This is a genomic window from Stappia sp. BW2 (genome assembly GCF_008107695.1).
Lineage (GTDB): Bacteria > Pseudomonadota > Alphaproteobacteria > Rhizobiales > Stappiaceae > Roseibium.
Map to the genome: position 1 here is coordinate 345114 of NZ_VIRG01000053.1, position 101364 is coordinate 446477.

A 101364-nucleotide genomic window follows, 5' to 3' on the forward strand; every position below is an offset into this window, starting at 1 on the left:
GGCGGCAGCGTCTTTTCGGTCACAAAGGCGTTCATTCAGCGGCCTCCTGTACGCCCGCACCGGCGTCATGGGTGGTCATGTCGCGGATCTCGACAGTGGCTTCGATGATTCCCTTGCGGCCATCTTCGTAGGTCACTTCCGTGCGCACATGCTTGGAGGTGGATCCATCGTAAAGCGCATCGATCAAGGGGCCGTAGCGTTCGGCAATAAAGCTCCGGCGCACCTTCTGCGTCCGGGTCAGTTCGCCGTCATCCGCATCCAGCTCCTTGTGCAGGATCAGGAACCGCTTGATCTGCGCACCCGCCATCATCGGTTCGCGAGCAAGATCCCGGTTCACCTGATCGACATGGCTTTCGATCATGCCGTAGACATCGGGGTGGGCGGCAAGTTCCTGGTAGGACGCATAATTGACGTTGTTGCGTTCCGCCCAGGAGCCGACCGCGGTCAGATCGATATTGATGAAGACCGCCACCATGTCCTTCTCGTGACCGAAGGCAACCGCCTCCTTGATGTTCGGGAAGAACTTCAGCTTGTTCTCGATGTATTTCGGCGCAAACAGCGCGCCGTCATTGAGCTTGCCGACATCCTTGGCGCGGTCGATGATCTTCAGATGGCCGTTTTCCGCGATGATGCCCGCATCGCCCGTGTGCACCCAGCCGTCCGGCGTCTTCGTGCTGGCGGTGGCTTCGTCATTCTTGAAATAACCGACGAAAACGCCCGGCGACCGGTACATAACCTCACCGCTTTCGGCGATCTTCAGCTCCACATCGGGGGCAGGTTTGCCAACCGTATCGCCGAAGATCTCGCCATCCGGCTGCAGCGTGATGTAAACGCTGGCCTCGGTCTGGCCGTAGAGCTGCTTGAGGTTAAGCCCGAGCGAGCGGAAGAACTGGAAGATCTCCGGTCCGATGGCCTCGCCGGCGGTGTAGCCGACTTTCACCCGGGTAAGACCCATACGGTTCTTGAGCGGCCCGTAGACGCAGAACTCGCCAAGGGCATAAAGCACCCGATCCTTCAGGCCGACGCTCTCACCGTTCAGGATCTTCTCACCCACCTTGCGGGCAACGCCCATGAAATAGTCGAACATCGCGCGCTTGGCCTTACCGGCATCTTCCATGCGCACCATGATCCGGGTCAGCATGTTCTCGAAAACGCGGGGCGGCGCGAAGAAGTAGGTCGGCGCGATTTCAAGCCGGTCCACATCGATCGTATCCATGCTTTCCGGACAATTGACGCAATAGGCGGCCGTAAAGGCCTGCGCCAGAGAGAACACATGGTCGCCGATCCAGGCCATCGGCAGATAGGCGAGCACTTCCTCGGTCTCGTCCAGGTGGTCGAACTTGTTGCCGTTGCGGGCCGAGATAACGAGATTGTCGAAAGACAGCATCACGCCCTTGGGCCGCCCGGTGGTGCCCGACGTGTAGAGCATCACCGCAACGTCGGAGCCCTTGGCATCCCTGAACCCGGCTTCCCAGTCGGCCGCCAGCGAGGGTGTCGCCGAAATCAGGTCACGGCCCTTGTCCTGCACCGAAGCGTAGCTGTGCAGATGCTCGTGATCATAGCCACGCAGCCCGCGCGGCTCGTCATAGATGATCTCGCTGAGTGACTTCACCTCATCGGCCATCGACAGCAGCTTGTCGACCTGCTCCTGATCCTCGACCACCGCGAAGGTGACTTCGGCATGCCCGAGCACAAAGGCCATTTCCTCGGCAACGCTGTCCGAATAGACAGGCACCGGAACGGCACCGATCGCCTGAGCAGCGACCATCGCCCAATAAAGCCTTGGGCGGTTTGCGCCAACGATGGCGATCTTGTCTCCGGTTTTCAGACCCAGAGATTTCAAACCGATGGAAAATGCGCGGATTTCTTCACACACCTCGGACCAGGTCCAGCTCTGCCAGATCCCGAAATCCTTTTCCCGGAACGCCGTCCGGTCACCGAAGACTTGCGCATTGCGCATGAGAATCTTCGGAAAGGTGTCCTCCTCGCGCGGTGAAGCGCTGGCCGACCCTACCATGAACTGTTTCTTCCCCTGAAGCACCCTGCATTCGGATGAACACAGACGATATGCCTCTACATTTTTGTCGTTCGACAGTCCGCTGTCCGGCGCGTTTGGCCATCGGCGGCTTGATCTGGAAGGCGCCCCAATTGTTCGGGGTCATTACCTGAAGGGTATGAAACAATCTGACGCGGCAACCTTCAACCGGTAAATTATTAAAGGTGGACAGGCCAAGCGTTCCAAACCCGATGAACGCAGGCTAGGAGGCCGGATTTTCAGCAATATGTTTCAATCATGTCGAATTGTTGCAATTGCGCTGCAGGTGCGAGAGGCACCACGGACCTAACCCTCTAGGCCAACGGCACTGCACTCTTGCGCACGACCAGCCATGGCTCCAGCTGAACGCTGCCATTGTCAGGTCTGGCACCGCCGAGGAGATTGAGCAGCAGCTTCGCCGCCTGTTCGCCAACCGCGCGGCGCGGCTGATGGATCGTCGTCAGCGGCGGCAGATAATGCCCCGCAATGTCGATATCGTCGAAACCAACCACCGAAACATCTTCCGGAACGCGAATACCGGCTTCGTTCAACGCGGAAATGAAGCCGAAGGCTGTCCGGTCGCTGGCACAAAAAACCGCGGTTGGCCGATCCGGCAGCGCCATCCAGGCGTGCGCAGCCCTGACACCGGCATCCAGGGTGTAATCCCCCTCGAAGATCCAGGCTTTCGCCGGATCGAAGCCGGCGCCTGCCAATGTGGCGCGGAACCCGTCGCGCCGGTCACGTCCCGGCTTGTGCGACAGCAGCCCCGTGACATGGCCGATATTGGTGTGTTTCAGGTCGAGCAGGTGAGACACCGCCAGTTCCGCGCCAAGCAGATTGTCGACAACAGAGATGGGAACGGCCGGATCGTCACTCCACTCGCCGGCAAGAACGATCGGCGGTGCTTTGGGGTTCGACGACCTGATCCGGGAAATCGAGAAATGCCCGTCCAGAATTACGATCCCGTCGCAATTGTTCTTGCTGAAGTAATCGCTCACGCGCGAATGCGACATGGACGGTTTTCGGGTGTCGGCAATCAGAACCTTCAATTGCTTTTCCGCGCAAACCGTTTCGATGCCCTGCAAGATATTTGAAAAGTGGGAGTTGCCGATATCGGGAACGAGGGCAACGATTGTGCCCGTATCGCGGCGCCGGAGATTGCGCGCGGCATGATTGAGGACATAGCCGGTCTTCTCGACCGCTTCCGACACGCGGCTTCTTGTTTCAGCCGACACCCTGTCTGGCGTCGTCAACGCGCGACTGACCGTGGCCGTCGACACATTGGCTGCGCGGGCGACATCCTGAACTGTCGGGTTTTTCTTTTTGAATTCGGACTGTGGCATTGCGCGAATGTTAGCCGAGAACATTCTGGCGCCGCACGTTTTTTCAAACGCGATGGAAAAGAATTTTGCCGGTGTGCTGCTTCTAGGGTCCGGATGCGTATCTGCCAGGCACGGTCTTTGCTGCAGGACCACTGCGCCCCGCCCTAAAACGGGGGAGGCCCGGCAGTTTGGAGTCTGCCGGGCCGGTTGACTGACTGGAGGTCAAAGTTAGTCAGTCAGAGTCTAACCGTAAGATTAGAAGGTACGCTGCATACGAACACCGAAGAGGAGTTCGTCCTGGTCGTCCTGGGTATCCACATCGGTGTTTGCGTAACCAACGTCAGCACCCATGATGAAGCCGGAGACCGGCTCCCACTGAACCGAACCGTCGATTGCGTAACGGGTAACGTCGTTCAGGCCAGCTGCGGCGTCGATGTCGGCGTAGGAACCGTCAAGCGCGAGGCCGATCGTGGAGGTTGCCTGGATGTACGCACCAGCAGACAGCGAGTAACCGGTGGAGGTGTCGCCCTTGTTGAAGTCGGCTACGCCATCATACGTGGTGATGTAGGACAGTGCGCCATCGGCATAGAAGCCCTGGAAGAAGATGTTCGAACCGGAGTTGAGCATCGGCAGATTGATGACTGCACCACCGCCGACGGCAAAGCCGAGTTCATCTTCGCCACCATTGTTGGTGCGGTTGGCTGCGGCATCCGGGTAAACCTGATGCAGAGCACCGGACAACTGTGCGGAACCCCAACCCTGGGAAACGCCGAGAGCTGCAACGAAGTCAGGAGCACGGGTGCCGCCGTAGTTGCCGTATTCACGATCGGAACGGTCTTCCAGAGCGATGGTCGCGGAGAAGCCGTTGCCGAAAGCTGCGGTGTAAGCGATCTGGTTGGTGGTCACGTCGGACCAGTCACGATCCACGACACCGATAAAGGCCTGACCGGTGAAGATGTCGAAGTTCGAGGTCAGACGACCAGCGGTCAGACCGCCCCACTGGATGTAAGCGCTATCCAGCGTGGTGCTGGTTTCACCGTTCGTGACCGTCGTGTAGGTGGACACGTAGGTACGCAGGGTGCCGAACTCGGTAGCCGTGCGAGCGTCCAGGTACAGGTAACCGCGGGACAGCCAGGAGTAGCCGTCAGAGTTACGGTCACTGAAGGCGCCGTCGTCCAGGACGTTGTTGACAACAACCTGGGTACGAACACGTCCGCCAACGCGGAGGCAGGTTTCGGTGCCCGGGATGTAGTAGAAGCGCGCGCCGTAAGCGTCACAGACACGAACGTAGTCGACCGGCTCCGGGGCTACCGGAAGGTCAGCCGCCTGGGCGGTGGTGGCAGCAGCAGCTGCGGCCGCGCCGAGCATCAGACTCTTGAGTTTCATTACATTACTCCAGTTTCAAATTCAGTCGGAAGGCTGAAGGAACGGATTCGAATACTTCACGCGACCCCTTCAAACTAACCTCTAGACTACCAACAACAAGCATTTACTTGCACCCCGCTGGCCGTCTCCGCATCAAAAAGCCAGTTCTAACTCTGGAATTCAAGCGCAAATTTCGCCTCTGAAAATATTGGTTTTTCGAGTCATATTTTTGCAACACGTTGAATTTCCGCCATTTTTTACAATTTTTCACTTTCGCGTTTTTGCCCTTGAACTCTCGCCATCTCATCCCCATATGGCCTGCCCCAACATTACTTTAAATACTAAACGAATATTTGAACCATTTTTCTTTCATTTGCTTCGGCAGAAATGAAGATAATTGTGACTACACTGTTTAGTTTACAGCCTATGGAGACAAGTTCGTCAAGAAAGAAGAAATAGCGACCTTGATTTTGTCCGTTTTTCCTGCGGTTTTTCGCGGTTTTTGAAACAATGAGGAATTGAAGACCAGTATTTCTTGAAAACTACAGTCAAAATTACGGAACGAAAAAACCCACGGGTTTCCTAAATCGGCGAAAATACCTCATTGAAATTTTTATTTGCCAATATCGTGATAGCTACTTGAAAAATTAAGTCGTTGGGGAAATATATCCAGCATGGACTGCATGCGCGCGCAGCACCACCTGCCCACGCCCCTCGCCAGCCCCGCCCAATTTCGAAAAAGGAACTCCCATGGCTGAATCAGAAGAAGGCGCGGCATACGATTCGCCAAACCTGATGGAACTCACCGCGGGAATCGTTTCCAACTACGTGACGAACAATCCGGTACCGCAACAGGACCTGATCGAACTAATCGTCGATGTCCACGTCGCTCTGGAAACCGCAACCAACAACACGCCGACCGTGTTTCGCGCGCCCCTCGTTCCGGCGGTGCCGATAAAGCACTCGGTCACACCGGAGTTCATCATCTGCCTCGAGGACGGAAAGAAATTCAAATTTCTGACGCGTCACCTGAAAACGAAGTTCAACCTGACGCCTGCCGAATACAGACGCAAATGGGGCTTGAGCGCGGATTACCCGATGGTTGCGCCAAACTATGCGCAAAAACGTGCCGAAATGGCCAAGGCCGCAAAGCTGGGTCACCGGAAACGCTGACCGCCGACAAGGTTTTGAGGACTGGCCGCGCGGTGCTATATTGTCCCTATGGACTTCAGCCAGATGAAACTCAGCCCGCAGGCGCGCAAGGCGATCCTGAAAAACGATCCCTTGGCGCAAATGAAGGCCATGGTTGAGCTTGCTCCGGGCAAGACTCCTGATGACCTGACGATGCGCAGTGGCAGCACGGGTGGTCCGGAGCTTTTGTCCTGGAGCCCGAAAAGCCACATGATGACGCTTCTGGTTACCGCTGAAAACCTCAACGCGCTCGCCGAGGATACCGCTGTCACCTACATTCAGGTCGGCAGTGCGATGCGGCGCTGAGAGCGCCGCATCCTGCTATCAATCCTTCAGCACATCAGATAACGGCGTCCGTACGTCCGGGTTGATCCGGATCGCGCAGAAGACGCAGGGCGCGTGCCGCATTCACCCTGCCGAAGCCCCATGCGACGTCAAAACCCGGTGCGCCGTCCGGATTGTCCGACGTTGCCATGAGGAGGTTTGCAACCTGAGGCGCTGACAGCGACCGGGCTTCCTGAAACAGCAAGGCAACGATACCGGCAACATGGGGCGCAGCCATGCTGGTGCCGGATTTGGTCACCCGCATCGGATGAACGCCGCCCCTGCCATTGTTCCGTCCGCCTTGCGCCCCGGATGCAACGATATTCGTTCCAGGTGCGGCAACCTCGGGCTTGTTTCGGTTGTCCCGTGTCGGCCCCCGGCTGGAGGAAGCTGCCGGCGCCAGCGAATGGTGGCTGTAATTGGCAACCGCGATGGCCCGCCGCGTTGTCGCCGGTGTCCCAAGCGTGCGAACGGGATCGAAATCCCCCCCCTGGAAGAACGATTGATCGGCATAATTATTTTTCTTGTCCCGCAGGTCCCGCTCGATCCAGGCATCGAACTGTCCGTTTTCCCCTTCCAGAGCTTCCAGCTTCACGGTCCAGACCCCGGATCTGAGCATTCCAAGGCCGAATGGCGCTTCAAGTTGCATGTAAATGCGCGCTTGCCCGTTCAGGCTCGAGAACCGCTCCGAATCGATGAAAACCTCGTCCTTGAGCATGGTGTTTCCCGGTGTCACAGGGCCGTATTCTGCCCCGTCCGGTGCAATCAGTGTCACGGCAAACCTGTCGACACTGGAATACCAGATCTCCAGTTCACTCGACGTCCTGTCTGTTCCCGTCTGCGTGACTGAGCCATCGGGCAGAGGCATGCCGCCACCGGTCTTCCAGCGCAGTTCCCGGCTTTCGCCCGTTTTGATGGTCCCGGCCGCGTGCCCATGCCAGACATGCTCGTTGCCTGCCGCGCTCACGAATGCGCGTCCCAATGGCTCCAGCAGTCGGTCAATGGCGCGTTCGACAAGGCTTTCCCCGTCATGGCTGCCGCCGTTCTGCCCAAGGCTCATGTTGATGACACAAGGCATATCGAGTGCATCCGCCTTGCCCATGATGTAGGCGACGGCATCAACCACATGGCTGGAATCGGTGAATGTATCCGACCCGTCGTTCGTGTCCGGCTGAACGAAAATCAGCGTGGCTTCGGGGGCAGCTCCAAGATGCGTGCCTTCCACGAACGTATCGTCATGCGACCTGCCATTGCCTGCCGCGATGCCGGCAACATGGGTGCCGTGCGAGCCCGCATCCGCCCTATGGCGGACGACGCTGAAGGGATCCTGCGCATTCAGCGCCTGGTTGATCTGATCGGCGCCATATTCCACCCCATAGGAGAAATCATCCGGCGCGTGTTCGCCCTGCCGGGCATCCAGACGCTGATCCCAGAGAAAGGCCAGCCTCGTGGTGCCGTCCGCATTGCGGAAGTCGTCGAGCGTGAAATCCATACCGTAGTCGATGATACCGACCAGAACGCCTGCCCCCGTGCGGCCCGGAACCCCGACGCTCCCCTGATGAACCGTGTCCGCCTTCGTTTCGGGCAGAGAGCTGTCCAGCATGGGGAACCAGCGCCGTCCGGCCTCAACCGTCTCGACCAGCGGATGCCCGTTCAGCTCCACCATGCGGTTCATGGGCAGGGACACGGAATAGATCTTCCCGGCCACATGCACCCAGTTGAAATCGGCAAACGCTGCTGGGGGTTGCTCGGTCTGAAGTTCGACGAGAACGCGCCTGACCTCCCCGAGAGGAGCCGCGCCGGCAGTCTCCAGCGATGCAGGACCGGACGGAAGGGCGTCAAGAGGGGATTCGTTTTCAAATGAACTCAGTTCTGCCTCGGCTGCATATCGGCGCAGCCTCGGATCAAGTTTCTTTAATTGCATGGAGACCTCCATCGCAGAAAAAACAAAGTCAAAATACCCGGCCACAATATCACGAAAGGCGAAGTTTTTCCGCCTACACGTCAAGCCTCGTTACGTCTTGTGACCCCGGTCTGTCATTCTCTCCTTGGACGAATGGTCAAACCTGTTTTTCGGGCTTAATCTCACCCCATGGAGGAGACACAGCAGCTCAAGACGCAGCTTGATCTGATGCAGGCGGCGCTTGACCATATCAATCAGGGTTTTTCGGCTTTCGACGCCGACCTCAGACTTGTCGCGTGGAATCGGGGCTTGTGGGAAATGCTCGATTTCCCTCAGGAACTGGCCCGGCGCGGCACGCATCTGGAAGCCTTCTTGCGCGTGAACGCAGAACGGGGTGAATACGGCCCCGGCGATATTGAAGGCAAGATCCAGCGCAGGCTGGAACGGGCCAAACTGTTCGAGCCGCATTATTTCGAACGCATCCGGCCCAACGGCCAGGTGATCGCCGTTTCAGGCACGCCCCTGCCCCGGGGAGGATTCGTCACCACCTATTCCGACGTCACCGAAGATCGCCGCCGACAGGAAAAGCTGGAACGCACGGTGGAAGAGCGTACCCGCGCCCTGCAGCAGTCGGAGGACTGGCTGCGGCTGGTGACGGACAATATTCCGGCCCTGATTGCCTATCTGTCTCCCGGCCCGGTCTTCCGCTTCGCCAACCGCCGCTACGCCGACTGGTTTGGCCACTCCGTCGCCTCCGTCGCCGGCCGGCCGGCGCCTGAAGTGGTCGGCGAGGAGCTTTTCAAGGAGCTGGAGCCGCACATCAACCGCTGCTTCGAAGGCAACGCCGTCAGCTACGAATATCAGCGCAATCGCTCGGATGGCAGCATCGCCTATATGCGCTCCACCCTCATCCCGGACATGACGAAAGACGGCCGAACCCTCGGGATCTTCGTGCTTTCCCTGGACGCCACCGACCAGAAACAGGCGGAAGCCGCACTCGTGCAGTCCCAGCGCATGGACGCTGTCGGCAAGCTGACCGGCGGCCTGGCCCACGACTTCAACAACCTTCTCGCCATCCTGATGGGCAACCTTCTGTCCCTCGGACGCACGCAAACACCGCTCGACCGGGAAACGCTCGACAGCAAGCTGTCACCGATGCTTGAGGCGACCAAGCGCGGATCCGACCTGATCCAGCGTCTCCTCGCTTTCAGCCGCGGCAAGGCCATCGATCCACAGAACGTATCCCTGGCCAAGGTCATTGCCAGTGCCGGCCGTCTCCTCGAAGGGTCCCTGCCGCCCTCGGTCGACGTCACGATCACCACCGAAAGTGCGGAAATCGGTGCCTGCATTGACCCGACACAGATGGAAACCGCGCTGATCAACCTGGCTTTCAACGCCCGCGACGCGATGCCCGAAGGCGGCACCCTGACCATCGCGCTGGACATGTGCGAGCTCGATGCCCGCGGTGCGGACGATCTGGGCATTCCACCCGGCAAATTTGCGCGCATCACCGTTGGCGACACCGGAAGCGGCATGGATGCGGAAACGCAGCTGCGGGTCTTCGAGCCCTTCTTTACCACCAAGACCTTCGGCACCGGCAGCGGCCTCGGCCTGTCCATGGTCTATGGTTTCATTCACCAGTCCGGTGGCTCGATCCACATTTCCAGCACGCCGGGAGCCGGCACCTGTCTGACCCTCTATCTGCCCTACCGACGCATTGCCACGTCCACCAGCGCGGACACGGACAAGGGTGACGCGGAACCGGTAAGACCCGGTCAGGGCGAGCTTCTGCTTCTTGTTGAGGATGACCCGGATGTCGCCAACACGGTGACGGATCAGTTGCAGAACCTCGGGTACGCGGTTCTGCGGGCCGAAAATGCGGAGGATGCCCGCAGCCTGGCCCTGGACCTTCCGGAACTGCGTGCCGTTCTCAGCGACATCATCATGCCCGGTCAGATCAATGGTCTTGCCCTGGCACGGGAAATCCAGCAGAAGCGGCAAGACCTCGGCATCGCGCTGATGTCCGGATATGCCGACTGGTCGGACCTTGCAGGACAGGCAAGCGCCTGCGAATTTCCGGTCTTGGCGAAACCTTTTGCAGATGCTCAACTTGCAGACACGCTGCAGAAGATTCTCTCACCCGCACCAGACTCAGCTTGATGGTTATGCAACGATCATTGCTTATGATCCATCCGACCGGGTCTGGAGACCCTTTCCCGCTTGCCGGGCAAAGATGTCAGTCTTCTGCGGTCAAGCCATCCTCGCGATGGATCGAAACCGGCACTCTTTGAATCAGGACACAGGAACGCGCCTTGCAGACACGCTCCCTCCAGGCAGTCAAACGCACCGTTTTCATTGTCGACGACGAACCGGAGATCGGTAACCTGCTTCTGGATGCCCTTCTTCAGTTCGAGATGGAGGGCAAGGTCTTTGCAACGGCTGCGCAGATGCTGACCGCACTCAGTCTGGAAACGCCGGACGCCTGCATCGTCGACCTTGGTCTGCCCGACATGGAGGGCATGGCCCTTATCAACGAGATCAGGCGCCAGTCGTCGGTGCCTATCATTGTTCTGTCGGCACGCGGCCATTCGACCGACCGTGTGATGGGGCTGGAACTTGGCGCCGATGATTATGTGGTCAAGCCCTTCGACCCGCGTGAAGTGGTTGCGCGCATCCGTTCGATCCTGCGCCGCTCGTCCGACCAGCCTTCGAAAAAGGCGAGCGTCGATTGCGCCAGGTTCGAGGGCTGGAGCTACCTGCCCGCCTCCCATTGCCTGATCTCTCCGGAGGGGGAGGAAACGTTCCTGTCGACCGGCGAGGCCTCCTTGCTGGAAGCACTCCTGAGAGCGCCCAAGCGCGTGCTCTCACGCGATTATCTGCTGGAGCATGGCGGCCGGGACGAGAGCCTTGACCGGTCAATCGACGTGCGCATTTCGCGCATCCGCAAGAAGCTCAACCGCAAGAACGAACCGGCCCACATCCGAACCATCTACGGGTCCGGCTACATGCTTGCCTGCGATGTAAAGTGGAGCTGACGCGAGGCCCGATCTTTCAGGCTCCACCGCCTTTGGCCCGCCCTCTCTGGCTGCGTGGCATCGGCGCAGGTAGCGCCTCTGATCACCCCAACAGTTTGAGAGTTCTCAAACAAAAAGCGGGAGGATTTCTCCTCCCGCCTTTCATTCTTTGTGTCATCAGGATCAGAAGCTCAGGCTGATGTCCCGATGGTCGGACAGACATGCGGCAACATCAAGCGCCATATCCGTCGGTAGACGGTTCTGCGCTCTCAAACCGATGTTTGTCGCAACCACGTCATCGAAGGCTTTCAGCTTCGGCAGGATCTCCTCCGCACCTTTCCGGCGCCAGGCGAGATCCGCGTCGAGCGCCGCAATCGCCTTGTCGATTTCCGCAACAGCTTCTTCCGCATTCGGTTCACGGCTCCGCATGATCTTGCGGGCATTGTTCAGCTCATCGCGAATATCGCGTGTGCCTTCCGCATCTCCCACCCGCGAGCGCATTGCCGAAATCGCATCTTCCGCAGCCTTTGGTTCAAGCGTCGGCACTTCGGCCTTCAGGGCTTCCAGTTCCGGCTTGAAGCTTGCGACCAGATCGGCCTGATCGAGGATCGTTTTCAGCTCCACGATGGGCTCATAGGCCTGATCGACAGTCCGTCGGTAAGACACGCGGGCGGTATTCTCCGCCTTCTGGATCTTGGCAAAGGTTGTGTAGGTGTCCTTCCAGTCGGACGGGATCTCCGCCATCAGGGCTTCATGCCGGGCTTTCAAATCGTCGATACGAGCCTGAGCACGTTCGCCCTGTTCGGCGGTATAGATACCTGTCTCACCCGAGCGATCAACGATCACCTGAAGGTCGGCAATCCGATCATCAAGTCGGCGGGCATCACGTTCGATGGCACGAACCTCGGTGTGAACCGGCTTGTAGGCCCCAGCCGCTGCCGCAACATCCGCCTCAGCAGCATGGATCGCCTCCATTTGCGGCAAGGCTTCCTTCGCCTTTTCCAGCCCTTCCATGACATCATCGCGCAGATCTTCCGGCAGATAGCTCATGTCAACGGATTCCATGGACTGGATTGCCGACAGGATCTTGTCGCCATTCTTCTGGAAGTCCTCATAGACGAGAGCTTCCATGCAGTATTGCAGACGCGGGTTCTTGGGAGGTGGTGCGGTCTCCGACAACAGGGACGAGCGGTTCGGCAGGTAGTTCACAAGCTGCGGATACAGCCCGACGATACCCAGCGCCAGCAACTGCAGGCAGATGAACGCAATCACGCCCTTGTACATGTCCAGCGTCTTGACCACCGCCGGGGCAACCCCGCGCAGATAGAACAGCGCGAAGCCGAATGGCGGTGTCAGGAACGAGGTCTGGATATTGAGGCCGATCATCACGCCAAGCCAGACGGCGGTGACGTTCGCTTCCGGATCCGCGAGCAGGATCGGTGCAACGATCGGCACGACAACCACCGCGATCTCGATGAAATCGAGGAAGAAGCCGAGGACGAAGATGACCAGCATCACGATCAGGAACTGAGCCCAGAACCCTCCCGGCAGGCCCTGCAGGAAGTTTTTGACCAGCTCTTCCCCGCCGAAGGCACGGAAGGCCGAGGTCAGCATGGCCGCGCCCAGAAGAATGATGAACACCAGCGCGGTGGTCTTGGCGGTTTCCACCATCACGCCGCGCAGCGTGTTCTCGAACTTCAGCGTGCGCCAGCCTGACCACAGGATCGCGATCAGCAGCAGCGAAACGGCGATGATTGCCAGGATCAGGGCAACCACATCGTCGCTGGTCTGGATCAGCTTGATGTTGACCGAGCCGAAGAAGCTGACCACCACGGCCAGGCAGAGCAAAGCCAGAATGGCGATGATCGCCGGGCTGTAGGCCCCGCGCTTGCCGTCCCGAAGCCGGTACCCGGCCATGACCATCGCGCCAACGGCACCGATGGCGCCGGCCTGGTTCACGGTGGCAACACCGGCGATGATCGAACCCAAAACGAGGAAGATCAGAGCCAGCGGCGGCACCAGGGTCAGCACCACCTTGCCCGCGAACGCACGGGTGAAAGTGCCTTCTTCATGGACTGCCGGTGCCGACTTCGGGTTCATCAGCGCGAAGCCCAGGATGAACAGCATGTAAAGGCCGACCAGGACGAGGCCCGGCAGGAAAGCCCCCAGGAACATTTCGCCGGCACTGGTCGAGACCACCGAAAAATCCGAGGGCATCGAAAGTTCGCCGGTGCTCGCCTTGTAGAGCGTCTGGCGCAGCGAGCCGGCCTGATCGACCGCGCTGGCTAGCTGGTCGGCCAGAATGATCAGCACGATGGATGGCGGAATGATCTGCCCCAGCGTCCCGGACGCGGCGATGGTGCCGGTTGCCAGAGGCACCGAATACTTGTTGCGCAGCATGGCCGGCAGCGAGATCAGGCCCATGGCAACGACGGTCGCCCCGACGATGCCGGTGGTGGCGGCCAGAAGCGCGCCAACGAAAACCACGGAGATCCCAAGGCCGCCCGGCACCGGGCCGAACAGCCGCGCCATCGTGACCAGAAGGTCTTCGGCGATCTTCGACCGCTGCAGCATGATGCCCATGAACACGAACAACGGAATGGCTATGAGCGTATCCCGCTCCGCCTCCCAGTAGATGCCGCGGAAGTTCGTCACCCCCGCGCTAAGCCACTGGCTTGGCCCGCCGTGCGAGAAATAGGCGCCGGGATCGCCGGCAAACAGATAGCCCGAGCCGGCAGCGATGCCGATTGTCAGGATGGCCGACCCAGGGAGCGAAAAGGCAACCGGGAAACCGGACCCAAGCGCAATCGCCATCAGGACGACCAGGATAAGAAGGAAAAAAAGTTCCATATCAAGCGGTCTCGTCAGGCTCTATTGAATCGTGTGGCTGTCATGATCCCGGCCGCCCGGTTCGCCGCGAATATCGGCAACCGCTTCCAGGAAATACGCCACAAACTGGATCATCATGGTAACGGCGAAGACGCCAAGGAATCCGGCCATGAGATACTTCACGTAAAGGCCGAAACCAGCCTGCGTGGTCTCGTAGGTCAGGATCGGGCTGTTGATGATGTTCTGCTTGCCGCCCAGGCCGACGATCAGGATGACGGTACAAAGGCTCATGCCGAGCACGACGGACCCGACGGCATTGACGATGCCCTTGGCCTTTGTCGACATGCCTGCATAAAGGATATCGACCCGAACGTGCCCTTCCTCATGCAGGGTGTAGGCACTGGCAAAGAGGAACAGCGCCGCATACCAGAACCGGACAAGATCGGCGAGGAAGGCCTGCTCGTAGGAGAACACGAAGCGGCCGATAACGATTAGCAGCTCCGCCGCAACTACCAGAAGAGCCAGCCAGGTGAAGCCGAGCGTGCGCGTGAAGGCTGCAATCACGAACGACAGTGCGATCAGCGGCATATGTACATAGGGACCACGGAACTGTGACCTGCCGAGGTCGTCGGCCAGTGTCTGTCCGACAAAATCGGGCAGAAAGCCCTCGATCCGCAGGAAAGAGATCGTGCTGTCGACCAGCCCGACGATCAGCACGGCAAAGAAGCAGGCCCTGATCAGATAGGCGTTTATGTTGCTGATGCGGGCGCTGTCTTCTCGCAGCGTGTTTCCGTTCGTCCTTACATAGCCGAAGGCCAACAGGATCATTGCCGCATAGAGCGCCAGCTGCAACCAGGACCAGAAGATCGGCATGGAGCCATTGGCCGCGCCGCCAAAGATGGGCGCGATACCTGGAAGATCTTGCCAGTAGGTCAGGTAGTTGTTGAGAAGAAACGCCGTCATGATCGCCAATACGACCCAGCCGCACAGGCGGAAGAAGCGGGCGCTCTCCGGCGAGGCTTGACCACCGGAATTCATAACAGGCGAGCCGTCTTGAACATTGTCCAAGGCCGTCATCGTGGCTATGCCTTTTTGTCTTTGTCAATGAAGAAGGGACGGGATTCCTCCCGCCCCCTTAATCGCTCAGCCGATTACTTCGGAATGCCGAGGTAACGGTTACGCTTGTTGCTGTAGGCGATATCGGAAATGGCCATGTAGCTGCCGATTTCCTGACGCGCATTGATCACGCTCTCGAAGATCTTCTTGGACAGCGCGGAATGATCCATCGCTTCTTCCAGAACTTCCTGAGCGGCTTCACCGAAGCTGTCGTAGATCTCGTCGGAGAATTCACGCAGCTCGACGCCGTGCTCGTTGATCAGGCGGTTCAGGTACTTACCGTTGTTGGCATTGGTTTCGGCGATCGTGTTGGAATTTTCTTCCGCACACGCTGCAACGATGATCTGCTGATCAACCTTGTCGAGGCCGTCCCAGAATGCCTTGTTCATGCCCAGAGCAAGCATTGCGCCCGGCTCGTGCATGCCCGGATAGTAGTAGTATTTGGCCGCTTCGTAGAACTTCATGAAGTAGTCGTTGAACGGACCAACCCACTCGGTAGCGTCGATAGCGCCGGAAACAAGGTTTTCATAGATCTGGCCACCCGGCAGGGACACCGGAGACGCGCCGAGTTTCGCCATGACGTCGCCGCCCTGACCCGGAATACGCATCTTCAGACCCTTCAGGTCGTCAGCGGTTTCGATTTCCTTGTTGAACCAGCCGCCCATCTGGACGCCAGTGTTGCCCATGGCAAGGTTCTTCAGGCCGAATTCACCAGCCAGCTCATCCCACAGTTCCTGGCCGCCGCCGTATTTGATCCAGGCGTCCATTTCAGCCTGGGTCAGACCGAACGGCACGGCAGTGAATGCTGCCCAGCCCGGATGCTTGCCTTTCCAGTAATAGTCGGCGCCGATGTAGGCCTGCGCGTTGCCGGAAGCGACTTCGTCGAAGGAGTCAAATGCCCCAACGCGTTCGCCAGCGGCGAAATACTGAACATTGAGGCGACCTGCGGTCAGCTCTGCAATACGAGCTGCCAGGCGCTGTGCGGGAATACCGAGACCCGGGAAATCGCGCGGCCAGGTGGACACGATGACCATTTCCTTGGTGCCCTGCGCGATTGCAGGAGCAGCAAGCATAGATCCAGCAGCAACACCACCGGCGCCAATACCAGCCTTTTTGATAAACGAACGACGATCCATTAGTTTCCTCCCTAACCGGATCCGAATTTAGACCGGGTACACACTTGCACCGATCCCGAAGTATGTCTAGTTGACCGAGCGTCTGAAGCGCTATTCGTGGTTCTGCGCAGCTTCTCGGTATTACTACCGAGAACACGCAAGTGAGACGATCATTTGGCGCGCATTTGCGCAACAAGAGAGCAAAATTCGTGACCTTCAAAACCAAATTGCTTCTCATCACGATACTGCCATTGATAGCCGTTTCCGTGCTGATCGGTGCGGCCACCTATTATCAGTCGCGGGAATTGATCAACACCCAGACGCAGGCTGTGGACCAGCGCATCCTGTCCTACAAGCGCCAGGAAATTCGAAACTACGTCAGCCTTGCCCTGACCTCGATCGAACAGATCTACAAGGAAGAGCCGGGCGGCCGGGAAGCCGCGCAGCAAAAGGTCAAGGAGATCCTCCAGAACCTGACCTTCGACTACGATGGCTATTTCTTCGTCTATACGCTCGACGGCACAAACCTGGTGCACCCCAAACTGCCCAAACTTGTAGGCGGCAACTGGTGGGATCTTCAGGACGACAACGGCGACTTCGTCATCCGCAACCTGATCGAGGCCGCCAAGAAGGGTGGCGGCTTCCACCAGTACGTCTGGCACAAGCCCTCGACGGGCACGGTGGAGGAAAAGCTCGGCTATGCCATCCTGCTCGAAAAGTGGGGCTGGATGCTGGGAACAGGCCTTTACACCGACGACATCGCCCGCGAAGTCACCGCCATTCGCACGGATTTTGCCCGCTCCATCCGCCAGACCCTGTTCGTGACCTTCATGATCACGCTCGCGGCCATTGTGATTGCCGGCTTCCTCATTGCCGGAGTGCGTTTTTCCGAACAGCGTTTTGCCGACAGCAAACTGAAGGAGCTGACCAACCGGATTTTCCAGGTGCAGGAACAGGAGCGCAAGCGCGTGTCCACCGAACTGCATGACAGTATTTCCCAGCTCCTGGTGTCTGTCCGCTATGGCGTGGAAATGATCCACAGCGAGGCAAACCGCGAACCTGAGCTTCAGTCCCAGGCAGCCAAATGCCTGAAGACACTGGATGGGACCATTGCCGAGGTCAGACGGATATCACGCGACCTCAGACCCAGCGTTCTCGATGACATGGGCCTTGCAGCCGCGCTCGGCAGTCTCGGCAAGGAGTTCCAGAACCAGTCCGGCATTATCGTCAACGTGGAGGCAGAGCAATGTCACAGCCGCTTGTCGGAAGGTGCCAAGACCGCGCTCTATCGCGTTGTTCAGGAGTGCATGACAAATGTCGCCCGCCACGCCCACGCCAGCGAGGTCGCAATCTCCCTCAAGGTCGGCGCACAGCAACTCGTCCTCTCGGTGGAAGACAACGGTGTCGGCCTGCCACGCCCCTTGCCGAAATCCGGCGGCCTTGGATTTCGTAACATGCGGGAGCGGATCGAAACCTACGGCGGCCGGTTGACCCTGAGCCGTCGCGCCTCCGGCGGAACCCGTATCAAGGTCCAGATGCCGCTCGACAATGCGGCTGCAAAAGCGGCATGATGCAAAGATGACAGCGCGTTCACCTTCACCTCGGTCATTAACGCGGCCCATCCGCGTGCTGCTGGCAGACGACCATGAGCTGGTTCGCGATGGTATCCGGGCCCGGCTGCAAAAAGTGGCTGAGCTGGAAGTGGTTGGTGAAGCAACGAATGGCCGCGAGGCCTTGACGCTCGCCCATGATCTGCGCCCGGACGTTCTCTTGATGGACGTCTCCATGCCGGTGATGAACGGACTGGAAGCGGCAACCCAGATGCGCAAGTCGCTGCCGGAAATCGCAGTTCTGATCCTGTCGATCTACGATAACCCGGAATACGTACGCGGCGTCGTTCAGGCAGGGGCGCGCGGATATATCCTGAAGGATATTTCAGCCGCCGAGATGATCACCGCCATTACCAGCGTCGCCAACGGCGGTTACTATTTCTCCTCTGCGGTCGGCCCGACACTCGTCGGCGCCAGCACCTCCGCCCCCGTCGAAGATCCCTACGGCCTGACCGACCGCGAGCGCCAGGTTCTGACAGCCATTGCCAAAGGCCAGCCAAACAAGGAAGTCGCCCGGGAGCTTGGCATCAGCGTGCGCACTGTAGAATCCCACCGCCTGAACCTGCGCGAGAAAGTCGGCAACAAGAATGCCGCCCAGCTCTACAAGGTCGCGCAGGATCTGGGATTGCTGGACTGATCCGGCTCAGCTAAATCTGTTGACCAAACTCTCCCGGAGACGCTGCTCTCCCATCTGACAGGCTTGAAATGACCAAACCACTCGTCCTGGTAACCGCCGATGTGAAAACCGTCGAAGGCTATAACTGGCACGCCGCAACCTCGATTTATCTGCAGGCCGTCGTGAAAGGTTCCGATGCCATTCCCATGATCCTGCCGTCCCTTGGCGCCGATCTGGACCTGGATGCGGCGCTGGATCAGGTCGACGGTGTGCTGGCGACCGGGTCCCGCTCTAACGTCAATCCGGAACTTTATGGTGAGGAGCCGACGGAAGAGAATGGGCCTTACGACCCGTCCCGCGATGCGACGACGCTGCCCTTGCTCAAACGCGCTGTCGAACGCGGCATTCCCGTTTTTGCCATCTGCCGGGGTATGCAGGAATTGAACGTTGCCCTCGGCGGTACGCTCCTGACCGAAATCCAGACCCTTCAGGGCCGTGACGACCACCGTGCCCCGACATCCGAACAACAGGACGAACGTTTCCGGATTGCCCATCCGGTGGAAATCGCTGAAGGCAGCTGCCTGGCGGCCGTTGTGGGCGATGAGCCGATTGAAGTGAACTCGCTCCACCGACAGGCCCTCGGCACACTGGGCAATGGAATGATCACGGAAGCAGCTGCCGAGGACGGCACGATCGAAGCCGCTTCGATCAAGGACAGCGCCGGCTATGTGTTGGCGACCCAGTGGCACCCGGAATATTGGGTTTCCACGGACGGCCCGTCACAAAAACTGTTCGCCGCCTTCGGCGATGCCGTTCGTGCCTACCGGGTGAAGCGTCTGGGACTTTGATCTCGCCCTGACGCGAGACAGCCTCAGCCCCAGCCGAACGTTGCAATCAGCAATGTGAGGCCCAGCAGGAAGACAATGGTTGCCCCGGCGATCTCGATCGTCCGGTGCACCTTGCGCGCCATCGGGCTGCCTTCGCCGAATATCCGCACGGCAAGCTCCTTGGCCCCGACCGCCATGCCCGCAAGCAGGGAAACGGTGATGCCGGTTCCGACCGCCATCGCCAGAGTGGAAGCAATGCCCGCGGCAATCATGCCCTGGGAAAGAGCAAAGACCAGAACCACGAGCGCGCCGGTACAGGGCCGCAGCCCCACCGCGAAAATGATCGACACCGCCCGGCCAAGGGTAATCCGGCCTTCCAGCATGTCCGGTGTCGGCGCATGGGCATGACCACAGCTCGCACAGACGCCATCGGCACCGATTTCGTGGTGATGGTCATGGTGATGATGATCGTGACCGTGGTGGTGGTGGTGATCATGGCCGTGGTGACCGGCAGCCCCGGCAACAGCGAACTGCGAACCCGAAAGCCGCGCGGCCATGCTGACCGCAAGGGGACGGAGCGCTTTCTGCCACAACAGCCAGCCCCCCAGACCTGTGATGAGCAAATAGGAACCGATTTCAAACCACCGCGCCGTATCCTGGATCGCGATGCTGGTGAGATTGAAGATAGCAGCCAGTCCACCGACAAGCAGAATTGCGGTCACCGCCTGTGCGAAGGCCGAAGCAAACGAGAGAACAATCCCCTTGCGAAGGGTCTCGTTGTTGGCAACCACATAGGAAGTGATGATCGCCTTGCCATGCCCCGGGCCGGCCGCATGGAAAATGCCATAGGCGAAGGAAATCCCCATCAGCAGCCAGGCCGCATGCGGATTGCTGCGGAAGGACCTGAGGCTTGAGACCAGCGCCTGATAGAACTCTTTCTGCTTGACCGCAATCGTCCCGAAAATCGTGTCGAGCAAGCCGGCCTTCGGCGCCGCCGCCTGTTGTTCTGCCGGTTTTGCCGTGTCGAGCGCGGCCGTGATTGCGGCATGCCCATCACTTGGCGCGCTGGCGGTGGTCTCCGTGGAGGTGGATGGCGTGGTTGTAGTGGTAGAAGAAGCCGTTGAAGCAGCGTCCGGTGTCACCGATTGCGGCTTGTCCGGTGTGTCTGGCGAGGTGGTCGCGGCCGCAACTGCATCGCCGCAGGCAACCAGCATCTGGTTGACCTGGGTAGCGGCGACGGACTGTAGCTCGGGCGGCAGGTCTCTCTGATCGGCGCCGATCTGCGCAAGCGCATAAGCTTCGGCATCATCCAGCGGTGGCGGCTCCTTGCGGCTCACATGGCAGGTGCCGGGTGCGTTTTTCGTTCCCAGGGCGTCATCGCCATCACTGAAGCGAAAATCGACATAATAAGTCGGATCATAGACGTCGAGCGTGATCAGGTTCTTGGCATCGCTGGGCTGTTTGAACGGCAAGGTGAAATGCAGTTCCAGCAGGTTCACGTCTTCCGGCATGGAGCCGCCGTTCATACGGACATCTTCTTCCATCGCCTCGAAGTCCTCGGGTTTCATCACCCAATAGTCCTTGAGGGGAACCGTGACCACTTCCAGCCAATAGTCCGTCGGAGCGTCGAAATCGAATTCGTCACGCGTGTTGTCGCCGAACGTGAAATAGCCGTAGTCGGCCATGCTTTCCACATTCACCTTCGCCAGTTCACTCAGCTCCTCGCGGGAGTAGTGACCGTCGCCATCCTTGTCGAAGCCCTGGATTGCAAATGCGGTAAAGGCATCGTCGAAACGAAACACCTGCTGAAGAGCGACCGCCTGGCCGGCATCGTCGAACACCAGCTTGCTCCTGGCCTCCACGAAGACATGCGGATGCGCGCTGGCGCTCGCGACAGCCCCCATCAACAATCCCAGTGCGAGCAGAAAACGGCGAGAGGCCGCAGGTAAAACCTTGGCCGTGAAGGCGGAGAGCAAGCGCAACGGGATCACCACTTAGCAGATGTAATAAGTTTACATGACATGCAGTGAGGGTGTTTGACCAGAGAAGACGGCAGGAAGATGACCGCGACTCTTTCGCAGCGCAATACGCGCTGGGAAAGAATTTCACAGTTAACCTCACTTTGAGGAATGTTCATGCTCAAAGCATGGTTTTGATCGAAAAATACAAGACAATATTTCGGACTTTTCGCCCAAAATATTCACAACAATAACTCAACGATCGAACCAGCCATGAACGCCTTGCATAAATCAGTTGATCACAGCGCCGTCTTCGACCATCCCGAAATGGGTGATCACGAAGACATTGTTTTTGTTCAGGACAAGGCCACTGGCCTCAAGGCCATCATCGCCGTCCACGACACCACGCTTGGTCCGGCTCTTGGCGGCTGCCGCGTCTGGCCCTACGAACATCCTGCAGATGCCCTTATGGACGCCCTGCGCCTGTCCCGCGGCATGACCTACAAGAACGCTCTCGCAGGCCTCGATCTTGGCGGCGGCAAGGCCGTCATCATTGCGGACCCGCGACGTGACAAATCCGAGGCGTTGATGGAAGCATTCGGCCGTCATGTGGAGCGCCTGTCCGGCACCTACATCACCGCGGAAGATGTCGGCGTATCACCGGATGACATGGAAGCCGTCGCCCGTCAGACCGAACATGTCCGTGGTACAAAGGCGACCGGCCTTGGCGATCCGTCCCCCTACACGGCCCTCGGTGTTTTCGAAGGTATCAAGGCATCCGCCAAATTCGTTTTTGGCAGCAGCGATCTTTCCGGCAAGACCGTTTCCGTGCAAGGCCTTGGCCATGTTGGATTTGACGTAGCTCGCCAGCTTCACGAAGCCGGCGCAAGGCTCATCGTTTCCGACATTCACGCACCGGCCGTGCTGCGCGCCATCGATGCCTTCGGCGCCACCGCCGTCGATCCGGCAGAAGCGCATATGGTTGAGGCAGACATCTTTGTGCCGTGCGCTCTTGGAGCGGGATTGAATGCCCGCACTGTTCCGCAAATCCAGGCGAAGATCGTTGCAGGTGCAGCAAACAACCAGCTGCAGACCCCGGCTGATGGCGTTGCGCTGAAAAAACGCGGCATCCTCTACGCTCCGGATTATGCCATCAATGCCGGAGGTGTCATCTCCATCGCGCTGGCAACCGCGAACAGCGGCGACAACATTGTCCGGGACAAAACCATCGCGATCGGGGAAACACTGGCAAGGATCTTCGACCGCGCAGCGCAAGAAGGCACCACGCCGGAACATGTGGCAGACACAATGGCCGAAGAACGTCTGGCGAAAGCAATGGCAGCCTGATTGCGCCGCTGACATCCTTCAATGGCGGACACAAGTCGCCATTGAAGGGTTGCTTCGTTTACCGGCCTTGAATGATCGGAATTTTTTCGGAAACGCAGAAACAAGCACCTCAAATCCTGAAGGCTTCAGGAGAACTGGCTCTCGTTCGAGGCTTTGAACATCTGCTTCACAAGGACTTTCGCGTCTTCCACGGCCAATTCTCCCATTTCCGCATAGCAGGCCGTGACGCCTTCATGCAGCAGGTAGAGCCGCGAGGCGAAGCTTTCCTGCCCGCTCAACTCGCCGAAGAATTGCAGAAGCTCACCCTTGTGCCGCTTGACCATTGTCGCGATTTCGGTGCTGTCGGGACTGGCTGCCAGAGCTTGACGAAACATGCATTCCTTGCCTGCAGTCATGCGCATCCAGCCCCCAAGCTTGTCGAACAGCTGAACGGCTGCCTCCAGTCCGGGAGAGCTTACACCTTCGCGCACATAGGACAGATACCGCCTGTGCCGGTATTCAAGCGCTCCCAGCACCATGGCTTCTCGCGAGGGAAAATGACGATAAAGCGTGCGCATGCTGACACCGGCGCCGGCCCGGAGCTCGGGAACGCTCGGTTCGGCGAACCCGCGGCTCCAGAAGACTTCTTCCAGACGAGCGGCAATGTGTTCCTGCGCGTTTTCCATGAGTAAGTCTTGGGATTTACATACCGCTTTTGCAAGGAAAACCTTCACCTAAAGGTAATCTAAGTAATTTCCCGTAAGCGAAAAATGAAAGTAATTTTCGAAACTTAATCGTCAAGTAAAGTACAAATTATCAGAAACGTTATGACAGCAATGATTTTCGATCGTTTTCAAATTAATTCACATGATTAAAAAATTTCAAACGCCATTTTGGCCGGACGAATACCATTCAAGCAAAAAATCAACAAAGGCCCGCACCTTTGCACTTAGATGCCGTCGATGCGGATACACTGCATAAATACCACGCATCGGCTCTTCATAGGCCTCAAGAAGCAGAACCAGTCTGCCGTCGCGAATTTCCCTGGAGACGAAAAACAACGGCGTCCGCAGAAAACCAAGGTTACAGAGCGCCGCCTCTCGTGCCGCCGCGGCACTGTTGACTTCCAGCGGGCCCTTGACCGCAACCGAGGTGCGCTCCCCGCTCGTGTGGAACACCCAGTTCTGCTTGTAGCGATAGTTCGTGTCGATGATACAGGGCCGCGAGGAGAGATCGGCAGGCACGTTGGGTGCACCATAGGTCTCTATGGTCTTGGGCGTGGCACAAACTACGGTGCGGAAGGGCGCGATCTTTCGGGCAATCAGGCTGGAATCCTCCAGCTGCGCGACCCGAACGGCAAGATCGAAGCCTTCCTCCACAAGGTCGACAAAGCGGTCTTCCAGCCGGAGATCCAGGTTGATCTCCGGATAGCGGACAAGAAATTCCATCATGGCCTGGTTCAAAAGGTCGTCGCCCATCGAACGCGGCGCCGATACGCGCAACCGGCCACGCACTTCCTGATGCGAGGACTGAACGGACGCTTGCAGATCATCGATCCGCTGCAGGATATCCGTTGCTTCCTTGTAATAGACCTCCCCGACTTCGGTGAGGGATACCTGACGCGTGGTCCTGTTCAACAGACGCACGCCCAATTCGTCTTCCAGTTCACCCACATATTTGGAAACCAGCGCCTTGGACCGCCCCATTTCACGGGCCGCTGCGGAAAATCCGTTTGAATCGACAACTTGAATGAAGCAGCGCATCCGCGTGATTGCGTCCATCCGGCATCCTTCCCGTTCGGGCCATTCCGAAGACCCTGATTAGCGTATTTTACAGCGGACGGTCAAAATTCTCGCCGGGCGAGACCCGGCAAACGATCAGTTCCGGACGGGCCTTGCGCGGCGGCCGAGACGGGCCGCACCGATCAGAAGGCGCATGACCAGAAACCCGCCAAGCGCCCCGGTCCCGGCACTGGCAAATCCGGCTGGCGTCACCGGCACGGCCGGCTCGAAGTCTTCCGCAGTTGCCTGCGCCAGTGTTGGATCGAAGCCGCGCGCGAAAATGACCATACGATCCAGCGGCCCGGCTGTTTCCAGCTCCTCACGCTGCAACTTCAGCCGGCTCAGGCGGATTTCCGCATTCAGCATGCTGTCGCCGCGCGATCTGATGAAAGGATCCTCGGAGGATTTCTGGCGCGCAATGGCTTCTGCCGGTGTCAGCCCGTAAAGAGCGGCATCCCGGTTGAAGTCTGCAAGTATTTCTTCTAGAGCATCGATAGCCCCGCCAAGCCGCTGGCGGTATTGCTGCGTGAACTCCGGCAACTGGGACGTTGCGGTTCCACTCAGCAACATGACGATCAGCATCATGATACGTGCCATCGGATGTCAGGACCTCCCTTGCCCGTCCCTGGCGATCAGTCCTGCAGACTGATAATCCCCGCTTCCGCGGTTTCCGTTCCAAAGACCAGCCGAACTCCATCCGCGTCCCAGGCCATGGTCGACACCGGGCCCAGGCCCGGTCGACGCAGCAGCACCTCGGCATTGTCCTCGAACCGGCACATCAGGATCATTCCGTCCTGATAGCCGACCGCGACAACATCTTCCTTCGGATGGCAGACAACGGCACTGACAAGGCTGTCGCTCCGGGTCCCCAACTGCAAGGGCGCCTGCCCCATGGGGCCGGTCTTGCCGAAGAACGGCCAGAGGATCGCGGCATTGGCACCGGACGTTGCCAGATACCGTCCCTTGACCGACCAGCTGAACGATTTGACCTTGGCCGGGTAGCCCGTCATGCGCATGTCCTGGCTGTCCGACAGGCGCCAGCCGTGCAAGGCGTTTTCCTGCATCGCGGACACAACATACTTGCCGTCGGGCGAGAAACTCACGCCCAGATGCGCGCCCTTCCAGCTCAGGTCGACCGGCGCTCCATCGGTACCGGCCCACCAGAGCGTTACGCCATCGTAGCGCGCGACCGCGAGCCGCATGCCCTTGGGTGCAAAGGCCAGGCCGCCAACGGCCCGTTCGTGCGCGAATTCCTTTTCCTGCCCATCGGCAAACCGAACCCAGGCTGTCCGTCCGCTGGCAAAGGCCAGCGCACCGGAGGGTCCGGCGGCAATCAGGTCGATCCACTTGCGCGGCCGCTCGGCAACGCATTCGCTGGACCCGTCCAACGAATTCAGAAAGATACAGCCGTCGTCGCCGGAGGTGATCAATCCCTTTCCGTCGACAGTCGGCTCAGCCGCCAGAAGCCCCGCCTTGTGAGGTCTCAGTTTTGTTTCGCCCTGCCCGGAAAGGACGATGTCGCCTTCTCCGGACGCAAAAAAGGCGGTGTCTTTCAGATAGCCGGCGCGGACGACGTAGCCATCCACCTCAACGGGAGCAACTGTCGGCAAGTGTCTTCTTCCTTATTGTGCAACGCAGGCCTGGAAACTGTCTTTCAGAACTTCCCAGTTAAGATCCCGGCCAATGAACACCAGACGGCTTTCGCGCGGCTCATCGTCTTTCCAGTCACGCTGATGATCGCCTTCAACAATCATGTGAACGCCCTGAATGACATAACGTTGCGGATCGCCCTTGAAGGCAAGGATGCCTTTCATGCGCAGAATGTTCGGACCCTGAATCTGCGTCACCTGATTGACCCAGGGGAAGAACATATTGGGGTCGAGATCGCCCGCCTTCAGGGAAATGCTCTTCACCGAATGGGGGTCTTCATCGTGATGATGGTGCCCGTGATCATGACCATGCCCGTGATGATGATCATGGTCATGATGGTGGTGGTCGTGGTCGCAATCGGGTCCGCATTCATCGGCATGGTGGCCATGCTCCAGAAAATGCGGATCGAGCGACAGGATCCGATCGAGATCGAACGCCCCCCGGTCGAGCACCTTGGCGATGTCGATACTGCAACGCTCGCTCCGGTGAAGCACGGCATACGGATTGATCGAGCGGATGCGCGCCTCGACAGTGGCCAGTTCTTCGGCCGATACGAGATCGGTCTTGTTGATCAGAATCACATCGGCAAAGGCGATCTGGTCTTCGGCCTCTCCGGTGTCTTCCAGCCGCTGGAGGACATGACGGGCATCGACCACGGCAACGACCGCGTCGAGTTTCGCGGAGGCGCGGACATCGTCATCCATGAAGAACGTCTGCGCGACGGGGGCCGGATCGGCAACGCCGGTGGTCTCGACGATGATCGCGTCAAAGGCATTCTTGCGCTTCATCAGGTTCTGCACCGTGCGAATGAGATCGCCCCGCACCGTGCAGCAGATGCAGCCGTTGTTCATTTCGAAGATTTCTTCATCGGATTCGACAAGCAAATCGTTGTCGATGCCGACTTCGCCAAATTCATTGACGATAACGGCGTACCGCTGACCATGATTTTCGGTCAGGATGCGGTTGAGAAGGGTGGTCTTGCCGGCCCCCAGATATCCCGTCAACACGGTAACGGGAATCTGTGCCTGGCTGTCCTGGGTCGCAGTCATTGCGCGCTTTCCTGGCAGGAGATGAAGGGTCGCCCGCCGGTTAGCGGGCCGCTTGGGCGGGAATATAAGCATTTCACCGACGTATTGGGAGTGCGCCAGGGAAATTTCCCTCAACTGCGCAAGCCTGTGGACACTCGCCCGAACGTTTTGTCCGTTGTTCAGCCTTTTCAAATCCTTGTCTGCCGCATTAACGTCGCCGGCAGGAAACGCGCACAGGCATGGAGGCCGAAATGCTGCACACGATTGGCGGATTTGACCGGATCGGCGAGGAAAATGCGTTTGCCGTGCTGGCGCGGGCAACGCAACTGGCCGAACAGGGACGCGACATCATCAATCTGGGCATCGGTCAGCCGGATTTCAAAACACCGGATCACATCGTGGAAGCGGCCATCAAGGCCCTGCGTGACGGTCAGCACGGCTACACGCCCGCAACGGGCATAGCGCCCTTGCGTGAAGCGGTTTGCGCCGACCTGCTGAAACGTCACGGAGTGGAGACCGACCCCGGCAACGTTCTGATCGTTCCGGGCGGCAAGGTCACCATGTTCATGGCGATCCTGATGTTTGGCGAACCGGGCACCGAAATTCTCTATCCCGATCCGGGCTTCCCGATCTACCGCTCGATGATCGAGTTCACCGGCGCCCGTCCCGTGCCGGTTCCGATCCGCGAGGAAAATGACTTTGCCTTTTCTGCCGAAGAAACGCTTTCGCTCATCAACGACAAGACGCGGCTTCTCATTTTGAATTCTCCGGCCAATCCCACGGGAGGCGTCACGCCACGAGCGGAGATCGAAAAACTCGTTGCCGGACTTGAACGGTTTCCCGATGTTGCCGTTCTCTCGGACGAAATTTATTCGCAAATGACCTACGACGGCATGGAGCACGTGTCTTTGCTCGGCTTTCCGTCGCTGCGCGACCGGCTCATCCTGCTCGACGGCTGGTCCAAGACCTACGCCATGACCGGCTGGCGCATGGGATTTTCCCTCTGGCCCGACGGCCTGATCGACAAGGCGCGCAAACTGGCGGTCAACGCCTGGTCCTGCGTCAACGCACCGGCCCAGTTCGGTGCCCTTGCCGCACTCACCGGACCACAAACGGCTGTCGCCGACATGGTTCGGGAATTCGACGGCCGACGCAAGGTAACGGTTGACGGTCTCAATGCCATCGAAGGCATTTCCTGCCGTGTCCCACTTGGGGCCTTTTACGCCTTCCCGAATATCGGCAAGACAGGCTGGAAGGCCAAGGAACTTGCGTCTGCCCTGCTGGAAGAAGCTGGCGTTGCAGTCATTGGCGGCCCCGACTTTGGCGTATTGGGCGAAGGATATATCAGACTGTCTTACGCGAATTCGACCGAAAACATCCGTGATGCGCTTGGACGGATCGAAACATTCCTTCACGGAAACCGAGAGTCCTGATTTCTCGGAAAAATTACGGATCAACTGCCTCATCAAAGGTTAACAAGAACGCTTTCTTCAGGGTGTCTTCACTCACGTATCCCTTTTATTAAACTTTTATTGCGTTGAATGGCCTTCAGGCCCGCGCAATGGCAAGAAAACGGGGACGCATATGAGCGAGAACATCACTCTGGATCTTGAACAGACGTTCGGTGAACTCAACGAGTGCGTCATCGTCACCAGCCCTGAGCGTGTCATTGTTTTCGCAAACAGGGCCATGGCCGAATTGCTCAAGGTCGACCGTGAAGAAGTTGTCGGCACGACGACAAAACGATTTTTTGCCGACGCGAACCAGTTCGACCGCATGGCAGACCTTTACCGGGCACCCACCGATCAGCGGCATCGCAAGGCCTATTCAATCGATCTGGTTACCGAAGTCGGTTCAACCGTATCCGTCGAGGTGGTCAGTGCGCCCCTGTTTGATGAAGCGCACAATCTGACCGGTATCCTGTTCATCGCGAGAGACCTGGCGGAACGAAGAGCCCTCGAAACCAAGCTCAGCGATATTGCCCTGACGCTCGAAGACGCCCTTGACGCGATTTCGGAAGGGTTTGCGCTTTACGACCAAGATGACCGGCTGATCATCTGCAATGACAATTATCGCGAAATCTATGCCGCATCGGCACCGGCCATGTTCCCCGGAAATCGCTTCGAGGACATTCTGCGCTTTGGCCTGAACCGCAAACAATACGATACCGGCGACTTGTCGGATGACGAATGGCTGCAGGAGCGCATCGACCGGCATCTGGCGGGTGACGGTTCCATCCTGGAACAAAACCTCGCTGACGGCCGCTGGCTGCGCATTGCCGAAACAAGGACCCGCAGTGGCGGCATCGCCGGCATCCGCTTCGACATCACGGAACTCAAGGAAGCACGGGCGAAGGCGGAAAATGCCTACAAGAACCTGTCTCTGATGGCCGACAACATTTTCGCCAGCGTCACCGAGGTCGACCTGGACGGCAAATGCGTCTTCATCAACAAGACTGCCTGTAAATGGTTCAATGACACACCGGAAAATCTGATCGGCACTCGGCTGCGCGACCGGCTGACCTGGAAGGAGCGCGAAACCATCCGCGCAACCTTGGAAGAAGCCAAAAGAGGCGAAAAGGTTGAAACCGAAATCAGCCTGAATTTTCCAGACGGCATTTTGCGCGAATGCATGGTGAGCTGTAACCCCCGCTTCGACGACAATGGTTCGGTCGAAGCGATCGTGCTGCTGGTTTCCGACATAACCGAAAGGAAGAAGACCGAGCGCACGCTGGCCGAACTATATGGCATCACGTCGACGCGTGAACTTGGCCACGAAGACAAGATCGCCGAAATCCTCCGTCTTGGCACGGAGCATTTCGAAGTTCCTTTCGGCATCATCAGCCATGTGATTGATGACCACTACACGATCACGCACGCCCACAGCCCGAACGGCGAGCTCGCGCCCGGCACATCGTTTCCGCTGCAGGACACCTACTGTCTGCTGACACTCACGGGTGATGAGCCGATCGCGACTGCCAACGCTGCAAACTCGGAATTCGCCAGGCATCCGTGCTATCAGATCTTCAATCTGGAGACGTATATCGGCGCCCCGCTTTTGGTCGATGGCGAAGTCCATGGCACAATCAACTTCACGGCTCCAGACGTACGCAAACGGGCATTCACAGCGTCCGATATTCAGATCGTCCGGCAATTTGCCGATTGGGTCGGGCACGAGATTGCCCGCCAGCGCGATCATCAGGCCTTGATGAATGCCAAGATCAACCTGGAGCGGGTTGCCAGCATCGATGACCTGACCCAGATCCTGAATCGCCGGGCATTCCTGGAACGCGCCAATACCGAAGTTCAACGGTTCCGCCGCACCAAACGCCCCTTCACCGCCGTCATGATAGACATCGACAAGTTCAAGCAGATCAACGATCTGTACGGCCACGCAACCGGCGATGAAGTTCTCAGGAAGTTCGCAGATACCGTCAGCGGCGCCCTGCGGTCAGTCGATATCTTCGGCCGCGTCGGCGGCGAAGAATTCTGCATGATCCTGCACAACGCCGAACTGGACGATGCCATGCTGGTATGTGAGCGCCTGCGGGAGCGGATCATCGCGGAGTGCCAGCTCGACATCGTCAAACAGACTGTCACCTGCAGCATGGGTCTTGCCGTTGTCGCCAGGGAAGACCTGGAGTTTTCGACACTCATGCAAAAGGCCGACACGGCGCTCTATGAAGCCAAGTCGACCGGCCGCAACAAATGTGTAGCCTGCAGGGCCACGCAGCCGGAAGATTTGCCGGCGCTCTGAACGGGCTACTCCGTTGCAGCGCGCTCCACAGCATCGCAGTGCACAATTTTTTAGCATTCCTCGGCGTGCGCATTAAATTCAGGCGTGTTTTTGACTAAATACGCAAAAGTGTCGCACCACAGCGTGTCCATGCCGTTCTTTTGACGCCAGCCTCCGCATATGCGACAGTAGCCTGAGCTTGGCGGAGCGGGACAAAAAGACATTACCTTTATATGTACTAATGATACGGACCCTCCGTGCAAGGACCTCTATGGCTTGAATCTTGAAGATTCTTGCCCGAACAGATCTTGGAGGGACATTTGTTCACAAAAATACTAGTTCCTATCGACTTGGGTCATGCAGATAAACTTGAAAAAGCTATCTCAACAGGCGCTTTCCTAGCGAAATCCAACAGTATTCCTGTGGTATTTGTGGCCGTGACCTCAAACACCCCAAGCGCCCTTGCCCACACGCCGGACGAGTTTCGGGAAAAGCTGGCGGCTTTCGCAGCCGCTGAAGGTGAGAAACACGGGATCGAAGCATCCAGCCATGCTGCGTTTTCTCATGACCCCGCGATCGACCTTGAACATGCGATTCTCAAGGCCGTTCATGACACGGGCGCGGACCTGGTCGTCATGGCAACGCACATCCCGCATGTGCCGGATCATTTCTGGCCATCGAATGGCGGCCGAGTGGCGAGCCATGCGGACGTATCCGTCTTCCTCGTGAGATAACCCCTTTCCAAAACAAAAGGAGCGCTCCCATGAGCGATAGCGCCAACAATCAAGGCATACCGGATCCGGAAGGCGCCGCCAATATCATCGACACCGAGTACGAGATTGGCCAGGACAACATCGAAACCTCCGTCGGTCCTTTCAATCTCGATATCCACAATCCGGTCTTCCTGATCTCTGGCCTGACCATCGTTGCTTTCGTCTTTTTCACTCTTGCGTTTCAGACCGAAGTCGGCCCGATGTTCGACCATCTGCGCAAATGGCTGACGTCGAACCTCGACTGGTTCTTCATCATCTCCGGCAACATCTTCGTGCTCGTCTGCCTGGCGCTGATCGTCACCCCCCTTGGCAAGGTTCGCATCGGTGGCAAGGACGCCGAGCCCGACTATACCTATTTCGGCTGGTTCGCCATGCTGTTCGCCGCGGGCATGGGCATTGGCCTGATGTTCTTCGGTGTGCTGGAACCGGTCTATCACATGGCCTTTTCCGAGCCGATTGGCGTACCCAAGCCCTTTGACGCGGACGGCAATATCATTCCGGAAAACGTTGCGGCTGCGAAAGCCATGGGCATGGCTGCAACGATCTTCCACTGGGGTCTGCACCCCTGGGCGATTTACGCTGTGGTCGCACTCGCGCTTGCAATCTTCTCCTTCAACAAGGGTCTGCCGCTGACCATGCGCTCGGTGTTCTATCCGATTTTCGGTGAACGCACCTGGGGCTGGCCGGGCCATATCATCGATATCACGGCAGTGCTCGCCACGCTGTTCGGCCTCGCCACCTCACTCGGTTTCGGCGCCCAACAGGCCAACGCCGGTCTCGATTTCGTCTTTGGTATTCCTGTCAGCACCACGGCACAGGTCGTGTTGATCATCGGCATCACCGGCATCGCACTGGTGTCGGTTCTGCGCGGTCTCGATGGCGGTGTGAAGGTGCTGTCGGAAATCAACATGCTGATTGCGGCACTGTTGCTGGTCTTCGTGATTGCTGCGGGACCAACGGCAACGCTGTTCTCCGATTTCTTCTCCAACATTGTTGCCTACGGGAAGGAAATCATACCGCTGTCGATGCCCTTTGGCCGCGAGGACGACAGCTTCCGTCAGGGCTGGACAGCCTTCTACTGGGCCTGGTGGATTTCCTGGTCGCCGTTTGTCGGCATGTTCATTGCGCGTGTCAGCCGTGGCCGGACCGTTCGGGAATTCATCGTCTGCGTCCTGATCATTCCGACCATCGTATCGGTTATCTGGATGACAGCGTTCGGCGGCACCGCCATCGAACAGGTTCTGGCCAGCAACGACAGCCAGGTGCATGAATATGTGATCGCGAGTTACAGCCCGGAACTGTCGCTATTCGGCATGCTTGCCGATCTGCCGATGGCCTCCATCACCTCGTTCATCGCCATCATTCTTGTCATCGTGTTCTTCGTCACCTCCTCGGACTCCGGTTCGCTGGTGATCGACACGATCACGGCAGGCGGCAAGGTCGATGCTCCGGTGCCGCAGCGCGTGTTCTGGTGCACCTTCGAAGGTCTGGTGGCCATCGCGCTTCTGCTCGGCGGCGGCCTCGGCGCCCTGCAGGCAATGGCGGTCTCGACCGGGTTCCCGTTCACGATCGTCCTGTTGCTGGCCTGCTACGCCATCTTCAAGGGCCTCGCGGACGAACCGCGCTAGCTCATAGCGATAACGCGACGTGCAACGGGCGGCCCTGGCCGCCCGTTTTTGCGTCTGAAGACACCCCACAACGGTGTGGTCATCCAGGCCAAACGAGGCGCGCACCGGGATCAGGGAACCCCGGTCATAGCAGTCTTGGGATTGGTCGAAATTCGTTTAGCGCACCGGATCTGGATCCTGTTCCGCACTTCGTTTGGCACGACCAGGCAGAAGATGGTCTGAAACGCACTGAAAACCGGGCAGCAACCGCCACCCGTCTTGCCTAGTCAGCCAGCTTGGGAGCCAGCCGCACGCCTGGAGGCGGTGAGCTTTCGCGGATCCGCAAGTCGGGCTCGATCACGATGGGCGTATTGGGCACGCGGTCACCCGCGATCTGGCGCAGCAGGGTCAAGGCCGCCAGACGGCCGATCTTGTCGGGCTGAGCCGATACCGTAGTAAGCGCGGGCGTGCGCGCATCAGCGCCGTCGATATCGTCATAACCGGTAATCGCCATGTCAGGACCCGGCTCGACCCCCGCCCGCCGGAACGTTGTCATCATTCCAAAGGCGACGAGATCATTGAAGCCGACGATAGCTGTGGGGCGATTTTCAGCTTCCAGGATTTGCGGCACTGCGGCCCGGCCGTCAGCCTGTGACATCATTTCCGGCAGGTCGAGCTGGTTGGCGGGATCGATTCCCGCTTCTTCCAGCGCCTTGCGCCAGCCGGCATTGCGGTAGCGCCCTGTCGAACTGCCACGGCGGCCGCCTACCATGGCAATGTCCTGGTGCCCCTGTTTGATCAGGTGTTTGGTAATCTGGTAGGTCCCGGCAAGATCGTCGCCGCGCACGCAGGGCGCCCACACGCCCGGAACCTCACGCGCCACCAGCGTCACGGGAATTCCCTGATCTACCAGCCTGTTGATCTCCTCTGCGGAGGTTCCCACCGACGGACACAGGATCAACCCGTCCGCCCGGTGCTGGAGCAACGTGTTGACGAAAGCGCGCTGGCGTTTGACGTCGTCCCGGTGGTTGCAGATGAAGATCATCTGCCCCTGCTCTTCCAGCACGTCCTCGAGCGCGGAGAAGACTTCCGCGAAATAGGGGTTCAGAATGTCATGAACGGCAACGCCCACGATCTGGCTTCGGGCAGTGCGCAGGGAGGCCGCCGACCGGTTATAGATATACCCGATCTCTTCCGCGGTCTGCTTGACCTTTACCCTGGTTTCCTCGGCAACAAGCGGACTGTCACGAAGTGCCAGCGACACGGTTGCCGTGGATATCCCGAGCTGGTCGGCAATATGCCCTAGCGTCAGCCTTTTACCAGGCTTTTGCGGAAATTCCGGCTGGGAGGGAGGGGAACCGTTGTCTTCAGACATTCCTATTTCTCGATAACCGCAGCGGCGATGGGAGAGACCGTTATAGCTCTCTCCCCTCTGGGTAAACAGGTTTTTCTGTTTTTCCGTGAATTGCGTTCGCAGTGCAACACCGAGTTCAACGCCGTCCCGCAGGGGCGGAATCGTCAAATTCCTCACGCAGATTGACGACAACCCTGCGGTTTTGCGACTTGCAAGTCACCTCATCGCAGTCGGTCACCGGCCGCTCCACGCCATATCCCTTTACCCACATGCGCTTGGGATTGACCCCCAGTTTGACCAGTTCGGCCATGACAGCGTTGGCCCGCTGGGTCGACAAGGTCTTCTGCGCGGCCTCGCTGCCCGGATCATCGGCATGACCCTGGATCTTGACCAGCCACTTCTTGTTCTTCTTCAGCCACTTGGCCTGATTTTCGATTGTAATGCGGGCTTCATCCGTGATGACGGCCGATCCCTGATCGAAGTAGATCCGGCGGCCCACATTGAGAATGAATTCCTCTTCCGAACCCGGCGAAATAGTGCCGAAACCTGCGGCTGGTGCGTTGGTCACATCCGGTGACGACAAACCGCCGGCACTGTTACAGCCGGCCAATCCAAATCCAATCATGAGCGCAAATACCGCGCCCCGGCCGATTCGGCCCAAATTCTTTTCCAAGGAAGCCCCCAAATCCTTTTACTGTTTCCCCTCGACCGGCAGCACTCAGTCCCCAGAACTGAAGCCCCGCCGGCCGATTGCAAATCGCTGCGGATCAGCGGACCTCAGCCCGCGTTCTCGCCCAGATGCTCCAGCACCAGGACGCCGGTCCCTTTCGGACAGCGCTGGTAAAGGTCGACAATGTCTTCCGGGAACATGCGGATACAGCCACTCGACACATCATGGCCGATGCTCCACGGCTCCAGCGTGCCGTGCAGCCGGTAACCGAGATCGGATCCGTTCCGATAGAGATACATCGCCCGTGGGCCGAGCGGGTTGTTGGCGGCTCCGCCTTCGACCATTCTGGGCAGATCCGGCTGCCGCTTCAGCATCTCGGGTGGCGGCACCCACCGCGGCCACAGGGCCTTGCGGTCGATCCGTGCGCGGCCAAACCATTGGAAGCCTTCGCGCCCGACGCCAACGCCGTATCGAAGCGCTGTATTGTTTTCCCAAACCCAGTAAAGGAAGTGGTTGTTGGTATCGACCACCACTGTTCCTGGCGGCTCGTCACTGAAATACTTCACCATCTGCCGATGCCAGACGGGATCTATCTTTTTGAAATTGGTTTTCCTGTATTGGAAGCCACTATCTTCCTGATAGCCAGTGAAATAAGCGTTTGCAGCTGCATTGGCATGCGCCACCTGCGGCAAGGCCAGAATGCCTGCCGTGGCGGCTGCCCCTGTCAAGAACCTGCGTCGGTTCAGCTCCATCCCATACCCCCCTTTAAAGGCTGGTGATCCTTCCTGACCGGCGGTTGGATTAACCCCGGAGGGCATTAAGACTGGAACTATCCAATTCCGTCAACCACCTGAGGACAGCTTGAGGGCAAATGCGGTTGCGCGTCAGATCCCCTTGATGCGTTCCCGGTAGAGGATGTAAAGGCCGGACGCGACGACGATGGCTGCCCCCAGGATGGTTGTCGAGGTCGGTACATCGTCAAATATCAGGAACCCCAGTGCGATCATCCAGACGATCTGCGTGTAGATGAAAGGCGCAAGCACCGGTGCAGGGGCGATCCGGTGTGCCATGATGAACAGGAAATGCCCGCCCGCGCCGAAGGCGCCGGTCGCAAACAGAAGAACCCAGGTCCAGGCATCCGGCGGCGCCACCCAGACCGAAAGCCCGGCCGGCGTCATGGCAACGGCAGCAACGATCCCGGAAATGATCAGCATTCCGGCGGAACTGTCCGTTGCGGTCAACTGGCGCGTCAGCAAGGCATAGAGCGCGTAAAAGCACATGGCCGCCACGGAATAGATCGCCGCCCAGTGCATGCCGCCAAGGCCCGGGCGGGTGACCACGAGAACCCCGATGAACCCGACAATGATGGCCATCCATCGCCGCAGCCCTGCCCATTCCCCCAGAAGCGGCCCGGCAAGCGCCGTTATCATGAACGGCGCGGCGAACATGATCGACATGGTTTCGGCGAGCTGCAGATAGCGAACGGCCAGAAAATTGAAAATGGTGGTGCCGAGCAGGCACAACGCCCGTACGATCTGCAGAACCGGCCGCTGGGTTTTCAGCAGCGACGGCTTTTTCCAGACCTGAAACAGGACCAGCGACAGGATCACATGGCTGACGAACCGCATCCAGACAATTTGCAGGGTTGGCAGACTGGCGGACATGTATTTCGCCGTTGCATCCAGCCAGGAGAAGCTGAGACAAGCCAGCACGATAAGACCGATCCCGACGAGTGGCGCCGTTGCAGCGGCGGTATTGCCTGCCGAACGGTCCTGTCTGTCATGCGCCATCGCAGGCAGCCCTTTGCAAACGATCATCCGTAGATGAAAAAGTGTGTAGCGGACCTGTCCCGGCAGGACCGGCCCGATTGAGACATGTGCGCCAACCCACTACCTGATATCAAGAGACAAGCGGGGACGGTTATGCCGGTTGCGGAAATTGAAACATGGCTGGGGCGCCTTTCCATAACGGAAGAAAACGGCGCAATCACCCAATTACACTGGAACGGGCCGCCTGGCAAAGAAGAAACACCACTGCTGAAGGAGGCTGCACGTCAGGTGGAGGCCTATCTCGCCGGTGATCTGAAAACCTTCGACCTGCCGCTTGCCCCGAAAGGCGGCGACCTGCACCAGGCAGTGTTCAAGGCGATGCTGGCAATTCCCTATGGCGGAACTCGCACCTATGGCGATGTTGCCAGAGAACTGGACACCTATGGACAGCCGGTCGGCCAGGCCTGTGGAGCCAATCCGATACCGATCATCATCCCCTGCCACCGCATCCTTTCGGCGAACGGCCTTGGCGGATATTCCGGCGCGGGCGGCACGGAAACAAAGATCGCTCTCCTGAAACTGGAAGGCGGGTATCCCTTCCTGGTCTAACGAAACGTCTTTCGAAAATCGAACGCGCCGCCGTCCCGGTCAGGCCAACAGTAAACCAAACGGGGCAGCGGCGTTATTATGTTGAAGCGCGGTTTGCGGGACCGGAGGTCCGCTCCACGCTTTCCAGAGACACGCCGATCTTACAGGATCAGCGTGTCCCCTCCCGTAATCTCGACAAACCGAGGACGGCTGGCGGGCAATTCGAGATCGTCGGCAAGAGCTGCCAGCGGGTCTGCATCTCTCAACGGACCGAAATCGAAGCCGGACAGTTCTTCCAGAAAGGCGACCGACACCTGGAAGGTCTTGTATTCGCCGAAGGCAAATCCCTCGACCGCTTCCGTCTCGTGGCGATCCTGCATGTATTTCTGAATGGCCTGCCCCTGGCTTAACAGATAGGCGGTCGCATGAAGCTGAAGACTGTCGTCATCCTGCAAGGCGTCCATGACAACCACCTTCCAGTATTGCAGAGGCAGATTGATGCCAACGCTATCGAGAAACGGATCTTCGTCGTCATCAAACAATGGCCCGGTAAAGACCGTCGCGCGGAAGCCGTGGGTCCTGGTGCTGTCGAGGATGTGGTTCTCCAGCCCTTGCCAGGTGGATCGGTTCTGGTTCAGCGAGGCATGTTGCGGCGACGCGTTCGTGTAGTGGAACGTATCGTCGTTCGCCAGCTGCGCGACCCCACGGTCATCGCCCCAGTTCGGATCTTCGCGCCGAACCATGTGTCCCCGGTCCAGATCTCCCGGAAAGTCGCCCTTGCCGAGCTGCGCCTGCATCGGAATGCGCTTGTCGAAGAACCACTTGTCCGGCTTCTTGCGCTTGATCTTGATCGCTTTTTCACCATCGATATTGACCGCGGTTACAACGGGGCTCCGACGGTCCAGATCATGGAGCAGGCCAAAATGGGTGTAGCGCAGCTCATGCGGCCTGCCCTGTGTCGCATCCGCCGGGCTGGCCAGATTGAACATGCCGTGCGGCAGCTTCGGAAAGTCCACCTTTGCCGACAGGAAGTCCGGGTCGTAGCCGTCCCGGCCGGCAAAATGGTCCGGCTCGTGAAAACCGTCGGCCACTTCCTGGGTGAGGCTTTCCTCGACCAGAACCTGCGTCGGCCGCGTGCCGGACAGAAGTTCCCGCAGCGTGCTCGCCCTGACCGCGCTGTTGGCAATTCCATAAGCGCCCGCAAAGTGCAGTCCCACCACCTTGTTGCGATCAAGGCTCAGGACGGGTGAGCCGGAGTTGCCGCCAAGCGTGGTGCAGTCGTGGCTGAGCACGGTTCCCGGCGTAACCGGCATCATCTTGCCCGGGGCAAACCGCTTCACGTCGTAAAGCCCCTTGAAATACTTCTCCATTTCGGTGCGGTCGTTCCGGCTGTCGAACGCCGGGTAGCCGATCACGGCGACAATTTCATCCGTTTCCGCGTCCGTATCCACCAACGGCAGGGGCGCCAGGTTGAACCCGTCCGGCTTTTCAATGCGTCCGATCGCAACATCTGCACTGGCATCATCCGCCAGATAGGTAAATCGGAGGATTTCCGCCGGGCGCGCATCAGACGGCAGCGAACCAACTTCCTCGTTGAAGTCCACCCGCGCGCCGTATCGCACCATTGTGAAGGGCGAGCGAATGAAGACGCCCTCTCCCTTGGCGGTACGGCGCGCGACAATCTTGGCAACATGCCTGTTGGTGGCCACCAGGAAATGGCGTCCGTCGGCTTCCTCGCCGATCACCCAGGCGGTTCCGCCCCAGCTCATCGAATGATTGACGAACTCCACACGCCCGACCGAGCCAATCCAGTGCTCATTCCGCTTGATCTTGAGGTCAATGTCCGCGCCGAAGTCATCCGGCAGCGGGATCAGGGAAACCGAGCCATCTTCCACCACCATCGGTGGCCGTGTGACCAACCGCACGATGGCTTCCAGTTGCGTCGGCGGCGTGCCCGTCGCCTCAAGCTGGCCGGGCGACATATCCAGCGCGTCCAGCGTCGCCTGCACGTTCAGCCCAAATTGCTCAACGAAGGGGTGTCCTGTCTCAATAGCGCGTTTCGCAGCCACAAGCCGTCCGCCCGATTTCAATGCCTCGAGGCGTCCTCGACTTTCCAAAAATGCACGTTCGTTCATGGAAATTCCTCCAATATCAATGGCTGTATTATTGTGCGGCGCTCCCCATAGGCTGGCGCCGCAGCAGGGCTGAAAGCCTCAACTGGCGCAAGCAACCTGAGCACTGCCTGGCTCTCTCCTTCCTTCGTCTTTGACGAACCTTGATAGCGCGACCGCTTAAAACAGCGATGACGCGTCAACCGGCTCGTCTCTGCTTGCAGCATCTGCCCCGATCACGGCCAGTGCGGCCGTAAGGGCCGGGCCCATGAGCCGGGGCGCCAGCACCATCGCAATGTCCTGTGCGCCGCCGGCTGTCATTGCCTTTGCCAAGGGCCGCTTCAACCGCCGTTCGAACACACCGCGGGCGCGCCGCGCCCCTTCTTCCGTGTCGGGATAGTCGGCGGCATAGGCCAGTCGCCGCAACAAGGCTCTTGCGGTCGCGGGCGGGTCATTTTCTGAAAGCAGGCACTCCACCCGAGCTTCGAGCAACACATCCCGATTGCCGTCGCCCCAGTCGGGTGGTGGCGTTCCGGGGTAGGACCAGATGCCACCGCTGAAGCGCCGCCAGCGTTCGGCTGCGCGCGCGACCGTGGGAGCATCCGGAACCGCATTGAAAATCGCAAAGGCCCCTGCCCAGTCGCAGGTCAGACCGAGCGCGCCCAGAATTTCCGGTCCCTCGAGTTCGATATCGCTGGCGTAGCGTTCGAAACTGTCGAAAAGGTCGGGCGTCCCCAGCATGGACATCGTTTCGTGCAGCCCCTCATAAAAGCCACGCAGATATTGCGCCATGCGTGGGCTGTGCTGAATGCGCGCCAGAACGCTCAAGGGGGCAATCGCCGGATTCATGCGGGCGATGGTGTGCTGATCCGTGACAGGGCTTTCCTCCCCGGTCATGATCGCGAACCGCTCCGCCCGGTTCGCACCGGACCGGATGGCATCTGCCGGGTATTCGGATTCTTTCTCGCCGAACCGGAAGACGGACATGGCGACCGGATCCAGGATCTCTGCATACTCCTGCCATCCGTCCTGGCTTGCCAGAAGCGCGAAATCCAGTGCGCCCTTCAAGGCGATCCTGGAACCTTCCGCACGAGCCTGCCACGCCGCCTCCGCCAGTTTCTCGTCGCCGCGCAGACGGCCGACAAGCCCCTCGAAATCCGCTTCCGCCGCGATTTCCAGCAGAACCAGCCTATAGAGCCCGGGATCTTCCTGGCTCAGCTGGTCCAGCAGGGATTTCGGCAGTTGCCGCCAAAGGGACATCGCCCGCGCCCATTGGCCGGTCAGCCAGAAATAGGCAAGCGTGGCGGCAGCTTCCGGACTGGTTGGCGCAGGATTTCGGGGGAAGACGTTGTTGAGCGTAAAGATGTGTTCGGCCTCCAACACATCTCCGCGCCGAAGGGTGTGCTCGAGTTCGCGGATCAATTCGGGCTCGATTTCCGCCGGCGTTCCCGTGGTCTCAGGTTCCGGCGCCCCTTGCTCGCTGCTGGTGTAGCGCGCCCGGCGGGAGCGCTGACCGCGCTCCTGCAAGATGGCATTGGCCGCAGGAAGAGGAAGCTCGTCCAGTTCGTCATCGCTGAGGCCCGCAACATCGCCGGCCGTGAACGCAGGCATCGCATCCCCGGCCCGCGTTGCCTGAAAGGCATGATAAAGTGCGGTTTCGCGGTCGATCCCGGCGAACCAGCTTGCCGCCACCCGGTCAATCTTTGCTGCCAGTTCAGGCTTCTCCACATAAAGCATGGGCAGGATTTCCCGCCGCAAGTCGCTGCGATGTTTCAGCCAGTCCTGACCGTCCACAGCCACCAGCCAGTGATGGCTGCTGAGTTCCTGCCAGAGACGCTTCGAGGCCGCTTCGTCGATGTCTTCGCCAAGGCCGAGAGCTGGAGCCAGAACGAACTGGATTGCTTCGGCGCTGATCCGGCGAAGGACGAGACCCGGGTGCGCCAGCTTTGCCAGCAGCGGATCATCAATTCGCGACAGGATGGCCCGGTAGAGATAGGCTTCCGTGACACTGCCGGCTTCGCCGTATTCCAGCTCGCCCGGATCAAAGTCGTCTGCCTGGGTCACCTTCGCCGACAGCCGTAACATCAACGGATTGCCGCGCGAAAGTTCGAAGATCCTGTCATGCAGATCCGGTGGTGCACCCAGCGTGTCCAGAAGGTCCCGGGACTCCGCCTCGGTCAAGCCGTTCAACTCCAGCGGTGGGCCCTCGATTCGTTTGCGGACGGAATCAAGCGCATCGCCCCGTCCGGCCGCGATGATCGAAACCGGAGACAGCCCCGCCCGCACCAGGTTGTCCAGAACCTCGAACAGCAGAATGGGCCGGGTTTCCCCATGGCCGCGCAACACTTCAAGCGTATCCAGCACCAGGACGACCTGCCCGCCGTGCGAACGCACAGCAGCGCCCATGGCGTCGATCAGTTCAGTCGGTAGAAGCGTGCTGCTGACCGTTGTGCCGGAGGTATCGGCGGTGCCGGAATACTTGAGCCTGAGATCGCGCAGCCTTGGCGCTTCCTCGGTCAGGATATCCCCCAACTGCCGGGAGAGTTCATGCACCAGCTTGTCCGGATCTTCCAGGTTCAGCCCGCGCCGGTCAAAATCCAGTCGCAGAACGACCGGAGCCTGCTGCTTGGACCGGTATTGCGCCATTGCGCGGTCAATCAGGAAGGATTTGCCGATACCCGGCAGACCGGTGATGAAAAGGGCGCGGACAGGCGTCTTCTCCTGAGGTCGCGCGCACCAGTCTAGCAGGCGGGCCAATTCCTCCTCGCGGCCGAAAAACTCCCGGCTCAGCATGGTCTGCGCCCGCCTTGCGGCATCCACGCGGTTCATGACCCCGCGCAGGCGCACCAGCAACGGATAGGCCGGCGCACTTGGCCCGGCCCGGTCCAGCTCACTCGAAATGTTCTCGATCCGTTTGAGGTGGTCCTCGTCCGGCAGATCCGGTGTTTCCGCAATCAACCGTTCGATGCTGTCCTGCGAGAACGGCTCGTCACCGCGCAGGGCTCTGGCAACGGGCGTATCTTCCTCAGGCGTTTCGATGCTTTTCAAGATGCCGTGGCGCGGCCCGTTGCGGAGCGACCAGACAGGTTCGGAGGATACTTCCTGAACGACCTTTTTAAGTTCTGCCAGCAGCCGGGCAATCGTCAAAGGCGTGAGCTTGTCCTGCAGTACCTTCGACGCTGCCTCCACAGCATCGCGCGGCGTGAAGGTCTTGCGCGTGGCGGCAAACCGCATTGCCGCCTTCAGGCCTTCCGTCAGCTGGTCGCCGTCCTTGTTCATGGTGCGCTCGCTCCTTCCCGTGGAAGTTTGTTCGCAAGGAACTTGCGCAAGTTTTCCGACACGGTCTTCACCTCCGCGCTGCGGTAGACCGTTCCCTGGCTTTCAACGCCGGCAAGAGCCTGGTCCAGAACATTTTTGACCGCATCGTCCTTGAGGCCAAGCCCCAGGGACCGGTTGATTGCCTCCAGCGTGTAACGCACATCCTCTCGGTCGAACTGGCCGATATAATCCACCATCACGCCCGGCGCCGTGAGAGCGCTGGCATTTTCCGCCTTCGGGCCGGGGACGCTGTAGGTCTCCCCGCCAGCCATCACAAATCGAAGTCGCGTATCACTCAGGATCGTTGCCAGAAGCAGTTCAAGTTGCTGCTGGGCTGCCTTGCGCAGACCACCACGCGGATTGTCGAAATAGATCCAGCCCGGCTTGTCCTCACTCGCCCCCGCCGCCTTGGCCAGGCGATCCACAAGTTGCCTGGCACGGTCCTTGTCGCTTGCGCCTTCACTGGTCTCATCCTCGGCAGCACCCGGCCGTGCCAGCAGAGGCGTACCGCCATGAAGTCTTTCGTTCAACGATTGCAGCAGGTCTTCCATCTCCAGAGACAGTTCAACCCTGAAGACCTGTGCCGGTTGACCGTTCTGCGACAGAACCTGACACAAAAGATCGTAGGAAAATTCCAGCCCGGTCGTCTCGTCGATCTCCATCCGCTTGATCCAGATCCCGCGCAAGTTTGGCGCTGCTCCCCTCACGACGTCATGGATGGCATGACAATAGCGTTGACGTCCGATAATCAGATGACCGTCGACACGCCCCGTCAGGGAAAAGATGTAAGGCGGCGCCCGATCCTCGGCAATTGCCTGCAAAAATGCATCGATGCCCGCGAAGGTCGCATAGGGAACGATCCTGGACACGCCATTCAGTTTCCCCTGGTGAAAGCCGACAAATGCAAAATCCGTATCGAAGACCGAGCCGCCCGATGAGCCGGGCCGGGTGACGCCGTCTTCCCATTCCAGTTCAATGCGCGGCGGATCATCAATTGTTGCCCGTCCGGTAACGAAAGTCACGCCCCTGCCGTTGTCGTCCTGCCTGTGGCTCAAGCACAGCTTCCGCCTTCCGGTGATCCAAGCCGGCGGATTGGTCGGCAACTCGCAGTAGGTCGTCATCGGTTGCTCAAGGGCGAGCAAGGCAACATCCGGATGGGCGCGCAGGATAGTTGCATCCTGAACACCGGCATCCCATTCACCATCGTGACAGGGCTTTTCGAAACGCACACCAAGCACGCGCAACTTTTTTTGCCCTTCTTCCGTGCGCACCGTGAGACCGGTTCGGCGCTCCTTTCGCTTGTCCTTGACGGTCACGTGCCAGGCGGTCAGCGCAAGCCGGTGGGAAACAAGCGTCCCGACTCCGCAAAACCCGCTTTCATCGAAAACATAAAGCTTGAAGCCCAGCATCTTGTGCGCGAAATCGCCAAGGTCTTCGAGATCGAAATTGGCATCGTTGATCGGCACCGCAGGCCGATTAACGTGATACATGAAATCCCAGCCGAGGTTTTCGTCATTCAGAAAATCAGCCAGGAGATCTTCCAGAGACTGTCCGGTGATCTCCACAGTGCTGCGCAATGCGTCCAGCGTCATCAGAGAGTCCGTAAAGCCCTGAACCCGGCGCAGCACTGTATCGACGGAGGCTTCGTCGGCATCCAAATACGGCTTCAGCTCTGCTCCGGTTACCGGCATGATCAACACCGTGTCGAGAAATGTTAAAACAATAGGGTCTGTTTCTAAGCGCCGGTGCAGCTGTCAGCTACCGGCTATCGACTGAGGATATGCGTATTACCGGTCAAAATAAGGCCGACCGCACACTCTCACAGACTGCGAAAACAAATGCGCATACAATTATAGCGATTTTTCAGAAAAAATAAACGCATAAGTATAAATAGCCTCGCAAGCCGCATACCGCTTTTCAGACGACTTTCGGGAACGCCTGCCGCGTTTTCCGCATCAACATCTCGCAGTCGACCGAATGGCACATGCCTCTCAAGGCGTCCATGGCTGACGGCGGTGACACACTCAACCCTGACGCCGACACGATAGAGCACACATCGCGATCCCGCATCTTCATGGATAAAGACACAAAAAAGCGGCGAACGGTTGGGCCGTTCGCCGCATGATTGATTTTCACAGGTCTTTGATTGGAGTGCACACGCAGACGCCGATCATCTGCATGGAGAGAAATGAAGCCTAAAACACCATCATTCCGATGAAGACCATTACAACAGCCAGCACGCTCCAGGCCATCAACTCCTGGAACTGTGACTGCCGGGATTTGACTTCACTCCAGGTGCGGGCCTGAGGTGCCTGCCTCAATCCAAATTGCGGCCGGTTGATGGAAGCATCCGAGACGTGACGGAACCGGTCACGCAGCTCCTGTGCCCGGCGGGCACCACGGTCTTCGTTTATGGTCCGATACCTCAATGGCATGTGTAACCTCCGTATATGCCAACGTGGCTAAAACGCAGGTAGGACGCACAAGCGGCCTTTGCAAATGACAGATTTTTAATCTTGCCGCAGCTGCCATCTCAAGATGCCGGGGCGCCAGCTGACGCGGGAAATCGGAGCAGAAACGTCAGGCAGCGGACAGCTCCTTTTCCTTGGCCTTGTCTTTTTCCTTGCCTTCGGCTTCGGCGGCAGCATCCCCGTCGGTGTCGAAATCGGCTTCATGTTCCGGGTCATTGTCGACAGAGATCGACAGGTTCTTTTCGACCTGCCGGAGCAGCTTGCGCAGTTTCTTGCGGTCCTTGTCGTCCAGTCCGGACATGGCTTCCCGTTCCAGGCGCTTCCAGGCCTTGTCAACCGACACCACAAGCTCGCGGCCGACGTCGGTTAGATAGACACGAGCAAGACGACCGTCCGTATCGGAGACCTGACGGCGCACGTAGCCCTGACTGGAAAGCCGGGTCACCATCTTGGTGACGGTGGGCGGCTGCACGCCGAGTGCGAGAGCCAACTGGCTCATCGTGCGTCCGTCCGTGTCCGCCAGCACCTTGAGCACCAGTTCCTGGCCCGGGTGCAGACCGATCCGCATAAGATGCGCCCCGGACCGGGCCCGCTGCGCCTTTGCAGCCTGAACCAGGCGGAACGTTATGCTTTTCTTGTAATTGAAAGCCATCGCTGCAACCCCGTCTTCCAGTCAACTCTAATCACGTTCATCAATGACGCGGAGGCACCCTAGCGAAGGTATTTAACCGTCAAATGACACCCGCCCGGCAAAAGTCGATTTTAACGACACTGCACAGAGTTGACGCCTGATATCCAGCGAACTTTTGTTTCATCGAACGCACGCGGTCTCAAATGGAGCGGGGATGTCAGGCACAAGAGGTCACGTTTTCCCTGTTATGGGCACCTTCAAAGAGCGTCAGCCGGTTCCAGGGCACCGTGAAGCGCGTCGGAAACCTCGCGGCAGTACTGACTGTAGTCTGAAGACGTCCGGAAACTGTCTTCCCGCGGATACGGCACATCGATATCCATCTCGCGGATGACCCGCCCCGGCCGGGACGCCATCACCACGATGCGGCTGGAGAGATAGACGGACTCGAACACCGAATGCGTCACGAAAAGAACGGTCCAGCCAAAGGTCTTCTGCAGGTGAAGCAGATCGTTGTTGAGCTTGAACCGCGTGATCTCGTCGAGCGCGGCGAAGGGTTCGTCCATCAGCAGAACCTTTGGACGGGTGACAAGCGCGCGTGCAATCGAGACCCGCATTTTCATGCCACCGGACAGCTGACGGGGAAAATCTTCGGCGAAATCGGCAAGACCGACAGTCGCAAGGGCATCCATCACCCGGTCCTTGGCCGCCTGCCGGGAAACGCCCTTTAGCCGCAGCGGCAGCCAGACATTGGCAAAAACCGTGGCCCACGGCATCAGCGTCGGCTCCTGGAACACGAACCCAAGCTCGTGCTCATCCTGCCCGCTGCGCTCCATCGGCCAGGAAACGGTACCGGAAGAAGGGTTGGACAATCCGGCGATGATCCGGAGCGCGCTCGACTTGCCGCACCCCGAAGGCCCAAGCAGGGACACGAACTCGCCCTCGCGCACATCCAGGGAGAAATCGTCGAGCGCGGCCGTGCCGTTTTCGAAAACCTTGCCTATCCCCTTCAGGGATACGACAACAGGAGCCTTGTTCAGTGACGTCATGTGATCGCTTCCGGCTTTCCTGTTGTGTGAACCACTTCCGCAGCGTCCGTCAATCCTTGACCTTGAGGGCCCCTGCAAGCATCGGAATGGCCACCGTCAGCACCGCAACGGTGATGAAAGACGCCCTGAGCGAGAAATAGTCGCCAACAAAACCAAGCAGCGGCGGCCCGAACAGGAAGGCTCCATAGCCAAGCGTGGCAACAGCCGCAAGGGCAGCCCCTTTCGACATATGCGGATCGCTGGCCGCCCGGGACATGGCAAGCGGAAACAGCACCGCATATCCAAGGCCCATCACGAAACATCCCGCCCAGACTGACCACAGACCGGCTTCGGAGACCAGCAGGACACCTCCCAACAGGGCAACGATACCGCTTACGCGGGCGGTTCGCACCGGTCCGAAACGGGCGATCACCTGATCGCCAGCCAGGCGCATGATCACCATGGCGATCGAGAAGATCGTGAAGGCAGCCGGCGCAAGCGATTGGGAAATGCCAAGATCCTCGATCTGATAGAGCGCAGCCCAGTCCGTCACCGCACCTTCACCCAAGGCTGCCACCAGAGCCATCAGCCCGACAAGCACAAGAGCTCCCTTGGGCATCGCAAACAGCGGTGCCTTGCTGCCATCTTCGTTGTGGACCTCGTTTTTCGGCCAGGCCTGACGCCAGTACCAGACGAGGAACGGTGCCGAAATCGCACCCCAGAGCACAAAATGCGACAGGACACTCAGCCCGGCCGTAATCGCAAGCCCACCGGCCAGTGCGGCGGCGCCCGCCCCCAGGCTGTAAAGCCCGTGATAGGAGGACATGATCGGGCGCCCCAGCGTCTTTTCCACCTCGGCGCCCCAACCGTTCATGGAAATATCCAGCGCCCCGATGTTGAGGCCTGCCAGGAACAGGGCGGCGGTCAACAAGGTCACGTCGGGCGCAAGTCCGACCAGAACGAAACTGACGATGTTGGCAACCGTCAGCAGTTTGGTCATGGGTGCAGCGCCCAGACGGTCAATAAGCATTCCCGTGATCGGAAAGGCAACAAAGGCACCGCAAGCCATCACAAGCAGGAGAATGCCAAAACCGCTTTCGTCCAACCCGGTTGCGGACTTGATGTCGGGAATGCGCGAGGCCCACGTCCCGATACTGGTACCGCACATGAAAAAAATTGCCGAAACGACGCGGCGCGCGGCAACGGCTTGGCGCTGGATTGAAACTGACATGAAGCTAACATTTTCTGGGAGGGCAGCGGCCCGAAAGAGAACCGTCTTTCTGTCACGCACACAGCAACCTGACAAGCGCCAATCCCGGCGAAAGCAGCCTCCGGTTACGCCCGGTCCTGTGACAGCAGGAGAACGCAGCGGCACCCCACGCTACACCCAACCGGCCTGGATACCGGCTCAGCTATTCAGACCGAAGAGCCGGGACTGGATGTCATTGGTCCGCTCGATAGCGGACTGATAGGCGGAAATCGCAGCCGCTGTTTCGGCACTGGCCCTGTCGGTTCCCGGTTCACCCGAACCTTCACCTCCCTCGGCACTCCCAGCTCCGTCAGCGTTTTCAGCCCCCTTGGCGCTATCCGTACCGACAGGGTCCCTGTCCGGACCGGTTGCGGCATCGACGTCTCCGTCGCCATCATCTCCGGACAATTCTTCCGTTTTCTTCTGCCGCACCTCGGCCTGCGCTTCGGATATCTGGGCTCTTGCCTGCTGCGCCACCTTCAGGTCCTGAGAGGATGGATCGGCCGGCGCGGTGGCAGCCCGAATGACTACCTGCATCTTGCGGATCGTGGCTTCGGGTGTGCGCTCTTTCGAAGTATCGATCTGAACCTCGCCGCCTATGGCGTAGCGTTTGCCGTCTGGCCCCTGCTGAAAGGTATAGCTGGGCGCCCCGGCATGAGCGCCGCCAACGCGGGCATGGGCCAGCTCGTGGGCACGAACTTCCTGGTCACGCTGCTTCAGCTTTTCAACCTGTTTTTCCTCGGCCTTGTCGAGGCCGTCCCCATCGGGGTCTTCGTCCTTGGTGCTTTCGTCCTGCGCCTGACCGGTGCTGCTTCCGGCAGCAGCCGCCTCTGTGTCCGCACCGTCGCCGGCTGCTCCCGCATTTGCGGAGTTGCCGGTCTCGGCGTCTTCGCCATCAGGATTTCCGGGCGCAGCAGCCGAACGGGAACGTCCCGCCCCCGCAGCAGATCCGTCGGCTTCCTGAAGCGCAATCACGGCCTGGGCACTCAACGGGGGTATGTTGCCGCCCCGAATGGCGATTGCCGAAGCACTTGCCTGACTTGCCCGCGCAGAAGCCTGGTCCCGGCCAGGGGTGTTCTCCCCCGAACCAGGATCGCGCTCCGCCGCGACACCGTTTCCTCTCAGGATCGTCGCTGGCGTATTTGACAGGATTGCGCCGATCATGGCGCCTATTCTCCCGCAAAGACGTCAGCAATTTCTAAACACCGGTTAAGAAACCGGGATCATAACTTCGTGAAGACAGGCCTGGATGAAGGTCTCTCCTACGCCGCCTCTTGCCTGTCCGAGGACGCTATGCGAAGGAGAAAGTAACGTAGTTTCAAAGCGGAAGAGATAGATGCTGCCCAAGCCGTACTGGCAAGACATGACGACACTCGACTTCCAGTCTCCCGGCGTTGAGGACTGGATCGCTGTGTTGCCCGTGGCAGCTATCGAACAGCATGGCCCCCATCTGCCTCTGTCGACGGACGCAACGATTGCCGAAGGGCAGATCCAGCGCGTTCTTGACCTTCTGCCGGATGGTTTGCCGGTAACCTTCCTGCCGGTGCAGCCCGTCGGCAAGTCGGACGAGCACATCTCCTCACCCGGAACGTTGACGCTTGCCTGGGACACGGTCACACGCTGTTGGCTTGAACTGGGCGAAAGCATCGCCCGGGCCGGAGTCCGCAAGCTTGTGCTGATCAATTCCCACGGCGGTAACGTGCCTGTTCTGGATATCGTGGCCCGGGAGCTTCGTGTGAAGCACGGCATGTTCGTGACTGCCACGAACTGGCTTCGGTTCGGTCAGCCCGACGGGCTCTACGCCGACGAGGAATTCACCTACGGCATTCATGGCGGCGACATCGAGACCTCGCTGATGCTGCATCTGCGTCCCGATCTTGTCCGCATGGACCTTGCGACTGACTTTCCGTCGCAACAGCAAAGCTACCTCAAGGAATTCAAGCATCTGCGCGGGCACGGCAAGGCCCAATACGGCTGGAAGGCGCAGGACCTCAACGAGGCCGGCGCACTTGGCAACGCCGCACTCGCAACAGCTGAAAAAGGACGCCAATCGCTCGATCACGCGGCGCGTGGCTTCATCGAACTGCTTGAAGACGTCAAGAGCTTCGACATGGAAAGGCTCTGGTCGCCGGCACGTTGATACGGATCTGAACCGGTTTTGAACGGCCGGAAACGGTTATATGTTACGTAAAGGTAATATAAATAAATTCATCAATTACCAATATCCCGATTTCGATATCGGTAATATTCGAATTTTCTGAGCTAAGTCAACAATAATACACAACAAATTTCTACGTGTATTGACCTGAACCTGTTTAGGCGACACATTAATCCTTGTAGAGATTTGGGAGGGCGGTTCTCGCAGAACCATGAATCTTTCTATTCGGCAGCTGGCGACCTTTCGAGAGGTCATGCGAAGTGGCTCTATTTCAGAGGCCGCGCGCACGCTTGGCCGAACGCAACCTGCGGTCAGCTCCACCATTGCGGGCCTTGAAACAGAGCTCGAACTGAAACTGTTCGTGCGTGAACAGGGCCGCCTCGTACCAACACCGGAAGCCGAATTCTTTCTGGAAGAAGCCGAAGCCATTCTGAAACGGCTTGAAATCTCCAAACGCACGCTGCGCGGCCTCGCCAACAGGGAACACGGGCAGTTGCGGATTGCCGGCATTCCCGAAGCAACGGCCGACTTCCTGCCCAACAGTCTGGCGCAATTCATCGCCGACAAACCAAGCGTCAAGGTTTCCCTGGCAAGCAGAACCTCAGCCGAAATCGAGGAACTGATCGCTGCACAGCAATTCGATATCGGATTTGCCGAAACCCCGCGGGCGCGAAATTCTTTCGACCAGATCGATTTCGAGCTGGAATGCATGTGCGCAGTGCCCGCAACCGACCCCTTGGCCTCGATGGAAGTCATCACCCCCAAGGAGCTGGATGGATACCCGCTCGCGCTGCTTCACTCCGAGCATCGCAGCCACCGCCAGACACTCTCCCGCTTTCGCGATGCCGGCGTCCGGTTCAACCAGCGCTTCGAGCTTCAGACAGCCTGGCCCGGGCTCCGCTTCGTTGAAGCAGGTCTCTGCGCTTTGATCTGCGATATGATCACAGCCTATAATGCTCAGGAAAAAGGCCGTCTCGGCATGGGACCACCCATGATCGTCTTTCGTCCGTTCCGGCCACGCATTCAAAACAGCCTGTCGATCCTCACACCGACCCACCGGCCGATCTCCATCGTCGCGAAGGACTTTTGCGATTACCTTGGCACTGAGGTGGAAAGCATCCGCACATCCATGATCAAACGGGCTGTCTGAGGTTCTGCGGCAAGCGCGATATTGGCAGAATGGACGAATTCGCAGGGCGGTTTGTTGACCTAACCGCCGCGAGCGGCTGACGGCGATGGCGCCGTCAGAAAGACTGCGTTTCGCGATTTTATTGCGTTATCACGCGGCCGATGGGGCTGGCACAATTCTGGCCGGCGCACCTATGGCCGAACAAAGCAACCCAGGCGCGACGGAAAATCAAAAGATGCTGGCATCCGAGCACGCGTTCATTTGCAAACGAGTGTCCGGATGTCAGACCTGCACCGTGTCAGGCGGCTGCGTTGTGAAAAATCGCGCTGTTTGCAGCAACGATAGCAACCGCGTTGGTGCGGTTTTTCGCCCCGAGGCGGGTGATGGCATTGCGGATATGCGCCTTGACGGTCGCAATCGACACGCCCAACTCATAGGCAATCTGCTTGTTCACCTTGCCTTCGCACAGCTTCACCATGATTTCGAGCTGGCGCGGCGTCACCAGTTCGGTGAGGTTGATTGGCCAGCGGATACCAGCGGCAAATGCGCCGGTGCCACCATTGACTGCGGAACTTGTCGGCAAAGCGAAATGAGCGGTCATCACTACGTTCCTTGGGGTTGTTTCCTCCGTGGTGACAGGACTTTTCATCATTACCCGGCTATTGTAAAATGTTAAATAGCATACTGCATATTGTTAAAGATTCGCAATTTGATCCCGGAGACTGTCGAAGGTGAGCAAAAAACTCTATTCCGGCCACACGTTGCGGCAAATCCGCTCGGATTTCGGCCTCTCCCAGGTGGAGCTAGCCAAGAAGATCGGCCTGTCCACCGCCTATGTGAACCAGATCGAAAACAACAACCGCCCCGTCACCGCCTCGGTGCTGCTGACGATCAACCGGATTTTCGGTGTTGACCTGTCCGCCTTCGAACAGAACGATCTCGACCGAGTGGTGCAGGATCTTCAGGAAATTTTTGCAGACACCCAGTTTCTGACAGCCTCCGTCGGCCGGCAGGAAGTGCATGAACTGGTGACACGGGCCCCGGGCGTCACCAAGGCGATCATGGATCTTTATGGGGCCCTGCGAACCTATCACGACCGGGAAGCGAACGAAGACGATCTGGTTCAGCTCGGCGGCAGCCCTGAAAGCGGTCCTGGCCCCAGAAAATCGGCCTACGAAGAAGTCCGCGACTACTTCCATTACATGGACAACTATGTCGATTCCATCGACCGGGCGGCTGAAAAACTGTCTCTGGAAATCGGACTCTCCAAAGCCCCCTCCAAGTTTGCGGCCCTCACCGCCTGGCTGCAGGAGCGCTTCGGCATAACGGTGAAGGAATTTCCCGACTATCGAGGCACCCTGATCCGGCAGGACGATTTTGCCCGCACCATCACCCTTTACAGTGCGACGCCACAGTCGACCAAAAGCTTCCTGCTGGGGTCAGTCATCGCGGAACTGTGCGTGCGCGACCTCATTTCCGAAGAGGTCACCAAAGCACGGTTCAAGACCAAGTCGGCGGAGAGCATCGCGCGGCTTGCCCTCAGGAACTATTTCGCCGGCGCCCTGATCCTGGCCTATGACGATTTCCTGAAAGCGGTCGCGGAAACCCGGCACGACATCCAGCTTCTGTCCAACCGTCTGGATGCCAGCATCGAAACCGTCTGCCATCGCCTGTCGACGTTGCAGCGCCCCGGCGCCAAGGGGCTGCCGTTCTATTTCGTGAAGATCGACCGGGCCGGCAACGTCGTCAAACGCCACAGCGCAACCCGGTTCCAGTTCGCCCGCTTCGGCGGCTCCTGCCCGCGCTGGAACGTGCATCAGGCCTTCGAGCAGAACTCGAACAAGTTCACCTCGCAGGTTGCCCAGATGCCGGATGGCGTGCGCTACCTGTGTGTCGCGACCAGCATCACCAAACATCAGCCGGACTATCGCAGCGGCGAGCGCCGCTACGCGCTCGGCATCGGTTGTGAGGTACAATACGCCGATGCGGTGGTCTACGCCGACGGGCTCGCAGTCGACGAGATCGCCTCACCCGAACCCATCGGCGTCAACTGCCGCATCTGCCCAAGGGACAATTGCGACCAGCGCGCCTTCCCCGCCGTCGACAAGGAACCCTTCATCGACTCCGGCCAGCGCGGCATTATTCCGTATCGGGTGAAGGCAGCGGATTAGTCACGAAGTTTCAGGAGCTTGCCGAGAATACGCAAGAGAGGCGTGCAACCAGCATATGCTCCCCCAACCTCATCCTGAGGAAGCGCGTTAGCGCTGTCTCGAAGGATGGGCGGCATACTCAGAAGCCATCTGCCCATCCTTCGAGACGGACCTTGCGGTCCTCCTCAGGATGAGGGAGAGAGGGGGCAACTTCCTTAAATCAGACTCCCCCTCAAGCCCGTCGCTCGGCCCGGATCATGTCCGCTGCCTTTTCCGCGATCATCACCACGGGAGACGCCGTGTTGCCCGAGACGATCCTGGGCATGATCGAGGCATCGATGACCCGCAGCCCGTCGAGCCCGCGAACCTTGAGCTGAGGATCGACAACGGACTGGTCGTCCACGCCCATGCGGCAGGTGCCAACAGGGTGGAAGATCGTGGTGGCGATATCGCCGACCTTTTTCAAAAGGTCCTCGTCACTATCGACCGTCGGCCCCGGCAGGATTTCCTCTGGCTGATACGGCTGCAAGGCTTTCGCCGTCATGATCTGCCGCGCCTGCTTCACGGATTTGACGGCAACGATCTTGTCCTTTGGCGACGACAGGTAGTTCAGTCTGATGTCCGGCTGCTGTGCGGCATTCCCGCTCTGGATATGGGACGAGCCGACGCTTTCCGGACGAAGATTACACACCGACACCGTGATGGCCGGGAACGGATGCAGCGGATCGCCCAGTTTGTCGGTCGAAAGCGGCTGGACGTGATATTCGAGATCCGGCGTTTCCAGTGAGGGATCGGACTTGGTGAACATGCCGAACTGGCTGGGGGCCATCGACATGGGCCCCGATCGGGTCAACCCGTATTCCAGTGCAATCGAGGCCTTGCCGAACAGGCTGTTGGCCATGGTGTTCAGTGTCCTGGTGTTCTGCACCTTGTAAACCGTGCGGATCTGCAGGTGGTCCTGCAGGTTCTCGCCCACGCCGGCGCGTTCGTGTTTCAGCTCGATGCCGTAGCGGGACAGTACATCGCCGCTGCCGATGCCGGACAGCTCCAGAAGCTTCGGTGAATTGATCGCACCGGCCGCAAGCAGAACCTCGCGCTCCGCCCGCGCGCTCATGTCCTGTCCCTTCACGGTGAAGGTCACGCCCGCCGCCCGTTTGCCTTCCAGCAGGATCGATCTTGTTTCCGCATGGGTGATGACGCGCAGGTTCGGACGCTTCAGAGCCGGGCGAAGGAAGCCCTTGGCCGTGTTCCAGCGAACCCCGCCGCTCTGATTGACCTCGAAAAAGCCGCTGCCTTCGTTGCTGCCGTCGTTGAAATCCGCCCGCGGCTTGACGCCGAACTCCTGCGCCCCTTTCTGCACGGCTTCCAGGATTTCCCATTTCAGCCGCTGCCTGGAGACTTTCCACTCGCCGCCACCGCCATGCAAACCGGACTTGCCGGCATGGTGGTCTTCCGATTTCAGGAAATAGGGCAGCACATCGTCCCAAGACCACCCGGTATTGCCGAGTTGGCGCCAGTGATCGTAATCCGCCGCCTGGCCGCGCATGTAGATCATGCCGTTGACCGAGGAACAGCCCCCCAGAACCTTGCCGCGCGGATAGACCAGGCTGCGCCCGTTGAGGCCGGGTTCGTTGGCTGTCTTCATCATCCAGTCGGTGCGTGGATTGCCGATGCAGAACAGATAGCCGACCGGGATATGCACCCAGTGGTAATTGTCCGAGCCGCCCGCTTCCAGGAGCAGCACCTTGACCGAAGGGTCCTCGCTCAGCCGGTTGGCCAGAACACAGCCGGCCGTTCCGGCCCCGACGATCACATAATCATACGTTCCCTCAAGTGAAGTCGGACCGCTCATGTCGTTTCCCGTTTCCTGCCCAATTCCCGCCCACAGTCTTTTCGCTGCGGTTCAGATATCGATGGTCTGCGTCATGCCGGACGGCCAATCTCAAGGCATGCCCCAACGCCCGCTGGTGCAATTTCGCCTGGCTGTTGGTCTCACAGTAGAACATCCTGGCGTCTCGGCAATTCCTCCAAGAGGACTATTGGCCCACCGCCTGGGTTTCCGCCCAGATGGGCCGCAGGGCTTCTGTCAGTCTGCAATAGGTCCCGTAGCGCCGGTCGTAATGAAGTTTCATCGCCTCATCCGGCAGGTATTCCCGTTGCACACGGGTCATCGCCGCGACCGCTGCCTCGTAGTCGGCAAACAGGCCCGCACCGATACCGGCCCCGATTGCCGCGCCCAGCGCGCCCGTCTCGCGGGCCTCGGCAACGGTGATCGGCACACCCAGGCAATCGGCGAACATTTGCGGCCAGACCGGACTGCGCGACCCGCCTCCGGAAAGCACCGCCCGGTCGAAGGCGGCCCCAGCGCTCCCGAGCACCTCGATATGTCGACGATGCTCGAAGACGACGCCTTCAAACAAGGCCCTGAGCAGATGACCTTCCGTATGCCAGCCGGCCAGACCATAGACGCCGGCACGGAAATCCGCCCCGAGGCGGGAGCCGTAGAGGAACGGATGAAAGAACGGATCGTCTGCTGCGGGCGTGACTTCCGCGATCCTTGCATTGCAATAGCTGAACGGGTCGTCGTGATGTTCACCGCGCTCCACCAGCTCTCGCACATACCATTCCAGGTTGGCGGCCGAGGTCGCGCTGGATTCGATGTTGACGAAACGACCGTGCCCAAAGCCGGAGGCCATGAACATGGCCTTGTCGACAATCGGCGCTTCGGAAAACACCTGATTGATGCTCCAGGTACCCGCAATGATCGAGGCTTCGCCGGGATGGATGACCCCGGACCCGAGCGCACTGGCAATCACATCGAAATAACCGCCGACAACAGGCGTGCCTTCCATCAGTCCGGTTGCCTTCGCAGCTTCGGCTGTAATGTGACCGGCGATTTCCACCGGCTCCACCAGACGCGGCAACATCGCTTCGGCTTCGCCGATGCCATAGAGATCCAGAAGCGCGGTGTCGTAGCTGTTCTCCGGCAAACGCAGCAAACCGCATCCCGACATATCGGAAATATCGCTGACACGTTCTCCGGTCAGCTTGAAGGTGATGAAGTCCTTGCATAGCAGCACGGTTCCGGCTCGGGCATAAAGGTCCGGCCGGTTGTCCTTGATCCAGGCAAGCAGCGTCGGTGTCTGCGACGGCCAGGGCTCCTGCAGACACAGCTCATGCAGCCGGTCGCCATTCGCCTCACGCAGCTTGCCTGCATGATCTGCCGCCCGCGTATCCAGCGACTGGATGCCGAGCAGCGGTTGATGGTTCCTGTCCAGCAGGTAAAGCCCGTTGCCATGCCCGGCGCATCCGACCGCCGCGATCTGTGACGGCGCAACACCCGCCTTGTCGAGGCAATCGCGGATCACTGTTTGCGCGTTGCGCCACAGCTCGCCGAGATCCCGTTCCACATGTCCGGGAGCGGGTGAAAACGATTGCCCGTCCAGAGCACTCATCGCCACCTGTCGGCCCGCCAGATCGAACAGGACAGCCTTGATCACCGTGTTACCGGCATCGAGCCCCAGCAGATAAGTCCTGTCGTCAGCCACGGTTGTAGATGTCCCATGCTTCGTCGCCGTCAGCACCGTTGTGGATCATCGCCATCAGTGCCGCAACCACCGCCTTCGGATTGTCGTGCTGGTAGATGTTCCGGCCATAGACCATGCCTTTGGCGCCCTGACGCATCAGCGCAGCGGATTTGTTGAGAACGGTCTTCAGGTCTTCCTTGCCGCCGCCGCGCACCAGAACGGGCACCCGCGCCGCTTCCACCACCCGGTGGAAGTCGTCTGCATTCTCGGTCGGGTCGGCCTTGATGATGTCCGCTCCCATCTCGCTTGCCAGCCGGACCAGGGTCACGATCTTGTCCGCATCGCCATCGACCTGATAACCGCCTCGGATATCATTCGGCAGCATCACCAGCGGCTCGATCATCAGCGGCATGCCGTACTTGTGGCAGGCTGCACGCACCCTGGAGATATTCTCAACGCATTGGCGGAACAGCTCCGGCTCGTCCGGCAGCATGAACAGATTGACCACCACACAGGCGGCATCCATCTCCAGCGCGCCAATGATCGGCTCATCGGCATTCTGCAGCAGCGACCACATCACCCGGTGGCGCTGGTCATTGTAGGGGTTACCCATGTCGATGCGCATCACCAGCGCCGGCTTGTCTTTTTCCGGACGCGATTGCAACAGGTCCGCCTGACCGTAGGCCATCTGGATCGCATCCGGGCCAGCCTTGACCAGCGTATCGACAACGCCTGCCATGTCTTCCAGACCAACCATGAAGCTCGGTTCGTTGCACACGCCGTGATCGACGGCAACATCCAGACAGCCGCCATGGGTGAACATCCGGTTCATCCGGGCTTTCGGGCTCAAACGCATATTCTGCTCCTGCTCATGTCTTCGTTCCGGCGGCCGTCGAGGGAGACGCCGTGATAGGTGGAAAGGTCTTCAATCAGCCGGTCGCGCTGATCCTTGCACTCCTCCTCGGACCAGCCGAGTTCTTCACCGGCAATGGCAGCCAGCTTGTCGAGAAGTTCCTCACTCAGCAGCCCTCTGATGGCGAGTGTCGTCCGCCGCAAGACGATGTCGGCAAGGGTCACCGCGTTTTCATGCCGCGCAAGAAAGGCGACTTCCGCTGCGGTGATCTCTGTCCCGGAGGCAAGACCCTGATCGTCCGGACGCCCCTGACAGAACGCCAGCAGTTTCACCGCCGTTGTGCCGTAAGTGCCTGCAAGATGGGTCGCCCGACCCAAACTGATGTCGTATTTGGCAGCAAGGTCATGCTCCAGGACCGTCGCCGCTTGCGGAAAGCCCTTGCCGCCCCCGATGGGAAGCGTCTGGGTTTGTACTTTCCGCGTCCGGCCTAACGCGCCAAGCACCTCATCGGCTGCCTGTTCGGCAAAGGCACGGAACGTGGTCCATTTGCCGCCGATCATGCAAATCTGCGGAACGGGGCCTTCGATGCGTGTGGTGAAATGGCCTCTGGAAATCCGGCCGGTAAAGTCATGATCGCTCTTCGGCAGCGGCCGGATGCCGCTGTAACTGAAGACGATATCCTCCGCGCTGAAATCAATCTCCGGAAAGACAAGGCGGAGCGAGCCCAGGATATAGGCCTCCTCTTCCGGTTCGCAGCGCACGCGCTCGGCCGTCTTGACGCGAATATCCGTCGACCCGGCCAGCACCTTGCCGAAGAACGGAAAGACGATGCAGACCCGGCCATCCGCGTTCTCGAAATAGACCATATGGCCGCCAAGCGCCTTTTCCAGCGCGGGATTATCGAGAATGAGGTGAGACCCCTTGGTGCCTGACACCAACCGTTCGTGGCCGGAATTGCCGGCCAGCTCGTCGATGGCATCGTCCAGCCATGCGCCCGTCGCGTTGACGATGATCTTCGCCGATATTTTTTCCCTGCGCCCACTCACCTCATCGCGCAGGAAAAACTCATCCCCCTCCGGCTCAAGACAGGCATAGTTGAGGGCGACACAGTCCGGCGCCGCCTCTTCCACGTCCCTGACAAGCTCCAGCCCCAGCCGCTCCGGGTGGCTGATCCAGGCATCGTGATAGGTGGCCGAACAGCGGATGGCACCGGAGAGACCCGGCCAGGTGTCACGGGTCGCCTTTGCCCCACGAAACTGATGCTTCGGCAACAGGCGGCGCTTGCGGGTAACCCAGTCGTAGAGCGTCAATCCAAGCTTTATCGGCACCGCGCCCCGGCTGGCGGGCTGGCCCGAAAAGCCGACGAAACTTGCCGCACTGTTCAACAGACCGGAAAAGAGCGAGCCGATGGGAATGACGGTTGGCAATGGATGCACCAGATGAGGCGCATTGACCAGCAGTGCATCGCGTTCCCGCAAGGATTCGCGCACCAAATCGAACTCGCCGTTTTCCAGATAGCGCAATCCGCCGTGGATCATGCGCGACAGCGCCGAGCTGCACCCGGAGCAGAAGTCATTGCGTTCCACAAGCAACACCCTGACGCCCTGGAGCGCCAGATCCCGGTAGACCCCGATCCCGTTGATACCGCCGCCGACGACAACGGCATCGAAGGCGCCGTCACGCACGATGCGGTCCCATTTTTCTTGCCGTTGTTCGGACATGCCTTCCCCGTTCGCCGGACAGGTGTCCGGCGCCCTTTCCAATGTCACTATCGAAATCTCTTAAGCCGCAAGGTCTGTCAGATGGGTCGCGGCAGCCTTGCCGATGACCCCGATTTCCTCCTCCGACAACCTGAGACGCCCTGCCTTTGCATTCTCCCGCGCCTGCTCCGGATCACGCGCCCCGCAGAGCGAGAAGGTGATACCCGGCTGTTGCAGCGTCCAGGCGATCACCACCTGGGCCTTTGTCGCCCCATGGGCATCTGCTATCGGTGCAATCGCGCCCATCAGCTCGGCAACCTTGCGGCGGTTTACGACCGAGAAGCGCGGATTGTCCTTGCGCTGGTCATCGCCTTCAAAGGTCCGGTCCGGGCCAATCTTGCCGGTCAGAAGGCCCAGCGCGAGCGACGAATAGCTCAGCACCGAGACCTTTTCCTGAAGACAGAGCGGCACATGGGTTTCCTCGATGTCGCGCTTGATCATCGAATATTCTTCCTGGATGGCGTCCAGTTGCCCGGCAGCCAGATAGGCTTTCACATCGTCGACGGTCGTGTTGCTGGCGCCGATCGAGCGTATTTTGCCCTGGGTCTTCAGCGTCTCCAGGGCCTCCATGGTTTCCGACACCGGCGTGGTCGGGTCCTGCCAATGCGTGATGTAGTGATCGATGTAATCGGTCCCGAGCCGCTTCAGGCTCTGCTCGACTTCGTAGACAATCGCATCCTTGCCGAGATAGCGGTGCACCGGCTTGCCGTCGTAATCGAAGAAGTGATTACCCTTCTGCGTGTGCCAGACGAGGCCACATTTGCTTGCCAGCACCACCTTGTCGCGCCGACCGGCAATAGCCTTGCCGACGATCTCTTCCGCCAGCCCCTGGCCATAGGCCGGCGCAGTGTCGATCAGGCTGACGCCTTCGTCAATGGAGGCCTGGATTGCGGAAATCGACTTGGCCTCATCCGTGCCGCCCCACATCCAGCCACCGATGGCCCATGTGCCGAGCCCGATAGCCGACGCCTTGATGCTGGAACGTCCGATCTCGCGTGTCAGCATTTCATGCAACATTCTGTTTGCCTTCCATGGTTGCAAGGACCGCTCCCGCGGTGTTCTCGTCCAAGATGAGTGAATTCAGATAGTTTCCGTTGAGGACCGCCCGGATCGGCCAGATCTTTTCGTCGCCCGAAGTCACCCCGATGACGCGCTTGAAGCGCCGCAGCTCCTCCGGTGCCAGGGCAACCAGCCGTGAATTGAGTGCGTAATCGGCCACCGTTCCGTCCTGGCGCATCAGGTAGGCCAGAAATTCGGCACTGACGCCGCTGCCAATCAGCATCTTGCGATCCGATTCCGGCATCGGGTGCAGGTCGTAGTAACTCGACCCGGGCGCCGCGATGGAGCCGATGCCGACAAGAGCAATGGTCGCCTGCCGGGCCAGATCCAGAACCTGGCGAATGGAGGCGACTTCCATCAGCATGTCGCGCTGCTCACGGCTTTCGGCAAAGAGCGGCGCATGAAGCTGCAGCGCGGTGCCACCCAGTTTCTCGGCCATGAGGCTCGCCTGATGGTTGACGTCCGTGTGGTACTTGCCCTGCACCCCACCGGTCAGCGGCACAACGGTGACGTCGAACTTCCGGTCCGCCTCTATGTTCTGCACCACCGCACCGACCGCCTTGCCGCCCGTGATTGCAATGATGTCGCCGTCGCGGATGGTCTCCACCAGATGATTGGCTGCGGCAAGCCCGACCTGCTTCAGCGTCGTGTTGGGGCTGCCCTCGACAGACGAGGTCACCAGCGCCTTGGAAAGCGGCGTCGCCTGTTCCAGCAGATTCTCCAGATCCGTCAGCCGCTGGAACGGGTTTTCGATATCGATCTTGATCATGCCCATCTTGCGGCCCTGGGTGATCAGCCGGTTGACCTTGGACGTCGACAGGTTCAGCAGTTCGGCGATCTCCGATTGCTTCTTGCCTTCCAGGAAATGCAGCACGAGGACCGTGTGCATTTGGCGCATCAGCTCGATATCGTTTTTCTTGTCCGCCATCGGATTGCCTCTTAGCTGGTGCCGGGTCAGGCGCGTTTCTTGACGAGATAATGGTCGATGGAGACGGCCGTCAGCAGGATGGACCCACGGATGATATCCTGCCAGTAGACCGAGACATCCAGAAGCGCGAGCGAGCTGGAGACCACCGACAGCAGCACCGCCCCCAGGATTGCCCCGAATATGGTCCCGGAGCCCCCCTTGAGGCTCGCCCCGCCGATGACGGCAGCCGCAATCACGTTCAGTTCCATACCAATGCCGAAGGTCGGCTGGGCCGAGCCGAAGCGGGCCATGTAGATGATGCCGGCAACACCGCACAGTGCCGAACAAAGGGTCGTCGTGAAGAACACCACCCGCTTGGTGCGGATGCCGGAATAGGCCGCCGCCTTCTCGTTGCTGCCGGTGTAGAACACCTTGCGGAACATGGTCGTGCGGCGCAGCAGGAAGTCGAAACCGATCACCACCACAAGGAAGATCACGATGACGATCGGGATCGGTCCGATGGAGCCCTGGCCGATGAACTTGAATTCCGGCGGCAGGGTGAAGAGACCGAGCGGACGCCCGCCCGTGCCCAGAAGGCATGCGCCCCGGGCAATCACCATGATTGCCAGCGATACGATGAAATGATGCAAGCCGACGCGGGTGACAAAGAAGCCCATGAAGGCCCCGATTGCCGTGCAGGCGGCGATTGAAATCGCCGACGCCACCCACGGATCGACACCATTGAGAAACAGCCACCCGGCAATCACCATAGCCAGCGCCGTCACTGAACCGACCGAGAGATCGATACCGCCCGAAATCAGCAGGATGGTCATGCCGACCACCACGATGCCTTCCACCGCAAAGGCCATGACCATGGCACGCATGTTCACCCACGTCAGGAAGTAGGGTGAGGCGAAGGACATCACGATGAACAGCACGAGAATGATTGCGATGAGTCCCGTTTCACGCATGCGCAGCAGCTTGCGGATAAACGAGACGTCCGCCGGTTTGCCGTTCGGCGCGCCTGCCACGGAGACGGCGTCTTCCATGATTCCCCCCACGATTAATGTATGGTCGCCTTGGCGCCCACGGACGCCAGGTGCATTATGTTTTCTTCTGTCATCTGTGCGCCCGTCACCTCGCCGCTGATACGCCCCTCCCGGACCACCAGCACACGGTCGCAAACACCGATCAGTTCCGGCAGCTCTGAAGAAATCACCAGAATACCGACCCCGCTGCTGGCGAGATTGCGCAAGATACGGTGGATCTCTGCCTTCGCGCCCACATCCACGCCGCGCGTCGGCTCGTCCAGGAAGATCAGCTTCGGATTGACCGACAGCATTTTCGCAATCGCGACCTTTTGCTGATTGCCTCCGGAGAGCGAGGATACCGGGTCGGACAGCGCGCCGTACTTGAGGTTCAGACGCTTGCCGAGGCTTTCCGCCTGGGCCTCTTCCCTGGCACCCGCAATCAACCCCAAGGGGGTTGCGACCTGCTCCAGCTTGAGGGCGGACACATTGGCGGCAATCGACATGTCAAGAAAGATGCCGTCGCCCTTCCGGTCTTCCGACAGATAAACGATGCCTTCGGAAATACTGTCGCGATAAGTCTTCAGAAAAAGTTGGCGCCCGTTGAGCGAGACTTCGCCCGTGACGTCGCCTTCAAGCCGGCAGATGCCCTTCACGATTTCGCTGCGCCCGGCACCGATCAGTCCGGCAATGCCGAGGATTTCCCCCTTGCGAAGCTGAAACGTGACATCCTTGAACCGCGTGCGTTCGCTCAGATTGCGCACATCCAGAATGATGTCATCCGTTTTTTCGCTGTCAGACTGCTTGCGCGGATAAAGCTCGTCGATCACCCGGCCGACCATGGCATTGACCACGTCGTCGGGCTGGATCTCGGCAACACTGCGGGTGGTGATGTATTTCCCATCCCGGAAGACGGAAACCCGGTCGCAATTGTCGAAGATCTCGACCATGCGATGGGAGATGTAGATGATCGAGATGCCCTTGCCGGCGAGACGGCGCATGATCTTGAAAAGGACCTGCGCTTCCTTCTCGGTCAGCGCTGCTGTCGGCTCGTCCAGGATCAGCACCCGGCAGTCAAGCGTCAGCGCCTTGGCGATCTCGACGAGCTGCTGGTGGGAAATCGAAAGATCTCGCACAAGTGTCGCCGGATCGATGTCGCCAAGCTGGCCCAGCACCTCGGTGGCCCTCTTTTCAAGCGCGCGGTAGTTCATCAGGAAGGAACGGCTGACATTGGTCGTCGCCATGAAGATGTTCTCGGCAACTGTGACATCGGGGCACAGCGCGATCTCCTGGTGAACGAACCCGATGCCCAGCTTTTGCGCCACGGCGGGCGAAGAAATGACAACTGGTTTGCCGTCTAAATAAATCTCGCCACTGTCCGGCTGCAAGATGCCGTCGATGATATTCATCAGCGTGGATTTGCCGGCGCCGTTCTCCCCGGCAAGCGCGTGGATTTCGCCTTTGCGCAGTTCGAAGTCCACGCCCTTCAGCGCCTGGACAGGCCCGAAGGATTTCGAGAGATTGGAGATCTTCAGGATCACATCGTCAGTCATGGCGAGGCCGATTTGCTCAAAGTTCCGGAAAAGAACGGGCTGCCTGATCTGCTTCATCAACAACAGACAGCCCGCCATATCGACCGGGGCGCGACAGGACCCCGGCCGGTTCGTCAGCTCGGATCGCGGCCTTCCATGTAGGCGTTGAGATCGAAGCTATCGGCGTTTTCCTTGGTAATCACGGCAAAGCCGTTGTCGACGTAGGGGATCTGCACCGGGTTGTAGCCGGACACCTTGTAATCGTTGAACGGATCGAACACGTCGGAGTGCGCAGCCAGGAACACGGCCATGAAGCCCATGAAACCCTGCATGCCCTGGTTCGGGTTCAGCGCCATATGGATGTTGCCCGCCTTGATGTGCTCCAGCGTAGTCGGCGTGACATCCGCATGCATGATCAGCACCTTGGCTTCCGCTTCCAGCACCGCTGCGACAGCCCCTTCAGCCGATCCGGCTTCCGGGATCCAGAGCGCGGCAAGGTTCGGGTTGGCCTGAAGGATCGAGGCCGTTGCCCGGTAGGCGGCGTTGCTGTCCTGGTTGGTTGCCTGACGGCCGACCAGTTTCATGTTCGGGTAGTTCTTTTCCATGTAGTCGATCAGCGCGGTTACGCGCAGGTCGTGGTTCGACTGACCCGGGTTTTCAAGAACCGCATATTCGGCACTGTCGCCAACCTGTTTGACGATTTCTTCGGCCGCAAACTTGGCTTCGGCCAGGTTATCGGAGGTGACATAGGCACTGCGCTTGGACTTCGGAGAATCCGCCGCGAAGGTGACGATCTCCGTGCCGCTGTCGACCGCCCGGTCAATCGGCTCAATGAACGGGTCGGACTGCATCGGGTGCAGCAGAACACCGGCAGGCTGCTTGACCATGTCCTGCTCGAACGATGCAATCTGCTTGGTGATGTCGTAGTCCGGCGTACCGGAGAAGATCGTCTCGCAGCCGAACGCGGACGCAGCCTGCTTGAAGCCCTGATAGACCGGCACCCAATAAGGATGACCAGAGACCATGACGTTCATGATGTAGGTTTCGCCCGGCTCGCATTTCAAACCGTCCGCAGCCGCCGGAGCAGCCGTCAGGACAGCGGCTGACAGCATGCCAGAAGCCAGAATTCCCTTGAAAATAGAAGTGCCCATAGTTTCCTCCCTGGACCCGCGGTCTCCCGGCCGCAAGCAGCCGAACCTCCGTTGGGTGATTGATTTCAGATTGTCAGGAAATCCCGCCTGCGTTCCTCTCCACGCAGACAGACCCGACGCTGCTCCTCCCACTCTTGCAGTCCAGCCCATCAGAGGCTTTTTCGATGCAAGAAATTTCAATCACTGGTTTTTATCCCAGCGACTTCATGGATAAGAGCAGCCCCCGGAAACCGTCAAACTCTTTTGGTATTTATTTCTTTTTGTGAAATTTATTTCAGGACCCAATCCAACAAAGCAGGTGAGAACGTTCCCCGTTCAGACCAATCAAACGACTGATCTTTTTGCACTTTTTGCCGACATCCAATGCGAAATTCGCCGGCTATTATGCATCTTCAACTGGCGGCCTTGGCGTCGTGCGTTTGGCAGTGAGGCCATCGACGCGGAAAGGTTGAGGGTCATGGTCAACCCGGCGACCAGGAGCCGATCAAACCGGGACATCAGGTGTTTGATACCGGCGACGCCATGCCAATGGTTCGTGGTGACAGTCGAAAACAACACGCCAACTGCATGAGGAGCGTAAATCTGAATTCACAAAATCAAAAGGGCTGTCTATAGTCCCCCTACGGTCGAAGTCGGCTTGTTTACTGATTTGATATTCATTTTGAATTGCCCCTCACATTTCCGGAGAGTTTGTTGTGCCGGTCAAAGAATTGCGACTATTGATTTGTTCCGCAGGACGCCGCGTTGGATTGCTTCAGTGCTTTCGATCTGCCGCCGAACGCCTGGGCATCCAATTGGAAATACTTGCCTGTGACCTCGTGCCGGATTTAAGCGCGGCCTGCGCAGTTGCGGACCGGGCCTTTGCCGTGCCCCGATGCAATGACCCCGGCTATGCCAAGGCTATTCTCGATATCGTTCGTGACAATCAGGTCAATCTGGTGGTTCCGACGATTGACCCGGAGTTGATGCCGCTTGCGAGCGTAGCGGACGATTTCGCCCAGCTGGGAGCACGGCTGCATGTTGCCCCGACTGACATCATCGAAGTTGTAAGGGACAAGCGGCTGACGTCTGAAACGCTTGAAGCGGCTGGCGTGCCCGTCCCCGGATCGCTGGGACACGAAGCATTGCTCGCCGATCCGGATGCGCTCGGCTGGCCGGTGTTTGCCAAGCCAAGTGGCGGCAGTGCCAGCCGGGGATTGCAGGTGTTTCAGAACATCAACGAACTGCCCGACAGTTTTGAGGAACCCATGGTGTTCCAGCAGCTTCTGCGTGGTCCAGAATACACGATCAACATGTTCGTCGATAAAGGCGGCCAGCTGCAAACCGTGGTTCCCCATCTGCGCATTCAGATCCGCGCGGGTGAAGTCGAGAAGGGGAAAACGGTTCGTCGCGACGATTTCCGGCAGATCGCCGAAGGCGTGCACCGTGCCTTGCCCGGCCTGACAGGCGTAGCCTGTTTTCAGGTGATCGACGACCCGGATCTTGGACCGCGCGTCATTGAAATCAATGCAAGATTCGGTGGCGGTTATCCGCTGGCCGACCATGCCGGCGCCTATTTTGCGCAATGGCTGCTTGAGGAAGTTCTGGATCGTCCGTGCGGTGCAAATGATGACTGGCGAGAAAATGTCAAAATGCTCCGGTACGACAGCGCGGTCTATGACGGCTGACCATCCAAGACGTCCGGCAGCCGTGCTGGCCTTTCGTCGGCATCCACGCAACAGGTCCGCGCTTGCTTCGGTTACCATTTCCCGAAGCAGGGACCTGTCGGCTTGGAACCCTTTGTGCGGTGGATCGTGATGATTGTTTTTGATCTGGACGATACGCTCTACCTGGAGCGGGATTTTGCGTTCAGCGGCTATCGCTATCTCGACGGGTGGATGAAACAGCGTGAAGGCATCTCCGGCTTTGGCAATGCCTGCCAGATGCTGTTCGAGGAAGGTGAGCGGCGCCACATCTTCAATCGCGCGCTTGAAAGTCTCGGTCACAGCGGGGACGGCAATCTGATCCCGGATCTTGTTGCGGCCTACCGCGGCCACACGCCACAAATTACGCTGGCTCCGGACGCGGCCCGTTATCTCGAGCACCATAGTGGTCCGTTCGGCCTGATAACCGACGGACCGGCGGCAACTCAAAACGCCAAGATCGTTTCCCTCGGGGTTGAGCAGTGGATTGACCATATCCGCAAGACCGGAGACTGGCCGCAAGGATATGGCAAGCCGCATCCTCGCGCTTACGAGGAAATGGAAGAACGTGCAGCAGATGGCGGACCGATGGTCTACGTTGCCGACAATCCCGCCAAGGATTTCGTGACCCCAAAAGCACGCGGCTGGATCACCGTTCAAATCCGGCGGACAGGGGCGGTCCATTCACCACACGCGAAAGAGGACGCATACGCGGCCCATGTGGAGATAACGTCGCTCGACGAACTGGACGCCGCGCTGAAGGAGCAAATGGGCCACCGAAAATAGGCGTCTGAAGCACCAAGTGTGCCGTTACGCTGGAAGGCGCTGCGACAGAACCTCCCGGTATTCATCGAGGATATGCTTCACCTGATAATTCTTCTCGATGCGCACTCGAGCCCTTTGTCCGAGATCTGCGACCTGATCGGCGGTCAGCTGGGCGAAGTCCGCCATTGCCTCGGACAATGCATCCGGATCCCCCGGCAAAACCACCTTGCCGGTGTCTGCCACGATAAGCGCCGCGTCGCCGACATCGGTGGTGACCACCGGGCGGGCGTGGCTCATGGCTTCAGCGACCACATTCGGGAAGCCCTCCGTCCGCGATGACAGGACAAGAACATCTATCTGCGAATAGAAATCCTCCATGTCACGCAATTCGCCGAGCAGTTTCAGGCGTGACGGATCGAGCCCTGCTTCCGCCACCAGGGCCATGACCTCGCTGTTGCGCTCATCGAGACCGTGGCCTGCGGCGACAAAGCGGGCATCGGGAAATTGCGCTGCGATCTGGGCCGCGGCCCGGAAGAAGGTCAGATGGTCCTTCTGCGGATGAAACCGTGCGGCAATACCGAACACGCGGGCCTTACCTGGCGCACGCTCCGCGAACTCCGGCACCACCACACCATTCGGTATGACTTTGCCGTATCGCGCGGCATAACCATACTGTTCGTGCTGCTCTTTCGCCCGTGCAGAATTGTAGACGATGCCCGCAGCGCGGGACGAAAGCATGCGTGCGCCTGCAACAGCAAGGCGAGTGCTCCGGGTCAGGCTGCGCGGGTCGTCAAGCGCCTGGCGCACCGTCCAGTAGACGGGCGGCGCGCCCGCAAGCCGCGCCGACACGGTGCCGACAACCATCGCATGATACATCCAGCACAGCACTGCGCGCGGACGCTTCTGCCGCATAAGCCGAGTCAGGCTCCTTATCGCGCCCGGCATCTGCAGCGCTCCACGGGCGTTGAGCGAATGATAGTCCACATCCGGGCGTCCGGCCAAATTCAGATTGCGCTCGGAAACATCGATCAGGGACACAACGACTGTCGGATCCGCAGTCGCCGCCAACAGTCTTGCCAGCATGGTTTCCGCACCGCCGCTGGCAGCGAAATTCGTAATCACATGCATGACCGGCGCGCCAGAGCCCGTTCCAGGCCCTATCTCGAAACCGTCGCTGGCAAATTCGTCCATCCGCTCAGATCCCGTGCATGCCGCGCCAGGCGTCGAGCGGTTTCCCCATCCGTTGCTCAAGTTCACTGACTTCCGGTGCAAAGAAGTCCTGCAGCCTTTTTTCCAGATCCGGGCTCAATGGCGGATATTCCTGCGGCCGGGCAACGGCGTCGCGAAGAACCTTGATTGGCTTTGTGTGCCGAACGCCGTCCAGGACCGGCCGAAACGGCTTCAGCACCTTGCGCAGGGGCAGAGGAACCATGGCCGCGTTCTTGTCCTTGACCTTGCTGTCCACCGGGGGGGCCAAGGGCGCCTCGTGACCGATATGGGAGGCAAGGCGGGCGAGCTGAGTTTCTGGCTCACGCCGGATATCCTCGAACAACAGCAGCAGGATCTGTTCCGCCGGGAACAGATCGTAGAACCGGCGAAGATGCAGGGCATACCGGCCGTTGTTGATGAACCGCTGGTCCGCCGCCCTGGCCGGATCGAGATGATCCTCGATGTTTCGGGAGACCTCCCCCCGCCGCAAGAGCATGCAATAATCGGAGTAGGCACGCGCGGCGGGTTCCCGCATCTGCACGACCAGCCGGACATCTGGAAGATCCCGCCGGATTCGCTCCGCGGCTTCAGGAACAGTGAGATAGGTATTGGACTTTTCTCCGACAAGAGCGTCCGGCTTGTCGAAGTTGAACTGAGACAGATACCAGTCCGATCCACGGTGATACTCATCGGAAAAATAATGCAGTTCCGGACTGGGCATCGATATCGTCGGGCTGCGCTCCAGTGATCTTTGCAGCCAGGTCGTTGCGGATTTGGCGGCGCCGAAAATCAGAAATCGAATATTTGAATCAAGCATATGCGGTACCTGCTACCTGAGGGCCCTCGAAAAGTTGTTCGTAAAGGCGGGAAATCTCGGAAACGTGGCGTTCTGCCCCATATTTGGCCGCGGCATCTGCCTGTGCGGCGTCAGCAATCCGGGTTTGCAGCGCAGGGTCGCTGATAAGGTTGCTGACAGGGTCAACAAAGCTCTCCGGAACATCCGGTTCGACGAGAAATCCCGTCAGACCGTCCGCAATCGCTTCAATGTTTCCGCCGTGACGCGTCGCGACGACCGGTGTGCCCAGATACATGCTCTCGATCAGGGTCCGGCCAAAGGGCTCGTTGACGGCCGGGACGAGCATGACGTCGACACCGCTCATGGCCTCGAAGACCGGTGAGCGAAAGCCCATGAAATGGAAATTGTCCGCCAGCCCGAGGCTGCTGACCAGTTCCCTGCAAGTTTCGTCCAGCCCCTGGGTTGCGTCGACGGCATCTCCGAACAGCAATCCGTGCACCTGGCGATCCGGCAAGGCGCGGCGAACGGCGTCAACCGCGCGAACAAAGCCGTCCGGACGCTTGCGTTTGATAATCGAGCCGAAATATCCGAGCAGTACCGCGTCCCCCGGCACGCCGAGTTCCTCGCAAAGCGCGGCATGCGCGGCTGTGCGGTCGGGCCGGACGGCCGGAAAATCAAACGGACTGCGGATCACGCTGGATCGCTCGCCGAGAGACCGGATTGGACGCGATGGCATCGCGTAATGGGAAACGCTTACGATGTGGTCGGCCAGCAATGGGGCGAGCGTGTTGGCACCTCTGGCTGCCGGGTCCTGACGATGATGCCAGAGGTGACGGCAACCGGACAATTTGCTCGGCACGATCCAGTTGGCATGCATGCGCCCTTCGTTCGTATGCACAATGTCGGGATCGATCTGTTTCAGCGTCCGCCGCAAGGCAGGCAATGTTCGCGTCATATAGCCCAGCGCGCCGACACGACCGGGCAAAGGCAGGCCAGGCGACGACATCAGCGGCGTGTCCTCCAGCACCTCGTAATCAAGGCCCAGATCCCGCGCCCTTTTGCCAATGGCCCCAGGCTCGAAATGAACGAGGACACGCGCCTCGAACCGACTTGGATCAAGCGAGGCGGCAAGGCTGAGCGCCGAGATGTGACTCCCGCCCAGAACAGGTCCGCCGACGAACGGATACAATACTCGAATGCGTCTCATCACTGCACCAGACCTACTTGGACGCTGTTTCGGAAATTGCCAGCGTGATTGTCAGACTGTCACCGGGACGCATGAAGGCGTTCAGATCGACGTTCAAACTCTTCATCTCGCCATTCTCGAACCGCGAGATCCTGTAGGAAGGCGTGACGATGCTATCCTGCGCCGAAGTATCGACAGAGGACGTCGCCAGCGCCTCGGCGTAGACCTTGTGGGCCAGTTCAAGACGGGCTTCCACGTCAAAACGCTTGGATTTCACTACCGTGAGTTCGGAGAGCTTCTGACCACGGGTCTTGTCGAACAGGGTCGCGGCCTCTCGCGTTGCGAGATTGAGACGCTGCTCCGCATCGAGACGCGCGACTTCAAGCTGCAGGCGTTTTGCCTCAAGGTCATTGAGGGCCGTGTTGGCGGCGGACACACGCGTCGTTACGGCCAGCCCCTTCTCCTTCAGGTGCTCCATGGATGCGAGATCATTGCGGGCCAGTTCGATCTGTTTGTCGCGCAGGGTGATTTCTTCGGACAGCTGGGAAATTTTCTCGGTAAGCAGCACACGAAGATCCTTGAGGCTCTGGAGCTCCGCCTTGGTCACCTTGATGTTGGCTGAAAGGATCTTGGACTGCACCGGATCAGTGGATTGCGACTCGACCGTATCAGGCAGCTCTTCCGCTGAATAAAGCTGGACTTCCTGTTCAAGCCGTTTTTCCTGCTCCGCCAGACCGGCTGCCGTTCCGCGCAGCTGATTGATCTCTCCCGTTATCTTGGTGAGCGATGTCTCCCGTGTCCCTTCTTCGTTCGGAAGGCGATAAAAACCGCCGGCAATCGCCAGAGCTTTTTCGACCGTCATGCCGGGTGTGAAGTCAAACTGGCCAGGGGAAGTGACCGCGCCCCCCACGAACACAGGCGCATATCGCGATATTTCGACAGACACCGCGGGTAATTCCGTCAGGCCGACGATGCGCTGCATCCGGCTGGCAATTGTCTCCGCGACCTCGTCCAGGGTCTTGCCGACGACTTCCACGGCACCCGCAATCGGAACGTAGATATTGCCATCCGGCGCCATCTTGTAGGAGCCGGCAACGCCGTCCCAGTTGGCAAAGGTCTTGTTACGGGCATCCCAGGCGCCGGCGCGAAGCTCCAGCGTCTCACCGCCGGAAAGCCTGTACTGTTCGGCCGCGTGACCAGAGCCAAGAAAAGCCATCAATGAAATCACGGCAACGAATAAACGAATACTCAACTCAAAATCTCCCGGATTAAATCCAAATTTCAAAAACTGAATTATTTTCAATATCTGGCAGTATATCACAAAAAGAGACAAATACCTCCAAAGGAACACTGCCTAAAACAGGCTCTCTTCCCCGGCTCGGATACCGTATCGGCATCTGGCGGCTCCGGTGTTTCCATCGAACGTTGGAACGTGCCTTTTCCATGGATCACACGTGCTCCCACTTATTTTGTCGGCGCTCCCGGAGGCCCGCCAGACAGATCGCTGCCGGAAGCAGAAGCGGCACGCACAGGAACCTTCCGTAGATGTGGGTCACCCCATTCAGGGCGAATGCGAACATCAGCAGTATCGTGAACATCAGCACGCCTGCCCAGCGCGTCTCGGTGCTGCTGAACGCCCGCCAACCGACGAACACCAGCGTGAGGAGGACGCCGACAAGACCCAGCAGCGAAACGACACCACCTTCCGAAAACAACAGCAGATAGGTGTTGTGGACAGGCGCGCCCAAGTCGCTGATCAGCCGGTGTTGATCCACACCAACGCCGACCCAGATCGACCGATTGATCATGACGATTGCTTCGCGAATGAGAAGCATGCGGCCATCGAATGTGCCTGCCTCACTGGAATCGCCGGTCGTCAACGCCCCGTAGACCCGCTCCAGAAACACCTCGGGCAAAAAGTACTCTCCGAAGAGGAATAGCGCCGCCAGACCTGCCACGGCCACCCCGATGACGATCAGAATGTGTTTCGCCGAGCCGTAGAAAAACGAAACTCCGAAGATCCCCAACATCGAGACGATAAAGCCGGAATTCGATGCGGACAGCAGCAGGCCGTAGGCAACCGGCGTTGCCAGTGCCGCGAACAGGAGGCCCGAGATCTGGGAGATGAAGTAGAGCCAGATCAGGTAGACCAACCCCACACCTGCCAACAGTCCGACCCCGTTTTCCCGCTCGATCAGGCCGGTCAGGCGTCCGTTTCTCGAAAAGAAACGGGCATCGTCCGGACTGAACACGGAATAGAACACCCCGTGCAACATCACGAATGCGAGAGAAAAGGCCATCACCTTGCACAGGAACATTGTTTCCCGCGCGGACCGCCCCAGAAGCAGCAGAGGCATGAGGACCAGCGAAAACCCGTATTGGCCAACACCCACAGCCCCGGTAAGCGGATCGCCGGACATCAGCGATCCGACAATCAGACCGCCGCAAAGAAGCAACACCGAGAAGAGCCAGAAAGGCGTCATGTCCGCGAAAGGACGAAGTGGAATGCGCCTGTTCGCAATCATCACGACAAAGGCGGCACTGGCAATGAGATCCGACAACGTAAAGAAGACGATATTGGTGCGCAGATAGGTCATCGGCGACAGAAATACCGCTGCGATGACAAGCAGGCGTTCGAGTTCCTGACTGGCCGTCCCCTGGGTAACAGGATTGCGATGCGGAGAAAACGGGATCGCGCGAAGCATCAGGTCTGCCTCCTCACGTCGCGCTGCCGGCGCGACCAGTAGAGGACGAACAAAGCGCCTGCGACCAGCGTGCCGTTGAACATCACATGTGCGGCAGCCGCCCCAACCGGCCCCAGGACATGAACAAGCGGTACGAAAGAGGCCAGGAAAACCACGCTTCCGAGCACGGTCACCCCGAGAAGCTCACGGTCGCGCCCCATGCTCAGCATGGCCGGATTAAGCACCATCGTCGCCAGCAGCAGTATGACGGCCAGCAATTGGACGTTGACCATGTTCGCCGCCTCATCGAACCCCGCGCCGAAAAGGACCGACAAGAGCGATGGCATCAGGAATGCGGCGGGGATCAGCACAGTCAGGCAAAGGCCTGCGATTGCCAGCAGCACGCCATTTACCAGCTTGTGAAACCCGCGCTCTTCGCCGGAGCTCCATTTGCGCGCCAGTTCCGGGAAGATTGCCTGGTTCAGCGGGCGCCCCAGCTTGAGCGCGCTGTCGGCAACCCGGCGAGCAATATGAAAATATCCGACGAATTTTTCATCCACGAGCACCGACAGCAGGATCACATCCAGGCGCTGCACCGTCTGGCGGATGATAACGTTGAAGTTCGAGTTCCAGAGGAAGCGCAGAATTCCCGGGTTCTCGCTGCGGATACCCTGCATCGGAACCTGCATGAACGTGCCGTAGCCACGCTGGCGAACATAACGCAGCGAAAAGACAAACGGCAGCAGGCTGTTGGCCAGTCCCTCGATCACCGCCACAAGGACAAATCCCCAAAGGCCGTAACCCATCGCCCATACGCCGGCGGACAGTACCAGGCGCATCAGGGCAATACCGACGTCGACCTTGGCGAGAACGTCAAACCGGTCGAAAATCCTCAAAACGGCGACCGCGGTCGGCTTGAGATTGAAAAGAAGCGCCAGGGAAAACAGCGCCAGATAAGCAGAACTGTCCTGTGGCCAGCCCATCATCCGCACCGTTACATGGGCGGCGAAGATCGAAACCCCGGCAGCGAGCGTACTGCCAGCGAGGTTCACGTAGACCGAGCCCTTCAGCAATCGCATGAACCGGTTGCTGTCATTATCGGACAGGGCCTCAACGCCATATTTGATCACGGCTTGCCAGGGCTCCAGACGCAAAAGCCGATCGACAATGCGCACGTAGGCCTGAAAGATCGCGAAGAGACCAAGACCTGCCGGACCAAGTGACTGGGCCATGATGGCCAGCGTCCCGATGCTGATCAAACCGCTGACGGCCTGGGACGAGAAGACCCATGAGAAATTGCGTATGAGCCGCCCGGCGATCAGGCTGTCTTCTGCTGAGAGGTTGAGCAGTCGGGCCATCAGTCATCCAGCTCCCTGTCGCCGGCAAGTTCTGCCAGCCAAAGCTCAATGTGCGCCCTGTCCGTGCCCGTGGCAATCTGCCATGGGTCGTTTGGCTGGCTGGCATCGAGCCCGGCCGTCGCATCTTCCCAGTCGTCCGGAAATCCGTCGCCGTCTGTGTCCACGACCCGTTCGTCCAGCTGGTGGTCTGGCCAGCCACCAACTTCGGACGGAGAATCGATCACCCGTCCGGTGCAATTGCGAACCGTATCGACAAGCTGACGGTCCAGCTCGTCCCGGTGGCGGTCCGACGGCAGGCGGTCGCCAACCCCTTCAAGCACGAGATCGAGCACTTCGCTTGCTTTCACGCGCGGGACGGACAACGTGCCGGTCACGCCCTCGACGATTTCGGCACCGGGATCGGCATCGACCTGCGGGAAGGGCCGGTTTCGATCACAGCGTCCGCGGTCGATCGCGAGAATGTCATCTACCTGAACCTCAAGGCTGTACTGGTCGCTTGCCATGATGGCCTCGACCGCGGCGGGCCGATTGCGGACGGTGTTCGGACCCGTCAGCGCCACGTTGCCGGCGTAGATGATCAGCGCATTGCCGTAGTAGTTGCGAAACTCTCCGAATTGACTGATCGGATTGTAGAAAACACTGTTGACGACTTCGACCGGACCGTCGTCGTTGCCATAGATATCCGGATTACGGTCCCGATTGTGGGCGAAAAGATTTCGCCAGAGACTGACGCGCCCGCAGTCGAAGTCGCGGCCGTCGCCGGAGCAGATCAAGGCCCCCTTCGAGTGACGCCCCTTCGGGTGATTGGCATGATCCAGCGCCCAGGCGGAAATGCTGTTTGCGACCGTTATGTCGCTGGACCGTTCGCGGGAAACATGTATGCCGAGGTTCTCGTCGGTGGCAAACATCAACGACAAATGATCGAGATAAACGCGCGTGGCGTTCTCAAGCGTCACCCCGTCGACCGACGACGAAGGCTGCTGGCTCGGCCCCGGCCGTACCTTGAGAAACCGGACGACGACATCGCTGGCATTCTTGATGATCACGGGGGTGGCGCGGGATTTTCCCAGCCTGATCTGGATACCCAGCCCGGGCGCCGTCTGGCCTGCAACATAGAGGTTCGAGCGGAAAAAGAGCGGGCTGTCGAGCGTGATCGTTCCGCTCACCTGGAAGACACAGATCCGAGGCATGTCGCCCTTTTCGACGCAGGCACGCAGAGAACCCGGACCGGCATCGGCCAGCGTTGTAACCGGAATGATCTCGCCGCCGGTCCACCCGGTCGCAAATGCTCCGAACCCGACAGCCCCCGGAAACGCCCGGGGCGCGGCCTCAGCCGTCAACGGCAGCGTCAGCGTCAGCAAGAGGCCAAGGGCGAAAACGATTGCAGCCTGTGTTTTGTACTCAGCCATCATTCACCACTATCCCGACGTTCGAGGCATTGTTCAGTTCAAGTTGTTGAGCGGCTTTCGAAAGATCTTCGAAGCGGGTCTTCTTCATGCGGGCAACCAGCAGCACCGACTGCGCGAGACTGCCGAGGCGGCATGCCACGTCGTCACTCAGCACAGGCGGGCAATCGATCACGATCAGGGAGTATTTACGGCGCAGGATGCTGAGAGACGTGGTGACACTGGACATGTTGCCAAAGCGTATCGGCACGGCACCCGGCGCGGGTGCGATTATCGACAGGCTCGGATGGCCGGGCAAATGCCACGCGGCTGCATCGATCTGCAAAGGATTGGTCAGAAGATCGAGGAACCCGCTCGCGCTGCGTTTGCGCGACAGGGTCGTGATCAGGTCCTTTTGCGATGGGTCCAGATCGACAAGCAGGACCTTTTCACCTCCTGCCGCCGCATGTGCCGCAAGCGCAAAACTGAGGGTGCTCCGCCCCTCCTGGTTCCCCGGCGACGTGACCAGAACCATGGCACTGGTCTCTTTCCCGGAGCCGGTCCCGGTCTTTGTACGAAGGGTCGTGTAAAGGGGCGAGATCTTGTGCAATGCCCGTACCAGGCTCCCTCTCCGGGTAGCCCAGGCCATGCGGGTGATGAACTTTCGTGAAAGCCGAGGCAAATGCCCCAGAACCGGTGCGCGAAACGTGGTTATCTGCTGCGGCCACCGCAAGCGGCCGCGAAGGTTTTCCCGTAGAAGCGCCAGAATGAAACCGAATGTGAGCCCACAGATCAGCGCGCCTACCGTTTCGGTTTTGGGAGAAGGAGAAACAGGCCTTGCCGACGGGCTTGCAACGGTAACCTGTCGCGCAACCGGGGCCAGAAGCGCCTCCTGCATTGTGAGCGCTTCAACCTTGTCGAACAGAAGATCATCCTGCCTTCGCATCGACTCCAGCTTTCGCTCAAGGCCGTTCTTTTCAACCTCAGCTGCCGCACGCGCTTCAAGTTTCGCAAGTGTCGCATCCCGCTCCGCCTTGAGTTCCGTCGCATCTGCCGAGTGTTCTGCCTGCTCTTCAGCCAGCGCCAGTTGCGCTTCCAGGCGGCGAAGGGTGTCGGTCAGAGTTTGCGTCACGGTCACATCGTCGAGATTGTGGGCCTTGGTGAAGGCCAGCAGATCTGCTTCCGCCACTTCCATCGTCTTCTGCAATGCGGACTGTCGCGACAAGATCGACATCCTGGTCCGCTCGATATCCGCGCGCTGTATCTCCAGCGTGTAGTCGACATAACTGCGGGCAACGCCATTCGCGATTTCGGCAGCCGTTTGCGGACTGGCGTCGGTCGCAAGAATATCGATGGCAAAGGTCGTGGGATGCCAGATGATCTGGTAGCTCTCCAGAATACGATCAATCGCGCTTGCCTTGCCGGACGCGCCGCCTTGATCTTCCCCGGAAGTTGAAGCCGACACGTCTTCAGGCAAAACCTGTTCCGCCACCCGTGCGGCGAACTCTCGCGAATTCATCACCTCGATTTCGGTGGCCAGTTGGGTCATCGACAAGGTTCTGGCCCGCAGCCGAGCCCCGAACGGGTCGAGACGCAGGATCGCATCGTCGACCACCAGCGTGGCCTGCGAGCTGTAGGTCGGCACAACGGTGGCAAGCCGAAGCCACATCAGGGCGCCACAGGCCAGCATGCACAGGGCGATCAGAAGTGCATTCCTGAGGATTAGCGTGTGAATCTGGATATTCTCAAGCCCGGTTTCGGCAGCAGTTTCGGTCTGGCGACCCCGTTTTGACACCGGATCAGCCACCTTGCCGGCAGATTGAGAACTGGTGCTGAACAAAGACAGGGATCGTCTCCTTCACTGTGTTGCGGCAGAAGCGCCGGACCTTGCGACCGTTTTAAGATTGCCAACCGCCCGAACAATCCTTGAACGGCACTGCGCGGCACTCGATGCGATTTTCAAATAGCTACGGCTGAAACTTCGATGCGCAGCAAGATGCAAAAAATTTCAAATAAACCGTCCTGTCGGACCCGATGCCTTTTGGTGGACCGCGATGACGGAAAAAGGGAGCGCCATCGCGACCAGGGCTGTCTTACTTAGGCGATTTGTAAATATAGCTGTTGTTGTAGGCGTAATATCCTCCCGCACGGTGAGCTCCGTAGTCGCGCAGCGAGTAACGGCGAATGTCGACGTCGTTCAGAACCACACCTGCGAGCGGAATCTGATTGTGCCGCAAGGCTTCAGCCGCCGTTCCCAGCGCATCTTCCGACGTGCGCCCCCAGCGCGCGATCAGGATCACGAAATCCGCGAGCGTCGCCAGACGGTTGGCTTCGTCGGCCGCCAGTACGGGAGCCGTATCAATAATGATGACGTCGTAGGTTCCGCGCAGTTTCTTCAAAATGGCCTTGCCGCGAGGCGTGTCGAACAGGCGCCTATGAACGATGAAATCCGGCGAGAACGACAGGAGATTGACCTGTCCGAACCGGGCGCATGGCACAATATGCTCGTCGATTGCCTTCTGATCCTGCCAGATGTCCTGGGGCGTAGTCTTCGGCACCTCGCAGCCTGCCATGCGCGTCAGGCCATGCCGGTGGATATCGAGATCGATCATCAGCACCCGGTGTCCTTCCCGGGCAGCGGAAACCGCGAGCGAGAACGTCAGGGTCGTCTTGCCTTCGTTGGCAAGCGCCGATGTGACAGCCATGACCATGCTGTCCTTTTTGCGGACCTGATTGGAAAGCAGCGTGAGCAGACTGCGCAGCGCGAGCTGGAACGGCGAATTCTCCTGCCTGGACGTCTTGCTCAGGAAGAGTTCCTGCTTGTCCCTCTTCCGCCAGAACCGGATCCGCGGAACATAACCGATGGTTCGCAAGCCCAGGTACTGCATCGTCTGGGTACCGGTCCACACCCGGCGGTCGAACAGTTCCCGCAAGAGCACAAAACCCAGACCGACGACCAGCCCGCCCGCAATGCCGAATGCGAAGATCGCGATACGGTTTGGTGTCGCCGGTTTCAGTGCAGGGTAAGCCACAGTTACCTGGCGGGCATCGGGCTGAAGAAAGTCGACCTGTGTTTCCAGCGCGTTGCGCCGCTCCACAAGGGCCTGATACCTGGCCAGATCTGAATCAAGCGATCTCTGCAACTTTGACTGTGTCAGTTCAGCGCGCGTTCGCTCTTCCAGTTTCTGTTCCACCTCCGCAAGGCGGAGTTGGGCCTCGTCTGCCCGGATGGAAGATCCATTCTGGTCGCGGGCAAGGCTCAGGATCGAAGTCAATCTGCTGAGTTCTGCCCTCAACTCGTCGCCGAGGCTGGTGTCGTCCAGTTCGTTTTCGCGAATGAGGTTCGCCAGGCGCGCTTCCATCTCGCTCAGGCGGCCACCAAGGAGGGTTATCCGGTCCCGCAATTCGGAGATGGATGACTGGACGACGTCCTTTTTCTCCCGAAGGGAGCTGTCGATGTAAGTCCTGGAAAGCGTATTCGCCAGTTGCGCCGCCATGCTGGCATCCGGGTGGCGCACACGAATGTCGAGCGCCAGGCTCTCCCCTCGCCTTTCAACCGTATAGCTGTTGAGCATGCGCACCAGAACCGCTTCGAGTTGCTGGTCCTGATTGGGCAGCGGCGTTTCGGTTGCCGACAGATACGGATTGAAATATCTGTCCGAAATCAGGTTCAGTTCACTGGCGACCTTACGTGCGAATTCCACGGATCGAAGCAAGTCGATCTCGGTCTCCACGTGGATAAGCGACGTGTCGGAGTTTTCGATTGTCGTCTCGGTCGGATTTATCCGCGTTTCCACGTTCGACAGAATGATGGTCGAGCGTGCGGCAAATTTCGGCTGAATGACCTTGAGCGCCATATGAGCAGCGCCCAGACCCAGCAGCATGGACAATATCAGCCAGAGCCAGTTTCTCCGCAACACCTTGAACATGGCAAAGAATCCGAACTGAATCGGACGTTCTGCCAAGGCATATTGTTCCTGCTGCGAGTCAACAAGAATGCTCATAGAATCCCCCCAATTGCCGCCGATATCTGCTGTTCGTCATCGTATCGAAGTCGTTATTATTGAGCGCTCCGGCATCGGTCCGCGCCAGGTCCGCCGTGACGGACAGTCCGGTGTCCACAGTGGTGAAACGTTCACGCATTTGCATGTGAATACCCCTCCCCCGCCGGCTTGCCATGTTTGAAGGCCCCCTCCCGGCCGGCATCGGAAATCGCCCGGTCCCATTGGGCAAGAATGGTCTCCGGCGCCAGTTTCTGCCGCAGGCGGAGGCTGGCATCCGCCATCGCGGCTCTCAGGGCCGAGCTGGACATCAGGCGATCAATCGCCTCGGCAAGCGCCGCGACATCGCCATCGTTGACCAGAAGTCCGTTTTCTCCATCGAAGATCAGCTCCCGTGGGCCGTAGGGGCAGTCGAACGCAACGACGGGAAGCCCGCTGACGACAGCTTCGGCAACGACATTCGGAAAGCCTTCGAAACGGGAGGAAAGAACGAGAATGTCGGAGTTCCGGATCCATTCCCCCGGCTTGGTGCTCTTGCCCGGCAGGCTGACGACGTCCTGAAGTCCAAGGCGGTCACGCTGCGCTTCCAGGGAAGCGCGGGCGGCACCTTCTCCATAGATCGTCAGTCTTGCTTCCGGCTGTTTTTCGCGCACCAGCGCCATGGCATCGATGAGCAGATCAAAGCCCTTCTGGTGGTCCAGACGTCCGACGGCAACCAGCCTGTTTCCTTCAGGCGAAGGCGCCACCCCTGCAATGGGCGCACAGGGGTTCGGGATCACCTGGGCGCAGGGCTGCACCCGTGCCGGCAGGCCCTGCCGCGCCCGGTCCGTCTGCATGACCATCGCCGCGGCTCGCGGCATCAGGGCATTCTGCGCACGTCGCCAGGCCGGATGCGCCCTTTGCACCAGCGGGTTGTTACGCTCGGAGGCGATCACGGGCACCGACGAACCTGCGGCCAGAAGGGTCAGGACGTTGATCTTGGTCAGGAACGACAGGCAGGCATCCGGCGATACAGACCGAACCAGCTTGCGGATATTTGCAAGCCTGCGCAACGGCAGGGGAAGCAGCCCTTTGCCGGAGGACCGGTCAAGAACGTGAAGGACAACGTTGTCCGGATAGGAGAAATATGATCCTGCTTCGGGGCAGGTCATAGCGGCCACATGCACTTCATCGCCCAGCTCAGCACGATGTGCTGCCAGCATGGCCACGATCTTTTCCGTGCCACCTGCGCCAAATCCAGCCTGAACGAACAACAGCTTCATGGTCTATTCCGCAGCCTCCACGAGGGTACGGCGGCGGTCCGAAACGGTTCCGTTTTGCTGCCCGCCGCCGTTCAGTTCGATTTCGACGAGTGGCCGGTTCAGATTCTTCGACTGCAGGAAAATCCGGCCGATGTATTCGCCCAGAATGCCGAGGAACATCGCGTTCAAAGTCATCGACAGCAGGATCAGCGTCGTGGTCGTCGCAAAACCGGCCGGCCAGTCCTGGCCGAAGACAAGCTTGCCGATGATGTAACCGGAGAGCAGCAGGAAGGCGCACAGGCCGCCCACAAGACTGATCAGCGAAGCCAGCCGCAACGGCAGAAGCGAATGGTTGATCAGGCCGTCTACCGCAAGAGCGACCATGGCCCGAAGCGGGAACTTGGATTCACCGGAGACGCGGGCATTGCGGTCGTACTCAAAACCGATCTGGTTGAAGCCCATGCCGCTGATCAGTCCGCGGACATAGGGCGAGCGGTCTTCCACGCGCCGCAGCTCATCGAGAATGCGCCGGTCGGTCAGCCGAAATTCACCCGCGTTCCGGGGAAGGTCGTCCTGGCTGATCGCGTCGATCAACGTATAGAAAGCTCTGCGCAGCCACGCGACAACCGGACCATCCGGCAGACTCCGCCGGATTCCGTAGACGACATGATAGCCCTTGCGCCAGGTATCCAGCATCTGCGGGATCAGTTCGGGCGGGTCCTGGAGATCGCAATCGAGCTGGATGGCGCAGGCGCCCTCAGCGGCCCTGTAGGCGGTCAGCACTGACGCCTGGTATCCAACGTTGCGCGAAAACCGTATCACGCGAACCCGCGGATCCTTGGCGGCGATTTCCGAGAGAATACCGAAGGTCCGGTCACTGGAATGGTTGTCCGTGAAAATGAGCTCCGGCTCATAGTCGGGAAGCTGGTCGAATACGTCCATGACGCGCTTGTAGGTGTCGCGAACGTTGTCCTCTTCATTCAGCGTCGGGATCAGAACGGAAACAAGAATCATGCCTGCATCTCCGCTGCAAACTTTGGAATGATGTTCTCTCGTGTCCATTTCACGGTCCTTTCGAGGCCATCTTGGAGCTGGATTTTCGGCGACCAGCCAAGGCGGTCGCGGATGCGTTCGGCAGAGACGATCAATTCTACCGGATCGCCGGTTTGATCGCTGAATTTCACGAGACCGGCACCAGCGCCGGTGAGCTTGATCAGGGCCTGCATGACCTCGGCAACCGTCGGGGCATATCCCGTTCCCACATTGACCACCGGCCCGGCTTTCTCGGGATTGTCGCCCAGCATCAAGAGGGCCCTGGTCACGTCATCGACATGGATCAGGTCACGGCGATCCGAGGGGCTGCGGACACTGATCGTCTGGCCCGCCAGCAATTGAGAAATGGCGCGCGGGATCAGGAAGCTCTCCGACTGCCCCGGTCCATAGGTCAGAGCCAGCCGCGCCGTAACGGCCAAAAACGGCAATCGCGGCTGCGCCATCTCCAGATAATGCGTCCCGGCCAGAAGAGAGGCGGCATAGGACCCGGTCGGTCTTTCCCGCACGGTTTCTGCAAAAGGCGCCGCACAGTCCCCGTATTCGGCAATCGTCCCCGTTCTGACGAAGGCCCGGGGCGGGCATTCGCAAGCGGTCAAGGCCGACAGGAGCGCGATCAGCGGCGAGACGTTTTCCTCGACACTGTCTGCAAGATCCTGCAAGTCCGGCCGGTTTTCGAAACGGGTGCGCGCGCCCACATGGAAAACGATCTCCGGCCTGGTTTTTGCCAGACAGTTCCCGAGCGCCCGGGCATCAGCAAGATCAAACCTGTAGAGGGCGACGCGCGACCCGATACCGGCAAGCCTGTCCGTGGACGAGCGAGGCCGCACGACTGCACTGACCTCGTCGCCCCGCTGCAAACAGGCCCGGGCCAGGTTCGATCCGATGAAGCCGGATGCTCCGGTGATGAGAACGCGCGCCATCAGCCTGCCTCAGGGAATGATCTTCGGCACCGGAAGGGGCACGATGAACTTGCCGCCTTTCGCTTCGAAGTCGGCCATCTGCTCACGGATTTCGTCCAGGAAGTTCCAGGCAAGAACCAGCAGGTAGTCAGGCTGCTTCTCGGCCACCGCTTCCGGCCCAAGAACCGGAATGTGCATGCCCGGAGAATAGAGGCCCTGTTTCAGCGGGTTCCTGTCGACCAGAAAATCGAGTGTCTCCGTGCCGATCCCGAAAAAGTTGAGCAGTGTATTGCCCTTCGCAGGCGCGCCGTAGCCGGCAATCGACTTGCCGTCTGCCTTGAGCTCGGCCAGCAATTCAGTGAGATCCTTGCTGATCTTATGAACGCGGTCTGCGAAATCCTCATACGTCGCAGCCTGCGTCATGCCGGCCTGACGTTCCTCTTCAAGCATCTCGTCGACAATGGCCGTGCGTTGCGCCTTCAAGGCGGCCGGCTGCATGAACACGCGCATCGAGCCGCCATGAACCGGAAGCTTGGTGACATCCACCACATCCAGCCCGACGCTTTCGCCCAGGCGCACGATGGAAAGCAGGCTCAGTTCCGACAGATGCTCATGATAGACATTGTCGAATTCGTTGGTCGCGAGAATCTCCTTGCCCCACGGCACTTCAATGATGAAGACGCCGCTCTCGTCCAAAAGCTTCAAAACGCCTTCGGTAAAGCCGTGCAAGTCGTCGATATGGTTGAACGTGTTGGAGGTCGTGATGACCGCCGCCGGCCCTTCGGCCTCTCGCAACGCTGCAGCCGTTTCGGGGTTGAAGAATGCCGTGTGCACCCTGACACCGCGCTCTTGCGCGATTACCGCAAGGTTTGCCGCGGGGTCCACGCCAAGCGTCTTGCCGCCCAACTTGTTCGCGTGAGACAGCATGAGCCCGTCGTTACAGCCGATATCGACGATCAGCCCGCCGTCCGCCTTGTCCACGGCAACTTGCGCCAGTTCCGCGAAATGGGAGTGCATCGTCGCAGCCCCGGAAGGCACGTAAAGATAGTTGGTGAAGAAGTCGGCGGGCACCTGATCCGCAACCTGGATCAGGCCGCAATCGAGGCACGCTTGCGTGTTGAGCGGAAAAGCCACCTGGGGCTTACCGCGGTCAGCCTCGCTTGCAAACATGTTTGCCGGCGGATGGGTGCCCATCGGCAGAAACAGCAAAAGATCCTCGGAACCGCAGGTTCTGCATGTACGGCGGATAGACTTGTCTAGCTCGAATTTATTCATTGGTTTTAATCGCTCTTAAAATGACTTGGACTGTCTGGGTTCTTGTTCAATGCAAATTCCGCGCGGGAAAATCCCCGCCAAATCAATCTGTCGTTGCCGCTCCTTCGGACCTGTGCCCCCGCATAAACCTGCGGGGCACACCTGAAGACCACGGCAGGCCCGGGATCACCCGACCCTCTCTTTGCCTGCTGTCACCGCATCGAAACCGGCAGAAAACCGGCTCAGGAAATCGCGTACACGCGCATGCATGTACTCAACCTGATCGTCATTGAGGCCGTGATGGCAGGCCAGAAGAATGCCGCCGCGCATCACGCTGTCGGCAATCGGATAGCCATCCGGGTCGACGCGGCAGTCGACGTCCTTCATTGCCGGCTGGCGCAGGATGTTGCCGGTAAAGACCGGGCGGGTCTGGATGTCGGCCTTTTCGAGATAAATCTGCAGCTCGCGCCTGGTAAACGGCGCATCGGCCCGGATTGTCAGCGGAAAGGCCAGCCATCCCGTCCTGGAGCCTTCCAGCTGGCGCGGCAGGACGAACCAGTCCTCATAGTCCGCGAAGAACCGCTTGTGCGCTTCGAAATGCCGTTCGCGCACCGCGATGTTGTGCTGCAGCTTGCCAAGTTGCACGAGACCGAACGCAGCGCTGATTTCCGAAGGTTCCAGATTGTAACCAAGCGCTTCGAAAACGAACTTCGCGTCATATTCGATGTCGTCGAGCCGGACATTGAACCGGTTCTCGATCGCCTCGGATTCAACGAACAGCGAGGAACTGCGGCCCCAGGAGCGCAGCAACAGCGCCTTGCGCGCCAGCTCCGGGGTGTTGACGCACAGCATGCCGCCGTTGCCCGCCCCGTTGATGACGTGCGAGCCGTAAAAACTCGTCGTGGAAACATCCGAGTAGATGCCCGTGCTCTCGCCGGACATCGTCGCGCCAAGAGTATCGGCGCTGTCTTCGATCACCTTGAGGCCGTGTGCATCGGCGATTTCGCGAATGCGCTTCCAGTTCGGCAGATTGCCGATCAGGGAGGGGATCATCACCGCAGAGGTTGCGGGCGTGATCATCTTTTCGATGGCCGTCTCGTCAATGTTGTAAGTTCCCTCGGCAGCGTCGACGAACGCCGGCACGAGGCCCTGGCGCACGAGCGGGGCAACCGTGGTGGCAAACGTCAGCGCGGGCGTGATGACCTCGCTGCCCTTGGGAAGGTCCAGGATCTCCACGGCCAGATAATTGGCCGAAGATCCTGAATTGACCATGATCCCGAAGTTCTTGCTGAAAAGCTCGGCGACCTTCTGCTGCATGTCACGAACACGCGGCCCCATCTGGGTCGAGGTCTTGAGCACTTGGACCACGGCGTCGATTTCTTCCTGTCCGTGTACCGTCTGACCGTAATTAACTCGCATCTGTCAATGTCTCCGGTGATCTCGCGCGGTCTATTCAGCGACCATCGCGTAGCGCGTAAGGCTGCTGCCAGCCATCAATGCGCCGTAACCTGAAATCTGTTGTTCGGTGCACTCGCCCATGTCCTCGCCAAGCGCGTGTGCCTTGTACCAGTCGACTGTCATCCCGATTGCTTCGGCAAGTCCGAGCTGCGGCCGCCATCCGAGGTGCGTGCGGGCCTTGGTACTGTCGAGGCGCAAAAGACCGGCTTCGTGCAGGGTCGCTGTCGTCTCCGGCTGCTGTTCGGCAAAACGGACCTCGGGAGCACCTTGCCCCCAGGCTGTCCGCATCAACTGCATCAGCTCGCGCACATTGACCGTGCTTTCGATGTCAGGACCGAAGTTCCACGCACCGGCAAATTCGGCGCCGTCCTCGAGAAGCCGGGCTCCAAGCTGGAGATAGCCCGAGAGCGGCTCCAGAACGTGCTGCCAGGGGCGCACCGCCTTGGGGCTGCGGATCTCGAGCGGCACACCGCTTGAGGCGGCCCGCACGATGTCCGGCACCAGCCGTTCCTCACCCCAGTCGCCTCCGCCGATGACGTTCCCGGCCCGGGCCGTAGCCAGTTGCGGTCCCGCACTATCGGCGAAGAAGGCGTGGCGATAGGCCTGCGCCACAAGTTCGGTACATCCCTTCGACGCGCTGTAGGGGTCATGACCACCCAGCGGATCAATCTCGCGATAGCCCCAGGTCCATTCGCGGTTGTCGTAACACTTGTCGGACGTGATCACGACGACTGCACGCAGCGAAGGCATCTGGCGAACCGCATCCAGAACATTGGCCGTTCCCGACACGTTGGTCGCGAAGGTCTCTGCCGGGAAGCGGTAGGAATGGCGCACCAGCGGCTGGGCAGCCAGATGAAAGACGATCTCGGCATCGACGCCCTGCAGAGCCTCCTGCAGCGCAGCCGGATTCCGGATGTCCGCAAACCGGCTGTCCATCCGGCTGTCAAGATCGCAGGACTTGAAGACGCCCGGCCCCTCGTAGGGCGGCAACGACAGACCGACGACATCGGCGCCAAGATGCAGCAGCCAGGCCGACAGCCAGCCGCCCTTGAACCCGGAGTGACCCGTGATCAAGACCCGGCGGCCAGCAAAAGAACGGCCGATAAGAGGATCAATAAACCCGTGCATGGCCGGCATCTCAGATTGCGAGAGCCGGCATGTCGGCAGGCATCTCCTGGTTGAAACGCAGCCATGGCGGCGGAAGCTCTTCGCACAGCGTATTGAGCGTGTCGCGATCCCGGACAGTATCCATCGGATGCCAGAAACCGTCGTGACGATAAGCCATCAGCTCGCCGTCCTTGGCCATCTGAGTCAGAGGCGACTGCTCCAGCGGCTCGGCATCGTTGACCATGTAGTCCAGGACGCCGGGTTCGAAGACGAAGTAACCACCATTGATCCAGGTGTCACGCGTGCGCACCTTTTCGGTAAACGCGCAGACCCGGTCGCCCTTGATCTCGATGTTGCCGAAACGCGCAGGCGGCTGAACGGCGGTGACAGTGGCAAGCTTTCCGTGCGACTTGTGGAAGTCGAGCAGGGCATTGATGTCGATATTGCCCAGGCCGTCCGAGTAGGTGCACATGAAGGTTTCGTTGTTGAGCCAGTCGCGCAGCCTGCGAATGCGGCCGCTGGTCATCGTGTGCGAGCCCGTGTCGACAACACACACGTTCCAGCCGCCCGGCTCCGACGGCACGAGACGCAGCTTTCCTGTATCCACCGACACGGAAATATTATTGGCGATCAGGTGGTAGTTGGCGAAAAACTGCTTGATCAGCAATGCCTTGTAACCGGCTGCAACAACAAAGTCGTTGTGGCCGAAATGACTGTAAATATCCATCACGCGGGCAATGATCGGCCGACCGCCGACCTCGACCATAGGTTTGGGAATGGTGACTGTTTCCTCGGCCAACCGTGAGCCCAACCCACCGGCAAGAAGTACAGTTTGCATTTTCTTCTCCCTGAATGTCTAAACACTGAAAACAAATACTTGGTTTGAAACGAAGTCAGTCCGACTGAAATGATCGCGCTGACACATGGTCAAGAGCCGCAGACCGGCGGCTCAGTCCTGGCCTCCTTTGGTTCGAACAAAAAGGCGGCCGTCGCCGTAACGGTTGCTAAGCTCCGAAACCGGAACTTCCAGGTAGTTGTTTGCCCGCGCATACGCGACCATCGGTGCTTCCAGGTCGGGCTCGTAGCCCACCAGGATTGCAGCGGGAGGCTCCTTGGCGAACAGCTCCGCCAGACCGTCCGCCCCGACCATGCGATAGAAAGCAGCAAGTTCGGCGTCGGTATAAGGCGCAATCCGATATGCGAACTGGCCGGAAGCAAACTCCGGATAGGTGCCGAGACCGGCCTCCATCGGATAAACGGGCATGAAGGTCGCCACCGGTCCTTCAGGAGCGTTGTGGGTTGCAAGGGCTTGCTGCAATTCCTGGCCACCGCGCAGCATGCGCGCGGACGTGAAGCCGTCAGGATGGGCAAGGCTTGCGAGCCCGGGCATGAGACGCGGAAGCGTAATGACGAGCATGACAAGCATGCTGGCGCAAAGAACCGGCATCACCTGCTGACGGTCCCGCGCTCCAATCTGCCGATAGAACAACGCACCCAGGATCGGAAGGCAGACAAGCGGCTGAATGTAATACTGCGGAAAGCCGGGGGTCGGCACGAAGCTGAGCGCGGCTGCAAAGGCGATGACCGCGAGAACAACAACAGTCTGGCCTTGGCAGTCGCTGCCTTGCGCCTCCCCTTTGTACCGAGCGCGAAGCGCCACCCAGAACAGATAAACCAGCGCAGTTGCGAGGATCAAAGGACCTCCCGCCAACCAAGCTCCAAAGGCAAGCTGCAACTTGCCGGCCAAGCCCATTGCCAGGCCGGGTTCAGCGGCAGCATTCGTCGTCCAGTAGGCAATGTGCGGGCCGGTATGAAATGACAGCACATGCGCGAAAAACAGCTGCGGATCAGCGAGCAGATACCAGAGGACCGGCAAGGCTCCGATCAGCCCACCGGCGGCGAGCGGAAGCACAACTCCCGTCAGCCGACCGCGCAGGGAGACATGGCGCGGAAGCAGGAAGGCGGCAAGCGCGACCGGGGGAATGAAAACCACCGCGCTGACCTTGCAGCCCGCTGCAAGCGAAAGGCACATTCCGGCAACGAAGATCAGGCTGAAACGCGGCTGCCGTTCCATGGTTTCGGACAGGAACAGGCCGATCCCGAGAACCGCGAACGGCAACGGCATCAGGTTGTTGGTCGCAGCCATTCCGGCCTGACCCAGCAACGGATCCGCCGCAACCATGGCCACGGCCGAGAAAATCGCCAGCAGCCAGGAGCGCGAGAGGCGCAACGTGGTCCAGACAATCGCGAGGATCAGCAGCACCCAAAGAAGGAAGACGCCTGTTCTTGCCGAGCCGAGCAAACCCTGGTCGCTGAAGACAAGATGCATGCCGTTGAAGAACCAGGCGGCATTCGGCACGTGATTGAAGAAGACGTCCCTGTAGAGCTGCCAGTCTGGCAGATACTGCGCAGGCGGAACGAACATCATCTCGTCCCGTCGCACACCGAAGGCCATCAGCCTGCCGTAGAGCGCACCCAGCAACAGTGCGACGCCTGCAACAGATGCCGCACTGACCGCGAACCGCAGCCATTTCTGACGGCTTCCGGCATGTGATGCCTCATCCGCTGCAACGGCAGGATGGTTGGACTGCACGACACTCATGACTGTTCATCCTTTCCGTTCCTGTGCGCGCCGAGCGCACGAGCAACCAGAACGTAGGAGAGAGCGACGACCGGCGGCAGTGACAGGAGCTGCGCTCCGAGCGCAGGCACCCCGGCTCCGGTCAAGCCGGCAAGCAACAGGGCGTTGAACGCATAGGCGACAACATAGGCAAGCCCATAAAGCGGGAGCCTGCCAAACCCGCTGACACCGAAAACAAACCGGGCATGGATGGAGAAGTTCCAGATCACCCCGAGGCCGAACTGTGCCACGAGCGCGACTTGCGGGTGCACACCCGCCAGGACCAGGATCGCAAAGACCCCATATCCAAAAGCCGTGTTGATTATGCCGGCACCAAGAAAACGCACGACCCGGGAGCTCATCAGGTCGGTCAATGCCGTGCGGGTCGATGTAACGGAGAGCGTCATGAGAGGGCGACCTCCGAGACCTGGCAGGCGACTTCCGCATCAGCAACCGGATCCGTCTTGCGCGCACCGGAAGCGTATCGCACCGGCTCGATACCCATGAGCTGCATCAGCTTGGCATTCACCTGGTGAATGTCATTCCGACTGCAAACGAGTTCACGCGCGGCCGCACCCATGGTGACGGCACGGGTCGGCATTTCGATGAAGCTTCTCATCGCCCCGGCAAGAGCCTGAACATCGTCACGCGGCACGACGAAACCGGAAACACCGTGTTCGATCGTCTCTCCACAGCCCGGGGCATCAGTGGTAATGACGGCGCGCCCGCAGGACATGGCCTCCAGGATCGACCGCGGAATGCCTTCGCGCAGCGACGTCGGAAGCACCATCACACTGCTTGCGTGGAGGAACGGCACGACATCATTTGTCGCTCCGCGATATCTCAACAGCCCGTCGTCCTGCCACGCCTTGAGCTGCTCCGGCGCGATCGCATCCGGATTGCTGTCGGTTGGCCCCAGAATGTCGAGCTCAAATTCAAGCCCTTCGGACTTGAGGCATTTCGCAGCTTCGGCAAGAAGAGCAAGCCCCTTGGAGCGAAGCAGCCTCCCGACGAAGAGAAAGCGGACGGGCCCTTGCGGAATCGGCGTCGCCGAGAAGCGGGCCGTGTCGACGCCTGAACCTGGAATGTCGTGGAGCGGGACCCGGTCCGGTATCAGCCGGTAGGTCCGGATGTCCCGGCGATCCGCGCGGTTGTAGCAGAAAGCCAAAGTCAGCCTGCGCAGCGCGATCCGGTGCAGCCAGACGGAGGCAGCGCGCACGAAGCGCCGGCGGCCCGTCGGCCTGTCTTCCATGAAGGCGTATCCGAGCCCCGTGAACAGGGCGTAGCGGGACCTGATACCGACCAGTTGTGCAGCAAGGCAGGCATAGACGATCGGCTTCATGGTGTATGCAAGAACGAGTTCGGGCTTTTCCTCGCGAAGGGCGCGAACGAGAGCCCAAAGGCTGGCGAGATCGCTGAGGGGATTTGTCCCCGTGCGGTTCATGGGAATTTCGCGATGTGCGATCCCGTTCTCATCGAGAATTCGTGCGGTCTCGGCATCTATCTCGGCGGCCAGCGCGACAACATCATAGCCGTTTGCCTGGAAGCGCCGCATCAGGTCCAGCCGGAAATTGACCAGCGAATACCCGAGGCTGCCGACAATCACTGCGCGCCTGCGGCGGCCGGAATTTCCCTGACCCGACGTCGGAGACACACTGACAGCCTGGCGCATATGGTTGACGGAGAGGCTCATTAGCCGGCACTCAGCGCTTCAGGACCGTTTGCAGGCCTGAGCACGGCGCCCGCCGGCACCTGCAGCTTGACCGGCAGTTCCAACGCACCGGACCGGGCGATGTTGCCGGCCGCGGTTCTGACCGTTTCCACCGTGTAGGGACTTTTGGTGCCATAGCCAGGTACCAGATCCCGAAGCAGCTGATTGACCAGTGGTCCGTTTTGACGCCGCGCAGCTAGCTCCAGCTTCAGAATCATCGACCGCAACCGCGCAATCGGAACACCTTCCGGACGGGCGGCACTGACACCCGGTATGCCGCAATCGGCACGGTTTTCGGATTTGTCGAACAATTCCTCGAAGAGCTTCTCGCCGGGGCGCATGCCGATGAAGTCGATCTTGATGTCCTCGTGAGGCGTCAGTCCGGCAAGCCGGATCATGCGCTCGGCGAGGTCAACGATCTTGACCGGGCTCCCCATGTCCAGGACGAAGATTTCCCCCTGGCTGGTGTCGAACTTCAGACCACTCGCGGCAGAAACCAGCGTCAACTGAACCGCTTCGCGGATCGTCATGAAGTACCGTTCCATCTTGGGATCGGTGATCGTGATCGGACCGCCGTTGGAAATCTGGCGCTGGAACAGCGGGATCAGCGAGCCTGAAGACCCCAGGACATTGCCGAACCGGACCGAGAAGAACCTGGTGCGTTCGTCCGTCTCGTTGGTGATCCGGTCCTGCGCCTGGACATAGAATTCCGCAACGCGCTTTGTCGCCCCCATGACGTTGGTCGTGTTGACAGCCTTGTCGGTCGAGATCTGCACCATTGCAAGAGCTCCGACTTCCCGGGCCGCATCGGCAACATTGCGCGATCCAATGACGTTTGTCAGAACGCCCTCGCAGGGGTTGAGCTCGACGATCGGCACGTGCTTCAGCGCCGCCGCGTTGAACACCAGTTCCGGACGGTGCTCTCTGAAGATCGAGCTGACGCGGTCCGCATCGACAATGGAGACCACATACATCCGCCGGGGCACGTTGGGAAAATGCCGCGACAGATCCATATCGATCGAATAGGCGTTGAATTCGCAGTTATCGATAATCACGATCTCTGCAGGATTGAAGGATGCGATCTGTCGGGTGAGTTCGCTGCCGATAGACCCGCCGGCACCGGTCACCAGAACCCGCCGTCCCCTGAACACTTCGAACAGAAGCGACCGTTCTACGGCCTTTTGCGGTCGATCCAGAATATCATCCGGATCCACGGTCCTCATGTTCTGGCCGTCACCCATATCTTGGGCGCCAAGATCCTCCAGCCCGTTCAACCGCGACACGGTCACCCCGTGGCCGCTGGCCCAGGCAGTCAGTTTCTGGATGCCTTCGCTGTCGAAATGCGTTGTCGGCTCGGTCAGAAGCAGCCGCTGCGGCAGAACATTCCACTGCGAAAGCCGTTCGATGACGTTTTCCGGATCGCGCAGCGTTCCGATGATCTGGACGTCGTGGAAGTAGAGCCCCTGGGTGTTACGGGCATCATCAATGATCCCGACCGGCAGGTAGCGCGAGCCGGTATTGCGCAAGGAGCGCAGGAACAGATCGCAACTTGCACCAGTTCCCACCAGAAGAACCGGAGTCTTCGAGCTTCCCACTTTGAGCTGACGGCTTTGCCGGGTCAGTTCCCTGCCCCTGGCGATAACCCGCAGCGCACCGAGCGCGGGCACCGCGAGATAGAACTGAACAACCACGACAGGAATGGGAACGGAGGACGTGACCTGGTTAAACCGCGACAGAATCGCAATCGAAACGCTCGCAAGCAAAGCTCCCTTGAGCAGAACAACAATGTCTCTCAACGAGGTGGATCGCGTGTCCCGGCGGTAGAAACCGGCCAGTGGAAAAATCACGAGGCCGCAGAAACACGCCAGCGCTGCGAAGGGAAATATGGCGGGCAACAGCTCTTTTTGAGCCGACCCGGTTACCGTCAGGAGCACCGCGAGCCCAGCTGACAGCGTTATGGAAACGACATCACCAAGAACGAGCCTCCGGTTGGCCTTCAACTCGGCGCCCAATTGCTGCAACCACCGATGCAATCTCGGCAGGCTTGGCAAGAAAGAGAGACCCGAAGATTTTATCCTGATCTTCGACGATGTCTCCGAAGAATAAAAATCCGCCATAGCAAACGCTCCACTAAGCACCAGAGGCGAAAATTTCATATCGCCTCTCTGTCCGTTATTTTTCTAACGGACTGATTATTCTTGATTTTTGTCTGCTGTGACGGCGGCTTAGCTACAAAAATGAAAATATAAAATCAGATTTCTACTCAAGAATGTAGTAACGATAAATATTTCCAATTTTTCCGAAGATTTTCCCATTAATTGGGCATTGATCACTTAAAATGATGATCTGATTTATAAAATATAATCTTCAGAACACGAAACAAGCGCAAACGTCACAGGTTTCCATGTCAAATTTAGTCTTGCAATTTCAACCGATGGTGTAACACATTCCCCAAGGTTAATAAATAGTTTTTTTCCACAAAATTTTTTAATCGTTTCAAAAAGCCCCTTTTCCGGCCTTTCTGAACTCCAAAATGAAATAGAAAACTTTATGAAAATCTGTATGTTACGCGAAATGCGCTTTGACAGTGGAAAAAACACCATCGTCATAATCGCCGAGCCTGTTTCAGGTCGCCTGCGGCGCGTTTCCGTGTCAGCAGAATGCGCACACAGTCGCCACGCGGATCACGCAGCTGCCAGAGCGGTCAGGTCAACACAGAGAAGGACAAAAAAGTTCAACACAGGATCGCTTCGAGTTCTAAACACAACCATGCCGACATTTTTTCCAGAGGCTGTGAAACAAGGATTTCCGATACGCTCCTACACCCGAAAATTGGCAGATTTTAAAAGGCTTCCTCGAAGGCATTTTCGCAGGACAGGCCAAATGTTCGATTCGAAATGAGAGTTTCACTTGTAAATTCTCGCGAGGTTGCCAATAATGTGGGATCGATGCTTCTTGGGGGATCGATATTTTTTATTCTGGTTTTATTGGCCTTCAGAATTTTCTCTGAGTTTTTTTATGATTTCAGGAGCCAAGGATTCCGATGAACAGGTTTATCGAAATTTTTTTGTGCCTTTGCGCCCTTATCGTTGCGTTTCCATTGTTTCTGTTCGCAGCCATCGCCACGTTTCTGACGCTTGGCCAGCCGGTTTTTTTCACGCAAACACGTGCGGGCAAAGGCGGCACGGTGTTCTGTCTTGCCAAGCTCCGCACCATGAGTGATGCACGTGACGCGAGCGGGAACTTGCTCCCCGATGACAAACGCGTTTCTGCTGCTGGAAAACTGCTGAGACGCATGCGTCTTGATGAATATCCGCAACTGTTGTCGATCATTCGTGGTGACATGGCCTTGGTCGGGCCGCGCCCGCTGAAGCCGGAAACAATCGTCCAATTCGGTCCGGACGGACAGAGGCGCGGATCCGTACGACCCGGGCTGACAGGATGGGCGCAGGTCAGCGGCAATACGGCGTTGAGCAATGAAGAAAAATTACGGCTAGACCTTTGGTACATTGCCCATCGGTCCGCGGCGCTCGATCTCAAGATCATCTTTGAAACTGTCGGGGTCGCCCTGTTCGGTGAGCACCGCAACGCGAGCCGACTGGACGACGCCAGCTCCTGGCAAGATCTCGATAACGGGATAGAAAACAACCGGGTTTCCGCATGAAGACTGTCTTTGTGGGCGCGGTTGAAGGCTCGCTTGAAGCTCTCACCGCAATTTGCGCTGCCGGTCACATTCCGTCCCTCGTGGTGACGCTGCCACCGGAACTGTCCGCACGCCATTCCGATTTTGCCGATCTTGCACCGATGGCGGAAAAATACGGCGTGCCGGTTCACCACACCTCACGATCCGACTCCGAGGAGACGCTCAAGGTCCTTCGGGACGTCGCGCCTGATTTGATACTTGTCATCGGCTGGTCCCAGATCTGCGGGCCGGATTTTCGCGCGATTCCCCGGCTTGGCTGTATCGGTTTTCATCCCTCAGCGCTGCCCCGCCTGCGCGGTCGGGGCGTTATTCCCTGGACAATCCTGCAGGGCGAGGCAGAGGCCGGCGCAACGCTGTTCTGGCTTGGCGAGGGCGTGGACGACGGACCGGTCGCAGCGCAGATGCTGTATGAAATAGACCCGGACACAATCACCGCCCGCGAGCTTTACGACCGCGTCCGAAATGCGGTGTCGCAGATGCTCCCTCCCCTCCTGACCAGGATTCGGTCGGGTGACGTCCCGTCGGAACCGCAATCGGAAGACGGCGTCAGCATATGCGCGCGGCGACGCCCGGAAGATGGCCTTATCGACTGGACCCGCCCTGCGGCCGAAATCGACCGGCTTATCCGGGCCGTTGGCCCTCCGTATCCCGGCGCTTTTACCCAGACATCCAACGGCAGCACGCTGACTGTGCTCCGCGCAAGGCACTGTCCTCACAAAGGCCGCTACATCGGCCTGCCAGGCCAGGTCCAGGCAGTTGACGGGTCGGTCTTCACCGTCGCGTGCGGCGATGGGCTATGCCTTGAAATTCTCGAATGGACCGGACCGGACCGGTGCCCCGGTCTTCATTCCAAACTTAGCAGTCGGGCAGTATCATGAATTCTCCAATCTTCAATGGCGACGGTCCGGCACTCGTGATCGCGCCTCATCCTGATGACGAGGTGCTGGGTGCCGGAGGCACAATCGCACGTCTTGCCGATCAGGGCAGAACGGTGCATGTCGCAATCGTCACACGTGGCCGCGCGCCCCGGTTCTCTGACGAGCAGACCAGCAAGGTTCGTGAAGAAGCCGCGGCCGCACACACGCATCTTGGCATTTCGCAGACCCACTGGCTTGATTTTCCGGCAGCAGAACTGGCCGAGCATCCTCATGCCGAACTGAACGGCGGGCTGGGGACACTCGTGCGGGATCTTGACCCGTCTCTGGTCCTCGCTCCGCATCCGGGCGACATCCACCTCGACCATCAGCTCTGCTTCCTGTCCACGCTGGTCGCCAGCCGACCGCATCAGGCAAAACATCCGTCGGTCATCGCCGCTTACGAAACGCTGTCGGAAACCAACTGGAATGCGCCGTACCTCACGCCGGCATTCGTTCCGAACGTCTTCGTGGACATTTCAGCAACGCTTGATCGCAAGCTTGAAGCTTTCCAGCTGTTCGCAAGTCAGGTTCGCGAGGCCCCGCACGAAAGATCGGTGGAGGCCCTCAGGGCCCTGGCCACCTTGCGCGGAGCAACCGTTCACCGTTCTGCCGCCGAGGGGTTCGTCCTCGTGCGGTGTGTGGTCTAAGGGGAGAGGAACATGGGTGGATGGCCAGTCTACACTGAGGAAGAGATCGACGCCGTCACCGGCATCCTCCGGTCCGGTAAGGTGAATGCCTGGACCGGCCCGGACATCTCCACCTTCGAGACCGAATATCGCGACTACACGGGCGCCGCTCACGCAATCGCAATGGCCAACGGCTCGGTTACCCTGGACACGGCGCTGCGGGTTCTCGACGTTCAACCGGGCGACGAAGTCATTGTGACGCCGCGCAGCTTCGTAGCCTCTGCCAGCTGCGTGCTTCTTGCCGGAGGAATCCCCGTCTTCGCAGACATCGATCCGGACAGTCAGAACATCACACCGCAGACGATTGCGCCCCTCATCACCCCGCGAACAGTCGGCATCCTTCCCGTACATCTGGCAGGCTGGCCCTGCGACATGGACGGCATCCTGGACCTCGCCCGCGCCCACGATTTGTGGGTGATTGAGGATTGCGCCCAGGCGCACGGCGCTATGATCGGTCAGCGGCATGTGGGCACACTGGGTGATTTCGGCTCCTATTCCTTCTGCCAGGACAAGATAATCTCGACCGGCGGCGAAGGGGGAATGCTGCTCACCGACAACCCCGACCTCTGGTCTCGTGCCTGGAGCTTCAAGGACCACGGCAAGGGCTACAAGACGGTATTCGAAAAGCCCCATCTGCCCGGCTTCCGGTGGCTGCATGATTCAGGCCCGGGCACCAACCTTCGCATGACGGGACTTTCAGCTGCAATCGGGCGCATACAATTGTCGCGGCTCGGCGAAACGCGCGCCCACCGGACGCGTAATGCCATGACGCTTGCCGAGATCCTCAGTGGGTCGAGTGCCTTGCGGGTGCCCCTCCCCGCTCCGTCTCTCACCCATGCCTATTATCGGTTCTACGCATTTGTGCGTCCTGAAGCCATGGCCGACGGCTGGTCGCGTGACCGGATCCTCTCCGAAATTGCCGAAGCCGGGCTGCCGGCGTTTTCCGGAAGTTGTTCCGAAGTCTACCGCGAAGCAATCTTTCGCGATCAAGGGCTCGGTCCCACCGAGCCGCTTCCCGTTGCCAGACAATTGGGTGAGACAAGCCTTGCGTTCCTCGTTGATACCACCTGGGAACACGAGAGGATCGTCGAGTTGGCCGAAAAGGTCGTTTCGATCGCCAACCGATCGCTTGCGATGTCACCCAGGTCTCACGCAACGGTGTCCGTCTGAGACGGCCCAACCGCATCTTGCCGGAAAGTTTCTGACAGGCCTCGATGCCGCCACACATCCCGTGGGCCGGCACCGACCGGTTATTGACGGTACACGCAACGCTGTTAAGCGTTTTGAACCCGTCTGCTTCGATAGATTTTCTGCCCGAAATAGATCTGGTACGGCATCCGCTCGAATATCAGATAGGAAAAATGCGAAAAAAGCGTCGTCAGGCAGAACACCGTCGTCCCGAACAGCAGCAACGACAGGAATATGTTTTCGCCAAACATATTCATGGATGAGAAGAGGTACCTCGTCGCGAAATAGATATATGGATGAACGAGATAGAAACTGTAGCTTATGGTTCCGAAATAGAACATGACCCGGTTGCTCAGCAATTTTCCGGTCAGACTGTCTCTCGAAGCGGCAAAGAAGAAATAGGTCGCGGTGGACAGGACCAGCAGGGCCGGAGCCGGAATGATGGTCGGATAGGCATCGTAGAACTCGTAGGTCCGAAACTTGAAGTCCCACGTGGTTGCCAGATAGACCCAGACGACAAAGGCAATTGCCTCAAGTGTTTTGGTGTATTTCAGTCCTCGCGTAATCTCACTCTTGTACAGCCAGAAAATGGCAGCCCCGGACAGAAAGAACAGGGCTTTCGGATAGTGGTATGTGAACAGGATCGGTATCGCGAGGGATGCCACCTTCCAGAAAATGTTCATTTTCCGTGTCAGGAAAAAATACGTCATGCACGACAGCGTATAGAAAATCACCTCATAGCTCAGGCTCCAGGCGTTCGGCGCAACCTGCTTAGTCGGCGTGAACAAGTCCAGGAAGGTCAGGGAAAAGAAGACTGACTCAAGGTTGTTCAGGTCCGGATATCTGTTTGTCACGCCATTGAGCACGGCAAAGAACAATGTCGACACCAGAAAGAGTGGATAGAGCCTCAGCAGCCGCCTCAGGGCAAATTCTTTTGGAGAATATCTCATCACACTCGGCAGGATGACAAACCCGCTGATGACGAAGAACAGCATCACGCCAAACGTTCCGAAATTGTGAAACGGCACAATCCCTTCAACATATCCCGGCCTGTCATTGTAAATGTGCTCGGCCGTACCACCGAGAATATGGGCAATCAGCACCATGATGGACGCAACGCCGCGCAGACCATGTACGGAATAATTGAATTGTGAGCTTTGTTGCGAAGTGGAAAACATAGCGGACCATATTCATTTTGCGAAAAACAAAGGAAAAACGGTAATCGTCAGTCGTCGTAAGGCCGAAACGACTGCGTCGCCCGACATTGAAAAATCACTCGGAAGTTCTGTATCCAGCCTCATCAGCTGGTTCACGCCGGTATCCGTTCGATGTTAAAGACCGTGCGAGCGCAAATATTATTCTTCAATTTAAAATCAGTATTAGCGAAATAGTATCGCAAACCATTGCATTGTCAATTTTGATTTGCCCGCCGATAGGCTCCGCTAAATCGTACATACCCTCTCTTTTAGTAAGGTCGTAAGCACCTTCACATCTACCTCTACGATTTTTGCTTTATACAGCAGGATCTTGTCACGCTTTCAGTCGATAGGCTGTCCGCATGGCTCAAGGTTGGATTTTTAAAAGTCCAGAGCTGGCCCCACACCACCTGCTGGTCCAATCTCACCAAACGTTGCAACGAGACAAAGCGGCCTCCTTATCGGCAAGAATAATCAAAGCTCCATCGGCGAGCTAATTCGGGACGTCGCCTGACGGGTTGTGGCTATTGTCTCACTATAGGTAACTTCTGCAAAATGGACATATGAACGATTCTTCAAACTGTCCGATATCGTCAAAACGCAATCTGGATTGCTTTTCAAAGGACAATTTTTCTCGTGTATCTGGACAGGATAAAACGAAAAAAAGTCACGCAGGCCGCCGAAGAATTCCCATGGACCGTACAGTCACTGAATTCATTTAACGTCCTGGACTTCACCACTTCGGTGACATTTCTTGTAGGCGACAATGGATCCGGCAAATCTACCTTACTTGAGGGTCTGGCTTACGGCATGGGGGCCTATGCAGTCGGTTCCAACAACTCGGTGGCAAGCGATCCGCTCCTTCACCATGCGCGCCTGGTAGCTGAAGCCTTTTATTTTGAACGCAGATCCCGGCCAAAGACAAAAATGTTCTTGCGAGCGGAGGATGTCTACGGGTTCATCAAGGCTGAGATTGCCGAAGCATCAGACCTTGAGGCCGAGGCTTCGGAGATCATGGCCTCGGACCGCCCTAGTGCAACGGCGGCAAACATGCTTTTGGATACGGCAAGATCCATCCGACAAAGCGATCCTGACGGCCGCTCTCATGGTGAGACATTTCTGAAAATATTGGGTTCGCGGCTCCACACCGGTGGCTTGTACTTCCTGGATGAGCCGGAGACACCTCTTTCGCCGGCGAGGCAGCTATCCCTGCTTTTCCTGATCCAGGATCTCGCAACTGGTGGCGCTCAATTTATCATCGCCACCCACTCACCCATATTGTTGGCTCTGCCAGGCGCCACAATTCTCCAATTGGACAGACATGGGATCACCCAGACCGAATACGAAGACGTTGAGAACGTCTCCTTCATGAAAGCCTTTTTACAAAGGCCGGAGCTGTTTCTGGACACCGACTGAATAGCGCTTCGGATTTTTGTCGATTGCACTAATGTTAGCCGTAGTTCCTGACATTGCTGCCTGTAGTGACCTAGAAAAAGCCTCATGGGATATATCCATTCGGACCGGGCTTTTAGTTTGTTTTGATGTGGCCAGCCACCGTTTTCCCCCTTCTATGTGCGCCGTGAGCTCCGACCGACAAGGATTCGCTGTGAGTTTTTGCTTGTTTGTGTGGGACTGGAGTCCAGCTATCGGTGTCCTTGTGAGTTTAAGAACCTGGATGCCGTTGTGCGAATAACAAAAAA

General features: G+C 59.0%; 80 protein-coding genes (1 of these 80 cut by a window edge). 23 read left to right on the plus strand and 57 right to left on the minus strand.

The window, feature by feature from the left end; all coding sequences use genetic code 11:
- From FMN63_RS05885 to FMN63_RS05900, 4 genes are all read right to left on the minus strand, one after another.
- A protein-coding gene (locus tag FMN63_RS05885; protein WP_148583010.1) for an ABC transporter ATP-binding protein crosses the window boundary here: on the minus strand, window positions 1-35 show its start. The gene continues 793 nt to the left of window position 1, outside the view; only the first 35 of its 828 coding nucleotides appear in the window; it begins with the start codon at window positions 33-35; its stop codon lies beyond the left edge, outside the window.
- Window positions 32-2017, minus strand: coding sequence for an AMP-dependent synthetase/ligase (locus FMN63_RS05890; protein WP_148583011.1), 1986 nt, complete (start codon window positions 2015-2017; stop codon window positions 32-34). Before FMN63_RS05890 ends, FMN63_RS05885 begins: the two co-directional genes overlap by 4 nt.
- 332 nt (window positions 2018-2349) lie before the next feature.
- Window positions 2350-3378: a LacI family DNA-binding transcriptional regulator gene (locus FMN63_RS05895; RefSeq protein ID WP_162529986.1), complete on the minus strand. Its 1029-nt coding sequence runs from the start codon at window positions 3376-3378 to the stop codon at window positions 2350-2352.
- A gap of 234 nt (window positions 3379-3612) precedes the next feature.
- A complete protein-coding gene (locus FMN63_RS05900; protein ID WP_148583013.1) occupies window positions 3613-4743 on the minus strand; it encodes a porin in 1131 nt (376 codons plus the stop codon).
- 729 nt (window positions 4744-5472) lie between these two features.
- On the opposite strand from FMN63_RS05900, the gene FMN63_RS05905 reads away from it, so the two are divergent.
- Together FMN63_RS05905 and FMN63_RS05910 are read left to right on the plus strand one after the other, a co-directional pair.
- On the plus strand, window positions 5473-5895 hold the full coding sequence (locus FMN63_RS05905; RefSeq protein WP_148583014.1) for a Ros/MucR family transcriptional regulator: 423 nt from the start codon (window positions 5473-5475) through the stop codon (window positions 5893-5895).
- A 63-nt stretch (window positions 5896-5958) separates the two neighbouring features.
- On the plus strand, window positions 5959-6219 hold the full coding sequence (locus tag FMN63_RS05910; protein WP_148583015.1) for a hypothetical protein: 261 nt from the start codon (window positions 5959-5961) through the stop codon (window positions 6217-6219).
- A 34-nt stretch (window positions 6220-6253) separates the two neighbouring features.
- Here the strand turns inward: FMN63_RS05910 and FMN63_RS05915 are convergent, their stop codons facing one another.
- On the minus strand, window positions 6254-8161 hold the full coding sequence (locus FMN63_RS05915; RefSeq protein ID WP_209000956.1) for a S8 family peptidase: 1908 nt from the start codon (window positions 8159-8161) through the stop codon (window positions 6254-6256).
- 168 nt (window positions 8162-8329) lie between these two features.
- Here FMN63_RS05915 and FMN63_RS05920 point away from each other — a divergent pair, with 168 nt between their 5' ends.
- Both FMN63_RS05920 and FMN63_RS05925 read left to right on the plus strand, forming a co-directional pair.
- Window positions 8330-10300, plus strand: a complete 1971-nt coding sequence (locus FMN63_RS05920) for a PAS-domain containing protein (protein WP_148583017.1) — start codon at window positions 8330-8332, stop codon at window positions 10298-10300.
- A 152-nt stretch (window positions 10301-10452) separates the two neighbouring features.
- On the plus strand, window positions 10453-11175 hold the full coding sequence (locus FMN63_RS05925; protein WP_148583018.1) for a response regulator transcription factor: 723 nt from the start codon (window positions 10453-10455) through the stop codon (window positions 11173-11175).
- Between the two features lie 162 nt (window positions 11176-11337).
- On the opposite strand, the gene FMN63_RS05930 is transcribed toward FMN63_RS05925, so the two are convergent.
- From FMN63_RS05930 to FMN63_RS05940, 3 genes are all read right to left on the minus strand, one after another.
- Window positions 11338-14004 carry a TRAP transporter large permease gene (locus FMN63_RS05930; protein WP_148583019.1) on the minus strand — a complete coding sequence of 889 codons (2667 nt, stop codon included), beginning with the start codon at window positions 14002-14004 and terminating at the stop codon, window positions 11338-11340.
- 21 nt (window positions 14005-14025) lie between these two features.
- On the minus strand, window positions 14026-15060 hold the full coding sequence (locus FMN63_RS05935) for a TRAP transporter small permease subunit (protein ID WP_148583020.1): 1035 nt from the start codon (window positions 15058-15060) through the stop codon (window positions 14026-14028).
- Window positions 15061-15134: 74 nt separating this feature from the next.
- Complete coding sequence (locus FMN63_RS05940; protein WP_148583021.1) at window positions 15135-16235, minus strand: TRAP transporter substrate-binding protein; 1101 nt, start codon at window positions 16233-16235, stop codon at window positions 15135-15137.
- Between the two features lie 188 nt (window positions 16236-16423).
- Between FMN63_RS05940 and FMN63_RS05945 the strand changes: the two genes are divergently transcribed.
- From FMN63_RS05945 to FMN63_RS05955, 3 genes are all read left to right on the plus strand, one after another.
- Window positions 16424-17785, plus strand: coding sequence for a cache domain-containing protein (locus FMN63_RS05945; protein ID WP_148583022.1), 1362 nt, complete (start codon window positions 16424-16426; stop codon window positions 17783-17785).
- A gap of 7 nt (window positions 17786-17792) precedes the next feature.
- A complete protein-coding gene (locus FMN63_RS05950; protein ID WP_148583023.1) occupies window positions 17793-18461 on the plus strand; it encodes a response regulator in 669 nt (222 codons plus the stop codon).
- Window positions 18462-18529: 68 nt separating this feature from the next.
- A complete protein-coding gene (locus tag FMN63_RS05955) occupies window positions 18530-19288 on the plus strand; it encodes a gamma-glutamyl-gamma-aminobutyrate hydrolase family protein (protein ID WP_148583024.1) in 759 nt (252 codons plus the stop codon).
- A 23-nt stretch (window positions 19289-19311) separates the two neighbouring features.
- On the opposite strand, the gene FMN63_RS05960 is transcribed toward FMN63_RS05955, so the two are convergent.
- Window positions 19312-21249 (minus strand): HoxN/HupN/NixA family nickel/cobalt transporter, encoded by a 1938-nt coding sequence (locus FMN63_RS05960; RefSeq protein WP_148583025.1) that lies wholly within the window; start codon window positions 21247-21249, stop codon window positions 19312-19314.
- Between the two features lie 249 nt (window positions 21250-21498).
- On the opposite strand from FMN63_RS05960, the gene FMN63_RS05965 reads away from it, so the two are divergent.
- Complete coding sequence (locus tag FMN63_RS05965; protein ID WP_148583026.1) at window positions 21499-22572, plus strand: Glu/Leu/Phe/Val dehydrogenase dimerization domain-containing protein; 1074 nt, start codon at window positions 21499-21501, stop codon at window positions 22570-22572.
- Window positions 22573-22697: 125 nt separating this feature from the next.
- On the opposite strand, the gene FMN63_RS05970 is transcribed toward FMN63_RS05965, so the two are convergent.
- The 5 genes from FMN63_RS05970 to FMN63_RS05990 form a co-directional block, all read right to left on the minus strand.
- Window positions 22698-23237: a TetR/AcrR family transcriptional regulator gene (locus tag FMN63_RS05970; RefSeq protein ID WP_148583027.1), complete on the minus strand. Its 540-nt coding sequence runs from the start codon at window positions 23235-23237 to the stop codon at window positions 22698-22700.
- A 195-nt stretch (window positions 23238-23432) separates the two neighbouring features.
- Window positions 23433-24332, minus strand: a complete 900-nt coding sequence (locus FMN63_RS05975; RefSeq protein WP_148583028.1) for a LysR family transcriptional regulator — start codon at window positions 24330-24332, stop codon at window positions 23433-23435.
- Between the two features lie 96 nt (window positions 24333-24428).
- The gene (locus FMN63_RS05980; protein WP_148583029.1) at window positions 24429-24929 is read right to left on the minus strand and encodes a DUF2937 family protein; all 501 of its coding nucleotides are present in this window, start codon (window positions 24927-24929) and stop codon (window positions 24429-24431) included.
- Window positions 24930-24964: 35 nt separating this feature from the next.
- Window positions 24965-25942: a WD40 repeat domain-containing protein gene (locus tag FMN63_RS05985; RefSeq protein ID WP_148583030.1), complete on the minus strand. Its 978-nt coding sequence runs from the start codon at window positions 25940-25942 to the stop codon at window positions 24965-24967.
- 12 nt (window positions 25943-25954) lie between these two features.
- Entirely contained in the window at window positions 25955-27031 is a 1077-nt protein-coding gene (locus FMN63_RS05990) for a CobW family GTP-binding protein (protein WP_148583031.1), read from the minus strand.
- A 230-nt stretch (window positions 27032-27261) separates the two neighbouring features.
- On the opposite strand from FMN63_RS05990, the gene FMN63_RS05995 reads away from it, so the two are divergent.
- The 4 genes from FMN63_RS05995 to FMN63_RS06010 all read left to right on the plus strand — a co-directional run bounded on the left by FMN63_RS05995 (window position 27262) and on the right by FMN63_RS06010 (window position 33146).
- A complete protein-coding gene (locus FMN63_RS05995) occupies window positions 27262-28443 on the plus strand; it encodes a pyridoxal phosphate-dependent aminotransferase (protein WP_148583032.1) in 1182 nt (393 codons plus the stop codon).
- Window positions 28444-28594: 151 nt separating this feature from the next.
- A complete protein-coding gene (locus FMN63_RS06000; RefSeq protein ID WP_148583033.1) occupies window positions 28595-30766 on the plus strand; it encodes a diguanylate cyclase in 2172 nt (723 codons plus the stop codon).
- Between the two features lie 299 nt (window positions 30767-31065).
- Window positions 31066-31479: a universal stress protein gene (locus FMN63_RS06005; protein ID WP_148583034.1), complete on the plus strand. Its 414-nt coding sequence runs from the start codon at window positions 31066-31068 to the stop codon at window positions 31477-31479.
- Window positions 31480-31508: 29 nt separating this feature from the next.
- Window positions 31509-33146: a BCCT family transporter gene (locus FMN63_RS06010; protein ID WP_148583035.1), complete on the plus strand. Its 1638-nt coding sequence runs from the start codon at window positions 31509-31511 to the stop codon at window positions 33144-33146.
- A 262-nt stretch (window positions 33147-33408) separates the two neighbouring features.
- Here FMN63_RS06010 and FMN63_RS06015 read toward each other — a convergent pair whose 3' ends face one another.
- The 4 genes from FMN63_RS06015 to FMN63_RS06030 all read right to left on the minus strand — a co-directional run bounded on the left by FMN63_RS06015 (window position 33409) and on the right by FMN63_RS06030 (window position 36939).
- Window positions 33409-34500 (minus strand): LacI family DNA-binding transcriptional regulator, encoded by a 1092-nt coding sequence (locus FMN63_RS06015; protein ID WP_148583036.1) that lies wholly within the window; start codon window positions 34498-34500, stop codon window positions 33409-33411.
- A 115-nt stretch (window positions 34501-34615) separates the two neighbouring features.
- Window positions 34616-35104, minus strand: a complete 489-nt coding sequence (locus FMN63_RS06020; protein ID WP_148583037.1) for an OmpA family protein — start codon at window positions 35102-35104, stop codon at window positions 34616-34618.
- 152 nt (window positions 35105-35256) lie between these two features.
- Window positions 35257-35901, minus strand: a complete 645-nt coding sequence (locus FMN63_RS06025) for a L,D-transpeptidase (protein ID WP_148583038.1) — start codon at window positions 35899-35901, stop codon at window positions 35257-35259.
- Between the two features lie 132 nt (window positions 35902-36033).
- Complete coding sequence (locus tag FMN63_RS06030) at window positions 36034-36939, minus strand: DMT family transporter (protein WP_148583039.1); 906 nt, start codon at window positions 36937-36939, stop codon at window positions 36034-36036.
- Between the two features lie 132 nt (window positions 36940-37071).
- On the opposite strand from FMN63_RS06030, the gene FMN63_RS06035 reads away from it, so the two are divergent.
- Window positions 37072-37527, plus strand: a complete 456-nt coding sequence (locus FMN63_RS06035; RefSeq protein WP_148583040.1) for a methylated-DNA--[protein]-cysteine S-methyltransferase — start codon at window positions 37072-37074, stop codon at window positions 37525-37527.
- 140 nt (window positions 37528-37667) lie between these two features.
- Here the strand turns inward: FMN63_RS06035 and FMN63_RS06040 are convergent, their stop codons facing one another.
- The 8 genes from FMN63_RS06040 to FMN63_RS06075 all read right to left on the minus strand — a co-directional run bounded on the left by FMN63_RS06040 (window position 37668) and on the right by FMN63_RS06075 (window position 49475).
- The gene (locus FMN63_RS06040) at window positions 37668-39641 is read right to left on the minus strand and encodes a DNA/RNA non-specific endonuclease (RefSeq protein ID WP_148583041.1); all 1974 of its coding nucleotides are present in this window, start codon (window positions 39639-39641) and stop codon (window positions 37668-37670) included.
- A 156-nt stretch (window positions 39642-39797) separates the two neighbouring features.
- The gene (locus FMN63_RS06045; RefSeq protein ID WP_148583042.1) at window positions 39798-42896 is read right to left on the minus strand and encodes an ATP-binding protein; all 3099 of its coding nucleotides are present in this window, start codon (window positions 42894-42896) and stop codon (window positions 39798-39800) included.
- The gene (locus FMN63_RS06050) at window positions 42893-44626 is read right to left on the minus strand and encodes a S1 family peptidase (RefSeq protein ID WP_148583043.1); all 1734 of its coding nucleotides are present in this window, start codon (window positions 44624-44626) and stop codon (window positions 42893-42895) included. Before FMN63_RS06050 ends, FMN63_RS06045 begins: the two co-directional genes overlap by 4 nt.
- A gap of 504 nt (window positions 44627-45130) precedes the next feature.
- Window positions 45131-45370 carry a hypothetical protein gene (locus FMN63_RS06055; RefSeq protein ID WP_148583044.1) on the minus strand — a complete coding sequence of 80 codons (240 nt, stop codon included), beginning with the start codon at window positions 45368-45370 and terminating at the stop codon, window positions 45131-45133.
- 145 nt (window positions 45371-45515) lie between these two features.
- On the minus strand, window positions 45516-46058 hold the full coding sequence (locus FMN63_RS06060) for a MarR family winged helix-turn-helix transcriptional regulator (protein WP_148583045.1): 543 nt from the start codon (window positions 46056-46058) through the stop codon (window positions 45516-45518).
- A 236-nt stretch (window positions 46059-46294) separates the two neighbouring features.
- Window positions 46295-47083, minus strand: a complete 789-nt coding sequence (locus tag FMN63_RS06065) for an ABC transporter ATP-binding protein (RefSeq protein WP_148583046.1) — start codon at window positions 47081-47083, stop codon at window positions 46295-46297.
- A 49-nt stretch (window positions 47084-47132) separates the two neighbouring features.
- Window positions 47133-48293, minus strand: a complete 1161-nt coding sequence (locus FMN63_RS06070; RefSeq protein WP_148583047.1) for an MFS transporter — start codon at window positions 48291-48293, stop codon at window positions 47133-47135.
- A gap of 177 nt (window positions 48294-48470) precedes the next feature.
- A complete protein-coding gene (locus FMN63_RS06075) occupies window positions 48471-49475 on the minus strand; it encodes a putative metalloprotease CJM1_0395 family protein (protein ID WP_148583048.1) in 1005 nt (334 codons plus the stop codon).
- 172 nt (window positions 49476-49647) lie between these two features.
- On the opposite strand from FMN63_RS06075, the gene FMN63_RS06080 reads away from it, so the two are divergent.
- Both FMN63_RS06080 and FMN63_RS06085 read left to right on the plus strand, forming a co-directional pair.
- On the plus strand, window positions 49648-50451 hold the full coding sequence (locus FMN63_RS06080) for a creatininase family protein (RefSeq protein WP_148583049.1): 804 nt from the start codon (window positions 49648-49650) through the stop codon (window positions 50449-50451).
- Window positions 50452-50680: 229 nt separating this feature from the next.
- A complete protein-coding gene (locus FMN63_RS06085) occupies window positions 50681-51619 on the plus strand; it encodes a LysR substrate-binding domain-containing protein (RefSeq protein WP_148583050.1) in 939 nt (312 codons plus the stop codon).
- A gap of 277 nt (window positions 51620-51896) precedes the next feature.
- Here the strand turns inward: FMN63_RS06085 and FMN63_RS06090 are convergent, their stop codons facing one another.
- Window positions 51897-52199 carry a response regulator transcription factor gene (locus FMN63_RS06090; RefSeq protein ID WP_209000958.1) on the minus strand — a complete coding sequence of 101 codons (303 nt, stop codon included), beginning with the start codon at window positions 52197-52199 and terminating at the stop codon, window positions 51897-51899.
- 130 nt (window positions 52200-52329) lie between these two features.
- On the opposite strand from FMN63_RS06090, the gene FMN63_RS06095 reads away from it, so the two are divergent.
- The gene (locus FMN63_RS06095; RefSeq protein WP_148583052.1) at window positions 52330-53769 is read left to right on the plus strand and encodes a helix-turn-helix domain-containing protein; all 1440 of its coding nucleotides are present in this window, start codon (window positions 52330-52332) and stop codon (window positions 53767-53769) included.
- Between the two features lie 211 nt (window positions 53770-53980).
- Here FMN63_RS06095 and FMN63_RS06100 read toward each other — a convergent pair whose 3' ends face one another.
- The 9 genes from FMN63_RS06100 to FMN63_RS06140 all read right to left on the minus strand — a co-directional run bounded on the left by FMN63_RS06100 (window position 53981) and on the right by FMN63_RS06140 (window position 65565).
- Window positions 53981-55600, minus strand: a complete 1620-nt coding sequence (locus FMN63_RS06100) for a GMC family oxidoreductase (RefSeq protein ID WP_148583053.1) — start codon at window positions 55598-55600, stop codon at window positions 53981-53983.
- A gap of 184 nt (window positions 55601-55784) precedes the next feature.
- Complete coding sequence (locus tag FMN63_RS06105) at window positions 55785-57296, minus strand: FGGY-family carbohydrate kinase (RefSeq protein ID WP_148583054.1); 1512 nt, start codon at window positions 57294-57296, stop codon at window positions 55785-55787.
- The gene (locus FMN63_RS06110) at window positions 57289-58131 is read right to left on the minus strand and encodes a class I fructose-bisphosphate aldolase (RefSeq protein ID WP_148583055.1); all 843 of its coding nucleotides are present in this window, start codon (window positions 58129-58131) and stop codon (window positions 57289-57291) included. Before FMN63_RS06110 ends, FMN63_RS06105 begins: the two co-directional genes overlap by 8 nt.
- Window positions 58122-59849 carry a glycerol-3-phosphate dehydrogenase/oxidase gene (locus FMN63_RS06115; RefSeq protein ID WP_162529987.1) on the minus strand — a complete coding sequence of 576 codons (1728 nt, stop codon included), beginning with the start codon at window positions 59847-59849 and terminating at the stop codon, window positions 58122-58124. The genes FMN63_RS06110 and FMN63_RS06115 overlap by 10 nt, the downstream gene beginning before the upstream one ends.
- Window positions 59850-59909: 60 nt before the next feature.
- Window positions 59910-60905 (minus strand): aldo/keto reductase, encoded by a 996-nt coding sequence (locus FMN63_RS06120; protein WP_148583056.1) that lies wholly within the window; start codon window positions 60903-60905, stop codon window positions 59910-59912.
- Window positions 60895-61875 (minus strand): sugar-binding transcriptional regulator, encoded by a 981-nt coding sequence (locus tag FMN63_RS06125; protein ID WP_148583057.1) that lies wholly within the window; start codon window positions 61873-61875, stop codon window positions 60895-60897. Before FMN63_RS06125 ends, FMN63_RS06120 begins: the two co-directional genes overlap by 11 nt.
- A 26-nt stretch (window positions 61876-61901) precedes the next feature.
- Entirely contained in the window at window positions 61902-62825 is a 924-nt protein-coding gene (locus FMN63_RS06130; RefSeq protein ID WP_209000974.1) for an ABC transporter permease, read from the minus strand.
- 92 nt (window positions 62826-62917) lie between these two features.
- Window positions 62918-64435, minus strand: coding sequence for a sugar ABC transporter ATP-binding protein (locus FMN63_RS06135; protein ID WP_148583059.1), 1518 nt, complete (start codon window positions 64433-64435; stop codon window positions 62918-62920).
- Between the two features lie 113 nt (window positions 64436-64548).
- Entirely contained in the window at window positions 64549-65565 is a 1017-nt protein-coding gene (locus FMN63_RS06140) for a substrate-binding domain-containing protein (RefSeq protein ID WP_148583060.1), read from the minus strand.
- A gap of 695 nt (window positions 65566-66260) precedes the next feature.
- Here FMN63_RS06140 and FMN63_RS06145 point away from each other — a divergent pair.
- Both FMN63_RS06145 and FMN63_RS06150 read left to right on the plus strand, forming a co-directional pair.
- A complete protein-coding gene (locus tag FMN63_RS06145; protein WP_353619142.1) occupies window positions 66261-67232 on the plus strand; it encodes an ATP-grasp domain-containing protein in 972 nt (323 codons plus the stop codon).
- A gap of 129 nt (window positions 67233-67361) precedes the next feature.
- Window positions 67362-68033 carry an HAD family hydrolase gene (locus FMN63_RS06150; RefSeq protein WP_148583061.1) on the plus strand — a complete coding sequence of 224 codons (672 nt, stop codon included), beginning with the start codon at window positions 67362-67364 and terminating at the stop codon, window positions 68031-68033.
- A 24-nt stretch (window positions 68034-68057) separates the two neighbouring features.
- Here FMN63_RS06150 and FMN63_RS06155 read toward each other — a convergent pair whose 3' ends face one another.
- The 20 genes from FMN63_RS06155 to FMN63_RS06250 form a co-directional block, all read right to left on the minus strand.
- Window positions 68058-69203 (minus strand): glycosyltransferase, encoded by a 1146-nt coding sequence (locus tag FMN63_RS06155; RefSeq protein ID WP_148583062.1) that lies wholly within the window; start codon window positions 69201-69203, stop codon window positions 68058-68060.
- Between the two features lie 4 nt (window positions 69204-69207).
- Window positions 69208-70038, minus strand: a complete 831-nt coding sequence (locus tag FMN63_RS06160) for a sulfotransferase family protein (protein ID WP_148583063.1) — start codon at window positions 70036-70038, stop codon at window positions 69208-69210.
- Window positions 70031-71224, minus strand: a complete 1194-nt coding sequence (locus FMN63_RS06165; protein ID WP_148583064.1) for a glycosyltransferase family 4 protein — start codon at window positions 71222-71224, stop codon at window positions 70031-70033. The genes FMN63_RS06160 and FMN63_RS06165 overlap by 8 nt, the downstream gene beginning before the upstream one ends.
- Before the next feature lie 13 nt (window positions 71225-71237).
- Window positions 71238-72455 (minus strand): polysaccharide biosynthesis/export family protein, encoded by a 1218-nt coding sequence (locus FMN63_RS06170; protein ID WP_148583065.1) that lies wholly within the window; start codon window positions 72453-72455, stop codon window positions 71238-71240.
- Window positions 72456-72651: 196 nt separating this feature from the next.
- On the minus strand, window positions 72652-73908 hold the full coding sequence (locus FMN63_RS06175; RefSeq protein WP_148583066.1) for an O-antigen ligase family protein: 1257 nt from the start codon (window positions 73906-73908) through the stop codon (window positions 72652-72654).
- The gene (locus FMN63_RS06180; protein ID WP_148583067.1) at window positions 73908-75245 is read right to left on the minus strand and encodes a lipopolysaccharide biosynthesis protein; all 1338 of its coding nucleotides are present in this window, start codon (window positions 75243-75245) and stop codon (window positions 73908-73910) included. Before FMN63_RS06180 ends, FMN63_RS06175 begins: the two co-directional genes overlap by 1 nt.
- Entirely contained in the window at window positions 75245-76654 is a 1410-nt protein-coding gene (locus FMN63_RS06185; protein ID WP_148583068.1) for a pectate lyase family protein, read from the minus strand. The genes FMN63_RS06180 and FMN63_RS06185 overlap by 1 nt, the downstream gene beginning before the upstream one ends.
- A complete protein-coding gene (locus FMN63_RS06190; RefSeq protein ID WP_162529988.1) occupies window positions 76647-78470 on the minus strand; it encodes a GumC family protein in 1824 nt (607 codons plus the stop codon). Before FMN63_RS06190 ends, FMN63_RS06185 begins: the two co-directional genes overlap by 8 nt.
- A gap of 253 nt (window positions 78471-78723) precedes the next feature.
- The gene (locus tag FMN63_RS06195) at window positions 78724-80634 is read right to left on the minus strand and encodes a GumC family protein (RefSeq protein WP_148583070.1); all 1911 of its coding nucleotides are present in this window, start codon (window positions 80632-80634) and stop codon (window positions 78724-78726) included.
- Between the two features lie 131 nt (window positions 80635-80765).
- A complete protein-coding gene (locus FMN63_RS06200) occupies window positions 80766-81893 on the minus strand; it encodes a glycosyltransferase family 4 protein (RefSeq protein ID WP_148583071.1) in 1128 nt (375 codons plus the stop codon).
- A 3-nt stretch (window positions 81894-81896) separates the two neighbouring features.
- Complete coding sequence (locus FMN63_RS06205) at window positions 81897-82886, minus strand: glycosyltransferase family 2 protein (RefSeq protein ID WP_148583072.1); 990 nt, start codon at window positions 82884-82886, stop codon at window positions 81897-81899.
- The gene (locus FMN63_RS06210) at window positions 82883-83845 is read right to left on the minus strand and encodes an NAD-dependent epimerase/dehydratase family protein (RefSeq protein ID WP_148583073.1); all 963 of its coding nucleotides are present in this window, start codon (window positions 83843-83845) and stop codon (window positions 82883-82885) included. Before FMN63_RS06210 ends, FMN63_RS06205 begins: the two co-directional genes overlap by 4 nt.
- A 9-nt stretch (window positions 83846-83854) precedes the next feature.
- A complete protein-coding gene (locus FMN63_RS06215; RefSeq protein WP_148583074.1) occupies window positions 83855-85099 on the minus strand; it encodes a class I SAM-dependent methyltransferase in 1245 nt (414 codons plus the stop codon).
- A gap of 165 nt (window positions 85100-85264) precedes the next feature.
- Entirely contained in the window at window positions 85265-86497 is a 1233-nt protein-coding gene (locus FMN63_RS06220; protein ID WP_148583075.1) for a DegT/DnrJ/EryC1/StrS family aminotransferase, read from the minus strand.
- A gap of 30 nt (window positions 86498-86527) precedes the next feature.
- A complete protein-coding gene (gene rfbG / locus FMN63_RS06225) occupies window positions 86528-87664 on the minus strand; it encodes a CDP-glucose 4,6-dehydratase (RefSeq protein ID WP_209000961.1) in 1137 nt (378 codons plus the stop codon).
- Window positions 87665-87674: 10 nt separating this feature from the next.
- Window positions 87675-88481, minus strand: coding sequence for a glucose-1-phosphate cytidylyltransferase (gene rfbF, locus FMN63_RS06230; RefSeq protein WP_148583077.1), 807 nt, complete (start codon window positions 88479-88481; stop codon window positions 87675-87677).
- 111 nt (window positions 88482-88592) lie between these two features.
- Window positions 88593-90245 (minus strand): glycosyltransferase family protein, encoded by a 1653-nt coding sequence (locus FMN63_RS06235; RefSeq protein WP_148583078.1) that lies wholly within the window; start codon window positions 90243-90245, stop codon window positions 88593-88595.
- The gene (locus FMN63_RS06240; RefSeq protein WP_148583079.1) at window positions 90242-90670 is read right to left on the minus strand and encodes a GtrA family protein; all 429 of its coding nucleotides are present in this window, start codon (window positions 90668-90670) and stop codon (window positions 90242-90244) included. Before FMN63_RS06240 ends, FMN63_RS06235 begins: the two co-directional genes overlap by 4 nt.
- Complete coding sequence (locus FMN63_RS06245) at window positions 90667-91956, minus strand: glycosyltransferase family 4 protein (RefSeq protein WP_148583080.1); 1290 nt, start codon at window positions 91954-91956, stop codon at window positions 90667-90669. The genes FMN63_RS06240 and FMN63_RS06245 overlap by 4 nt, the downstream gene beginning before the upstream one ends.
- Entirely contained in the window at window positions 91956-93986 is a 2031-nt protein-coding gene (locus FMN63_RS06250; protein ID WP_162529989.1) for a polysaccharide biosynthesis protein, read from the minus strand. Before FMN63_RS06250 ends, FMN63_RS06245 begins: the two co-directional genes overlap by 1 nt.
- A gap of 1031 nt (window positions 93987-95017) precedes the next feature.
- Here FMN63_RS06250 and FMN63_RS06255 point away from each other — a divergent pair.
- Genes FMN63_RS06255 through FMN63_RS06270 form a run of 4 tightly spaced genes read left to right on the plus strand, consistent with a single transcriptional unit; the run spans window position 95018 to window position 98450 of the window.
- Window positions 95018-95638, plus strand: coding sequence for a sugar transferase (locus FMN63_RS06255; RefSeq protein ID WP_148583082.1), 621 nt, complete (start codon window positions 95018-95020; stop codon window positions 95636-95638).
- Window positions 95635-96555 carry a methionyl-tRNA formyltransferase gene (locus FMN63_RS06260; RefSeq protein ID WP_148583083.1) on the plus strand — a complete coding sequence of 307 codons (921 nt, stop codon included), beginning with the start codon at window positions 95635-95637 and terminating at the stop codon, window positions 96553-96555. Before FMN63_RS06255 ends, FMN63_RS06260 begins: the two co-directional genes overlap by 4 nt.
- Window positions 96552-97241 carry a PIG-L deacetylase family protein gene (locus FMN63_RS06265; RefSeq protein WP_148583084.1) on the plus strand — a complete coding sequence of 230 codons (690 nt, stop codon included), beginning with the start codon at window positions 96552-96554 and terminating at the stop codon, window positions 97239-97241. Before FMN63_RS06260 ends, FMN63_RS06265 begins: the two co-directional genes overlap by 4 nt.
- A 12-nt stretch (window positions 97242-97253) precedes the next feature.
- On the plus strand, window positions 97254-98450 hold the full coding sequence (locus tag FMN63_RS06270; RefSeq protein WP_148583085.1) for a DegT/DnrJ/EryC1/StrS aminotransferase family protein: 1197 nt from the start codon (window positions 97254-97256) through the stop codon (window positions 98448-98450).
- 104 nt (window positions 98451-98554) lie between these two features.
- On the opposite strand, the gene FMN63_RS06275 is transcribed toward FMN63_RS06270, so the two are convergent.
- Window positions 98555-99646 carry an acyltransferase family protein gene (locus FMN63_RS06275; protein WP_148583086.1) on the minus strand — a complete coding sequence of 364 codons (1092 nt, stop codon included), beginning with the start codon at window positions 99644-99646 and terminating at the stop codon, window positions 98555-98557.
- Between the two features lie 654 nt (window positions 99647-100300).
- On the opposite strand from FMN63_RS06275, the gene FMN63_RS06280 reads away from it, so the two are divergent.
- Entirely contained in the window at window positions 100301-101080 is a 780-nt protein-coding gene (locus tag FMN63_RS06280; RefSeq protein WP_205513867.1) for an AAA family ATPase, read from the plus strand.
- Window positions 101081-101364: the final 284 nt, after the last annotated feature.

What these genes read in the sequence shown, in the direction of transcription:
- FMN63_RS05890 (WP_148583011.1), bottom strand. Translation starts at nt 2,017, where the DNA reads ATGGTAGGGTCGGCCAGCGCTTCACCGCGCGAGGAGGACACCTTTCCG.
- FMN63_RS05895 (WP_162529986.1), bottom strand. Translation starts at nt 3,378, where the DNA reads ATGCCACAGTCCGAATTCAAAAAGAAAAACCCGACAGTTCAGGATGTC.
- FMN63_RS05900 (WP_148583013.1), bottom strand. Translation starts at nt 4,743, where the DNA reads ATGAAACTCAAGAGTCTGATGCTCGGCGCGGCCGCAGCTGCTGCTGCC.
- FMN63_RS05905 (WP_148583014.1), top strand. Translation starts at nt 5,473, where the DNA reads ATGGCTGAATCAGAAGAAGGCGCGGCATACGATTCGCCAAACCTGATG.
- FMN63_RS05910 (WP_148583015.1), top strand. Translation starts at nt 5,959, where the DNA reads ATGAAACTCAGCCCGCAGGCGCGCAAGGCGATCCTGAAAAACGATCCC.
- FMN63_RS05915 (WP_209000956.1), bottom strand. Translation starts at nt 8,161, where the DNA reads ATGCAATTAAAGAAACTTGATCCGAGGCTGCGCCGATATGCAGCCGAG.
- FMN63_RS05920 (WP_148583017.1), top strand. Translation starts at nt 8,330, where the DNA reads ATGGAGGAGACACAGCAGCTCAAGACGCAGCTTGATCTGATGCAGGCG.
- FMN63_RS05930 (WP_148583019.1), bottom strand. Translation starts at nt 14,004, where the DNA reads ATGGAACTTTTTTTCCTTCTTATCCTGGTCGTCCTGATGGCGATTGCG.
- FMN63_RS05935 (WP_148583020.1), bottom strand. Translation starts at nt 15,060, where the DNA reads ATGACGGCCTTGGACAATGTTCAAGACGGCTCGCCTGTTATGAATTCC.
- FMN63_RS05940 (WP_148583021.1), bottom strand. Translation starts at nt 16,235, where the DNA reads ATGGATCGTCGTTCGTTTATCAAAAAGGCTGGTATTGGCGCCGGTGGT.
- FMN63_RS05950 (WP_148583023.1), top strand. Translation starts at nt 17,793, where the DNA reads ATGACAGCGCGTTCACCTTCACCTCGGTCATTAACGCGGCCCATCCGC.
- FMN63_RS05955 (WP_148583024.1), top strand. Translation starts at nt 18,530, where the DNA reads ATGACCAAACCACTCGTCCTGGTAACCGCCGATGTGAAAACCGTCGAA.
- FMN63_RS05965 (WP_148583026.1), top strand. Translation starts at nt 21,499, where the DNA reads ATGAACGCCTTGCATAAATCAGTTGATCACAGCGCCGTCTTCGACCAT.
- FMN63_RS05970 (WP_148583027.1), bottom strand. Translation starts at nt 23,237, where the DNA reads ATGGAAAACGCGCAGGAACACATTGCCGCTCGTCTGGAAGAAGTCTTC.
- FMN63_RS05975 (WP_148583028.1), bottom strand. Translation starts at nt 24,332, where the DNA reads ATGGACGCAATCACGCGGATGCGCTGCTTCATTCAAGTTGTCGATTCA.
- FMN63_RS05980 (WP_148583029.1), bottom strand. Translation starts at nt 24,929, where the DNA reads ATGGCACGTATCATGATGCTGATCGTCATGTTGCTGAGTGGAACCGCA.
- FMN63_RS05990 (WP_148583031.1), bottom strand. Translation starts at nt 27,031, where the DNA reads ATGACTGCGACCCAGGACAGCCAGGCACAGATTCCCGTTACCGTGTTG.
- FMN63_RS05995 (WP_148583032.1), top strand. Translation starts at nt 27,262, where the DNA reads ATGCTGCACACGATTGGCGGATTTGACCGGATCGGCGAGGAAAATGCG.
- FMN63_RS06000 (WP_148583033.1), top strand. Translation starts at nt 28,595, where the DNA reads ATGAGCGAGAACATCACTCTGGATCTTGAACAGACGTTCGGTGAACTC.
- FMN63_RS06010 (WP_148583035.1), top strand. Translation starts at nt 31,509, where the DNA reads ATGAGCGATAGCGCCAACAATCAAGGCATACCGGATCCGGAAGGCGCC.
- FMN63_RS06015 (WP_148583036.1), bottom strand. Translation starts at nt 34,500, where the DNA reads ATGTCTGAAGACAACGGTTCCCCTCCCTCCCAGCCGGAATTTCCGCAA.
- FMN63_RS06020 (WP_148583037.1), bottom strand. Translation starts at nt 35,104, where the DNA reads ATGATTGGATTTGGATTGGCCGGCTGTAACAGTGCCGGCGGTTTGTCG.
- FMN63_RS06025 (WP_148583038.1), bottom strand. Translation starts at nt 35,901, where the DNA reads ATGGAGCTGAACCGACGCAGGTTCTTGACAGGGGCAGCCGCCACGGCA.
- FMN63_RS06030 (WP_148583039.1), bottom strand. Translation starts at nt 36,939, where the DNA reads ATGGCGCATGACAGACAGGACCGTTCGGCAGGCAATACCGCCGCTGCA.
- FMN63_RS06035 (WP_148583040.1), top strand. Translation starts at nt 37,072, where the DNA reads ATGCCGGTTGCGGAAATTGAAACATGGCTGGGGCGCCTTTCCATAACG.
- FMN63_RS06040 (WP_148583041.1), bottom strand. Translation starts at nt 39,641, where the DNA reads ATGAACGAACGTGCATTTTTGGAAAGTCGAGGACGCCTCGAGGCATTG.
- FMN63_RS06045 (WP_148583042.1), bottom strand. Translation starts at nt 42,896, where the DNA reads ATGAACAAGGACGGCGACCAGCTGACGGAAGGCCTGAAGGCGGCAATG.
- FMN63_RS06050 (WP_148583043.1), bottom strand. Translation starts at nt 44,626, where the DNA reads ATGCCGGTAACCGGAGCAGAGCTGAAGCCGTATTTGGATGCCGACGAA.
- FMN63_RS06055 (WP_148583044.1), bottom strand. Translation starts at nt 45,370, where the DNA reads ATGCCATTGAGGTATCGGACCATAAACGAAGACCGTGGTGCCCGCCGG.
- FMN63_RS06060 (WP_148583045.1), bottom strand. Translation starts at nt 46,058, where the DNA reads ATGGCTTTCAATTACAAGAAAAGCATAACGTTCCGCCTGGTTCAGGCT.
- FMN63_RS06065 (WP_148583046.1), bottom strand. Translation starts at nt 47,083, where the DNA reads ATGACGTCACTGAACAAGGCTCCTGTTGTCGTATCCCTGAAGGGGATA.
- FMN63_RS06070 (WP_148583047.1), bottom strand. Translation starts at nt 48,293, where the DNA reads ATGTCAGTTTCAATCCAGCGCCAAGCCGTTGCCGCGCGCCGCGTCGTT.
- FMN63_RS06075 (WP_148583048.1), bottom strand. Translation starts at nt 49,475, where the DNA reads ATGATCGGCGCAATCCTGTCAAATACGCCAGCGACGATCCTGAGAGGA.
- FMN63_RS06080 (WP_148583049.1), top strand. Translation starts at nt 49,648, where the DNA reads ATGCTGCCCAAGCCGTACTGGCAAGACATGACGACACTCGACTTCCAG.
- FMN63_RS06085 (WP_148583050.1), top strand. Translation starts at nt 50,681, where the DNA reads ATGAATCTTTCTATTCGGCAGCTGGCGACCTTTCGAGAGGTCATGCGA.
- FMN63_RS06090 (WP_209000958.1), bottom strand. Translation starts at nt 52,199, where the DNA reads ATGACCGCTCATTTCGCTTTGCCGACAAGTTCCGCAGTCAATGGTGGC.
- FMN63_RS06100 (WP_148583053.1), bottom strand. Translation starts at nt 55,600, where the DNA reads ATGAGCGGTCCGACTTCACTTGAGGGAACGTATGATTATGTGATCGTC.
- FMN63_RS06110 (WP_148583055.1), bottom strand. Translation starts at nt 58,131, where the DNA reads ATGCGTTTGAGCCCGAAAGCCCGGATGAACCGGATGTTCACCCATGGC.
- FMN63_RS06115 (WP_162529987.1), bottom strand. Translation starts at nt 59,849, where the DNA reads ATGTCCGAACAACGGCAAGAAAAATGGGACCGCATCGTGCGTGACGGC.
- FMN63_RS06120 (WP_148583056.1), bottom strand. Translation starts at nt 60,905, where the DNA reads ATGTTGCATGAAATGCTGACACGCGAGATCGGACGTTCCAGCATCAAG.
- FMN63_RS06125 (WP_148583057.1), bottom strand. Translation starts at nt 61,875, where the DNA reads ATGGCGGACAAGAAAAACGATATCGAGCTGATGCGCCAAATGCACACG.
- FMN63_RS06130 (WP_209000974.1), bottom strand. Translation starts at nt 62,825, where the DNA reads ATGCGTGAAACGGGACTCATCGCAATCATTCTCGTGCTGTTCATCGTG.
- FMN63_RS06135 (WP_148583059.1), bottom strand. Translation starts at nt 64,435, where the DNA reads ATGACTGACGATGTGATCCTGAAGATCTCCAATCTCTCGAAATCCTTC.
- FMN63_RS06140 (WP_148583060.1), bottom strand. Translation starts at nt 65,565, where the DNA reads ATGGGCACTTCTATTTTCAAGGGAATTCTGGCTTCTGGCATGCTGTCA.
- FMN63_RS06150 (WP_148583061.1), top strand. Translation starts at nt 67,362, where the DNA reads ATGATTGTTTTTGATCTGGACGATACGCTCTACCTGGAGCGGGATTTT.
- FMN63_RS06155 (WP_148583062.1), bottom strand. Translation starts at nt 69,203, where the DNA reads ATGGACGAATTTGCCAGCGACGGTTTCGAGATAGGGCCTGGAACGGGC.
- FMN63_RS06160 (WP_148583063.1), bottom strand. Translation starts at nt 70,038, where the DNA reads ATGCTTGATTCAAATATTCGATTTCTGATTTTCGGCGCCGCCAAATCC.
- FMN63_RS06165 (WP_148583064.1), bottom strand. Translation starts at nt 71,224, where the DNA reads ATGAGACGCATTCGAGTATTGTATCCGTTCGTCGGCGGACCTGTTCTG.
- FMN63_RS06175 (WP_148583066.1), bottom strand. Translation starts at nt 73,908, where the DNA reads ATGCTTCGCGCGATCCCGTTTTCTCCGCATCGCAATCCTGTTACCCAG.
- FMN63_RS06180 (WP_148583067.1), bottom strand. Translation starts at nt 75,245, where the DNA reads ATGGCCCGACTGCTCAACCTCTCAGCAGAAGACAGCCTGATCGCCGGG.
- FMN63_RS06185 (WP_148583068.1), bottom strand. Translation starts at nt 76,654, where the DNA reads ATGGCTGAGTACAAAACACAGGCTGCAATCGTTTTCGCCCTTGGCCTC.
- FMN63_RS06195 (WP_148583070.1), bottom strand. Translation starts at nt 80,634, where the DNA reads ATGAGCATTCTTGTTGACTCGCAGCAGGAACAATATGCCTTGGCAGAA.
- FMN63_RS06200 (WP_148583071.1), bottom strand. Translation starts at nt 81,893, where the DNA reads ATGAAGCTGTTGTTCGTTCAGGCTGGATTTGGCGCAGGTGGCACGGAA.
- FMN63_RS06205 (WP_148583072.1), bottom strand. Translation starts at nt 82,886, where the DNA reads ATGATTCTTGTTTCCGTTCTGATCCCGACGCTGAATGAAGAGGACAAC.
- FMN63_RS06210 (WP_148583073.1), bottom strand. Translation starts at nt 83,845, where the DNA reads ATGGCGCGCGTTCTCATCACCGGAGCATCCGGCTTCATCGGATCGAAC.
- FMN63_RS06215 (WP_148583074.1), bottom strand. Translation starts at nt 85,099, where the DNA reads ATGAATAAATTCGAGCTAGACAAGTCTATCCGCCGTACATGCAGAACC.
- FMN63_RS06220 (WP_148583075.1), bottom strand. Translation starts at nt 86,497, where the DNA reads ATGCGAGTTAATTACGGTCAGACGGTACACGGACAGGAAGAAATCGAC.
- rfbG (WP_209000961.1), bottom strand. Translation starts at nt 87,664, where the DNA reads ATGCACGGGTTTATTGATCCTCTTATCGGCCGTTCTTTTGCTGGCCGC.
- rfbF (WP_148583077.1), bottom strand. Translation starts at nt 88,481, where the DNA reads ATGCAAACTGTACTTCTTGCCGGTGGGTTGGGCTCACGGTTGGCCGAG.
- FMN63_RS06235 (WP_148583078.1), bottom strand. Translation starts at nt 90,245, where the DNA reads ATGAGTGTCGTGCAGTCCAACCATCCTGCCGTTGCAGCGGATGAGGCA.
- FMN63_RS06240 (WP_148583079.1), bottom strand. Translation starts at nt 90,670, where the DNA reads ATGACGCTCTCCGTTACATCGACCCGCACGGCATTGACCGACCTGATG.
- FMN63_RS06245 (WP_148583080.1), bottom strand. Translation starts at nt 91,956, where the DNA reads ATGAGCCTCTCCGTCAACCATATGCGCCAGGCTGTCAGTGTGTCTCCG.
- FMN63_RS06255 (WP_148583082.1), top strand. Translation starts at nt 95,018, where the DNA reads ATGAACAGGTTTATCGAAATTTTTTTGTGCCTTTGCGCCCTTATCGTT.
- FMN63_RS06260 (WP_148583083.1), top strand. Translation starts at nt 95,635, where the DNA reads ATGAAGACTGTCTTTGTGGGCGCGGTTGAAGGCTCGCTTGAAGCTCTC.
- FMN63_RS06265 (WP_148583084.1), top strand. Translation starts at nt 96,552, where the DNA reads ATGAATTCTCCAATCTTCAATGGCGACGGTCCGGCACTCGTGATCGCG.
- FMN63_RS06270 (WP_148583085.1), top strand. Translation starts at nt 97,254, where the DNA reads ATGGGTGGATGGCCAGTCTACACTGAGGAAGAGATCGACGCCGTCACC.
- FMN63_RS06275 (WP_148583086.1), bottom strand. Translation starts at nt 99,646, where the DNA reads ATGTTTTCCACTTCGCAACAAAGCTCACAATTCAATTATTCCGTACAT.